We start from the raw sequence: 115,343 nt of genomic DNA, 5'->3' as shown, positions 1-115,343 counted from the left end.
TATATTCTTCACGGCGGTATCGGTGGATATGATTCAGATAATCTTTGGGTAGATCACTTCTGCATTGCGGAGCCTATTCTAGTTTCAGTTGAGGAAGAAACACCTCTGCCAAGAGAATTTGCGCTCGAGCAGAACTATCCTAACCCATTTAACCCAAGTACTAAGATCAGTTGGCAGTCGCCAATAGGCAGTTGGCAAACTTTGAAAGTTTATGATGTTTTAGGAAATGAAGTTGCTACACTTGTTGATGAAGAAAAACCGGCAGGCACTTACAATGTAGAATTTACAATTGACAATTTACAATTAAGCTCAGGAGTTTATTTCTATCAACTTAAAGCGGGTTCGTTTGTGGAGACGAAGAAGATGATATTAATCAAGTAAAAAGATAAAAGTATAAAGTAAAAAGTAGGGGCGAGTCTCTGACTCGCCCGAATATAAATGTTTTTAAAAAAAAGAACTCATCCCCCAACTCCTTCTCCCCGCAAGCGGGGTCTTCGAAGAGAGAAGGGGAGTTGAAGTCCCTCTCTTATTAAGAGATGGATTTAGAGCTTGTCCCGAACTTGTTTCGGGAGTGAGTTCGAATTGATATTAGATTAATTAATTATTTAATCATCCATAAAAAGGAGTATTGAGATGAAACGATTTCTACAAACTTTGTTTTTCTTTTTGCTGGTAACACAAATTTGTTTTGCGCAGTTGATTCAAACAAATGAACAAAGCAGCACTGACAAAAGATTCCTTACTCGTTTCCCAAATTCAACCGGAGATAATAATCCGTACACTTGTGATGTAAACAAAACAGAGTTTTACACTAAGAAAAGTCAACAGGATAATTCTCAGAAATTAAGTGAATTATCTGTAATAAATATTGATTCCTTGTTTCAAACTTTCATGAATACCTACCATATTCCTGGGCTTGCAGCCTGTATTATTAAAGATGACAAGATTACATGGGAAGGTTATTATGGATATGCTAATATAGCACTACAAGACTCAGTTAAAGCGAGCACAATATTTATGCTAGCTTCGATTTCGAAAACTGTCACTGCGTCTGCTCTAATGCAACTCTGGGAACAAGGGCGATTTCAGCTTGATGACAGCATAAATGCATATCTTCCATTTCCAATCCGCAATCCCCATTTTGCGTGGGCTCCCATCACATTTCGGCATCTTTTAACTCACTCATCCTCAATAAGGGATGGTTACTACCCTTACTATTGGGGAAGCGACCCTCAAATTACCCTTGAGGATTACATAATAGGAAATCTTACTCCAGGAGGGTCCCACTATTCGCCTGAAAATTTTAGTGACAACTATCCACCGGGCGCTTTTGTGTCATACTGCAATATTGGTGTGTCACTTTGCGGGTATCTGGTTGAAGTGATATCAGGAATCCCATTTGATCAATACTGCCGGGACAGTATTTTTATTCCTTTGGGAATGACAAATACTGCGTGGTTCCTTAGGGACCTTGATGTATCGCTTATAGCGCACCCCTATACATGGAACGGAAGTTCTTACCATGACTACGGTCACTACGGATATGCGAGTTATCCAGACGGCGAGTTAAGAACTACGGTACGTTCATTGGCAAAGTGGCTAATAGCGAACATCAATTTTGGCAAGTTAGGTGATATTAGAGTTCTGGATAGCACCACTGTGAGATTGATGCGGACAGTTGAATTCTGGCCTCCGGATTGGAGTGGAGCGGGTCTTGGTCTGATTTGGCAGACCTGGGCCTTTCCAGATGGAAGGTGGGTTTGGTATCACGATGGTCGCGACTATGGTGTATCAACTACAATGAACCTTGACGAGTTACATAAAACCGGAGTAATAATCCTGACCAATGTAAACCCGATAAATGAAATTGCTTTCACATCGCTTCAGAATACTCTTTTTTCAATCGCCGATACAATTGCAGTAAGTGTAGGCATCGAGGGGGAGGTCAATGGATTACCGGTCAATTGGACTCTTGGTCAAAATTACCCAAATCCATTTAATCCAAGTACTAAGATCAGTTGGCAGTCGCCAGTTAGCAGTTGGCAAACTCTGAAGGTTTATGATGTTTTAGGGAATGATGTTGCTACGCTTGTGGATGAATACAAGCCGACGGGAATGTACAATGTACAATTTACAATGAACAATTTACAATTAAGCTCAGGAGTGTACTTCTATCAACTTAAAGCGGGAGATTATATTGAAACAAGAAAAATGGTTTTAATCAAATAATTTGTATTTAAAAATAAATACCCGGAAGGATATAACAATGAAGACTTTTACAACTTTTTTATTACTTCTTCTTTTCTCTCTCTCAGCATACCCGCAGGACATTACAAATACTCTTGGTTCAAATGGGGTGTTCTCTATTAAGGATAACACTACTACATTTTTTTCATTATATCAAGATGATGGACGAATTTCACTTGCAGATTTGCAAGGGTCTACACTTGGATTCATTTACAAAAATTCAAGTCTTTTTTTACATAATTATTCCCCAATTGGTACAGATGGTCGTAACACTTTTCTTGGGATTAATGCTGGAAATACAAATATGAATGGAACAGGAGGAGAATCCAGCAGCAACACCGCAGTGGGATATTTTTCTATGCATTCACTAACCACAGGATTGACCAATACCGCTGTTGGAGACAACACTTTGCTCCTAAATACAGCTGGAACCGGAAATACAGCAATAGGTTCAAGTGCATTATCAAGTTGTACAGAATGTTACAGTAATACTGCGGTTGGCTATCGTTCACTAAATAGTAATCTCGGTGGTGGAAATAATACATCCGTAGGGTTTCATTCAATGTACTCTAATTTGAATGGTACTGAAAATACAGCAATGGGTTTGGGGGCTTTATTTGCAAACACAGATGGAAGCAGTAATGTAGCAATAGGCATCATGACTATGGAGAATGGTTCAAGTGTTGGTTATGGCAATACTGCTGTGGGACCTTATTCAATGCGAAACCATAATAAGGGAAACAATAATTCTGCATTTGGTTTAAATTCTTTGAGTATAAACAATACTGGTAGTCAAAACACAGCAATAGGAAGTGACGCATTAACTAATAATACTTCCGGTAATGAAAATGTTGCAGTTGGTAGTAGTGCGGGAACTACGATAGAAACCGGAAATAATAATATTTGTATTGGATCGGGTGCTGATGCAACAAGTAATTCTGTTTCAAATGAAATAACATTAGGTAATGGATTTATATCTGCACTGAGATGTAATATCACAACAATTACAAGTCTATCAGATGCAAGGGACAAAAAAAATATTAACGATCTATCTCTCGGTTTAGATTTCATTTCAAGACTTAAACCACGTCAGTTCAATTGGGACAAACGTGAATGGTATAAACAAAATGAGTCAGACGGAAGTAAGATGGGAAATAAATTAACAGCCGGATTTATTGCACAAGAACTTGATGAAGTTCAACAATATTATAACGCTGAGTGGTTGAACCTTGTTTATAAATCCAATCCAGACAAATTAGAAGCCACGCCAGGCAATTTACTACCTATCATGGTTAAAGCTATTCAGGAACTTAAACAAGAAAACGAGAAGCTTAAAGAAGAATTACAATCATTAAAAGATTTGAAAGAACAAATGAATGGTTTAAGTGAACTTATTTCCGAATTAAACATTAAAAGTACAGCCAATTCAGAAATTGTAAATACTGATACAAAGTAATAATTGGAACATCGATTATGAAAATTATATTTTTAATTATTTTGATTTTAATCATCACATCTCAGGCTATTGGTCAAAGTTCAATGGTCTACGATGTCGGAACAGAAATATATGTCGGATCATTTGCAGATATCTGTGCAGATGAGGTGATCATCTATGGTATTTATAGTGGAGGTGGGACACTTTGTGATGGACCGCTGCCTGTAGAACTATCCTCTTTTAATGCTTCGATTATTAATAATACGATTAAATTAATATGGAGAACCGAAACTGAAGTAAATAACTTTGGATTCGAGGTAGAGAGAAAAATATCAGATGATTGGCAGAAGTTAGGATTTGTACACGGACACGGAAACAGCAACTCCCCAAGCGAATATTCTTATGTAGATAAAAACCCAATCGGTGGGAGTAAATTTCAGTATAGATTAAAGCAAATTGATAATGATGGTCAATTTGAATATTCAGATGTAGTTGAAGTTAATTTAATACCGACTAAGTTCGCACTTTATCAGAATTACCCAAATCCATTTAACCCAGACACTAAAATCAGTTGGCAGTCGCCAGTAGGCAGTTGGCAAACTTTGAAAGTTTATGATGTTCTTGGAAATGAAGTCGCAACACTAGTTAATGAATACAAACCGGCAGGCATTTACAATGTAGAATTTACAATTGACAATTTACAATTAAGCTCAGGAGTTTATTTCTATCAATTAAAGGCGGGGGGATTTGTTTCAGTTAAGAAGATGATAATGATCAAGTGATCCATTTACTTGATCTGAAACCCTAAATGGGATTATTGCTTGAATAATGAAATATCAAATGAGACTTACTGGGGGGTGAGTCTCATTTCTTCAATTAGCGATATAATATTAAAAATAGAATGTAACAATTAATATATGTGAGTCAATCCTGTAAATGCCGGTTGGGTAGTACACAATATCTTAGATAATTAAGTAACCATTAATTTCCTTCTAATTATTGCACGCATTATATTTCATCGCCATTTTTAATATAGGATGTTGTTTAAGTGATAAAACATATTTTTAATAAAAAGGGCTAACAGCTAAAGCACGATGTTTCGGTTTATTGAATATGTTTTATCATCATTTGATAGATAATTAATTCTTTCTAAAAATTTTAGATTTGAATAATAAGGAGAAATCGTATGTACGTTGCAGATGAAATCACTTCCCACTTTGATACCCCAACCCGTTCAACTTTTTCTGAGATAGAGAAAGAAAAAATATTTGTTAATAAATTTACGATCGTAAAGAACCTGCTGGAAGCACTTCCTAATGCTGCAGTTTTACTTGATAGCAACAGGCAGATAGTCGCTTACAACCAGGCAGCTAAAAACATTTTGAGTCCTGATGAAAATGACAGGATTGAAGGGAGGAGAGTCGGTGAGGCTGTAAATTGTATACATGCAGTCGAGATGCCTGCCGGATGCGGTACATCTAAATTTTGTGAGGAGTGCGGCGCCGGTAAATGTAATAAATCCACACGCGAAACTTTGCAGAGCTGTTCCGACGAATGCCGGATAACCACTAAAAAAAATAACATTGAAAGTCCACTTGATCTACGGGTTCATACTTCGATAATTGAATTAGATGAAAAGCGATTTACTTTTTTTACAATTGAAGATATTCAGGATGAGAAAAGAAGGAAGGTACTTGAAAGAATATTTTTTCACGATGTTTTAAATACCGCAACCGCAGTAATGGGAATTTCAGAAATAATAAATGCCTCAGAATCTCTGGATGAGGTTAAAGAATTTAAAACGATGATGTATAATTCTTCCGAACAGCTTGTAAAAGAAATTCTGACGCAGCGTGATCTTGTAAATGCTGAACAAGGCACCCTCCCTGTAAATAAAGAATTAAAAAGCACTAATGAATTACTCAGCCTGGCATTTAATATTTATAAAGACCATAAACTGAGTGCGGGCAAACATTACGTCTGTAATTTTGCAAAAGATGATTTTCTTATAAATACAGATACTGTTCTCTTAACACGCTGCATCGGCAACCTGATTAAAAATGCTCTCGAAGCAACGGGTGCAAACGGAAATGTGGTTGTATATTCAACCAGGGAAAATGACAAAGTTCAATTCAATGTTAAGAATGACAGTGTGATTCCTGATAATTATCAACTGCAGATATTCCAGCGATCATTCAGTACAAAAGCCGCTGCCGGTCGTGGAATCGGAACCTACAGTGTAAAACTTTTAGCAGAGCAGTACTTAAAGGGCAGGGTATCATTTATATCAAATGATAAAACAGGAACGATATTTACTATTGAGCTGCCGCTTGATTGAAATGACTATGCGATAGTAATTCGTAGAATTAAAAATTACCATTTACTGGATAGGGAAGTCGCAGCTCTCATAAATGAAATAAAACCTGCAGGCACTTATGAAGTTGAATTTCAGTCAACAGTAGGCAGTTGGCAAGCGGAGTTTATTTTTATCAATTACGAGCTGGTGATTTTGTTCAGTCGCGGTAAATGTTATTATAAAAATAAATTGTGATAAATATTTTTATTATTGTTGCTGATATAATTTTTGGGTGACAATATTATTTCTTTTGAAAGTTCGATTTAATCAAATATATTTTTTAGTCATCTACGGTAAAAACCAAATTACATAATAAATAAGTAAGGATGAGCTATGAAAATTTTTAGTCTGGTATTATTTTCAATTTTGTTCACGTATTCAAGCTTCTCTCAAGAAATTTGGGATACAGTGGATACCGGTATCAACCAAGATTTAAATGATCTATATTTTATTAACGACAGCACTGGTTTTGCAGTCGGAGATTCAGGAATAATTATAGCAACCGAAAATTACGGCGTTGAATGGAATTTGGTTGAAGGAAATACGCAATCCAATCTAAACTCAATTTATTTTATTAATGAAAATTTAGGATGGATTGCAGGTGACCATCGAACTGTTCTGAAAACAACTGATTCTGGTACGAGTTGGAGTCCACTAGATTTTTCAAACAGGTTCGACGCGGAGGAAATAATTGATGGATTTATTGATGATACTTATTCAATTAGACTTTATGATTTTGATTCTGATGGAGATGATGACTTGCTGTCTTTTTCAAAATATGGAAATAGGATTACTTGGTATAATAACCTTGGCAATGGTATTTTCTCTGATCAAATAATTATTACTGAATCAATTCAAATTCCTAATACTGCTGCTGCAAATGATGTTGATGGGGACGGTGATTTAGACATATATGTAGCTTCTTTCAGTCCGGCTAAAATATATTTAATCGAAAACCTCGGGGATATGAATTTTGCTGAACCCGTATTGATTCCTTCCTTTCTTAGTGGTATTGAACCAATTTTTCCTGCCGACGTTGATGGTGATGGGTTGTCTGATATTATTGTTGGTTCTGATTACCCAAGCAGGTTATCCTGGTTTAAATATCTTGGTAACTCCCAGTTTAGTGATGAAATTCTAATCTCAAATTCTATTAATACTCCTAGAACAATTTTTGCCACTGATTTTGATTTAGACGGTGATGAAGATCTAATATGCGGAGCCTACTTCAGCAATAAAATTTTTTATTATGAAAATATTGGTAGTGGTGTGTTTAGCCCTGCTACCATCATCACTTCAGGTTCCGTTGGCGTTTGGCATGTGTTTGTCACCGATTTTAATAATGACGGACTACCTGACATAACTTCTGCTGCACAGGGGGATAATGATATTTCGTGGTATAAAAATCTTGGGGATGGTGTGTTTACCGATGAAATAATAATAGATGGTTACTTTGTTGGTCCGCGATACATAACAGCGGCAGATATGGATAATGATAACGATAACGATATCATATCCACTTCTTACTCTTTGGATTACATTGTTTGGTATGAAAACCTGGGCTCTGATTTGTTTAGCACTAAAAAAATGATCTCAACTACTACTGAACTTCCATTAGTTATCCAAGTCTCTGACCGGGAAGAAGATGGAGACCTTGATTTGATTACGAAATCTTCCGATCCACTAAAAATTGCTTGGTTCAATAATAATAATGAGAGTACTGATTACTCATTTAAATCTATTTTTTTTATTGATGAGCAAACTGGATGATGGGGTCTGATCTTGGTGTTATATTTAAAACAACAAATGGGGGAATTGAATGGATCCCTCAAGTAACCGGGTCAAAAAGTATAATAAACGATATTTATATGTTAGACGTTTATAAAGGATGGGCAATAACAAAAGATGGGATTTTATTAGTTACTGAGAATGCTGGGGATACATGGGTGCAGAAAACCATTGATGCAGGTAATTCACTAAATGATTTATTTTTTTATGATCAATTTACAGGGTGGATAAGCTGTGATGATGGAAAAGTATTTTATACAACTGATAGAGGTCGTCATTGGAGCCTGCAACAATCTTCTTCAATAAATAATCTGTATTCAATTAGTTTTGTCAATAAGGCATCAGGCTGGGCTGTCGGAGATAGCGGAATAATATTACATACAACAGACAGCGGGAATTTTGGAGCGTTACACAAAGCACAATATATCAATCGTTAAATTCTATATTTTCATTGTCGAATAACTTAGTATGGATTTGCGGCGACAACGGTAAAATTCTTAGACTAATTCCGCCTATAAAAATATTAGCTCCAAATGGAGGGGAACAGTGGCAGTCGAATACTTCCAAATCTATTGAATGGAGCAGTTATGAAATTTCAGATGTGAAAATTGAATTTACATCTAATGGAGGTACAAGTTGGAATACAATAATTTCTTCGACACCAAGTACTGGTAATTATTTATGGAATGTGCCGTCACTTAATTCCACAGTTTGTAAGATTCGAATAAGCAACGTAACTGATTCAAGTGCTTTTGATGAAAGCGATAATTACTTCACGATCCAATCTGATGGATTGTTTATCGTTTGGGCAAAAACGTTCGGGAATATCTGGGATGATGAGGGACTTTCTATTACAGAGACAGGAGATCATGGATTTGCTATTACCGGATACATAAGATTTTATGAAATTGATCATTTTCAGAAAGATATACTATTGTTAAGGCTTGATGAAAATGGTGATTCATTATGGATGAAATCATTCGATTTTGATAACCATGATGATATCGGGCGTTCCATAATTGAGACTTCTGATGATGCGTTTGTGGTTGCGGGTTCAGCTTGGGATATACCCAGGCATGAAGCTTGCTATATACTTAAAACTGATGGCGATGGAAATTTTCTATGGGACAACAAAACTGGCTTAGATGGAGATAATGAATCTTTTTACTCCGTAATGGAGAACGAACTTTTAACTTATGTCGCCGTAGGTGATATCTCACTTGGAACCCCACCGATATTTTTAATAAAGTCATATAGTAGTTCGGGAACCGACGGTATTGGCTGGTCAAGTACAGATTATGACTACGGATATTCCATTATAAGAAGACACGGACTTGATGGCTATGCTGTTGCAGGAGTAAAAGACGCAGGCTGGGTTTTACTCTTAACAAAAAACAGCCTGCGGCCGGAGATGTATAACCGCTACTCAATGGGTGCCGCTGCTTATTCGATTGATGCGACTTATGATTCTTCTTATATAGTTACTGGTTATTCGACTTCTCAACCAAGCGATATCCTCTTAATAAAATATGATAAAAATGGTACAATGAAATGGCTAAAATCATTCGGTGGCGATTCTGCAGATATCGGTTACTCTGTTTTAGAAACTAATGATCGCGGATTTATAATTGCCGGCTCTACGGAATCTTTTGGTTCGGGTGGAAAAGATGTTTACATTGTTCGTACTGATTCTTTAGGTGAAGAAATCTGGACTATGACTATTGGCGGGACTGATGATGATGAAGCCAGGTCGATAAAAAAAACGTTTGATGGCGGGTATATTATTTCCGGGTCAACATCATCTTTTGGGAATGGGGCAAAAGACGTATGGGTGATTAAACTTTCTCAGGACGTTGTTATTCCCGTTAGCCTGATGTCTTTGTCAGCATTTGTTGAAAGTAACTTTTATTTCTCTTAACTGGCAAACTGCAACAGAGACAAATAACAGCGGGTTTGAAATGCAGAGGATTGAATTGTCAAACGTTAAAAGTCAAAAGGATTGGCAGGTTATCGGTTTTGTTCCCGGGTTTGGTACAACCACCGAACCAAAGAGTTATTCTTTTACTGATGAAAATCTTTCTGCAGGAAAATATCAGTACAGATTAAAACAAATTGACTTTGATGGAACTTTTGAATACTCAAACACGGTTGAAATTGAAATAACATCACCATTAGAATTTACACTTGAACAGAACTACCCCAATCCATTTAATCCAAGCACTAAAATCAGTTGGCAGTCGCCAGTTAGCAGTTGGCAAACTCTTAAAGTGTTTGATGTTTTAGGGAACGAAGTTGCTACGCTTGTGAATGAATACAAACCAGCAGGCACTTATGAAGCAAAGTTCGATGGATCTGCTTTTGGCAAGCGGAGTTTATTATTACCAATTACGTGCTGGTGATTTTGTTCAGACCAAAAAGATGATATTAATAAAGTAAAAAATATAAATTACAGCACTGAATTTATATTAATCTAAAAATTGAGAAATAATATGAAACGTTTAATTGTTTTTTCCATAATCGTTTTGTCTGCTGCAATCAGCTTTTATCTGAATTCAGATCTAACTTCCGAAAAAGCAAAACTGCCTTCTTTTGTTCCTGCGGATGATTGGTTCGAACGACAGCGTGCTTATCCTTTTGATGAAATCCCGAATGAAGAAAGATTAAAGGCAATTGAATATGTTAAGTTGAATATGCATAATACATCTGCTGTTAAATTTGGACAGACTTTGGTTTGGGAGTCAGCAGGTCCCACAAACATAGAAGGTAGAATTACTACAGTCGCTATCCACCCGACTAATCCGCAGATAGTTTATGTGGGAACAGCAAACGGAGGGGTATGGAAATCTGAAAACTTCTGTCAATCTTATACGCCTGTTTTTGATAACACAAATACAACTTCGATAGGCGATGTTGCAATTGATCCGGTTAATCCAAATATAATTTACTGCGGAACAGGGGAGGCTAACTCATTAAGAAGTTATTATCCCGGAACAGGTATTTATAAATCTACTGATGCGGGAGAGACGTGGAATTATACCGGACTTGGAGAAACAAACAGCATCGGAAGAATTGCAATCAATCCTTTCAACACAAATGAAATTTATGTCGCCGCACTTGGTGCCTTACGAAAAAAGAATGATCAGCGAGGGTTATTTAAATCTACAGACGGCGGAATTACATGGGATAATGTTATCTATCTCGGAGATTCAGTAGGTGTCGTTGATGTAGTGATTGATCCTAATAATCCTTCTAAAGTTTTTGCGGCAAGCTGGGAAAGAATGAGAAGAGAAGATTTTATAAAATATGGCGGACCAAAAACTGCATTGTATGTATCGACCGACTCCGGTATCAACTGGACAGTCGTTAATGGTGGTTTTCCTTCCAACAGCTCAGACCTTGGCAGAATATCAATGGATATTTCCAAATCCAATCCCGATATAATTTATGCGCTTACTGCTTACGCAAACGGTAACAGCAGAGGATTATACAAATCAACTGACGGCGGGGTATCATGGACATTAAAAAATTCTTCTGTTGCAAACTCAAGTAATTATGCCTGGTTTAATAGGATTTGCAGAGTGCATCCTACAAATCAGGAAATTGTTTATTGCGGAGGATTAGACATGATGCAATCAACTAATGGAGGAACCTCATTTAATTTTGTTAATGATTCCTATGTAGATCATCATGCAATGGCTTTTAGTTTGTCAAATCCAAATTACGCTGTGATTGGAAATGATGGAGGAATAGATTATTCGACTAACGGCGGGGCAATATGGAATTCAAGTGAAACGCTTCCGATAAGTCAATTCTACGCCGGGGAAATAAATCCGGGTAACCCCGAAGATATTTTAGGAGGCACTCAGGATAACAGCACGATTAGAACTATCAGCGGAAGCCTAAACAACTGGCAGGTTATTTATGGCGGAGATGGTTTTTACTGTTTAGTTGATTATCAAAATCAAAATAAAATTTATGCATCTTCACAGTATGGCGGCTTAGGGCGATCAACTGATGGGGGGAATACTTTCTTAAGTGCTACCTCGGGGTTAGACCTTTCATATACTAACTGGATGACTCCTTTTGTAATGGACAAAAATAATCCGGCTACACTTTACTGCGGAACTTATAAAATTCATAGATCTACTAATGGAATGCAATCCTGGACACCGATAAGTCCTGACTTAGCAAATGGTCATATCGTAAATCTCGGTACAATTACCACTGTTGATGTTTCTAAATCAAATCCGAATGTAATTTACTGCGGGACTGATGACGCCAATGTTTGGGTTACTACTAATGGCGGAACTGACTGGACAAAAATTAATAATGGGTTACCAGAGCGCTGGGTAACACGTGTTACAATTCACCTTGATTCTGCTAATGTATGTTATGTTACTTTATCCGGTTACAAAATTGATGAAGCCGGAGCGCACATTTTTAGAACAAGTGATTTTGGAAACACGTGGATCCCGATTAATGGAAATCTTCCTGATGCACCTATTAATGATGTTATCATTGACCCTCTTGATTATAACTCACTTTACATCGCTACTGATGATGGAGTTTTCTTTACAACAAATCTTGGTGCATCATGGGGTATCCTAGCAGATGGAATTCCCGCAACAGTTCCATGTCATGATCTTACACTTGATACTGCCACACGAAAGCTTGTAGTTTGGACACACGGACGCAGTGCATACAAATTAATTTTGCCGGACCCTCCGGTTCCAGTTGAACTTTCTTCGTTTACGGCAGAAGTAATTAGTAACGGTGTAAAACTTGATTGGATTACTTCCTCTGAAATCAATAATAATGGTTTTATAATTGAAAGAAGATTATTTGGATACGAGTTTGTTGAAATTGGTTTTGTGAAAGGCAGTGGTACATCCACCGAAATAATTGAATATTCTTTTACAGATAAAAATATTTTACCGGGCAAATATTCTTATAGGTTGAGGCAAATAGATTATAACGGCAGCTATGAATATTCACAAATTGTAGATGTTGAACTAAAAGATGAAATAGAATTTACCTTATCACAGAACTATCCCAATCCATTTAATCCTACTACAATAATTTATCAGTTCCCTGTCGCTGCCTGTCGAAGGGTGATCATCAAACATTAAAGTTTATGATATTCTTGGAAAGGAAGTTGCAACATTAGTAAACGAAGAAAAACCTGCAGGAAAATACGAGGTTGAATTTTCATCAGATGGATTATCAAGCGGAATTTATTTTTACAAACTGCAAGCCGGTTCTTTTGTTAAGACTAAAAAAATGATTTTGATCAAGTAGAAGACTTTCTATTAATTCGATAGAAATTTAATATGGAGTAAGATCATATTCTATGGATAATCAGAATATGAAATAAGCAACGGCGTAATAGTTATTGTGGAACTTGTAAAATACTTTTTTTTTTTATAAAATAAAAGAGATTTAAAATGAAAACAGACTTACTTTCTATTTGTTTGGCTTTACCAATTGTATTTTGTTTTTTATCTGCTGACTATGCTCAGAGTAATTCCATTAGTACAGGAAAAGCACAAGGTTTGAAGCAAGTCTCAAATGTTTCTCATTTAAAATTTAAGAATGAATCAATTACTCAATGTCGTTATGCATACTATTATAATGCAACCACTTCCATGTTAGGGAGATTTTCACTCGGTGGAGGTTGTTCTGGTGGAGATCTTGCTTTCTGGGCACCACCAACTTTTGCTTCAGCTGGTGTGCAAGGCGGCGACGGAAATTTTTATATTCTTAATTCTGGTTCACCAAGTTCATTAAGTAAGTTGGATACAAGTAATGGTAATGTAACAATACTTGGTACTATTTCAGGTCTTGGTGTTACTTCAGCCAATGGATTAGCCTATAATGTTGTAAACGACTCAAACTACATTTGCAGCTATTTTGGCTCAACGAATTATTTATATAAAATCGATATTAACACACTAACTGCTACACTTGTTTCAAGCATTGTTTCTGGTAGTCCCATGATTGCCATTGCAATTAATTCCAGTGGGATTGGATATGGTTATGACCTCATGCCCAACAACAATGCTTATACATTTAATCCGGTAACTGGTGTATTTTCTATATTGGGTCCAATCGGATTTAACGCTCAATATGGGCAGGATATGGATATAGATATAGAAACAGGCATAATTTATCTGGCTGCTTTTAATAATAATACTAATGGTGGCGAATTTAGAACAATGGACCCGAATACCGGAATGACAACCTTGATATCACCTCTCCAGGGTCAACTCTCAGTATTTGCATTTGACAACGGCTACGAAATAGTTCCTGTTGAATTAACTTCTTTTACAATTAGTGTGAGTAATGAAAATATTACCTTAAACTGGACAACTTCTACGGAAACAAATAATCGTGGATTTGAGGTTGAAAAATTATTTGGTAGTGACTGGACTGTAATTGATTTCGTAGAAGGAAGCGGGACAACAACAGAACCAAAATCTTACTCATTCAGAGATGAAAATCTTGAAGCAGGAATTTATAAATACCGGTTAAAACAAATTGACTTTGATGGAACTTTTGAATATTCAGATATTGTGGAAGCGGAAGTCACAATACCTGTTGAATATTATTTAAGCCAAAACTATCCTAATCCATTTAATCCAAGCACAAGTATAAAGTATGCAATAAGCAGTAGGCAACTTGTTTCGCTTAAAGTTTATGATGTTCTTGGAAAGGAAGTTACAACATTAGTGAACGAAGAAAAACCTGCAGGAAGTTATGAAGTTAAGTTTGATGCTTCAAAGTTATCATCAGGAATTTATTTCTACAAACTACAATCGGGTTCATTTGTTGAAACAAGGAATATGATTCTAATGAAATAAAATCGGGAAGTTAGTTTGTATAATTTTATTAAAAGAATATTTAGTTGGTAAAATTAATTATTGTTGTAAAATTTGGAAGGTATTATGAAAAGAGTATTCATTTTTTTATTTGTCAGCTTAATACTAACATCTGTTGTTAATGCCCAGGATTATGATAAGTTCAAGCTTGGACTTGGATTGGGCTATGCAGGTGCAGTAGGTTCCAACGGTGGAATCTTAGCCACTTTTGAGCCAGCCTATCGCGTAATAGATAACCTGGCTGTTGGCATACGCATTGAAGGTGCAGCATTCATACGGCATGGTGATGAAGGAAACTCGGCTTTATCGTACACGGTCAATGGTCAGTATTATCTGAATACTGAGCAATTCAGAACATTTGTCGGTGCTGGTCTGGGAATCTATAATTTGTCTAAAAGGTATGAGACTATTGATTTAGTAGCATCAGGAAACGTTGCGGGTGGATCAAAATTGGGATTTTATCTACGGATAGGTTTTGATTTCAGTCATTTCACCCTGGCATTGGAATATAATCTCATTCATTCATCAACAATCGAGTTCAGCAACAGCACTGTGAGTAATAACTACATAGGAGTTAGAATTGGTGGGTTCTTCTTTGGTGGAAAGAGATAACCTGGTATGCAGCATACCTCGCAGGCGGACTGCCGAGCGGAGTTTATTTCTATACAATTAATGCAGGAAGTTTTGTTGAAACTAAAAAGATGATTTTATTAAACTAGAAAAATTGAAAATACAGAACCTTAAAAATTTTCTCTTAAACATCGTTAGATAGGAGTTAGTTATGAAAAAGATTTCATTATTAGTCATCATGATATTTGTTGTCTTTAATCTGCTCTCAAATAAAATGGTGGCACAGAGCGGATGGTTCTGGCAAAACCCGCTTCCGCAAGGTCAGACACTGAATGATGTGCAACTGATTGATGAAAACACAGCCATTGCTGTTGGTGAGGCAGGAACTATTATTAAAACAACTGATGGTGGAACAAGCTGGGTTTCGCTGACTGGTGCAGGGAGTGATAGATTGAATTCAGATTATTTCATCGATTCAAATACAGGATGGATAGTTGGCAACAATGGGAAAATTTTCAAAACAACTAATGGAGGAACAAACTGGTCAACACAAATAAGCGGGGTAACCGATCCACTTTATTCAGTTTACTTTATCAATTCCAGTACAGGATGGATTTCAGGTGAAGATAATACAATTTTAAAAACTACAAATGGCGGAACCAACTGGATATTTCTACAAGGAGTTTTTCCTAAAAGTGTTGAATCAATTTATTTTACAGATGAAAATAATGGGTGTGCAGCTGGTATTGATTACAATGGTAGTAATTACTTTGGAGTAATTATTAAGACCACAGATGGAGGAACAAATTGGACAAATCAATGGAACGGGAATTGGTTGTTATCAATTCATTTTACCGATTCAAATAACGGCTGGGCTGCTGGAGCTGGAATAATTCTTAAAACGACTGATGGAGGTGTTAACTGGTCTCCACAAATTACAGGGACAAGCTACCAATTGTACTCGATTCATTTTTCAGATTATAATTTCGGCTGGGCTTCTGGTTATGATGGAAGTACCTCTTCGGGAATAATATTAAATACCTTGGATGGGGGAATAAATTGGAATCCTACTACAGTTGGAGCAGACACCGTTTTATATTCAGTTCAGTTTGCTGATTTAAATAACGGCTGGGCTGTTGGTGATAATGGAGCAATTCTTCACACAACAAATGGAGGTGTTTCATTTGTTGAAGAAGAACGTATTGATGAAGTGCCGACAGAATTTTTACTCTCACAGAACTACCCCAACCCGTTTAATCCAAGCACTAAAATCAGTTGGCAGTCGCCAGTTGGCAGTTGGCAAACTTTGAAAGTATATGATATTCTTGGGAATGAAGTTGTCACATTAGTGAATGAATATAAACAGGCAGGCAAATACAATGTACAATTTACAGTTAACAATGTACAATTAAGCTCGGGAATTTATTTTTATCAATTGAAGGCTGGTAGTTTTAGTCAAACGAGGAAAATGATCTTAATCAAATAATTCTCCAATACTTTTCTATTGGTTTATTTAATAACCCCACTAAATAATTAAGTGGGGTTTTTATTTGGAGTCAAAGACCTGAGTATAATAGGAGTATAATAGGTAAGCAATAGGTGTACAATAGGAGCGCATGTGAAAGTAGAGGCTGTCTCAAAAGTAATTTTTACTGTCACACTGAGCCCGTCGAAGTGTGAATTCACTATGGCATTGCCATAAGTCTTCGACAAGCTCAGACTGACAAAATTAGACTTTTGAGACAGCCGCGTTAAAAAGAATTACGGACCTATATATTAATTACTCTAAACACAAGGATTTTACCGCGCTTGTAAAAAAATAATTTAAAAAAGTTTTAAGAATTATTTGACAAAAACAGTCGCCGGTGATAGCTGAACGATGCTGCAATTGCTACACCAGGCTTAATTTTATTTTCTACCCAATCTCTATTTTTATAAGAAATTTTGATTTTAGAGAAAAAACAAAGATTATTTGCAAGGATGGGGGGAAAAGTTGAAAATAAGCCTAGGAATATTCCCGACTCGCCTAGGCTAGTTCAAGAAAAACCTACAACAACTGACAAAAAGCCTAGGAAGTTTTAGCCCTCGCCTAGGCTTGATGAGAAATAACCTACGCATCTTTATAAATAGCCTAGGAGGATTTAAAAATAGCCTAGGAGACTTGATAAATAACCTAGGAAGAATGTGAAATAGCCTAGGAAGAATGTGAAATAGCCTAGGAGGAATGTGAAATAGCCTAGGGGTTCCAAGGAATACACTATTCCGTACGGGTAGACTATTTTATAAACGGCATAGGCGGGGGAGAGGAAAATCTTACTTCCGCCGGGAAAAATTTACAGGTATTTTTTAACCAACCTGCAACACACGCCGGCAGGAACAGGGCTGAACAAATCAGGAAATAAAATAATCAAAAAACATTTAAGAATTATTTGACATTGGCTAAAGCAGTTAATAAGTTTAACCAAACAAATGAGGATGTTTTTGTGAGTAAGCACTTTATATATTGGTGGACAATAAGCTTCCGGAAAAATTGGAAAAACATTAATGAAATTATTTAAAATATTAGATACTCAACTCAAAAAAGAACCCAACTTCGTGACAGACAATGGAGAACTGAAAAAATGGGTAGTGCTGAACAAAGCTCAGAATTTTGACGAAGAACTTATTGGACTGTTACTAGATAATGCAGAACTGAAAGCCAAGTTTTTTGTAACCGTGAAAGGCACCTTGGTTTTTAACCAAAACTTGTTTGTGCAGTTTTTGGAACAGAAAAACTACCTGAATGATACAGCTACACGCAATACAAAACAAAGTTGATTGACCATTGACGGCAAATACCTGAAACAACGCAACGAAGTTGCCTTAGTGTGGCCATTTAAGGACTGCATTTTGGAAGGCAGGACAAAGCCGTGAAGAAGATAAACGGGAAGAAATTTTCTTTAATGAAATTTTAGCACAAGACGAAATTACCCAACTATTAGAGCCAAAGGTTTTGACCAATGTCCAACGAATTGATAAAAAAGGAGAAAAACCACTTGACAAATTTAACCGAAACAAAACGGAACTATAACCGACAATTTAATTATTAAAGGCAACAATCTTTTAGCCTTGCATACGCTGAAAGAAGATTTTGCAGGATATAAAACTAATTTATATAGACCCACCTTATTATTTTAAAGAAAAACAAGCAATGATGCTTTTGCTTACAATAGTAACTTCAAGCTTTCCCTGGCTTTCGTTTATGAAGAACAGGTTAGAAATCGCTTTTCAACTGTTAACTGTGACGGACTTATATATGTTCAAACCAATGAAGATGGGCAGCTTATTTAAGAAGGCATTAATGGACGATATTTTCACTGAAAAAGAAGTTTGTTGCCCAGATTACTTGGCAAAGAACTTCCGAAGGAAGAAGTGCTTTAGGACAGGGCACGTCATTTATTATTAACTCTACTGAGTATATATTATGCTACTCAAAAACATTAAGCCGTCAAACAACTTTATTAAAAAAAAGGGTTGAGGCTACAGAAAAAGCGTTAAGTCAGTATACATTTCTTCTAAAAAGCGAAGGAACGAGAAAACTTGCAAAAGAAATTAAGGATAGCAGAGGAAATACGATTAAGATTTTTAAGCATACTGCATATGAATATAAAAGAATACCAAGTCAAGTAAGCAATCAAGAAAGGTTAAATGACTTTGAGCATTTAGTTAGGAAGCTGCACAACAAAAAGAAAGCTCCTTACAACAAAAAAATATTATCCGAATTAGAACCTGAAAAATTGTATTCAGTTGAATACACTCCAACATCTGGCAAAAGCAAAGGTGAATCAATCAAATCGTTTTATATTAATGGCGGCATACTTCTGTTCTTAAAAGATTATGCAGAAGTTGAAGACGGTAAGGTATTTCGTCTTGCAACTATGAATGATTTTTGGACACACGATGAGATTCCTGTAACAGGGATTGCAAACGAAGGGAATGTTAACCTTAAACGTGGGAAAAAACCTGAAAAGTTGATTCAAAGAATTATAGAAATGAGCACCAGTCCTGGTGATGTGATTTAGATTATCATTTAGGGAGCGGAACCACAGCGGCAGTTGCTATAAATTGAATCGAAAATTTATTGGAATAGAACAGTTAAACCATGGTGGAGAAGATAGTGTGCAAAGACTTAAAAATGTTATAAACGGTGATTCTAGTGGAATTAGTTCAGAATAATTGGCAAGGTGGTGGCGAACTTGTTTACATCGAACTCAAAAAATACAATCAGTCTTTTATTGAACAGATTGAAGAAGGCAAAGACACCAAAGCAATTTTGAAAGTTTGGGAACAGATGAAAGCTAAAAGGTTCTTGAATTACAGTGTGGACATTAAGAAACAAGACGAGCATTTTGAAGAATTTAAAGCCCTGAGCCTTGCCGAGCAGAAACAGCACCTTTGCGAACTGTTAGACAAAAACCAATTGTATGTCAATCTTTCTTCGCTCAATGATTCCGACTTTGCTTGTACCGAAGCCGAAAAGAAAGTAACCCAAAGATTTTTACCAAATTGAAGTAAGCAAATGGCATTTCTACACGAAATATTTAATAATCCATTTGGTAAAAGAGCTTTTAGCACAATTTGATTTACCAAATGGATTAGCGACAATTTAAAGCCCGGATTTGGTCAGCGTCCTTATCAGATTGAAGCATTTTAAGCGATACATATACTTAGACCAAGAAGATTTGAAGAGAAGCCACAAAACCCTACCACTTGCTCTATAATATGGCAACAGGAAGCGGAAAGACTTTAATAATGGCAGGTTTGATGTTGCACCTTTACCAAAAAGGTTATCGCAACTTTTTGTTTTTTGTCAACAGCAACAATATCATTCAGAAAACCAAAGACAATTTTCTGAATCCGCAGGCTTCAAAATATTTGTTCAACGACAAAATTGTGATTGACGGAAAGAAGCGCTAATCAAAGAGATTGACAACTTTGAAGAATCCGACACCCAGAATATCAATTTGAAGTTTACAACGATTCAACAGCTTCATATCGACCTGAACAACACAAAAGAAAACAGCTTAACTTATGAAGACTTTAAGGACAAGAAATTGGTTTTGATTGCTGATGAAGCTCACCACTTGGTAGCAGGTACAAAATCGGGCAATATGTTTGGAAGTTGGGAAGACACCGTAAAGAAAATTCACGATTCAAATTTTGAAAATATCTTATTGGAGTTTACGGCAACGATTGACACCGATACTGCGGAATTAATAAAACACTACCAAGATAAGGTAATTTTCAAATACGACCTTGCAGAGTTTCGGAAAGATAAATATTCCAAAGAAATCAACCTTATCCGTTCTTTGTATGACGAGCAAGAGAGAATCATTCAGGCTTTGATTTTAAACTTGTATCGGCAGGAATTGGCTACTTCACTCAATATCAATTTGAAGCCTGTAATTCTATTTAAAGCCAAAAAGACAATTAAAGAATCGGAGCAAAACAAAGAGAACTTTCACAAACTGATTGATAATTTTTCTGTGGCGATGGTGGATAAAATTCAAAAGACTTCTACCGTTCCTATTGTTCAAAAGGCTTTCCGATTTTTTGAATCCAAAGGCATTTCAGTCAATGAAATTGTAAAACGCATTCAAGCCAATTTCAGATTTGAAAATTGCCTGAGCGCCAACAATGACGCAGAAGCCGAACAAAACCAAATATTGCTCAATACATTAGAAGATGAAAACAATCCCATTCGTGCTGTTTTTGCCGTTCAGAAACTGAATGAAGGTTGGGACGTTTTAAATTTGTTTGACATCGTTCGACTTTACGAAGGTAGAGACGGAAGAGAAAACAAACCAGGCAAAACAACTCTTTCAGAAGCGCAGCTTATCGGCAGAGGCGCAAGATATTATCCATTTGCTTTAGAGGAAGGACAAGACAAGTTTACTCGAAAATTTGATGATGATATCGCCAACGACTTAAAGACACTAGAAGAATTGTATTACCACACAAAAGAAGATAGTCGCTACATATCAGAATTGAAAAAAGCTCTTGTGGATTCGGGTATTTATGAAGATGACGAAAACCTCGTTACTAAACAACTTACTTTAAAGTTAGAATTTAAAAAAGAAGATTTTTACCGCGAGGGACTCGTTTTCTTCAATAAGAAAATTCCCAAGAGCTATGACAACATAAAAATCATTTGCTGATTTAGTAGTTAAGAAAACCAACTACCTACAAACTTTATCTTCAGGAGTTGGAAGAATGTCAGGTGCTTTTGCCGAAGCTGAAACTACCGAAACAGAAGTAATCAAAAACCAAGGATATAAAGCTGACCGAAATTTCTAAAAATACAATCCGTTTTGCATTAAGCCAAAACCCGTTTTTCTACTTCGACAGTTTATCGCATTACTTCCCAAGTGTAGGTTCGCTTTCAAACTTCATTGATAGTCCAGACTATTTAGCAGGTTTGGAAATTACATTTAGCGGAACTTCAAACCGACTGAAAGAAATCAGCCACTTCGATTCTTTGCAAGCCTTAAATGGCTTATTGCAAAGCATAGAAGCTGACATAAAGAGTAATTCAACAGAATACGAAGGTTCGGAATTTATCAAAAGCTCCAATTCACGAAGTTTTTAAAGATAAACCAATTAGGGTAAATAAATATGATGAACGTGCAAGCGGACAGAAACATTAGTAGCCAACGAGCCTTGGTATGTTTATAATGCCAACTAGGAACAAGTGAAAAGAAAAGAAATTTGTTGAACTGTTTTCAAGACGATTTGAAGGACTGAATCATAAGTTTGAGAACATTTATTTAATCCGTAACGAAAGAGAAATAAAAATCTTCGACAAACTAGGAAGAGCTTTTGAACCTGACTTTATTGTTCTGCAAACAGTGTGACGAAGAACAAATGACTTTTCAGGTTTTCATTGAGCCTAAAGGGAATCAATTAATAGGTCATAAGATAAATGGAAAGAAGACTTATTGAAAGAAATCAGAATTGGAACAAAAGACTATCCAAATTCACACGGACACTTATTTGATAAACAGCCGTTCCATTTTATAACTACGAAAATGAAAACGAATTTAAGACGACATTGGAAAACACATTAAATTATAAATCTTAAATCGCATATAATATGCTGCAATTGACGACCTATAGCTTATGATTTACTAGTAGAAACAGATAGTGGAAGTTTATAAGTTTTGGGAGATAAATGAATATTTTTACAAAAGTAAAAATGAAAAGGAAATCTATCCCCGCTAAATTCGGGATTAATAAAATAATTTATTCGGTGGTGTTGCCATTGTGTTTTAATAACTTGTTCCGATAAGTCGGGATAACACGTCGTTATACGTAAGCAAAATTATCAAATCTAAAAACTAATGAGGTATAAAATGAAAAAGCTCTACATTGGAATTCTTCTATGCTCAATTACTCTTATATCCTGTGCTGTTGGGCCACACTAGTTAGTGAAGGCGAAATATTTTAAAAATTTAACTGCTATAACAGAGGGGGGAAGGAGATAATTATGATCCTGTAAAGTCTTCTGATGGTTTAAAGATTTTATTTGTTTCTGAGAGAGATGGTGATCCCAATATTTATTTAAAAATAGCATTACATCTAAAAGTGATATTAAGAAAAACTGAAACATAAAGCTTCAGAATTATATCCCTGTTTTTCAAGTGATGGTAAAAGTTTTTGTTTTGCTTCGAATTTAAATGGTAATTTTGATATTTACTATATGAGTACCGATGTTGGATATGCAAAAACTCAAGTTACATCTAATCTTGATGATGAAAATATTTCCAAATTGGTCCCTAATGGTGATTTAATCCTATTCTCAATATTCAAATCTTGATGATACTTGGTATTTATGGACAAAAAGTATAATAACGGGTCAGAATACACAAATATGTAAAGGTTTATTATGGTAAGTTTTCAAAATCTGGAAAATCTTTTACTATAAAAGTCTGAAAAAATAATTTCTATCAACTATGGAAGATTGGTATTGACGGATACTATTATGTATATCTCACTTACAATCTTCTGACAGATGGAGGAATTGTAAATGATGGGGATGTTTTTGGGGAGGCAGTTAAGCCGTGTACAAATGGTTTGAACTATCTATACATGATCGAACAGTTCGGTTTATATCCACCTGCGTTATCTGCACCGCGGGACGTATTCGTTACATACGCTGAATTTCTTATCAGTGGATTATCTATTACTGTTTATGACCAATCCGGGGCATCTGAAAAAATAACTCATCCGGATTTCTACGTCAGATTTTCAAATTCGACAGAAGATCAGATTTTACCATAACTATCGCAAAGCTCATTAAAATTTGATTTTAGATGCAATTTATGATTTTAATATACAACATTTCACCATAAAACGGGACAGGCAAGAGGATATAGAAATATTGTTCAATCCGTTGTTACGGATTGCCAAATAAGTTCTTTTCACGTAGTGATGGCTATGCCATAAATAATTTATACGGTGGCATTGCCATTGTGTTTTAATAACTTGTACTGCTTTGCGGGATAACACGGCGTTAGGCAGTTAAACATTTTAAAAAAAATATGACAAAAATAATATTATTGTTTCTTTTGCTTTGTGTTAATATTAATTATTCGCAACAGAAAGAATATTCGCACGATTATATTTTAAAATTTAGCACGCTAGATTTGATAACTGGAATTCAATATGAAAGTTCAACAATTCAATTTGGAATTGAAAAAGGTTTATCAGAAGATTTATCAATAAATTCAGAATTAGGATACTCGTTACATATTGACAGAAAACCAGATATTCTTTCTATTAATCTTGATAATTCAAGTGGATTTGCTTTTGAAACTGAAATAAGAAAATATATTGATAAAGAGGAAGCCAATTACGTTGGGCAATATTTCAGCATAGATTTTCTATATCGTTATTTAGATGCTAAAAATCATCATTGGGCATATTTAGCTGTAGATGAAGAAATATATAGCTTCATTGAAAAATATTCTGTTTATAGAAATGAATGTGCATTACATTTGAAATATGGTTATCAAAATATTTCCGTTTCTGGTTTTGTTTCAGACTTTTCAATTGGAATTGTTTGGCGGTATATTACAAGTAGAACGATAAGTGGTTATCCATTATCTTTTATCGAAGGCGAATTTCCATATAATAAACCTTTTAGTCACGGTAGTCGTAATTTTTTTAGTTTAACAGCAGCGATTAGAATTGGTTGGTCAATAAAATAAAAAACTGCCTAACCTCTTTAATAAGTACAAAGTCCCCGCAAAACGGGACAGGCAAGAGGATATAAAAATATTATTCAATCCGTTGTTACGGATTGCCAAAAAAGTTCTTTTCACGTAGTGATGGCTATGCCAAAATTTTAATAAATAAAAATGTTTTATAAAAATAAACACATCAGAAAATCTTTCACATAGTGATGGCTAAGCCATAAATAAAAATAATTACGGCGTTGTGTTTTAATAACTTGTCCCGATACTATTTGGAGAACACGTCGTTAGGTTTAATAAAATATTTGAAAGTAATAAAATGAGATCCATTCACTTTCTTGTTGTTATCGCATTCCTTTTTACTGGTTGTTCTTCAATTGGAACTAAAACTCTTTATCGTGCTACAAAAAATAATATTGTGATAAAAAATATTGGTGTAATCAATTTAGTCACTGATTCAACAAATATTAAGATTTGCCCAACTATAAAATCTGTTTCTGAATCTGCAATAAAAGAAAGTTTTCTTGAGAATACTGATTTTCAATTTATTGAATTAGAAGATTCAAAAGATTTCCAAAGGTCAAAATTAGACAAGAATAGTCTTTCTGATATTTCAAATAAAAAGCATTTTGATGCAATTCTTATTGTGGATTCAAGATTTATGAATGTTGATTATACAATCGCTTTTATCCCTGTGGCAAGCGAATATCATTCGGAATCACTAATAACATTGTTTAATAACGAAGGTGATAAATTAATTTCTATTTCACACAATACAATGCGTGGTGATAATTACATTGAACGTCCAAGTGCTGAAGTAACAGTTAATGATGCGATACAAATTGCGCTTAAAAAATTGTTGGGAAATACAAGATCATTAAATGAAAAGATATCAAATTAAACCTAACCAACACCTTTTGACGACCAATAGATAGTGAATACGAAGGAAAGAGATAATTAAATATTAAGTATTTTTGGAAAGAGCATAAAAATCCAATGCTCAAAAAGAGTAATCATTCTTTGGAGTTGAAGTTTTAAATAATAAAAGAGTTAATTTTACTTTAGTAAAAGTAAATGGAAATCTTTCCCTGCTATTGGCGGGGTAGATATTCAAAATAATTTATACGGCTGTGTTGCCATTGTGTTTTAACAAATTGTCCCGACAAGTCGGGATAACACGGCGTTAAGCTATATTTTCTAGATATATTTTTTAGCTACAATTGAATGATTTAAAGAAAATAGAAAAAGATTCTAATATTATTGAGAAGAATCGATTAGATAACTTTATTGAATCAAATCAAAAACTTATCAGTGTGCTTGGTATTTTCACAGCTCTCACTGTATTTACAGCAAACCTACAATTCAAAACATTTGGATATGCACTATCTTTTATTTTTATGTCTATTACTCTAATTATTTGGATCGAAGTATTAGAAAAATTTCCAAAAGGAAATGCACATTGGAGATTAAAGATATTTGAAACGCTTCTTAGTTTTTCTTTCTTTGGTCTTATTCTATATTGGTTATTATCTTATCGCGAAATTTGGCATCAAATAATGTTCTTTCCTTTGACTATTATTTTGACAACGCTTTTAATAAGCATATTTACATATCCTATAAAAAAATATGATCTATTCAATCGTTTCTTCAAGACAAAACCTGGTAAACTAAAAATTATAAGACACTTACTTTTTTTAATTATTGTAATCTTCTTTTTCTATGTTTCATTCTGGTTAGCAACTTTAATTTCTCCACCAGTTAATTCTTTGTTGGATCAAATGCGTGAAGAAATAACAAAGTGGATTCCAAAGAGTTAGCCCTAACCTCTTTAATAAGTAAAAAGTTCCCAAAGGGACGGGCATGTGGATAATAAAATTCCGCAACAAAAATGTTTTGGAAAAAAATAGTTCTTTTAATGTGTTAAAATTTTTAAAATAAATAATTTATACGGTGGCATTGCCATTGTGTTTTAATAACTTTTTCCATCCGTTAGCCAACGGGCTATCGGGATAACACCCCTTTAGGTGTTTCATTGAAGATCTTATGGATAAGATAATCGAAATGGCAGAAGAGTATTTAAAAAGAATTCCTTCTTCAGTGGAAATAGAGGGAACTCATTATGTGTTAAATATGATCAATACCACAAATAGTGTTGAACAACAACGTGATTATTTAATGTCCTTTTTACTTGCTTCATTGTATGGAAAGATAGTGAAAAGAATAGTTTTTGAGGAAAGCTGTTCGAAACATCCATCAAAAGGTCCACATGATTTAGTAGTTTATTTAGATCGTGGTACTCGTATTGTTAATGAAATTCGTAGACTCAAACAAACTCGTTGGGATAAATATGAAGAAGAAAATCATGTTTCTGGCTCAATTAAAAAAACTGGACAATTGTATGAGCTTAGAGATGATCCTGATCGTTCTACAACAGGATTTCTTGATACGATTCTAAAAGAAATTGAAGCAAAGGGTACACAACTTGACTCAGAAGAAATAAATATAATATGGATTGCAAGTAAAGGAATGCATTATAAGGCTACAGATATAGAAGATGCTGCATCGTATTATTCAGTAGGTTGTCAAAATATATCAAATATTCATATTATGCCTAAAGATTTAACAGCACTCGGTTGGTTTTGGGATGGTGATCCTTTTGATACTACTGCAGAAGCGGAATGTTTTTTCATTAAACCTACAAAAGTAATAGATAAATTAAAGAATATTTTTTTATTAAAAACATTTAACAATAAGTAGTTTATAACACCTAACATCTTTAATAAGTAAAAAGTTCCCAAAGGGACAGGCAAGCGAATAATCCGCCAAAGGACGGACAGGTATAATTCAAAGACAAAAATGTTTTGCAAAAAAATAGTACTTTTAATGTGTTAAAGTTTTTAAAAATAAATAATTAATACGGTGGCATTGCCATTGTGTTTTTACAATTTTTCCCGATACTATCGGGATAACACTCTGCTATGCGGTTGATGACGAATTAATAAATGAAAATAGAAATAGACAAAAGTGTTTTTGAAAAATTCCCGGAATTAGAAAGTGAACGACTTCTGTTTAGGGAGTTTTTGTTGAGTGATTCAAAAGACTTGTATCTCATTGAGTCGAATGATGCTGTAGTAAGATATATGGATAAACACAAAATGGAATCGATCAACGATTCTGAGAATTATATTCGGTCCTGTAGGGAGTCATATAAAACTGAAAATAGTATAGAGTGGGGAATTATTGAAAAAAGTTCAAATAGTTTCATCGGGTATTTCGGATTTTGGAGAATAGTCAAAGCGCATTGTAGAGCTGAAATAGGGTATTCTCTCAATCCAGGTTATTGGGGGAAGGGGTATATGACAGAGAGTTTAAAGACACTATTATTATATGGGTTCAATAAATTAAAACTTCATAGCATCGAAGCAAATGTAAATCCCAAAAACAAAAATTCTATAAAGCTACTTGAAGGGATTGGGTTTAAAAAAGAAGCCTATTTTAGAGAAAACTTTTTGTTTGATGATAAGTTCCTGGATACTATCACTTATTCATTACTTGAAAAGTATATGAAAGACACTTGAAACACAATCGTAAAACCTGTTTAATAAGTAAAAAGACCCCGCTGTTCGGGGCAGGCAAGGAGATAATCCGTCAAAGGACGGACAGGTATAATTCTAAGACAAAAATGTTTTATAAAAAAATAGTTCTTTTAATGCGTTAAAGTTTTTAAAAATAAATAATTTATACTGTGGCATTGCCATTGTGTTTTAATAACTTGGCCCGATACTATAGAGATAACACGCCGTTAGAACACACGAATCACTTATGGCGTAGTTACAGTAGTTAGCGGTCATTACTACAAACCATACATAACTTAACCGACAAATGAAAAATTTAACAATTATGCAAATGATTAAGAAACATTTGGTTTTGATATGTCTGGTCATATCTATGAATTTAATGGTAATGGCAACCTTAGTTTATCCTGGCGGCTCATTGCTTGACAAAAATTCTACAGGGTTTCAATGGTCAACAAATTTTATTAGCAACTTGTTTGCAGCAAAAGCGATAAATGGTTTAGAGAACACGTCCAGAATTTGGGCACTCATTGGAATGGTATTCCACTCGGTTGGTTATGGAATTTTTTTATCAATATGTCAAAAAAGATTTCTGCAAAACACGCTGCTACTATCTTAAAACTTATAGGTGCTGCCAACATACTATTTACTTTCTTAATTGCAACACCCTTGCACGACCTAATGGTGACAATATCGAGCACTTTGTTCTTGATTGGTTTATTTTATATAACTGTATTTATCCTAAAGACAAAGCTTCATTTATTTAAATTCTCATGTATTATTTGCTTATTGACTTTTTACTTTACCTTATACTTATATGGTTCAGGCAATTGGGGATTATTGGCCATCATGCAGAAGATATCTTTCATCAGTTCAATGTTATTAGTTTTAGGATTGGAGTATTATACCAAGCAGGATGACTTTAAACAAATTAAATCTAATTGATAATAAATACAGACAATGAATCGCTAACATTGGTTCATTAAATATTCTACTGCGTGTGTTCTAACCAGCCAATGCTAATTAACTCACTTTTGAAGTTGAGGAGTAAGTATAAGTCCAAAGTGTTTTGCTTGCTTCCGTCATAATCGGATAGGTGCATAAATATTTTAATTGTAGTTCATTTCACACTGTACTAAGTTTGTAAAACAAATTGAACTGAAACCTTTCCCCGCTTAATGGGGGTGGTTTAAGTAACAGAGATAGTAAAATTTTAGTGGTGTGAAAAATGGTGAGATATTATTTTTTTGTAATAATTATTTTTGGTGGTGTTGTTTTACCTCAGAGCAAAGTTTCTCTTTCAGCTATGGGTGGGTTTAATTATATCCCGTTGAAAAATTTTTCGCATTATTTGAATTCTTTTGAAAACCCCCAGCTTGATAAATATAGTTTTAGCGGTAATGTGAAAATTAATTATTCATTTAATTCACAGCATCATATTTATATAGGTGGCGAGTACATCAGTACAAATGCATCTTTTTCGGGTGGTTTTGGTTCGGTGATCTGGACATTTGAAGCAATCCCGGTTACAGTTGGTTATGAATATTCTATAAAGAGCGATAACCAGGGGTGGGTTCCATACGTGGGGGCGGGCATCTCTTATGTCTTTGGAAATACTGAAGATACCTATTTGGGAGACGACGGTAGCATGATAGAAAATTACGCAGATAATTCTTTTGGGTTTGAAATTAAAATAGGCGTTGACAAAGATATTGTAGAAAATTTATTTCTGAGTAGTGAAATTAAATATAGATATATCGGAGATGGTAATATAGGCAAATACTCTGTTGTTGAAAAAAATTTATCAGGCGTTTCGTTTTTAGCCGGAGTTAAACTGGCTATATTTTAAAACCAGTGAATCTATTTAATTCAGAAGTAACATTCGATTCAGACTCTATCTAAAAGAGAAGTCTGATGGCAGCGTCACAATTTGCTATTGTGAACGTAGAAGTCTTTGAGAATAAATGAATATTTTTACAAAAGTAAAAAAATGGAAATCATTCCCGGCTAAATGGGGGATTAAAAAAATAATTTATACGGTGGCATTGTGTTTTCCTTCTTTAAGGGATAACACACTGTTAGTCAACGGAAAAATAAGGAAAATAGAATATGAAAAAAGAATGGCTAATGCTTGTTTTATTGTTTGTTGTTTCTGGTGCACAAGCACAAATTATTAGGGGATACGGATTAAAGTTTGGAACAACAATTTCAAACCAGGAATGGGAATATTCGCAAGCATCAGGATTTTCAAATTCAAGCTTCGATACTGATAATAGAATTGGTTTTAACATTGGAATATTTTCTGAGTTTTTAGATATACCATTTATTAGCATTGTTACAGAGGTAAATTATATTCAAAAGGGAATGAAAAAAGAGCTTCCTGTGACTACAATAAATCAGCCTTATGGGACTGGTGAATTTGTTACTTGGAATACAAGAATTGACTATTTAAATATTTCAGCTTTTGGAAAGCTTAGATTTAATATTGGACTTTTTGCACCTTATGTCTTGATAGGTCCAAAAATGGATTTTGAATTTAACAAAATAAATTCATTGGGAACAGTTAATGATGTTGAAGAAAATTTTAATAAGAATAGGTTTGGTTTCAAGGTAGGAATTGGAACAGAAATAAATTTGTTATCATTAAATCTGCTAGCAGAAATTTTATACAATAAAGATTTTAATGAATTATTTGAACATGAAAATTTAAAAGTCAATTCAAATTCATTCGATTTAAGAGTTGGAATAATATTATAAAAGTATGTTGCATGACCAGCGCCTATTGACGACCAATAGATAGTGAATACGAAGGAAAGAGATAATTAAATATTAGGTGTTTTTTGTAAGAGCATAAAAATCCAATGCTCAAAAAGAGTTATTAAAATAATGAAAATCATTCCCGGTTAAATGCGGAATTAAAAAAATAATTTATATGGTGGTGTTGTGTTTCCCCAAGACTATCGGGATAACACGCTGTTATACATGCAAGCATTACCAAATTTTTTTAATTGATTGAGGTTAGCTTTTATGCTAACTTTACAAATATGCGAGAAGTAAATTTTTATCAATCGGAAAGCGGAAAATATCCAGCTAAGGAATTCCTTGACTCCCTTAGGGGAAAGAAGGATAATAAAATTACCTGGGTTTTAGAACTTTTTGAAGATACTTCCATTGTTACTAAACAATATTTTAAAAAGTTAAAAAGCACCGATGAAATTTGGGAAATCAGAATAATATTTTCAGGCGATATTTTTAGATTATTAGGTTTTTTCGAGACTGATGGAAATTTTATAATAACAAATGGATTTGTTAAGAAAACAAAAAAAACACCGCTGAATGAAATTAAGATAGCAGAAGGAAGAAAGAGAAACTATTATGAAAGGAAGAAATAAAATGAGCGATTTAAAAAAATATGTTGCACGAAGAAAAAAAGAAGATGCCGAGTTTGCAGAAAATTATGATATTGGTTATCAAAATTTTAAAATAGGCATTTTACTTAAACAACTGAGAGAAAAATCCGGTTTAACTCAAGAAGAATTAGCAGAGAAGTTAAAAACAAGAAAGTCTGTCATATCAAGGATAGAAAATCATTCTGAAGATATTAAGCTCTCAACACTTGGTCGTTATGCCAGAACATTAGGAAGAAAGATAAGAATAGAAGTAGTTTAAAAAAATAAAATGGAAATCTTTCCCCGCTAAATGCGGAATTAAAAAAATAATTTATACGGCATCATTCTGTTTTCCTTCTTTAAGGGATAACACACCGATAGACATACCGATAGACTGTAACTAAATATCTAAAGAGAATAAAATGAAAAAAGGATCAGTAATAGTTCGGATTATTTTTACTATTGGCGTAATAGCACTACTGCTAATTCCATTGACAATGATTCAATCATTGATTACTGAAAGACAAAAATATCGAGATGAAGCTGTTAATGAGATAAATAAAAGCTGGGCAGGTTCACAAGTTGTAACCGGACCAATTCTTACAATTATAAATGAAAGCCTGGTGGAAAACCGAAATGGAGAAAAATATTTAGCTCAAAATAATTACAACTTGCTTCCGGAGAATTTAAAATACGAGACAGAAGTATTCCCGGAGACCCGATATAGAGGTATTTATGAAGTCACATTGTATGAAGCAAATATTAGAATAAGCGGATATTTCGATCTTGACAAAATAAAGACGGTTAACTATGAAGAACTGCTTCTTAACGTTAAAGAAAATTATCTTTCATTTAGTATCTCTGATTTAAAAGGAATACAAGAAGATATAGCAGCAAATTGGGACAAAGAAAAAAAAGAAGTTAATCCCGGATTAAAAACAAAAGATTTATTTCGCAACGGATTTACAACTGACGTAAATATTAACAAGAATGATAAAAAATATTATTTCGATGTTACAATTAAACTAAAAGGAAGTGAAAACCTTGAGTTCATTCCACTTGGAAAAAGTACTGAAGTATCAGTGAAATCAAATTGGAATAATCCAAGTTTCGTTGGGAATTTTCTCCCCTCCTCAAGAAAAATAAACAGCGATGGATTTACAGCTAATTGGAATATAAATCATTTCAATAGAGAATATCCTCAGGAGTGGCAGAACAATAAATATGAATTATATTCAAGTGCATTTGGAGTAAAACTTCTTGTTCCTGTTGATGAGTATCAAAAGACAATGCGAACATCAAAATATGGAATAATGATTATCATTTTAACTTTTGTCAGTTTTTTTATGATAGAAATTTTTAGTAAAAAGGTTTTACATCCAATTCAATATTTATTAATAGGGCTTTCCTTAGTTATCTTTTATTCGATTTTATTATCTCTTTCAGAATATCTCTTATTTCAATACTCGTATTTAATTGCAAGTTTACTCGTAGTATTCCTAATAAGTTTGTACACATCAAATGTCTATGGTAATTATAAGCTTGGATTGTTTATCGGGATATTTTTAATTTTATTCTATGGTTTTATGTATATAATATTGCAATTACAGGATTACTCGTTACTATTAGGAAACATCGCTTTGTTTATCGTATTAGCTGCTATAATGTATCTAACAAGAAAAATAAATTGGTATGATGTTTTGAGTTCTAAAAGGAATTCGGATTAAAAATGAACCTACAGCCTAATCTGAGAATCAAAACGAATATAGAAGTGTGAATAAGATATAAATTATTTTCTTTTGATGGCGTTGTTTTATGGAGACAGCTCGATAATTTTTCAGAAGACTTAACTGAATAACTTAAAGTTTTCTTACAAGTTGTTCGATGCTGATTAATCTCCTTTACATCCCCACCCTCTGACGTTTGAAGTAATGAAAGCTGATCAACTTTTTTTGTTTTTCATCCCACAGTTTTAGAAATATACTTCGCAGACTTGAGCCAAGTGTTAAAGTAACACCTTTCTGAAATACGGGATTTTCTTTATGGCATTTTTCCAGAAGGTAATTTGGTATCTTCGGACTAAGGTGGTGGATATGATGAAACCCAATATTACCCGTAAACCATTGAAGTACTTTCGGCAGCTTGTAGTATGAACTTCCCTGCATAGCGGCAAGTTCATAATCCCACGAATTATCTTTTGTCCAGTAAGCATCCTCAAATTGATGTTGAACATAAAACAACCACGTGCCGGTTGATGAGGCAATAAAAGTAATCGGGAATTGAATGAGTACAAAAGCTTTTATCCCGATCAGCCAGACTAATCCTGCTGTTAATAATAAAAGAACCAGACTTGTAAGGTAAACGCCCGGGTGAAGTTTCTTTAATCCTTTTGCGGGCGGGAGGGGGAAGCGGTAGAGAATCATAAAAAGAATAACCGGAATAACCACGAACAATATTATCGGGTTGCGGTACAGACGGTATTTTATTCTACCCCAGCGCGACTGCTGCAGGAATTCATCAACAGTCATTGTGTAAATATCACCAATGCCTCTTTGTCCAAGTTTACCGGCACTTGCATGATGGATTGCATGTTTCTTCCGCCAATAGTAATAAGGCGTCAGAGTAAAGATACTGCAAATCTTTCCCCATGAATCGTTGGCTTTTCTTGATTCAAAAAACGAACCGTGCCCGCAATCGTGTTGGATGATGAATATGCGAATTACGAATCCTGCAGCGGGAATTGAAAGAAGAAGAGTTAGCCAATAACTGATATCCAATGTGAAATACATCAGATACCAAATGATTATGTATGAAGCAAATGAATTGATTAACTGCCAGATACTTTTCCACTTATTCGAGATTTGATATTTCGCGACAAGAGTATCCCAGTTCGGTTTTATGGATGTAAAGTTTTTTTGAAACATAGAGTGTGGTAAATCGTTTTAAAATCTTTGCGTAAAGATAGTGATAATAATTTGTTAATTGAGTGATATACACTGTTCAGAAACCTCATGAGTTACAACTCAGGGCGGAAATATTTACATCCTACCAGAAAAAATGACATAATTTTAACAATTAATATCCGCTATTTAGCAGAAAAGATGAGAATTTATAACTTAGAGGAAACTTCCATAATGAAGTAGTAGATGGCATAAAGTTAGCTGCAAATAAACCAAAAATTTGAATTGTGCCCGTTTACAGTTACGCGGGAAAGAACTAAAAGTTAAAACAACTTTGTTTGGTTAAATATTATTTAAAAAAGTGGGAATCTTATGAAAAAAACATTTGTACTTTTTAGTCTGGTCGGAATTATTTTCTTTGGCTGCAGTGACAATTCTGATTTCACAAACATATCGGCACCAACCAGCATTAATAATTTAACCAAAGATCAAATTCTCATATCTGATCAAGAAATTGACTCTGCTTCGCATATTCTTTCTGTATCTAAATTAATTGATGGTGAAAGTGGAGGTGAGTTATTAATAGACACAGCATATACTAATTATCAGGGAAGACAAATTGAAGTTTATGGAAAACTTACGATCAAGCAATCTGCCTTCCAGGGTTCAGAATATATCACAATGAAATTAAATCCGGAATCGGCAATTATTAAATTTTTTCCGGAAATGGTCTTCGAAAAAGATGTAAAACTCTCAGTCACTTATACCGGTATTGATTTAGTGGCACTTGGTTATACTACATCGGGACATTATGATTTTGTTTTCTTTGGTAAGGGTGGAATTGAAACAACTCTCAATGATGAGTCTAAAGTTGACATGGATAAGCAGGAGATTAAAGTTAAAAATGCTAAACTTGAACACTTCTCTAGATATGGTTGGCTGAAATAAATAATTAGAATTTTTCTTCGTTTCTCTTTCTATACAAAAGTAGTTTGTTTATCATACCGTTTCGTATAATTTACGAATGCGAACCCCTTCAACTACAAGTTAAGACGCTGACATCATCTTTTAGTCTGCAGATAATATATAATCTACGGAACATAAATTAGGTCGGCATACCCTTCTTGATCAATTATATCTTGTCACTTATTCCATAGGAAAACGCACTTATCATATTAAACCAATAAAAATTGAGTTTAAAAACTCAGAACGTCAGCAAGATATTTATTTCAGGATATCTACTTCATATTTGAGGAAAATTATTTATAAGAATAGTGCGAACATTATAAAAATTTAATTAGAGAATAATAAGTTGTTTTATTTATTTTAACTCATTGAAGTTCGTAACAAAAGGTTTAAACATTCCCTGATCATTGCCGGCTGTTACTTTTCTCTTAATCAACCTAATAAAAAACTTACAATACAGGAGTACAGATGAAATCAATATTTCATAAAGTTCTTTTTGTGCTGTTTACTCTGTTGGTAGTTTCTTCTATTTCTTTTGGTCAGTTTACTGATCCAAGAATGTGGAGCACACAAATACAACCAACGGGCGAGTATTTTCAGATTCCAATTACACATCTGAAATATGTCCATCCAAATAAATCACCGAGAGTGTTTGATACGCCATTCGGTTCAGTTACTGTTGGAATAAGTACAAGGGTACATCCAAGTAATTTCACACAGAGTGAAGTTCCGATTCAAAGATCCCCCCTTGACGAGAATACAATGTTTGCTTCTTCTAATGCAGTTCGCATTAGTCCATTCTTTATTTCAGAAGGTGTTTATGTTACTACCGACGGCGGTGCAACATGGCATGGAAGCGACACCTGCAAAACTACTCCCGTTACCGGTCACGGCGGCGATCCCGCACCGGCAATTGGGCCCGATGGAAGATTTTATATGACTTTTCTCGATGGCGGTTTTAATGGATTAAAAGCTGCTTACTCTACTAATGGTGGTACTTCATGGAGCAGTATAATTAATATTATTACCGGCTCTCAAGATAAAAATCATACTGTAGTTGATAACAGACCCGGCAGTCCATTTAATGGAAGAGTCTATGCTAGCTGGTCGAGGTTTACCGCTTCTGCTCCTCCGATTGCAATTTCATATTCAACGAACGGCGGGGTAAACTGGAGTTCCGCACAAAATATTAATACCCCTCCCGGCGGACATTATTCACAGGGAGTTAATGGCGCCATCGGACCTAACGGAGAGGTTTATATGGTTTGGCAGAATCCAATTACTTCAGGTAACTTCACAGGTGATCAGATGGGATTTGGTAAGTCAACAGATGGCGGAGTTACCTGGTCGGTAAATAATAATATTTACGATTGTAACGGCATCAGAGGATTTCTTTTTAATACGAGCATAAGAGTAAATGATTTTCCATGGATGGGTGTTGATACAACTGCTGGAGTCAGAAGCGGTTGGATTTATGTCGTACATGCTGAAAAAAATCTAGCACCAGCCGGAAGCGATCCCGATGTAATTATGCACAGATCAACTGATGGCGGTACAACCTGGTCAGCAGGTATCCGCGTAAATCAGGATCCGCCAAATAACGGTGCTGAGCAATATATGCCTGCATTAGTTGTAGGTAGAGACGGCAGTGTTAATGTCGTTTACTACGATGCAAGAAATCTTACTAATGATTCTGCTTCAGTTTATGTTGCACGATCAGTAGATGGCGGTGATAGCTGGACTGAATTTGAAGTTTCGGATCATCACTTCAAACCAAAATCTATTCCCGGTCTTGCCGGCGGTTATCAAGGTGATTACATCGGTATCACTGAAACCAACGGAATGCTTTATGCTTACTGGGCAGATGACAAAACAGGTATTTATCAGGCATGGGTTGCTGAAGTTTCATTCGGACCCGGCTGTGAGGTTGATCCCCCCACTAATCCTGTTCCGGCGAATGGTTCTTCAGATGTTTCTATAAATCTTGCTGAGATTAGCTGGACTAACGGAGTTAATGCCTTAAATAACGATTTATATTTTGGAACAAACCCGGGTAGTTTACCGCTTGTTCAAAGTGGTTCCCTTTCAACTAACTGGACTATCCCCGACACATTGGAATATAGTACAACCTATTACTGGCAGGTAGTGGAGAACGGAGCTTCGTGCACTACCACAGGTCCATTCTGGAGTTTCCAAACAGAGAGCGATCCGAACATTAATTTATCTTTCGAAGATAATTTTGATACTTACATCGCTGGACAGCAGGTAGCATGTCAGAATCCTGTTGATTGGACGACTTGGAATTTTACTCCTTGCGATCCAGTTACAGATGCATTTGTTTCTACAACACAAAAATTCAGTGCGCCCAATTCTGCAGTAATCGTTGATGACAACGATTTAGTATATGCAATCCCCGATTACACAACTGGAAAATTCAGTGTAAGTTTTCAGATGTATGTTCAATCAGGGTTTGATGCTTACTGGAATTGCCTCCAGCATTTTGATGGAGCAAATAGTGTATGGGGATTTGAAGCCTACTTTGATGGCGGTGCAGGATACATTTCTGCTGAACAGAATCCACAAGCGGCAACATTCAGTTATCCATTCAATACCTGGTTCTCTAATGAACTAATAGTTGATTTAGATATTGATCAGGCGGAATATAAGGTTAACGGTGTTTCTGTTCATACATGGCAATGGAGTCCGGGCATTCCAAACTCGGGCGGATTAAATCAATTGGGTGGGGTTGATCTTTATGGTTATGGTTTACTTTCATCAGGTCAAAGCAGATATTATGTTGATGATTTCAAATTAACTGATTTACTTGCGATCCCGGTAGAACTCACTTCATTTACAGCCAGCTCAAATTCTGCGGATGATGTAGTTCTTAACTGGACAACTGCAACTGAGACTAACAACAAAGGCTTTGATGTTGAAAAAATGATTGAAAATAAATTCGAAAAGGTTGGATACGTTCCCGGCTTCGGAACAACAACTGAACCGCGTGATTATTCCTATACTGATTCAAAACTAACACAAGGCACGCATACTTACAGATTGAAACAGATTGATTTCAATGGTACATTTGAATACTCAAATCAAGTAGAAGTTGAAGTTTCTGCTCCTGTTAAATTTTCACTCGAACAAAACTACCCCAACCCTTTTAATCCGAGTACAGTAATCTCTTACTCACTGCCGCAAAAGGAATTTGTGTCAATAAAAGTAATTGATATACTCGGAAGGGAAGTGGTAACTCTTGTGAACGAAGTAAAACCTGCCGGCAAGTTTGAAGTAGAATTTGATGCTTCATCATTAGCAAGCGGAGTTTATGTTTACCGGATAAAAGCCGGAAGTTTTACAACTTCAAAGAAGATGCTGTTGACAAAGTAAAGTAATTATTACAATAGTAATCTCATAAAGAGTACTTTTGAAATAATCATCCCTTTATTCTTTATAAAGATGACATCCTATCTATAGAGATGTCATCTTTATAAATACCACATTCGTGTGATTGACTTTCTCCTTTTCTATTTGTAATATGCTTTTGAAAATTTTATCAGGAGAGGTAAATAACTTATTTGATATTGTTTAATTAATATTTCAGGAGGTGCTGATGAAAATCGTTCTTGTTCGGTCGTTTCTGTTCTTTGCAATGATTGCTTTGCTTATTGCTGCAAGTTCAATAAACACAAACTACAATTCTGTAGATGAACCAGGGGCAACATATCAGGAAGATGGACAAACAGCTGGCAGACTGACCGTGAATGAGTGTTATAAAAACACTGCACATCCTAAAAAATCAAGCATAGAAGCCGGCTACAAAGACCCGCAAACTGAAAAGCCATTATTGAGAGCATATAACAGTTATATTGCGGGTGGAAAAGGAATAGGGATAACACAAAGTAATGACCTCTCCAATGGTTAGTTTTATTCTGATGTCCAAAATTGTACGATAGTTAATTTAAAGATTGATCGCTGGCCATTAAGAATAGAAAATTGGGATGCTGGTACACCGGGAAAAATAAAAAATAATATTTTTCTTTGCCCCGTGAATTATCCTTTTGGTCAATGTCCTGTTGGTGAGTGTAATACGCTCCCACTCGCTGTGACATACGAAGGAAACAGATGGAAAAAAGGAAATGACTGGCAGAGCATATTCTGCAGTGAACCTATCCCAGACTGTACGGCAGATTAGGAGGATGAAATGAAAAGAATTAAAATATTTCCTCTCATATTATTGATATTGTTATCATCAAATTCAATTTTATTTGCCCAAGAACCCGATACTTTGTGGACAAAAAGAATAGGTGGGGACAGTATAGATGTAGCTTACGATGTTGAAGAGCTTTGGGATGGTGGATTTGCAGTAGTTGGTTATACCAAATCAATCCCCCTTACGGATTACGACATTTGGCTGCTGCGTACAGACTCAAACGGTGATACTTTATGGACAAAAACTTATGGGGGAGACGGAGATGAATATGCTTACTCAATGAAGAAAACAGAGGATGGTGGTTTTATAATTGCCGGAACAACCAACTCATTCGGTGTTGGTCAGTTTGATTTCTATGTTATAAGAACAGACTCTCTTGGTGATACGCTATGGACAAGAACGTTTGGTGGGGCAAACGATGATATTTGCTGGTCGGTGGATAAGACATTTGACGGAGGTTTTATCTTTGCGGGTGAAAAAGACGCATTCCCAGAAGTCTCTGATGCAATGCTAATCAAAACTGATCCTTTGGGGGAACCTGTTTGGGAGAAGCATTATGGAACATTGCTTGATGACAAGTTATATTCTATCAAAGCAACTGAGTCTGGTGATTTTGTCGCATCGGGAACGGTTTATTTTGGAATTCAGGATGTTGCAGGTTGGTTATTGAAAATAGATGCTGATGGAGATTCTCTCTGGTCTAAATTTTATGGCGATATCAAACAGGATTTGATGTTTGGGATTGCTCTAACCTCTGATGGTGGGTATGTATTGTCAGGTGGATTTAGAGTTCCATCTACATTTGACTATGATTTGTGGCTGATAAAGACCGATTCTTCCGGGAGTGAACAATGGTCACAGACACTTGATTATGAAAACGATACTGATATTGGTTATTCGGTTCAGCAAACATCAGATGGCGGATATATCATTACCGGGCAAGCGGCACCATTTGATGGGGGGTTAGAAGCTTGGCTTGTTCGAACTGATTCAATCGGAAATATCTTATGGGATAAGCTACTTCCTTTCTTCCCTAGAAATTTATTAAACAACTTGGATAACCCAAATGCTGGTAGTAACGGCGCTCACGGAGGTAATTCAATAAAGCAAATTTCTGATGGAGGGTATATAATGGCTGGGTATTCCGATAAAATTCAGGGTAATCATTTAGATGTTTATTTAGTTCGTATTGCCTCTGATATCATCCCTGTAGAACTAACATCCTTTACCGCAACAACACAGCAAAACGCAGTTGCGCTTAACTGGCAAACCGCAACGGAGACAAATAACAGCGGATTTGAGATAGAAAGAAAACAAGTCGGCAGTCCTCAGTCTTCAGTCAGCAATCAGGATTGGAATCAAATTGCTTTCATTCCCGGATTTGGAACTACCACCGAACCAAAGAGTTATTCATTCGTTGATGAAAATCTTTCTTCAGGAAAATATCAGTACAGATTAAAACAAATTGACTTTGATGGAAGTTTTGAATACTCAAACACAGTTGAAGTTGAAATAAATTCACCAACAGAATTTTCTCTTGGACAGAACTACCCCAACCCATTTAACCCAACAACAAAAATAAAATATACAATTCCCACTGTCACCCTGAGCTTGTCGAAGGGTGACATTTATGTAACATTGAAAGTTTACGATATACTTGGCAACGAAGTAGCCACACTCGTAAACGAGCCACAGCAGCCCGGCACGTATGAAGTTGAGTTTAACGTAGGACAGGCTATCAGCCTGTCCAGCGGCGTTTACTACTACCAACTAAGGTCAGGTGGTTTTGTTGAAACTAAGAAGATGATTTTATTCCACTGATTTATTTCTTAAAGATGACATTCCGATAAGCGGGATGTCATCTTTTATTTCACACATTCCTGTGATTGACTTTCTCCAATTCTAATTGTATTATACTTTTGAAAATTTCATCAGGAGAGGTAAATAACTTATTTGGTATTCTTTAATTAGTATTTCAGGAGGTGCTGATGAAAATCGTTCTTGTTCGGTCATTTCTGTTCTTTGTGGCAGTTTATTGTTTTATTGCTGCTAATTATAATAACACTAATTCCAATTTATTGGGAGTTAAAAATAATGTACCCCCCCAATATTGCTAAATATGTTACCCCGCATGGCGCAGGTGACCACTCTGGTGATAGCTGGAGTGATGCGTATTCTTTTCAGGAGATGAAAGGAAGATTAGCATCTAACACAGACTTCTATCTTGCTGATTCTACTTTTTTGGTAGATGTGCTCGAGGTTAATGGCTTTACCAATATTTCTTTTATTGGGCAGGGCACGGACAAAACCATTCTCGAAGAAATTGATGTTTCAGAAGCTGAAAATATTTCTGAATGGAGCCTCTGGTGTTTTGATATTCTTAATTCACCTAATATTACTGTCAAGAATTTGCAGATAAGAAGATTTCGTAGATGGGGAATAAGAGTTGGTTCTACATCAAGTAATTTTTTTGGTTATAACCTTTATATTGATAGCTGTGGCTGGACATCACAGATCGGAGAAGTTATGTTATCCCCGTGCGCAGTAAAACTATTTGGAGACAATGGGCATATAGGACAGACACAAATAATGAACTCAGGCTGGGATGGGATGCAGGTTGGAGGGTATTATGTGTTAGTTGACTCAAGTACTATCTATTGGACAGGGAAAGATGATCCTGGCGCAATACATCAGGGAGACGGGATCCACGTCTTTCACAATCCTGATATTACATTTACTGTTGACAACGTAATATTAAAGAAAGCAGGAAGATTAATTGTTAGGGATTGTGTTATAGATACTGTTGAAGCAAAAAAGTCGGGAATCGAAGCAGGCTATCTTGGAGAAGAAACAGAGAAACCAATGATACAAGTTTATAACAGTAATATAACCGGAGGTAAGGGAATAGGGATTACACAAAATGCAAATCCTGTGGGCGGTGCTTTTTATTCTACAATTGAAAATAGTACGATTCAATCTTTAGATCCTAATAGGTACACTCTAAGGATAGAATCTTGGGACCCTGGAACATCGGGTTGGATAAGAGGGAATCGTTTCATTAGTCCAACAGATTACAACCCTCTCTTGTTATGTCCAGTAGGAGAATATGATACCGACAGTGCAGCAGTGAATTACCCTCCAAACACAAACAGATGGTTTAAAGGATTGGAAGAATTCGACTTTTGTGTCACACATAATCTCATTACTCCATAATAATTTAAAACGTAAAGGTTGAAATGAAAACGATAAAAAAATATAGCCTATTCTTATTTATTATAACTAATTGTATTTATTCTCAATCCCCTGATATAATCTGGAAAAAAAGCTACGGACTAAACACTGCTGATGATTTTGGTCGTTCAGTTATCGAAACAAGTGATGGAGGAATTGCAGTAGCTGGTTACACGGGCTCATTTGGTGCTGGAGGATTTGATGTCTGGTTAATAAAAACGGATTCAAATGGTGATACACTTTGGACTAAAACATATGGGGGAGTTAGCAGTGACTTTGGTTATTCTCTCAAACAAGCAGATGATGGAGGATATATAATTGGAGGCGCTGCACCATCGCTCATTACAGGTGGTCTTGACTTGCTTCTTATAAGAACTGATTCACTTGGTGAGTTACTGTGGCTTAAAACTTATGATGAACTTAATACAGATTATGGTTGGTCAATAAATATCACTAAAGATGGAGGTATTATAATTTGTGGTGAGCAAAATGCTTTTCCACAAACTCCAGATGGGATGGTTATTAAAACAGATTCAATGGGTGAGGTTGAATGGCAAAAAACATTCGGGACTACTAATGTAGATCACTTTTATGGAGTGCAACAAACTACTGATAGTGGTTATATAATTTGTGGAGCTGTAGGCGTGGGAATTTTTAAAGGTTGGTTACTAAAGCTTGATACAAATGGAGATACACTATGGACAAGAATCTATGGAGGAGAATTATCTGGTTGGTTTCAATCGATTTTGGAGACTGAGGATGGAGGTTTTATACTAACTGGTCTGCTTAGTACGGCTGATCCAGAAAACCCTGACCTGTGGTTGTTAAAAACAGATTCTGCGGGGAATGTAGAATGGTCAAAAACTTATGATTACAATAATGAATATGATATCGGTTATTCCGTTCAACAAACAATTGATGGGGGGTATATTGTCTGTGGTTCTGGTGGTTGGGATGTTGATTATGGCTGGATTATTAGAACAGATGAGTTAGGCGATACTTTATGGACAAAATCAATAGAGAGTTACTCGAGCGATAATGTTCTTAGCTCACTGGATACAGACTTTTACTCAATTATCCAATTGTCTAATGGCGATTATATTGCAACGGGAAATCAGCCTTACTTACCCGTTTCAGATCATGCTCAACAATTATTACTAATGAGGATCTCCTCCGACATCGTCCCTGTAGAGCTAACCTCCTTCACAGCCACAGCACAGCAAAACGCCGTTCCGCTAAACTGGCAAACTGCAACGGAGACAAATAACAGCGGGTTTGAGATTGAAAGAAGCCTATCCCCAACCCCTTCCCAAAAGGAAGGGGCTTTTGAGACAATAGCTTTCGTTCCCGGGTTTGGTACTACTACCGAACCAAAGAGTTATTCTTTCACTGATGAAAATCTCTCTTCTGGAAAATATCAATACAGATTAAAACAAATTGACTTTGATGGAACATTCGAATATTCAAACACAGTTGAAGTTGAAATAAATTCACCAACAGAATTTTCACTTGAGCAGAACTTCCCGAATCCATTTAATCCAACAACAAAAATAAAATACACCATCCCTTCTGTCACCCTTCGACAAGCTCAGGGTGACATATTGGTTTCGTTAAAAGTATTTGATGTTTTGGGAAATGAAGTTGCAACACTCGTAAACGAGCAGCAGCAGCCCGGCACGTATGAAGTTGAGTTTAACGTAGGACAGGCTATCAGCCTGTCCAGCGGAGTGTATTACTACCAATTACGGTCAGGCAGTTTTGTTGAGACTAAGAAAATGTTGATATTAAAGTAATAGATACGCTTAGAAATCCATTTTATTATAACTCTATGAATAACTTATTAAATTAATTTATTACAAAGGATTAAGATCAAATGAAGAATTTCATTCTACTTATACTAGTTTCTTATTGTGGCACGAATCAGCTTACGGCTCAGGATGGCTGGTTTCTACAAAGCCCGTTTCCAACGACTTATCATCTTTATGATATTTCTGTAATTGATCCGAATATTGTTGTAATGGTTGGAGAACAGGGTAGTATTTTAAGAACGAATGATGGGGGTTATTCATGGCAAACTCAATATTTTTTCAATGGTATTGATTTGAAATCAGTTCAATTTCTTGATGAGAATATGGGCTGGACTGTAGGAACGGCTGGATTATACATTAGGACTACAAATGCAGGAGTTACCTGGCTGTCTAGTTTTCTTGCTCCGAACGATTTAGAATCCATTTTTTTATTAACCAAGAAACCGGCTGGATTGGGGGTGCTGATGGAATTATTTTGAAATCAACTAATGGTGGTTTGAATTGGGAACCCTTGATTAGTGGAACTAACGATGATATATTGAGTTTGTTTTTTATTGACAGTACAAAGGGCTGGGCTGCGGGAGTCAACCAAGTTTTAAGAACGGTTGATGGCGTAAATTGGGTTAAAGAAACAATTAATGGGATAACTTTTAAGTCTATTTTTTTTACAGACAGCCTCAATGGCTATGCTGTTGGGCAAGATGGACAAATAGCGAATTCAAATGATGGTGGAATTACCTGGATTGTCCAAGTTGTTGGTTCCGCTGATTTTGAATCTATTTATTTTATCGATGATTTGACGGGTATTGTAGTTGGTTCTGAAGGATCCTGTTATAGAACTACCAATGGCGGAATTACCTGGTATCATATTCAAACTGGTTCAGATATGAATCTTTACTCAATAGATTTTGGAGATACTCTAAATGGTTGGATCGTAGGCGATTTTGGAACACTTATTAAATCAGTTGATGCAGGTCTGAGCTGGAATTTACAATCAAATGGAACTCCCCATGCGATGAAGAGTGTATTTTTTATCGATAATGATTTAGGCTGGGCAGTTGGAAATAATGGCACAATTCTAAAAACTACGAATGGAGGCACTAACTGGACAACAAAATCATTTGGGGAATTCACTACTATTTATTCAGTTTTTTGTTAACAAAGATACTGGTTATAGTGTAGGGAGCGGTGGATTCATTCGTAAGACAACTAATGGCGGTGAAAACTGGGGAGTACAAAATAGCGGTACAGGAAATAATCTGTTATCGGTTCATTTTATAAATTCTGATACTGGTTGGGCAGTAGGTCAGTATAATACTATTAGAAAGACTACCGATGGTGGAGCCTCTTGGTTCAGTCAGCAAATTGAGTCAATGTCTTTGTTCGGTCAGCAGATTGAGTCAATCTCCTGGTATTATGCAGTTTATTTTATAGATGGAAATAATGGCTTTATCGGTGAGGGGCCTAATCTTGGTCGATTGTACAGAACTACAGACGGAGGTTCTACATGGAACACTGTTAATGAAAGCATTACCTATTCAATTAGAGATATTTTCTTTGTTAATAATCTCACTGGCTGGGCAGTAGGTTTTGCAGATCTTAATCAAACTATTAGTAAAACAACTGATGGCGGACTATCATGGTTTAATCAGCCTACTGAAATTTCTATTTCACCTATTTCTGTTTATTTTATTGACTCTAATCATGGATGGCTATGTAGTACAGTAGGTAGAATTTTCAGTACAATTGATGGCGGAGTTTCATGGCAATCACAAGATACGCCAACTGACGTAACTTTAAATGAAATCTATTTTACAGATATAAGCACTGGATGGTCAGTTGGTGAACAAGGTATTATACTAAAAACCTTAACTGGTGGAACTATACCGGTCGAACTAACATCCTTTACGGGTACAGCACAGCATAATTATGTTTCCCTAAACTGGCAAACAGCAACGGAGACAAACAACAGCGGGTTTAAGATAGAAAGAAAACAAGTCGGCAGTCCTCAGTCTTCAGTCGGCAATCAGGACTGGAATCAAATTGCATTCGTTCCAGGGTTTGGTACTACTACCGAACCAAAAAGTTATTCTTTCATTGATGAAAATCTTTCTTCGGGTAAATATCAATACAGATTAAAACAAATTGATTTTGATGGATCGTTTGAATATTCAAACACGGTTGAAGTTGAAGTTTCTACTCCTGTTAAGTTTGCACTTGAACAAAACTACCCTAACCCCTTCAACCCAAGCACAGTTATCTCTTACTCACTGCCGCAAAAGGAATTTGTGTCAATAAAAGTAATTGATATACTCGGAAGGGAAGTGGCAACTCTTGTGAACGAAGTAAAACCTGCTGGCAAGTTTGAAGTAGAATTTGATGCTTCATCATTAGCAAGCGGAGTTTATGTTTACCAGATAAAAGCCGGAAGTTTTACAACTTCTAAAAAGATGTTATTGACAAAGTGATGTTGGAATAATACTTACTTAAATTAGAGTTTCAATGTATAAAGTTTAGATATATTAAATTAAGAGGAGAAAGATCATCACAATCTATTTGTCAACTATCAAAATTAATGACATATTTAATTATAGTGTTATCCAAATGGGAAAGATTTTGAGTTGAATGTTTATTTTGCAGATGTTTGCCAATAATCTTGACAGAATATTCGACGAAACAGAAATATTTATAACTAACAGGAGGAATAATATGAGAACTATTACGCAAATATTTTGTACATTTTTAATATGTATGAGTACACAAGTATTTTCGCAGTTACACACATTCAAGACAGAGAACGTATTTATAGTTGCTATTGATGGTCTAAGGAACAATGAAGGTTTTGAATCTGAAAATCTTAACCTTCCTTTGATGTGGGATAGCCTTCGTCCGCAGGGAACTATCTACACAAAGTTTTTTAACACTGGAATAACAATTACAAACGCTGGTCATTCAACCATCGCCACCGGAGTCAGACAGATTTTAGTGAATAATTGCCCCATTGAGACATTAGTAAGGCCCAAGGAGCCGACAATTTTTGAATATTATCGCAAAGCTCTTGATGTACCAAAGGAAAAAACTTACTTTGTAAATGGTAAGTACTGTAAGTTAGCTTATCCGGTCAGCATCTACCCAGGATTTGGAATGGATATCGAACCCACATTAGTAAATTTAGCAAACACAGAGAATGATCTGAATGTTTGGGATTCCACAATATCAGCAATTGATCGTGATCATCCTTCTCTATGTTATATTCTCTTCGGTCAGGTTGATCATCAAGGTCATAGAGGTGATACTACAAAATACTTAGGTGCAATACGTCAGGCTGATTCATTGGTCTTTGAACTATGGAATAAAATACAAAGTGATCCGGTTTATGCAAATAAAACTACAATGATTGTTACCTCCGATCATGGCCGACATGATGAACAACATGGGGGTTGGTATTCTCACGGAGACTATTGTCACGGATGCAGGCACATTATTTTCTTAGCTATCGGCCCGGATATTAAAACAAATACAATCATTGATGTACCTAGGGACCAAATAGATATTGCTCCAACTGTAGGAAAACTTCTGGGCTTTTCAACACCATTAGCACAAGGAACTGTTTTGACAGAAATGTTAACCGACACCCCCCAGCAGCCTATCGCCACAGTGAATTCACCAAATAATTATTTTCAAGAGTTAGATATCAGCAATAGCTCGGGATTCACTATGTCAAATTCGATTGCTGTTCAGAATGAAATCATTAATGTAGTCTTTTCAGATAATACTGGCGGCGAGAATAATATCTACAATACAAGAAGTGAAAATGACGGTGAATCTTGGTCAACTCCGCAACTCATTTTTACAGGTTCAGAGGAATTTTATTCTGAGCCTGTTATTATTAGTATCAGTGACACTAGTCTATTCACAGTTACATCAGGATATGAGTATAATAATATTGATAACACATACACTTGGTTTTTAAGTGGGATTCGAAGCATGGATTTTGGGAGGAGTTGGCAAACTAATACGGTTCTGGATTCCGGAACAACAGTCAGTGTCAGACCTTCATTAAGTTCTGATTATAAGCAGCTTGTAAATGCAGTTTGGTTAGATTATCACGGATTGAAAAGTTTCCTCAGTACTGATGGAGGAACAACATTTGCACTTAGTGGGCAAATCACCGTTTCTGACGGATACGCAGTTTCTCCATCAAGTATATACATTGGTAAGTCTTTTTATACTACCTGGCAGTCTCTTGATGAATCCAACCAGTTCAGGGATATTTGGTTTGACCGCAAACCTTGGTCAACAGATATTAAAATCACAGAAAATAATTTCAACAGTTATTCCTATGAGCCTTCACTTTGCTCGGATAAAGATAGTTCACTTAATCTCGTATATGCTCACATGATTGATGCAGCTTCATCAAATCACTGGGCGATTTATTACACACGTAGCACGGATTTAGGTTCCACTTGGGAGGATGCAAAAAATATCTCTGGCAATCTAGTATCATTTTCCCCTATCATCAAGTCATCCGATAATGGAAATCTTGTTTCAGTATGGGCATCATATTCAGATAATCTATGGAGTATCTGGGGTTCTTTTTCTGTAGATGGCGGATCGAATTGGGTCTCGCCTTTTCCGATTACAACATCTCAAAACTTTTCTCTTGACCCAGATTTTTCAGTAAGAGGTGATACATTATATTTGACTTGGCAGGATATGCGAGGCGGTAATATGGATATATTTTTTAAAAAATTTGTTATTGATTCGGTTACCGACATTGAATTTGAAAATTTAACAAATGTTGATCAAAAAGAGTTTTCACTGAAACAGAACTACCCCAACCCTTTTAATCCGAGTACAGTAATCTCTTACTCGCTGCCGCAAAAAGAGTTTGTGACAATAAAAGTAATTGATATACTCGGAAGGGAAGTGGCAACTCTTGTGAACGAAGTAAAACCTGCTGGCAAGTTTGAAGTAGAATTTGATGCTTCATCATTAGCAAGCGGAGTTTATGTTTACCGGATAAAAGCCGGAAGTTTTACAACTTCAAAGAAGATGCTGTTGACAAAGTGATGTTGGAATAATACTCACATAATTTATTTATTAACCCCGCTCAGCAATGACGGGGTTTTTATACTCTTACTCGGTATTCAATTCAATTGAATTCAATCTCTAATTTTTATCTTTCAAAATCTATTTTCAATGATTATAATAACAATAAAAAAATAAAAAGATATATGAAGCATAAAATTTTACTGATTTTTGTTTTACTTACTTTTACTTCAATACTTTTGGCACAGGAAGAGCGAAAAGTATTAGTTGAAGTCTTTACTAACTCACATTGTCCAAGCTGTCCTAACGCCCATAATGTTCTGGAAGCTTATTTGGCTGACAGTAACGGTGCTAAAATAAGTTTTATTTATTATCACATGATTTACCCGTATTCAGATGATCCTCTTTATGAACAAAGTATGGAAGATTCGGACGCTCGCAATGAATATTACTCACCCGTACCTTTCACCCCTCAAGGTTGGTTTGATAGTTTTCATCAGGGAAGCACCACTACCTGGAAATCAAGTCTTGACACTTTCGTTACAAAAGATAGCCCATTAAGAATTCAATTGAATGGGACGAAGAGTAGCACACAGTTCAATATCAACGCCAAACTAACTCGTACCGGAAATATTTCTGAACCCGATCTTGTAATACATTTTGTGGTTGCAGAAGATATTTATTTCGATGGAAGAAATTCTATCTCATATCATAAACAAGTAATGAGAAAAATGCTGCCAACTTCAGATGGCGAATCATTTACGATAGATCTGAATGAAGAGAAAGATTTTACACAGACAATTGATTTAGATGAATTGTGGGATGTGGATAGTTTAAGTGTTATTGTCTTTGTACAAAGTAATGCATCAAAGAGAGTCTATCAATCGGAAACAATAAATTATTCTTCACTGACAATTACAAGTATTGATGAAGAGGGAGAGACTCCAACTGAGTTTACACTTGAGCAAAACTACCCTAATCCATTTAATCCTACAACAAAAATAAAATTTACAATTCCCACTTCCTCTGAATTTCTTTCTGAGGGGGAAGGGAAGGAAGGCAGGGGTGGTTTACTGTGCTTAAAGTTTTTGATGTCTTAGGCAATGAAGTATCAACGCTCGTAAACGAAATAAAATCCTCAGGAATATATGAAGTGGAGTTTGATGCATCTTATTTTCCAAGCGGCATATATTTTTACCAACTGCGAGCCGGAGATTTTGTCGTATCGAAAAAAATGACGTTAATCAAATGAAATGTATAGTAATCAAGATACCTTCAGATATCATTTTTAAGAACGATTTTCAACTGCCGTGATAGATATCCATATTTGATATGTCAATGAAAAATTCATTAGATATTATAAGTATTTTTAATTTAATTTATGTCTGTAAATAATAATTTAGATCAGTTACATTATAAAAAGCGTTGTGTTTTTTTCTAAAGATCACAAAGTCAAGTATCCACTTAATTAGACTTAACGTAAAAGGCGTATAAATGAAAACTAAAAAATTAATTAAAATCTTTTTAATGGCTTTATCCGGCTCCATTGGCAGCATATTAATGGGAATCATCTTTTTGGGTTTTGTAATCTTTACGCCCTCAACTCCCTCCTTTCAATTTGTAACCTTTGGTTTTTTCGGTGCATTATTCTTCAGCCTATTTGAATACAATTTTTTAAAAGAACAGATATTGGTATTTATTGTTATCCTTGTTTTACAATTAGTAATCTTCTCCGGCAGGTATATTAATCTCGATTTAGTTATCAGGGATTTATTCTTTTTAGGAAGTCTATTTATATCAATATTATTATATCAAAAATTCATTAAGCGTTATACCCGGTTAAAGCTTTACATAAGAAGTTTAGCACTGGTAGTGATTTATGCTTTATTAAATATTTTATTTGGTCTGCTTGTCTTTATAATAAACACAAACAACATCTCCCTTGAACCTCGGTTGATTTACTTGTTTGCACGAAACGCTATATTGATTGGACTTGGTATTGGATTAGGGGTTGATTTTTATATTCAGAATAAAGCATTTTTATTTAATCTTTTAAGAATAAACTCATTAAAATCAATATAGCAGTAGATCGAGAATAAATATTTGCAACAGCGATGCAAATTGAAAGAGTAAAATTATGGGAACAGTAGTATTTATAATCTTTGCCCTCTTAATCATCTCAGTTACAATATATTTTACACTAAAGAATAAAAATCATTGCCCAAATTGTAATAGCACTGACATTGTGTGCACCGGGAAAAAGATTTACGAAGAAGACCCACAAATAGCTGTTTACGGTTCTCCAAGCTCCTATCATAGACTGGAATATAAATGTAAAAATTGTGATCATCTGTTCTGGGAAAAACAAAGGGCAGTAATCTTTAACTGAGTATAATTTTACTCAATGGTGAAGCCTTTAAAAAATCTGAAGACTATGAAAAAATATTTTATCCCATTTTTAGCTGTGGCATTATTAAACCTTTCCTGTTATTCGTATTATGAAGTGTCCAAAGATGATTTAATTAAATCGGGGGAGTATGACATTTCAAAGATTGATTTAAAAAATAAAAATATAATACATTTGGACGATTTTGAATACTCCCGCCTTATAGTTCAGGACAGTATTGTTGTGGTTAAATTGGATCGTTTAGATCAACAATTTAATATTGCTGAAGTTGAGAAGTTTTATGAAAGTAAATTTAATTTTGTGAAAACATTATTTCTAAGTGCGGGTGGACTTTATCTAACATTATTTTTATTAGGGTTAATGTTTGCTTCACGTTTTAAAACTTAGATATGTTAAATTTAAAAAATTGTTAAAATAAAAGTCCTTCGCCCTTTGAATTGTGCATTAATTTCAAGAATACGAAATAGCAAAGTATTGCATTATGGGATTGTCGTGTATAATGTATTAGAGATAACATTATTTTAAATGATGTCATTTAAGCTGCCATTATTTAAGATTTTAATATTTTTCTTTGCATTAAATAATAATTCTTGCAAGGGCGAGTATATAAAAGCTTACCAACCAAAATAGGTAAGGTTTTCATACTTTCTGCTTAGCATCAGTCCGTGAACTAACTTATGCCTAATTTTTCATTGATGATCAAAAAATGAATTGGGCGGAACGAGTATTATAGGAAGGAGATTTTTTATGGCAACAAAAATAAAAATCGTCACCACAGGGGATTTTCTTGAAGTAACTCCTGATGGAATAATTAACTTGAAAACAAGCAGGCAGCTACTTGTTGATATTGCAAAGTCTGAGCATGAACCTGTAGATTACGATCTGCTTATTGATTTCAGGGATACAAAATGGCAGATGTCAACGTTTGATTTGTATCAGCTTGCACAGGAACTTGTTTTGCATGGTAACACATTTCGTAATAAAGTCGCTCTTCTCGTGAATCCGGGAGTTAATTTTGACTCCGCAGAGTTCCTCGAAACATGCTCTCATAACCGTGGATTCTTCGTAGATGCTTTTATAGACTTCGAAAATGCAATGCGCTGGATTCTTGCTTCTGAAGATGCGCCAAAAAATAATGTCATTCCCGATAAGGGGAGGGCAAATGAAGTTAAATAGTGGAAATTTATAAGATATCTTTCTGAAAATGATAGTACGTTGAAGCAAATTTAGATTTGAATTGTTAAATATTAATGTTATCATCACGTTGTAGTTTTAAGAATAGTCTTTAATCTTATTCTAAATGCGTTTATCCTCATTTTGTCGGCTACCTGTCACTTTTAGATATCTATAATTACTTATTATTATAATGTAATAATTCGTTCAAATGATCTGACCTTTAATCATTCACTTATTCCAAGAGGCTTTTATGTTATTGAACAGTACTAAAGTCAGAGAAGCACTTTTTAACTCATTAATAATGTTTTTTTGTCTGATAACATTCTCATTTGAGGGGCAGAGTATTTTCCCTGATTTCGCACTCCCAACTAAATTTCAGGACTCATATTTAGGACATTTTAAACGTGGTCGAGCTAATATTGCTGCTGATTTTAATCTTGATGGAAAAATTGATTATTATATCGGCAACCCCAGTGATGAATCATATGTTTTGATAAATAACTCTACACCGGATCGTATTCAATTTCGACCGGGACCAGTTTTGCTATCCGGTGATCTTGCATGGGGTGGTGTAGCCTTTGATTATGACAATGATGGAGATTATGATCTCTTTATTTCTTGTGGTGCTAATGAAGGAATCGGATTTGATTATTTATTTAGAAATGACTGGATACTTAACGGAGTGGTGACAGGTAGATTAAGTTTCAAAGATGTAACTTCTACTGCCGGAGTTGCGGGTCCGATCCCTGGCAGCAGCCCAAGGTTTAATCCTACTTTTAATTCAAAACAATTTCTGCCGGATAATATTGACTTATCAGGTGATTGTGGAGGAAATGTTTCTTTTGTTTTTGATACAGTTTACCACAAAGGAAATTATGATGGTCCGGGTAGTCCAATAATGACTGCAAGCGCAAACGCTGTTGTTGCTGACTACGATCAGGATGGTGATGATGATTTATTTGTAAACGGTAATATAGTATCGAATTCCAATCCTGACTATCCTGAATTAATCGGCAGAAATACTCTTTACCGAAACAACAGTGATGGAACATTTACCGATGTAACTTTTGAGGCCGGACTAGCAGGTAGTCTTTTACCAACAAGAAATTCCACATTTTTAGATTATGATAATGATGGTGATGCCGATCTTTATGAAAATAATTTAAACTATCAGAATATTTTATGGCGCAATAACGGTGATGGCACTTTTACCGATGTAACGGTAGCGGTTTCAACAAATAATGATATCAGTTATCCTCATTCTTCTTTTGGAAGCGGCGCTTCTGATATTAACAATGATGGCTGGGAAGATATTATTGCATTTATGCGAACCAATACGGATGAGGGAAGCCCTTATGCGCCCGGTCATGCAGTGTTCCTAAATAGATTTGGCAATCAATTTTTTAATGCAGCAGCAGAAATGGGAATAAACTTAGGTTATGAGTCGATTGGTGCGAATGGAGTTATGGGTTGCATGGTGGGTGATCTAAATGGCGATGGAGTTCCTGATTTTTATATCGGCAACGGAGGTCCTGGCTCTGGCACCGCCGATAAATTATTTATGAGCTCTGCGGGTTCATTTGAATTGTCAGTTCCGACTTACGATGATTATACTTCATACATTGATTACCCGTCAAATATCCCGGCAGGATTACCTGTGCCTCCGTATCCTTATAGAACTCACGGAGTTAATTTTACAGATGTCAATGATGACGGAATTCTTGAGATAACAGTTGTTAATGGGGGAACTGCCTCTGCAGGTGATTCTGTTCAGGAGCCAAACAGGTTATTTATGTTGAATTCGTTAATCACGTATAATTATTTTATGGTTCAGCCTGTTGGTGATGGAGTCTCAGTTAGTAAAGACGCGATCGGTACCAGATTTGCCCTTACTATTAGTGATAGGGAGAGGAATGTGAGAACAATTTATAGAACTCTTTTTGGCGGCAGTTGCTTCTCAGCACAAAATGGTTTCTATGTGCACTTTGGAATTGGTTCTGCGGATACTATTGAGGAATTAAAAATCACATGGCCAGACGGAACGGTAACAGTTATTACTTCCGGATTGGCAATTAATACAAAAAATGTAGTTAATTATTTAACGGGAAGTAATATCGTATTGAATAAAGACACTAACCCAAATATTGAAATTGGTGATTTATCATATGAATTAAATCAAAATTATCCGAACCCTTTTAATCCGAGTACAATCATTAAATATCAAGTTCCGGCAGAAGGTGAAGTACAATTAATTATTTACGATGGACTCGGTAAACAAGTCGCATCTTTAGTAAATCAAGTTCAATCTCCTGGATCGTATGAAATAAATTTTGATGCAAAAGATTTATCCAGCGGAATTTATTTTTATCAGCTTCGAGCTGGTTCGTTTAATCAAATAAAAAAAATGATCTTGCTCAAATAATTTTAAACATTACTTCTATTAATACTAAACGCACGCTATGAATTTTATAAATAGCGTGCGTTTTTATTTTGAACCTTCCATTCAGTTATTCTTTCCATCCATCAAAATATATCAGTAGAAAATTGGGATAAAAACGGTTTGTCCATTATTTTATTCCATTATTTCTAATGAATTATTAAATGATAATTAAACTGACATCTAATTAATTTTTTACCAAACAAATCCGGGTTGCAATCATGTCAAAAACTATTACTGTAATTTTATTTTGCCTCTCTTTGATTTTTTCTTCGATAGATTTTGCACAAGAAAAATCAGAAACCGATTCACTTAAAAATATTTCATTATCAGGTTTGTCATTCCGCAGTATTGGTCCTGCTGTAACCGGCGGGCGGGTGATTGACATTGCCGTCAATCCATTTAATCACAGTGAATATTATGTTGCCTCCGGTCACGGTTCATTATGGAAAACTACAAACAACGGTATAACATTCGCTCCGGTCTTCGATGGAAATAAATCTTATGCAATCGGTGCGGTTAAAATTGATCCGACGAATCCTAATATAGTTTGGGTTGGAACAGGCGAAAATAATAATCAATATAATGTAATTTATGGCGATGGAATTTATAAAAGTGAGGATGGGGGAAAAACCTGGAAAAATATGGGACTTACCAGTTCTGAACATATCGGCGGAATCGCAATTGATCCTACAAACTCTAATATTGTTTATGTAGCAGCTATGGGCTCATTAAGAAATTCCGGCGGAGACAGAGGAATCTACAGAACAACAGACGGAGGAAAAAATTGGGAAAAATCTTTAAGCATTAGTGAATTTACAGGTTGTAATAAAGTTTTTATTGATCCGCGTTATTCTAATATCATTTATGCAGTAGCTCATCAGCGAATGAGAAATCTTTACACCGGCGTTTACGGCGGACCGGAAAGCGGAATTTATCGAAGTACAGACAGCGGTGCTACATGGGATAAATTAAAAGGAGGCTTACCTTCAGAGGATGTGGGAAGAATCGGTATTGCTATTTCGCCTGTTAATCCCGATTATGTTTATGCAATAGTTGAAGCAACTGAAAAAGATAAAGGATTTTACAAAAGCACAGACCGCGGCGCAAGCTGGACTAAACAGAGCAGTTACATTTCTTCTTATGCTTTTTATTTCCAAAATTTATATTGTGATGTAAGTGATGTTGACAGAGTTTATAGTGATGATGTTCTCATTCAGGTTACTGAGGATGGTGGAAAAACATGGAGAAATTTAGGTGATAAAAACAAACACGTAGATAATCATGCAATCTGGATAGATCCTGATAATAATTTGCATTTACTTGCCGGCTGTGATGGCGGAGTTTACGAAACTTTCGATCAAGGTAAAGAGTGGGATTTCAAATCAAATATTCCTATTGCAGAAATTTATAAAGTTACTACGGATAACGATGATCCATTTTATAATGTTTATATCGGGACTCAAGATAACAATAGTCTCGGCGGACCTTCGCGCACAATTAATTCGAGTGGAATCACTAACTCCGACTGGCTTTTCACAAATGCCGGCGATGGGTTTGAGTCTCAAGTTGATTGGAAAAACCCAAATATAATTTATGCTCAATCACAAAATGGTGGACTGGTACGCTTCGATAAAAAAAGCGGTGAAAATCTTTTCATCAAACCACAGGATTTTGCTGACACGGCTTACCGTTTTGATTGGGATGCTGCACTTTTAATTTCAAAACATGACAATAAACGTCTGTACTTTGGAGGCAATAAGCTGCTTCGCTCAGATGACATGGGAAGCACGTGGAGAGAAATCAGTCCTGATCTTACACGCGGTGTTCCGAAAGAAATGCAGAAACTCATGGGACAAAGTTGGAGTATTGATCAACTTGCACGTAAAAGTGCAAATGCTAATATCGTTACAATTGCCGAATCACCACTTGACGAAAATATTTTGTTTGTCGGCTCTGCTGATGGATTGATTCACTACACAACGGATGGCGGAATAAATTGGAATCGTTCAACAATCAGTGGTTTACCTGATTATGCAAGGGTTCATCAAATAATCGCATCTAATCATGATAAGCTTGTGGCGTATGCATCTTGCCATAACATGGTTGGGGGAGATTATCACCCTTATTTATACAAAACAATTGACGGCGGAAAGACATGGTTCCCAATCAATACTAATCTTCCTGAAAAGGGAAGTACATACACTATTGCAGAAGATCACGTTGAAAAGAATTTACTCTTCGTGGGAACTCAGTTTGGGATATATTTCTCAAACGATGGGGGAAGCGAATGGTTAGCATTGAATACCGGAATTCCACCGGCAAGTATTATGGATATGGAAATCCAAAAAAAGGAAAATGATCTTGTCGTTTCTACATTTGGACGTGGTGTTTATATTTTGGATGATTACTCACCGCTTCGATACTTATCTCAAGAAACTTTAAATAAAGATGCAGAGATATTCCCGGTAAAAGATGCTTTAATGTTTGTGGAAGCAAATCCTTTGGGTTTTAAGGGAGTAGCATTTCAAGGATCGGGATTTTATTCCGCACAAAATCCTGAGGTAGGTGCAGTATTCACTTACTATATTAAAGATGAGTACAAATCCTTAAAAGAAAAAAGAAGAGAAAATGAGAAAGAAATTCAAAAGAATGGAGGAGATATAAAATATCCTGATTATAACACCTTAAAAGCTGAGTCGGAAGAATCTGAGGCTTACATGTTATTTACAATTACAGATGAGAATAAAAATATTGTGCGCAAAATAAAATCTGACATTAAAAAAGGAGTGAATAGAATCGTTTGGGATTTTAGATATGCGCCATTCACTCCTTTATCGCTGACTCCGTTTGATTCCTCGATTCCATGGAATGAACCTGATAAAGGTTTTATGGTAGTCCCGGGCAAATATTATGTATCACTTTCAAAATATGAAAACCAAAAATTTACTGAGCTCGTGCCTCCAAAGGAATTTATTTGTAAGCCGCTTAATGTCGTTTCAATTCCTGCAGAAGATAAAATTGTACTTGATTCTTTCAACAAAAAAGTTGCTGAGTTAACAAGAGCCATTACAGGTGCTGATGCATTTCGTAAAGAGTTAGTTGATAAACTTACTTATTTAAAGAAGGCTGCTATCGAATCTGCGGAAATTCCAACTGATACTTATGAAAACATTCTAAAAATTGGATCAGATTTAACTGAATTAAATAAAAAACTGAATGGCGATCAGCTCAGAGCACGTTACGAAGGGGCTGCACCTACCTCAGTAAAAGAACGAGTGGAAACAATTACTTATGCTTTATGGAGTACAACAGCTTCTCCGACAAATACATTTATAAAATCTTATGATGCAGCAGCAAGTAAGTTTGGTGAAATACTTCATTCACTAAAATTAATTGAAGAGAAGGTAAAACAGATCGAATTAATTCTTGAAACCCACGGTGCTCCATACACACCGGGCAGATTTCCGGAGTGGAGGAGAGATTAATCTTTAATTTCTTTAATATTATGAAAAGCCTTTATTTAACTCTTTCAGCTTGCCTGATTATTATGGTTAACCAAGGTTATGCTCAGAATACAACAAATAGTTATTCTGTTGACAAGCAGTTGCTTGCTGATTCAGTGCGGAACGAATTTCTTCACACATGGAATTCGTACAAGCAATTTGCCTGGGGTCATGATGAATTGAAACCATTGTCAAAGTCATTTCGAGACTGGCATTCGGCTTCTTTATTGATGACTCCTATTGATGCCCTTGATGTTATGTACTTGATGGAACTGGATGAGGAAGCCGAATCAACTAAAAATTTTATTATAGAAAATTTATCTTTTGATAAGGATATTTTTGTTAAGAATTTCGAAATAACAATTCGATTGCTCGGTGGGCTGCTTAGTAATTTCCAACTTTCCGGTGATAGTCGTCTCCTCACTCTTGCAGAAGATCTTGGAAAGAGACTTTTGCCTGCTTTCAATTCTCCGACGGGAATGCCTTATATGTTTGTCAATCTTAAAACCGGCGAAGTAAAAGGTGATGTAAGCAATCCCGCAGAAATTGGAACATTGTTAATAGAGTTTGGAACACTAAGTAAATTAACCGGTAATCCGATTTATTTTGATAAAGCTAAACGGGCGTTGGTAGAATTATATAATCGCCGATCACCAATCGGACTTGTTGGTTCAAGCATTTCAGTTACCTCTGGAATTTGGGTGGATGGAACAAGTCACATAAGCGGGGGGATAGATTCTTACTATGAGTACTTGTTAAAGTGTGCGATCCTTTTTGATGATGAAGATTGCTTAAAAATGTGGCAAACCAGTATTGAAGCAATAGACAAATATCTTTCTCATGAAACTCAAACCGGTTTATGGTACGGGCAGGTTAATATGTTCAGAGGAGAAATTACCTCAACACGTTACGGTTCATTGGATGCTTTTTTTCCAGCTGTACTTGCTTTAAGCGGCGATGTTGAGAAAGCTGCCCGGCTGCAAAAATCATCAGATCTGATGTGGAGGACTTTTGGAATTGAACCAGAGGAGATTGATTACTATCAAATGAAAGTAACTTTTCCAAGTTATCACCTTCGACCGGAGATAATCGAATCAGCTTATTATCTTTATCATTTCACCGGCGATTCTATCTATTTAAATATGGGTAAGCATTATTTTGAAAGCTTGATTAAATACTGCCGTACTGAAAATGGTTATTCAGCGTTGAAAAATGTAGAGACAAAAGAAAAGACTGATGAAATGGAAAGTTTCTTCCTCGCAGAGACATTAAAATATCTCTATTTACTTTTTGCGGATCAGGAAGTAACAGATTTTTCAAAAGTAATCTTTAATACCGAAGCTCATCCCATCTGGAAAACCTGGGAGTAAAAATATTGAGGTTAATACATAAAAAAAAACGCGGGCTATTAACCCGCGTCCACTAACTGAAAGGAGGAAGGACAAAATTATAGGGAGGTTCCAAGTTTAATTCTAAAGTTCACAAAAATTGATGTGATACCAAAACTTCCATCTTTTACGTGCGACAGAATTACTCCGGGACCTATTGCAACTGAACTGAAACTCCAATAATCAAAAATCTTTTGTACAAGTACGTCTGCTACAAATTGATTTTGTCGAACTGGCGAATTGAACATTGCGTCAAATCTAAAATCAAAAGTGCTGCCTGCCAGTGATAGTTCTCGACCAGTATAACCGATGTGCCATTCTTGAAGAAATTGTCCGAAATATACTTTACCTCTTGTTGAACCTAAGACAGAAATTGGATACCTAAATTCCCAGTTGAAAAATTCACCATCCACAAGATACGGTTGATATTTGATTGATCCATCGAGATTTAATACGATTGCATCTTTATTCACTGAGTCATGTGTGTAATCTAGTATCTGACTCGGGCTAAATTTTTTAGTTGTTTTGAAAAAACCAACTTCGAAAAAATTACCGATAGGAATTACGTATCCAAAATGGTATGCTTCCGTAACAAATAAATTGTTATGATTATTAACATCTTTTTGCTGGGTCATTGCATCAACGCCGGTGATAAAACCGCCGTAAAAGCCAAGTATGTGGAAATTAAATTCCGCAAAATTGGACTCAAGAACACCTGAATAAGGGGTTCCAAAACCAAAAGATAGTCCAACATCTTTCTTCAAAGAGAAACCAAATCGTTCACCGCCTTGAAACTGCACAAATGGATTAATGTATCCAAGAGTAGGAGAAATCTGGAAAGGGAAGGGGGTCAAGAATTTTACTGACTCTCAATCTTTCCAATACTCTTGTAAACACAGAGCCGTAGTGGATGCTTTCTTCGAGATTAATTTTAAAAGGATAAGTAATAATTCTTGCTCTTATTCCCGGAGATAATGCAAGGAATGGGTAAAGAGCACCTTTTATAGAAACGGTTTGATTATTAGCATCTCTAAGATCGGCTATAATTTCTGCTTTTGGGTCAGGGGGATCTATAAATAATTCAGTTTGAATTTGAATAAACAAACTATCATCCAAAGGTTCCATTTGGAAATAGTTAATTATTTCTTCCTCATCCTGCGCATAAAGATACCCGGATCCAGGAAGAATAAATAATGCAATTAATATAAATGTGATTAAGATGTATCTCATTTTTAGTCCTACAATTAGTTTCAATCAAAAGTAATTTCTACACTAATTAGTAATTTATAAATTAGCTAAGTGTAAATCTTACAAGTATATTTTAACAAGGCTTTAATATCATAAAAAATACTTCCATTTTGCACTCTTTTTTATGATCAACACTTCCAAATATCGAAAATCATACCAAAGAATTTAGTAAAGAAGGGATTCCATAACTTGAAGCCGGGTTAATCTTCAAGAGATAGATTAATGGCATAAAATCGAATGACTTCACTACGATCTGACGGACTGAAGTTATGGAACAAGTAATTTCTGAACGAATAACAAGTAAAATGAAAATAATTAAATTTCAATTACCCGTGAATTTTCCAATTGATATTTTTTCTTCGACTTTTCACAGATAGCAACACCGTCTTTATCAAATTTTAATCGCTTGCCGGCTTCACTAACCCAGCCAATAATTTTAGCAGGATTGCCAACAACCAGTGCAAAATCAGGGACATCTTTTGTGACAACAGAACCGGCTCCAATAAATGCAGATTTGCCGATAGTATTTCCGCAAACTATAGTGGCATCTGCTCCAATTGAAGCACCTTCTTTTACTAAAGTTTTTAGATAATATTTAGCCCCAACCTGCGGATATTTACATCGTGGATCAAGTACATTTGTGAACACCATTGATGGTCCGCAAAAAACATAGTCTTCAAGCGTAACACCTTCATAAACAGAAACGTTGTTTTGAATCTTGCAGTAATTTCCAATTTGAACATTGTTTCCAACATTTACATTTTGACCAATTACGCAGTGGCTGCCTATTTTTGCGCCACTTTGTATGTGACTGAAATGCCAGATTTTTGTTGCATCACCAATCTCAACATTGTCATCCACAACCGCATATTTATTAATATAAAATTTCGATTCACTCATTTTAGATTCTGTCCCAGATGATTAAAATTTATTTATAATTTCTCTGATATTGTAAACGGCTTCTATTGATGGACGTGCATCATCAATTCCAAATCCATTTCCAGAAAGAATTGCTTGATAAACTTTAGTATGTAAATCAGTGAAGCCATCGCTAAAATGAACTTCTACATTATCCACTTTAATTGAGCGAAAGGTAGTTTTACCAGCGTGCTTAATTTCTTCGGGAAGATCACTGTAATCAATCGAAAGGTTCCACTTTACATCTGCATTTTTTAATTCCAGAGTTCCACTGATTTTATGCAATTCAGAATTGAGTACTTCCATACGATTTACCCCCCCAAATATCCAAATCAACATGTCGAAAAAATGAATACCAATATTTGTAACAACACCGCCGGATTTATTCGAGTCGCCTTTCCAGGAATAGTCATACCAGGTTCCCCGCGAAGTGATGTAATTTAATTCAACGTCGAATCGCTTGTTCTTTTGTTTAGAGATTTGTTCTTTCAGTTCAATAATTGAAGGATGAACCCTCAACTGAAGTATGTTATAAATTTTATGATCGTACTCCTGCTCCAATTCCTGCAGAGCATCAAGATTCCATGGGTTTAGCACAAGAGGCTTTTCACAAATTGCATCTGCACCGATTCGGAGAGCAAGTCGTATATGTGCATCATGTAAATGATTCGGAGAGCATACTGTAAGATAGTCAATATTTGATTCTTTTGGTCCACGCCGCAGCATTTCTAAATATCGGTCGAAGCGTTCAAACTCGGTGAAGAAGCCGGCATTTGGAAAATACTTATCCATAATACCAACAGAATCATGAGGATCAACTGCAGCAACGAGAACATTACCTGTATCTTTTATTGCTTGGAGATGTCTTTGTGCTATATAGCCGGCTACACCGGTTAGAGCGAAGTTTTTCATAAGTACATCTCCCTCAATTTAAATTAAAATCAATTTTGAAATAGTAAAGCATTTATTTTGAAATGAATAGTTCGAGATTATTATTAAAAAATAAAATCATGCCTTGTAAATTTTATTTGATTTAACCCCATGGTTTTCAAATGCATTTCTAGTATCAACAATTATTTTTGCGTTCTGTTCAATAAATTTATAATCGTAACCGCTATGATCGGTGCTTAAAAGGACCCAATCATATACAGCTAAATTTTCTTTTGTTAATTCTACCGAATCCATATCGTACTGATATTTACGGGTACGAGGGAGTTTCGGTACAAACGGGTCATTATATTCGACAATAGCACCACGCTCGTGCAGTATTTCAATCAGTTTTAAGGTTGGGGATTCGCGCATGTCATCAATATCTTTCTTATAAGCTGCCCCGAGTATTAAGACTTTCGAACCATTCAATGCTTTTTTGTGTTTATTTAAAACTTCCATAGATCGTTCGATGACATAATATGGTTGAAATGTATTTATCTCACCAGCGAGTTCGATGAACTTTGTACTGATATCGTATTCGTGGGCTTTCCAGGTTAAATAAAATGGATCAATAGGAATACAATGCCCGCCTAAACCCGGACCAGGATAGAACGCCTGATATCCAAATGGTTTTGTACTGGCTGCCTTAATTACTTCCCACACATCCAAATCCATTCTGTCAAATACCATTTTGAGTTCATTAACTAATGCAATATTGACAGAGCGGTAAATATTTTCGAGGAGCTTTGTTGCTTCGGCTGCTCTTGTCGAGGATACGGGAACTGTATTAACAATAACTTTATTGTAAAGCGCTTGTGAAACTATTAAACATTCTTTCGTTACACCACCGATGACTTTCGGTATTGTTGCTGTGGAATAATGTGGGTTGTTTGGGTCTTCTCTTTCGGGAGAAAAAGCAAGATAGAAGTCCTTTCCTACAGCGAATTTTTTATCACCTGATTTTTGAGTTAATGGTGCAGATTCAAACATTGGAAGTAGAATTTCATCAGTTGTTCCAGGGTAAGTAGATGATTCCAGCACAACCAATTGTCCTGCACGAAGATGTTTCGCTACTATCTTGCCGGAGTTTTCAATGAATGAAAGATCAGGGTCTCGATGTTCATTTAAGGGTGTGGGTACACAAACAATTATCGCATCTGCTTCAGGCAATTTGGAAAAGTCAGATGTCGCACTAAACTTACCTGAATCTACAGCCTTTTTAATTCTATCTGTCTTAATGTGTTTTATGTAGCTTTCGCCTGAATTAAGAATTGGAATTTTTCTTTCGTCAATATCAAATCCAATTACTTTATAACCTTTAGCTGCAAATTCCAATCCAAGTGGAAGTCCAACATAACCAAGTCCAATGATTCCAACAGTTGCCGACTTATTTTCAATTTTCTCTAAAAGCTCCATGTAGTTCCTTTATTTTTTTGTTAAACTTAATGTGGAAGTAATGCTTTCCGAATCTGATCTTTTTATTCAGATAAGTTGGAAAAACCCTTTTTAAATTTCTAATTTAGTGCCAAAAAAAATCATCTCGAATACTTAAAATTTCAATAATTTTTTATACAAAGATAAGTATGCATGTAATTATTTCCCCAAAGCCTGAATGTCTTGTTAAATTTTATCATACATTATTAGTAAACCGTACTTAAAAATTAGTACCAATAGCTTACTATTGAACGTTGCCTGGATGGTGAATTTTTGTTTACTAAATTTGTATTTTTTCCTGATCAAAGATAAAAGAAGTATGTGACCTTATCAAATTTGATATTGGATAATTGTTAGAAAATGATTCATCCCATAAAGAAACTTAATAAAATACCCGCAGCAACAGCACTGCCAATAACTCCTGCAACATTTGGTGCCATTGCATGCATTAGCAAGTGATTTGTTTTATCATACTGCAATCCAATTATTTGAGAAACTCTTGCGCTATCGGGTACAGCGGACACACCAGCATTACCAATTAATGGATTTATTTTATTCCCTTCTTTTAGAAATAAATTCATAAATTTAGTAAAAAATATTCCTCCCGCAGTTGCGATAACAAAAGATAATGCGCCTAGTGCAAATATCCCCACAGATCGGGATGTCAGAAATGTAGTTGCCTGTGTTGATGCCCCCACCGTTAATCCAATTAGGATAGTTACTATATCTATCAAGGAACCTTTCGCCGTATCAGCTAATCGTTTAGTGACTCCACTTTCCTTTAGAATATTTCCAAAGAACAACATTCCCAGCAGAGGCATTGCACTTGGGACAATCAGTGTAGTTAAGATTAATCCAACGATTGGGAAGAGTACCTTTTCAGTCTTTGAAACTGCACGAGGAGGCTTCATTCTGATCAATCGTTCCTTATCAGTAGTAAGAAGTTTCATAATTGGCGGCTGAATTACTGGTACAAGCGCCATATAAGAATATGCGGATATTGCGATTGCTCCAACAAGTTCGGGAGCTAATTTTGATGACAGGAATATTGCAGTTGGTCCGTCTGCTCCGCCAATTATACCAATTGCTGCTGCTTGCGCTGGAAGAAAATCTAAGAATAATGCAATCATATAAGCGCCAAATATTCCAAGTTGTGCTGCCGCACCAAGTAACATTAATTTGGGATTTGATAATAGTGCTGAAAAATCAGTCATCGCACCGATACCTAAAAATATCAGAGGAGGATAAATTCCTTTTATTACACCAAAGTATAGATATCCCATCACACTTCCTGGTTCATAAATGCCGATCTGTAAATTTGCACCTTGAAGAAAAGGAATGTTGCCAATTAGAATACCAAAACCGATTGGTACTAAAAGTAATGGTTCATATTCTTTTGCAATCGCTAAATATATGAATACAAGTCCAACAGCTAACATTACAACGTGTCCAACAGTAAAGTTTGGAAAAGCAGTGTACCTGAAAAACTGATCGAAACCGTGAGACATAAATTGAAAAAACTGATCCATAGTTATGCTCCAATTTCGATAAGAATATCACCTTCAAGGACAGAATCGCCTGTCTTAATTTTGATTGATTTTACTACACCATCCTTGTCTGCATTTATATTATTTTCCATCTTCATTGCCTCAAGCATAAGTAGTTTTGTTCCAACTTTAACAGTATCACCTTCTTTTACATACACGTCAAGAATAACACCCGGTAAAGGTGATTTAATAAAACCGGTTCCTTTTGGTGCTGAAGGTGCACTTGTTCTTTGTTCAGTTTTTCTGGATTCAGTTGTTGGCACTGCAACAGATCTTACAAGTTTCGGTGTTTTACTTTGGGAAATAACTTTATCAACCTCTACCTGATACACTGCTCCGTTAACTTCTATTTCTGCAATGTTATCTTCGACATTAAGAATATTAACATCGTACTTGTTGCCTTGAATTGTAAATTTAAATTTTTTCATTATGGTTCTCGTTTATCTTGGGTTTTGTCTTAAGCCGTAAATTTTTGAACTCCATGGTGAATAAGCTCTTGAAATTTTATTTATAGTTAATACCGTATCTTCGTGGTCGTGGATTTCAGAATAATAAAGATGTAACGCCATGCTAATTGCTGCATTTAGTTCTCCGGAAATAGATAATTCTTCAGTAACTGAATCGGTCTTTCCTTCTCTTCGGAGTATTCGTCTAACATTAATATTTAATACTTTAGTAAGATTCGAAAATGTGATGTATAGGAAAAGCAGGGCTAAAAAAACGACAACATATCCAATTACGGTCATTCCAATACCCCATGGATCAATCTTTAAAAACAAATCCGAATTTTTATGAATGGTAACTGTTGAAGTATCTTTAATTATTTGTTGTAATAAACCTAAAAACATTTTTATTTTCCTTTGATTATAATGGTAGGTTAGAATGTTTTTTGGGTGGATTTACATCCTTTTTTGTTGCGAGTGACTGCAACGCACGTATTACTCTAAACCTTGTATTTCTTGGTTCGATAACATCATCAATATATCCATACTTTGCTGCAACATAGGGGGTTGCAAATTTCATTCTATAATCTTCTTCACGTTCTTTAACGAATTTAATCCTTTCTTCGGGATCGGTAATCAATTGCAATTCTTTTTGATGAAGAACTTCAATTGCACCTTTGGGACCCATCACTGCAATTTCGGCACCTGGCCATGCGTAGTTAATATCTCCGCGTAAATGTTTTGAACTCATAACATCATAAGCACCACCGTAAGCTTTACGAAGAATAACCGTTACTTTGGGAACTGTGGCTTCGCCATAAGCAAATAAAAGTTTTGCACCATGAATAATAATTCCACCGTACTCTTGAGTCGTTCCAGGTAAAAATCCCGGCACATCAACAAATGTTACTATTGGAATATTGAATGCGTCACAAAATCTAACAAAGCGTGCAGCTTTACGCGATGAGTTAATATCAAGAACCCCGGCAAGATAGTTAGGCTGATTAGCAACAATACCAACAGGCATTCCATTAAATCTTGCAAAACCTGTTACGATGTTAGGAGCAAAGTGTCTCTGTATTTCCAAGAACTCATGTGTATCAACAACCGCATAAATAACATCTTTAACATCGTAAGGTTTGTTTGTGGCTTCAGGGATGATTGAGTTAAGAATATCTTCTAATCGATCTATTGGATCATCGCAGGGAAGAATTGGTGGATCTTCTAAATTATTTTGCGGAAGATAACTTAGTAATTTCCTGATTAAAGAGATTCCTTCTTCTTCATCATCAGCAACGAAATGCGCAACTCCTGATTTTGAACCGTGAATCATCGCACCACCGAGTTCATCTTCAGTTACAGATTCGCCGGTTACAGTTTTTACAACTTTTGGTCCTGTAACAAACATGTAGCTTGCTGTTTTATTCATAACTATAAAGTCAGTTAGAGCGGGGAGTAAACTGCACCGCCTGCGCACGGTCCAAAAACCGCAGAGATTTGAGGGATAACGCCGGATGCTAAAATATTTCTCTGAAAGATATCAGCATATCCGCCCAGACTTTTCACACCCTCCTGTATTCGAGCTCCGCCGCTGTCATTTATTCCGATAATAGGCGCACCGACTTTAAGTGCTTTATCCATAACCTTGCAAATTTTTTCCGCATACATTTCAGAAAGTGAGCCGCCAAAAACTGTAAAGTCCTGTGAAAAAACATACACCAATCTGCCATCAATGGTTCCATAACCGGTAACAACTCCATCTGATAAATAAGATTCTTTATCTAACCCAAAATCAATACTGCGATGACAAACAAACATATCAAATTCTTCAAAGCTGCCTTCATCAAGTAAAAGTTCTAATCTTTCTCTTGCAGTTAGTTTGCCTTTTTTATGTTGAGATGCGATGCGCTTTTCTCCGCCGCCGAGTTTAGCCTGCTGGCGAAGTGCCATCAACTCTTTTATTTTATCCTGCATTGCCATTTTGTTTACCTGTAAAATATATTTTATATAGTATAGAGCTTATTAATTTCTATTCCGGTTTGTCACAGAGTTCTGTTAAAACTCCAAACGTAGATTTTGGATGAAGGAATGCGATGTTCAATCCTTCAGCACCTTTTCTGGGTTTTTCATCAATCAGAATTACATTTTTGGATTTTACTTCATCGAGTGAATTTTGTAATCCATTAACTGCAAATGCAAGGTGATGAATACCCTCACCCTTCTTTTCAATAAATTTACCTATTGGTCCGTCAGGCGAAGTAGATTCTAACAATTCAATTTTTGTTTGTCCAACCATAAAAAAAGCAGTCTTAACTTTTTGATCTCTCACTTCTTCAACAGCGTAACATTTTAACCCGAGTATGTTTTCGTAATAATTAATTGCTTCATCGATGTTTTTAACTGCAATGCCTATATGTTCTATGTGTGAAATGTTCATTTTTTTTTCGGGTATTTTTTTTTGATTGTTAATTTCTTATTACTCATCATTGATTAAATAATAACGTGCTCTTTGTATTCACCAAATACCTCTCTCATTGTATTGCAAATCTCACCGATGCTTGCATAATTTTTTACTGCATCAACTATAAACGGCATTAGGTTATCGTTTCCTTCTGCTGCCGTTTTTAATTTATTAAGTGCAAGGTTTACGGAGTCATTATTTCTTTCAGTCTTTATTTTCGAAAGGAATTTAATTTGTTCCTGTTGAACACGGGGATTAATTTTTAATAATCCTTTTGGTTCTCCTTCCTTCATCTGAAATTTATTTACTCCTACAATTACTCGCTCTCCTGATTCAATTTCCATTTCATATTTATAGGCAGCTTTTTGAATTTCCATTTGAATAAAACCGGATTCAATTGCATTGATAACCCCACCCAATGAATCAATTTTATTAATATATTCAACGGCGTCTTTTTCAATTTGATCGGTGAGATTTTCAATGTAATAAGAGCCGGCAAGGGGATCAATTGTATTTGCAACTCCACTTTCGTTTGCAACTATCTGTTGAGTTCTAAGAGCAATTCGCACAGAATCTTCATTCGGAAGGGCAAGAGCTTCATCACGGGAATTTGTGTGTAAACTTTGTGTCCCGCCAAGAACAGCCGCAAGAGTTTGAATCGTAACTCTGACTATATTGTTATCAACCTGTTGGGCTGTTAATGTCGAGCCTGCAGTTTGAGTATGAAACCTGAGCATCCAGCTTCTTGGATCTTTTGCCTTGAATCTCTCGCGCATAATTTTTGCCCACATTCTTCTCGCTGCCCGAAATTTAGCAACTTCCTCCAATAAATCATTATGTGAATTAAAGAAAAATGACAAACGTTTTGCGAATTCATCAACATTTAATCCTGCTTTGATTGCGGCTTCTACATAAGCAATTCCATTTGCCAAAGTAAATCCCACCTCCTGCGCTGCAGTTGAACCAGCTTCCCTAATATGGTACCCCGAGATTGAAATAGTGTTAAACCTGGGTACTTCATTAGCGCAGTATTCAAATATATTTGTAATTAATCTCATTGAGGCTTTTGGAGGGTAAATATATGTACCGCGTGCGATGTATTCTTTTAAAATATCGTTTTGAATTGGGCCGCTGATTTTATCTTTTCCTACTCCACACTTTTCTGCCACCGCGATGTACATTGCGAGTAGGACAGAGGCAGGTGCATTAATCGTCATTGAGGTTGAAACTTTATCCAGTGGAATCTTCTCAAAAAGAATTTCCATATCAGCAAGGGTATCTATTGCAACACCAACCTTACCAACTTCCCCTGAAGCGATTGGGTCATCGCTGTCATAACCAATTTGAGTCGGTAGATCAAATGCGACTGATAAACCAGACTGCCCTTGATCCAATAAATAACGATAACGCTGATTAGATTCTTTTGCTGTTCCAAATCCTGCATATTGTCTCATCGTCCAGAATCGTCCGCGATACATGGTGGGTTGAATCCCTCGTGTGAAAGGATATTCGCCGGGAAATCCTATCTCACTTTCATATTTGGAATCGGTTTTATCGGGAACATAAAGTGACTCGATGGGAGTAAATGAACCTGTGGTAAATTCTTTTTTTTGCTCAGGATTTATTTGAATTGATTTCTTGTAAGTATTAGTTATCCAACTATAAAACTTTTCCGAAGAAGAGTTTTTGATTATTCCCAATTTGTCATCCTTTCAATTATTATTTCTCTATGCATTTAATTTTGCACAGATAGCTGAAAACCGAAAATGCTAAAATTATTTCAGCAACTGTTTAGAACAAACATAATGCCATTAGAAAGTAGAAAAAAAGTTATGTTTGTTAAACTTAGATTAAGAAAAATTAATTGCCAAATAACATGAAAACTTCATAAAAGGGAAATTCAGAGTTCTAATTTTCTTGAAAATGAGAAATTTCAGTTGTCAAGTGTTAAATGAAATTTTTCAAGTCATTTTTTTTAGATATATAATTACTTATCAGTATCAAAATTTTGATGTAACTGAACGGGTTTCGTCTTTGTTTTTCTCATTTTCATATTTAACATTTCGACAAAAACGGAGAAAGCCATTGCGAAATAAATGTAGCCCTTAGGAATATGCTGATCTAATCCTTCTGCGATAAGTGAAACGCCTATTAAAATCAGAAAACTTAATGCAAGCATTTTAATCGTTGGGTGATCATTTACAAAATCACTTATCATTTTAGAAAAGAACATCATAAAAATTACTGCTACTATGACCGCAATAATCATGATCAGCACTTCATTTGCCATCCCAATAGCAGTGATGACTGAGTCAAGCGAGAAAACAATATCGAGAAGTAAAATCTGAACGATGACTGAAACAAATGATACTTTTTTTATAGCTCGCGTATGTTCCACCTCACCTTCAAGCTTATCGTGAATTTCGAATGTTGATTTAGCAAGTAAGAATAATCCTCCAATTATTAGAATTAAATCTTTCCCTGAAATTTCATAATTCGATACGGCGAATAATGGTGCTGTTAGTTTCATAAGCCAGGTTAGTGAAAGAAGCAGCAAAATTCTTGTGATCATTGCAAGGGATAAACCGGTCAGTCTTGCTTTATTTTGTTTCTCTTTTGGTAATTTTCCGGAAAGTATCGAAATGAAAATAATATTGTCCACGCCGAGAACAATTTCCAGAACTGTCAATGTTAACAACGCTATTAACGAATCAGGACTTGTTAACCACTCCATTTACGCTCCATTATAATAATTATGTATTTGTAGTTAGTTGAGATAAAATCACAGCAGCAGCAGAAGCGACATTAAGGGATTCAGCTTCCCCGAGTTTTGGTACAGTAATAACTTCATCACTTAATTTTAGCAGTTCTTGCGATGGACCGCAAGATTCATTTGCCATTGATAGAATACATCTTCCGGATTTATGGTAATTAAAAATATTTTTTCCTTCTAAGTCAGCACATAAAAATGAATACTGATTTGACTTCAAATAAATGAATTGCGTTAGTTCAACTTCAGTAAATATTTTCAAATGAAATATTGAACCCATACTTGCCCGTATTACTTTTGGATTAAAAAGTTCGACAGAATTTTTACTAATCAAAACTGATTTTACTCCAAACCAATCTGCAGTTCGAAGTAATGTTCCAAGATTCCCTGGTTCAGAAATATTTTCTAAATAAAGCAGAATGTTCTCATTATTAAATTTTTCGTTTAAAATACTCCAATGCTTCGTTTAAAATACACCAATAATTCCTTGAGTAGTTTCGGTATCTGAAATTCTTTTGAAATCCAGGGCGCTGGCTATTTCAATTCTAATTTTATTGCTTACTAAGCTGCTAATTAGCTGCTCGTTCTGATCTGCAAAGGATGGTGTGGTTACTATTACATCACAACCAAAATTACTTTTCAATCCCTCTAAAACAATTTTTTCACCTTCTACTAAAAATTTATTTTCTTTAAGACGATATTTTTTGTGGAGCAGCGAGGAGAAGAATTTTAATTCATTTTTAGAGATCATAAATTACAATAAAGGCTGATAGTTTTGTTTTTCATTACTCTGTTGAGAAGTTTCGATTAATTTTAAATAATCCCAACTATAAATACCTGTATTGTGTCCGTCTTTCCATGTTATCTGAACGGCATAATCACCAACCATTTGTATTGAAGATATTAAATACATTTCCGGCGATAGGATAGCAGGTCGGGGAGGACGATAACTTCGCAGCAGGATTGTCTCGCCTTTGCAAGAGGCGCATGGGCATTCGTCGCGAAGATATTTCAACTCAATTTTACTCATGGAATCATTATTCCATCTTATTTGCAAATATTTTTTTTCAGTAACTTTAATTTGAATCGGTTTCATAAACGATATCATCAGTTGATTCTCATATTTAACATACTTTCTATTAATCTTTTTTCAAATATAAATTATAAAAATTCTTAGTTATAATTATTCTTGAGTATTTTGAGAGAGGAATCGTGTAAAATCTCATTCAAATAGATTTTGAATTTAATTAAATTTGTAATGATTCAAATAGAAATTATAAAACTGTTTTTCTATTAAGGAAAATAAATATTAACCATATGGATATTCAAATTATAGAGCTTATCATTTTCATTTTTCTAATATTTCTAACGGGATTTCTTGCTGCTGCTGAGATTGCTATCTCTTCATTCGGCGAAAATAAAATTGAAGAAATGAAAGAAAGAAAAGAAACAATTGCTCTCAGTTTTGAAAAGATTCAAAAGGATCCCGAAATATTTTTTGGGACAATTCAAACTTTAACTACAATATGTTTGATAGCTTCAGCGATGCTAGTATTTCATTTCGCTTCAACATTGCTTAAACCGCTATTTGAAAATTCCGTAGTTGGAAATCTGAATCAGTATTCAAATTTACTTGCTCTATTCTCTGCACTAATGATTGATTCATTTCTGATTTTAATTTTCGGTTTATTAATTCCGAAAGCTCTTGGCTTTAAGTACTCGGAATCCATCGGAAAAATTACAGTTAAACCATTGTTACTGCTTACAATTTTATTCAAATATCCTGTGAGAATTGTTAGTTCCCTCAGCAACATTTTCCTAATTCCATTTAAGGAAAAAACAAATTTTTCTCAGACAAGATTGTCCGAGGATGAACTTCGAATTATTATTTCAGAAAGTGTCAAGTCCGGTGCTATAAATGAAACCGAGCACGAAATTATAGAAAATATTTTTGAGTTTAACGAGTTAAGAGCAAATGAGGTAATGATTCCAAGAACCGAAATGACAGGAATTGATATTAATGATCAGCGAGATTTAATCATTGATAAAATTATTAGAAGCGGTCACACTCTTTTTCCGGTTTACGAAGACTCCGCGGATAATATTATTGGCGTATTGCACATCAAAGATTTAATGAAATCAATTATAGAAAATCAAAAACCAGATTTGAAAAGTTTGGTGAGACCCGCATATTTTATTCCTGATTCAAAGATTATTTCTGATGTGTTAAAAGATATGCAGAAACAAGGTGAGAGGCTTGCAATTGTTACAGATGAATATGGTGGGACAGAAGGTGTGATAACAATTGAAGACATTCTTGAAGAATTGGTGGGAGAGTTAAAAGATAAAACAAAAGTTGAATTGAAGGAGTACACTAAACTTCCTGATGGAAAGTTTATTGTTCTTGGCTCAATGTTTATTGATGAATTCAATAAGATATTTAATCATGATCTTCCAGAGTCTGAAGAATACAATACTGTTGCCGGCTTTATAGCAGATCGCACGGGTAAAATTTTGAATGCGGGGGAGACTTTTATTTATAACGACATTACTTTTGAATTAATTAAAAAAATAAGACAAAAGATGGTCCAATTTAAAGTGTATTCAAAAGTTGATGAGTTCAGTCTATCAAATTCACAAAAAAAACTCCAAAGCCCTTGAGATTTCTTGTATAGTTTAACAAAAAATATTAGTTTTGTGCGCTCTTATTCAAAAATAAAGTTCATGATACTTTTGCCTGTTCAACTCAATTGGCAGAGCATCCCGATAAATCGAGAAGATTGCGGAATAAGAGTGAAAGAAAATTGACAAGCTGGTGTAGCTCAATTGGTAGAGCAGCTGATTTGTAATCAGCAGGTTGCGGGTTCGAGTCCCATCACCAGCTCAAAGAAAGGATGTAATGAAAGTTCATCCTTTTTCTATAATTGGTAGAGCAGTTGATTTGTAATCAGTCCCGCTCAGACCCCGGCCAGCTCAAAGAAAGGATGTAACGAAAGTTCATTCTTTTTTTATAATTGGTAGAGCAGTTGATTTGTAATCAGTCCCGCAAGGCGGGACGGATTCGAGTCCCATGACCAGCTCAAAGAAAGGATGAAATGAAAGTTCATCCTTTTTCTATAATTGGTAGAGCAGTTGATTTGTAATCAGTCCCGCAAGGCGGAACGGATTCGAGTCCCATCGCGAGCTCAAAGAAAGGATGTAACGAAAGTTCATCCTTTTTCTATAATTGGTAGAGCAGTTGATTTGTAATCAGTCCCGCAAGGCGGGACGGATTCGAGTCCCATCACCAGCTCAAGGAAAGGATGTAACGAAAGTTCATCCTTTTTCTATAATTGGTAGAGCAGTTGATTTGTAATCAGTCCCGCGAAGCGGGACGGGTTCGAGTCCCATCACCAACTCTGAGTAAGCCTGATTATAATTTGTAGTCAGGCTTTTTTTTTGATTAGCATTATTTTTATTTTTTGCGGGCGATTGTTAAATCAAACGCCAAAATATTCACTAAATATTTAACCGAAGGAATTCATGATGGAATTGAGCTTACCGGATATTTTAATTTTTATTTCTTTCTTTTTTATTGTTATCGGAACAAGTATGTACAAAAGCAGGAAAGAGGAAACCGGGGAGGATTACTTTCTTGCAAGTCGCGGATTAGTATGGCAAATAATAGGCATCTCACTTATCGCTGCAAATATTTCATCCGAACAATTTGTTGGAATGTCCGGACAAAGTGCTGGCAATGTCGGACTCGCAATTGCAAGCTATGAATGGATGGCAGCTATCACACTTGTATTCGTAGCATTCTTTTTCCTGCCAAGATTTTTAAGCAGCGGAATTTACACCATCCCTGAATTTCTTCAATACAGATATAATTCGACTGCACGCTCGCTTATGGCATTTTATACAATGGTAATTTATGTCGGTGTAACAATTTCAGCGATTATTTATTCCGGCGGTTTAACTATCTATACAATTTTTAATGTCGATATGAATACAGCAATTTGGGCAATTGGTATAATTGCTGCTGTTTACACAACCTGGGGAGGGTTAAAAGCTGTTGCCTGGGCAGATGTTTTCCAGGGTACTGCACTGATAATTGGCGGTGCTGTAGTTTTATTCTTTGGATTGCATGCAGTCGGCGGAGTGGATAATTTTTTAGTGTTAACTCTAACAAGCTTCACATGATTTTGCCTGCTGATCATCCAGTACTTCCGTGGACAGCATTAGTGATCGGGCTGTGGATACCAAATATTTATTACTGGGGATTGAATCAATACATTACTCAGAGAACACTTGCTGCAAAAAGTTTAAGGGAAGGGCAAAAGGGGATTATCTTTGCAGCCGCAATAAAAATTATTATTCCATTTGTAATTGTTTTCCCTGGAATTATAGCAGCTCAGCTTTACGGTGATAGCATGAGTAACACTGATGCAGCATATCCATTATTAATAAAGAATTTAATTCCAAATGGTTTAAGAGGTTTTATGCTTGCAGCAATTGCAGGTGCTGTTATTAGTTCCTTAGCTTCAATGTTAAATTCTGCTTCTACAATATTCACGCTTGATCTTTACAAAGTTTATGTAAATAAAAATGCATCACAAAAAAAATTAGTATCCATCGGAAGGATCATGACAGTCCTCTTCGTTTTTCTTGGCTGTTTGATTGCTCCGTTTTTAGGAGACCCAAATTTTTTAGGGATATTCACTTACATTCAGGAATTTCAAGGATATATTTCTCCCGGAATTCTTGCAGCTTTTGTTTTTGGGATAATTGTGAAAAAAGCTCCACCTGCAGCAGGAGTCGTTGCTCTTATTGCATGCGTCCCTGTTTATGGATTTCTTCAATGGCAATTTGGTGAAATTGCTTTTCTTAATAGAATGGCAATAACATTCGGAATTATACTTTTGTTAATGACAGCCATCACGCTGATAATTCCATTAAAAACACCTGTTCAACTCCCAAAACGAAATGATATTGATCTAACACCAGCACCACAATTGATTTGGCTTGGTGCATCTGTAATTGTAGTGACACTAATTTTATACGGAATATTTTGGTGAAATGAACTTAACAATAATTATCAGAGACTTCTGAAAAATAGATTTCGAACCGTCTGACATTCTTGTCCCGAAGCAATCGGGCTGCAATCTGACTAATAATCAATAGAATCCTGCTTGTAGAGGAATGATGACACTGCCATCAGAAGTTACAATAATAATTTCTCTGAACTCTCAAACAATTTTTTCAAGAGGCACAAGAAACATTCTGATCTTATCGTCATCCCTCTCGATAACTTCGTTCAATTCTTTGATTTTGGAAGTTAATGACTCGATTAGATCATCGGCGGCAAATGCGATCATACGCACAATATTATAACCAGGATAGGGACGATTGCCGAGATGAGCATCCGTATTGTGCCCCTTGCCTTTTACGTTTTCCCACTCCGTAAAATAGTCAATGCTCAATTCGCTGAGAGCATTTGAAACTCGGTCTTCAAGTATGTCGTGATAAATTACAAATGCAAGTTTCATGTTTCACCCTGAATTTTAGAAAAAGGTTATTTAATATTCTTATTTTTTTTATAAAACAATTTCTTAATAAAGCCGAAAAATCTTTTTTTACCGAGATCATCAAGAATGGAATATACAACCGGAACAATAAACAGAGTAAGTAATGTTGAAGTTACCAATCCGCCAATTACTGCTTGTCCCATTGGCGCACGGAACTCAGCGCCTTCACCAAGACCTAATGCAACAGGTATCATTCCAAATATCATTGCGAAAGTTGTCATTAATATCGGTCGCAATCTTGTTGGACCGGCTTTAACTAAAGCATCAAATCTTGATAAGCCTCTGTCACGTAACACATTGGTAAAATCAACAAGCAGTATTCCGTTTTTAGTAACTAATCCCATTAGCATAATTATTCCTATCATTGACATTACAGAGAGTGAACTGCCGAAAATCAACAGCATAATTACTGCGCCTATGATAGACATGGGGAGGGCAAGCATAATTGAAAATGGATGTATGAAACTGTCAAACTGTGCAGCAAGCACAATGTAAACAAATACTATTGCAAGAAGTAGTGAAATTAAAATATTCAGAAAAGCATCAGACTGCATCTTACCCTGTCCAATTACTTCAATAGTATAACCTGGCTTAAGTTCCAATTTGTCTGTTTCTTTTTTAATATCTGCCAACACATTACCAAGCAATCGTCCCTCAAGATTAGCATCAACACGTATCTCTTTTTGCCTGGCATATCTGTTTATTTTAGAAGGTCCAAAATCCTGAGTAATAGAAGCAACGTCACTGATTGGAAGCACCCAATCTTTTAATCCAATTTTTTTATTACTTTTAATTGTGAGCATGGCAAGATCGTTTAAATTACTCCTATCTGATTTTTTTAATCTCACCCGAACATCAATTTGTTCGTCACCCTCCTGGTATTGTGTTGCCACATAACCATCAACCATTGATCGAATTGAAGAAGCAATAACTAAAGGACTAACAGCAAGATCGGATGCTTTTTCTCTATCAATATTAATCCTTAGTTCCGGCTTTGAAAGTTCCAAACTATTTTCGACATCCACTGCCCCGACTGTTGATTTGACAATGTTTTCAACTTTACGGGAAATCAACTGTAATTTTTTTATGTCTTCACCACGCACACTCATTGTTACAGCCTTTTCGTTTCCACCCGGACCCCCCGGAACACGGATTCCAATTTTAGCCCCGGCAATATTTTTAACTTCTCTTCGAATTTCTGACATCAAATCTTTATCAGATTTTGTTCTATCATGGGTAGGGATAAGTTTAACTAAAATATTAGCTTTTGTTACAGGGTCATTACCAGATCCGATAGTTGTTAATATAGTTTTGACTTCTCTCTTATTTTTCAATTTAGTCTCCACCTTTTCGCAGATTGAACTTGTTTGATCAAGAGAACTTCCTGGCGAAGAGTTAATAACAATACTAAAAGAACTTTGATCGCTTTCCGGGAAAAATTGACTGCCGAGTAATCCCATTAACATGAAACTACCAATAAAAATTAATATCGCACTAAAAACAATAGTCTTTCTATGGGTTAGCGACCAGCGTAAAGCTTTTTCATATTTAACATTTAATAATTCAAAAGAGTGATTAAAGTAATAGAGAATCTTTTTAAAAATATTCCCATCTTTTGTTAATGCCTCATCTTCTCTATGAAGCCACTTTGATGCTAACATTGGAGTGAGAGTGAAGGCAACAAATAGCGAAACTAACACTGCCGCCGAAATTGTTATTCCAAATTCGTAGAAAAATCTTCCAACAATACCCGGCATAAAAGCAACTGGAACAAACACAGCAACAATTGTAAATGTGGTTGCCATAACTGCAAGTCCAATTTCTTCAGAAGCTGATTTCGCTGCCTCGAGAGGAGTTTCACCTTGCGACATGTGTCTGTATATATTTTCTATCACTACGATAGCATCATCAATTAGCAGCCCAACTGCAAGGGAGAGGGCGAGTAAGCTCATCATATTCAGAGTAAAATTTAATGCATACATCAAAATAAAGCTGGCAATAATTGAAGCAGGTAGTGCTAAGCCGCTGATAACAGTTGCCCTGAAGTTCGCAAGGAATAAGAAAATGACAATTACGGCAAGCAAACCGCCGTAAAGAATATCAAACAAAACATCGTTTATCGAATCTTTTATGAATATGCTGTTATCCTGTGCAACGTTAATTGCCACACCGGATGGTATTTCACTTTTTAGTAATTCAATCTGTTTGTTTACTTCCTTTGCAACCTGAACTGTATTGCTTCCGGATTGTTTTATGATATTTAATCCAACTGCGATTTTGCCATTAACTCGTGTTAAACTCTTTTTCTCTTTTGTGCCATCCACTACATTTGCAACATCGGAAAGATAAACAGGTCTTCCCATTGGAGTAGCGACAATTATTTTATTAAAGTCATCAACCGATTTGTACTTGCCCATAGTTCGTACAAGAAGTTGAGAGTTACCTTCGGTAACATTGCCTCCGGGAATTTCAACGTTTTGTGCACCAACATTCATTATCACGTCTTGAATAGAAATATTATACGCACGAAGTTTAGCAGCATCAACTTCAATTTGAATTTCACGTTCGGCACCGCCTACCAGATCTACCGAGCCGACACCGGGAATATTTTCTAATCTTTTCTTTACCACATCCTTTGTAAAGGTGGTAATGTCTTTTTCAGACATATCACCGGCAACTGAGAGCGACATGATCGGAAAACTTGCAGGGTCGTATCTTTGAATTACCGGGTCTTCAATATCAGATGGGAGTTTTGCACGTATGGCAGAAATTTTTTCGCGAACATTTTGAGCAGCGTCTTTGCCGTCAATTTCAAGTTTAAAAGTGATTACAACAAGTGAAACATTTTCCTGCGAAGTAGATTGGATGAAGTCAACGCCTTCAACCGGGTTTACTGCATCCTCAATAATTTTTGTAACATCAGTTTCAATTTGCTCGGGACCGGCACCGGGCAGTATAGTTGTTATTACTACTACAGGAATATCTACATCGGGATAAAGATCAACATTTAATTTTATGAAAGAGAACAAACCCAGCACAACCAATGACATAATCATCATCGTTGCAAAAACAGGGCGTCTTATTGAAACATCAGCTAATTTCATTTTTAGTCCGAATTACTTTTATATTTTACCAACTAATTATTTGATTCTATAACAACAGTTCCGTTTTTCAGATTGTTCATACCAAGACTTACAATCTTATCACCAGCATTTATACCTGTAAGCACTTCAACATATTTGCCCTCGGTCAGTCCAGTTGTAATAGATTTAAAATTAACTTTGCCATCATTAACAATAAAAACTCCGGAAACATTTTCGTATTTAGTAATAGATGTTAACGGAATAGACAAAGCATCTTTTTGGGTCTTTAAATTCACTTGCACACGGCAGAACATTCCCGGTTTGAACCATTTGTCGCTTGTATTTGAAAACAAAGCTTGAACTTCAAAGGTGCGTGATTGAATATCGGCGGATTTTGAAATCTGAATGATTTTTCCCGGTTGAATTAAATCCGGTTTTAACTCAGAATAAACATTTGTGCTTTGACCTATTTGAAAATCTGCAAGATCGTTTTCACCGGCATTGAATTTTGCTTTAAGTTTATTAATGTTAGCCACAGTTGCCATAACAATTTGCGGATTTGCAATATCACCGATGTTTACGTTTAGAGATGTTATCACACCAGAGATTGGAGCAGTGATTTCTACTGTACTTTTTGCGGCTTCAAAATTTGCTTTTGCTACATCATAAGCTGTTTGGGTTGCATCGAGTGATTGATGGGAAACCGCACCTTCGTTAAAAAGATTTTTCATTCTTTCAAGATTCTTCTCTGCGTTAAGATATACCGCCTGCGATTGAAAGTACTGAGAAGATGCACCACCCTTATCAAGCATGAAAAGCACTTTGCCCTGAGAAACGAAATCTCCGACTTTTATTTTCACTTCGGTTATGCGCTCTGGAATTTTTGAAACGATATTTGCTTGTTCTTCTCCTTCCAGAGTGCCGGAAAACGTTTTAGTAATATTTAATTCCCTTAACTTCGCAATTTCCGTTTCTACATAAACAGTATCTGTATATTTAGTTTTATCAATGGTATCTGATTCTTGTTTTTTTTCACTGCATGCTTGTAATGTTATTAATCCTATAACGATCAGCAGTGTAATAATGGATGAAAAGAATTGTGTTAAAAGTTTCATAAAAAATAATTCTCCTGTTAAAAATCTTAATCGTTGAGTTCGCTGAAATAAGAAAAATACTCGGGGTTAGTTCTACCAAGTAATTGTTCAAGTTCAAATTTTGTAATTAAGTATGAATATTTAGATTGAACCTGATTCAATCTTGCCTGTTTCAATTCCTGATCAGCATTTTGTAATTCTAATTGACTGCCTGCCCCTTCCTTGTACCTGACTTTTGCAATATTATAAGCACGTTCTGCAACTTCAACAGTTTTGCCCTGCACAGTTACTAATTCCCATACTCGTTTAAGTTCAAGTAATTTTGAATTGACATTAAGAATTGTGTACTCTTTAGCTTGCTGCAATTGTTCTTCCGTCTGTCGGAAAGTTATAGTTGATTGTTCAACTGCATTTTTAGTTCTGTTTCCCTGCCATAAATTTATAGCAAAATTTAATCCAACAGTCATCGAAGAATAATTCTGAAAATCCCACGTTTCAGATGAGCCGGAATAAGAATAATTTCCGAAGGCGGCAATTGTAGGCCAGTATTCAGATACATCAAGCTCGATGAAAGCTTCGTCAACTTGTTTTTTCAAGTCAAGACTTTTTAAATCAAAGTTTGATTGCAGAGCTTCATTTATCAATGCCTCTTCATCATTAATAACAATGGGGGAGTAATCAAAATTTCCCTGAAGCTCAATCTCTTTTTGTTGATCAAATCCAATCACGATTTTAAGTGCATCTTTAGATGACTTAAGCATGTTTTCCATTTGAAGTAATACCGGTCGAATATTTTCCACTCGTACTTCTGCTTGAAGATAATCAAATTCCGAAACCATTCCTTGGTCAAATAGTGCTTTCACGTTTGCAAGATTTTCCTGTGCATTTTGAAAACTTGATTTAGTGATTTCAGAAATTTCTCTGGCTATTAAAACATTATAAAAAGATTTCTGAACAGATAAAACAGTTTTAGATACCTGATTATTCAATTCAGCCCTTGCAAGGTTGTAATAAGTTCCTGACGCACCTATTCCTTTAAAGACAGCAGAACTAAACAGAGTTTGAGTTAAAGTCAATTCGGTCTGATAATTATTTGAACGCGAGAAAGATTGAAGTACAGAATTAACCGGTACAAATTTATCCTCATTACGAGGGAGAACATTTTCATCAAATAAGATTCCATAGGTAGCATTTTTTAATAGAGCGCCAAAATCGGGAAATGGTACTAATGGTTTTTTTATAAAATGAGAAAATCCTGCCGACAAATCAAGGCGGGGGAGTGCATAACCATAAGCTTCATCAACTGCTGCTTCAGATTTAGCAACGTTTAGTCGAGCAATTGAAATATCTTTATTATTCTTGAGTGCATAATTGATTGCATCATCAATAGAAATCACTTCCGTTTGAGCGATAGTATTATTTGTGAAGCATAGTGATAGTAATAAAATAACTGAGGAAAGAATTGAAATTTGTTTTTTTGCCTAATCATTTTAAAGCTCATACTTTTTCAAAAAAGAAAACTAAAAAATTAAATTGATCGGAGATTGTGGAGGAAAGTATATTTCTAAAATCCATACTCCTCTGTATCAACTCCAGAATATAAGAACCAGAATTTTTGCTAATCAAATCTAAGCAACAAAGAGTAAATAATATATTTTAGCTAAACTAAAAAGATTGAAGTTGTGATAAAAATCAATCAATGATGATTTGATAATTCCGACTCTATAACAGATTAATATACTCTATTATAAAATATTGCCATCAGTTTACTTTCAAACGTAAGAAAAAATGTGCTCGCTTTATGGCAGCCTAAATTTCACTTTAATTTTATTATTAATTAAGTTTTGATTGTTCTTGATAAAAGTTTCGTAATAACTAGCTATTCATTAATCAAAAAGGGAGAAACAAAATGAGTAAGTTTTTACTTGTTCTGATGTTAGTATTCACATCATTGATTTATTTTTCTTGCGATACTGCCGAAACACCTGAAGACCAGAATACCGATATTCCTGCAGATCCATCCGGTGTAACAGTTCCAACACCTGTCCATAACAACGTTTTACCTTCTGCTTCTTTTACTTCTGATGCCAATAGAGTAAAATTAAATCTAACTGGATTAATTGACCCTACTTCAAATCAACCTATAACATTATTTTACGATGCAAGCAATCCATCTGCTTCAAACATATTTGTTGAAGAGGATGGTGTTGTTCAAGGGTTAAAAGTTTCTAAGGTAAGCACTGGAAACGTATTAACCGCTGATATTGTTTTTTGCGTTGATAATTCAGGCAGCATGGGTGAAGAAGCTGATTCAGTTGCTGCAAGTATAATCGAGTTTGCCACTTTCTTACAATCCAGCGGACTTGATGTTAAATTCGGAGTTGTTGGTTTTGGCTATGGTGATGTTGACGGCGGTATAAATTTTACTGATGCTGCATCTATTAGTAATTATTTAAATAGATATACCGGCACGGACAGGACAATTGGATTTTCGGGACCTGACAGTGCTACGATTGAAAACCGTGCGTATAGTTTTGGTTACGCTACTGATGAAAATGATGTTATCGCTTCAATATTTGCTGACTCTGTCTATAGTTGGAGAGCTGGAGCTCAAAGAGTTTTCATCAACTTTACAGACGAACCTACACAATCAGATGCTGTAACATGGAATAATGCAATGGGGTGCAGCTTACTTAGTGGTAAGGCAACTGTTCACACAGTTTTTAGCGGCGATACGACTTATTATAATAATTCATATTGGGATGAATATGATGAAGAACCGGCAGCGCTTTCCAGATGTACTGGTGGAACAATCAAATATATTCCTGAAGATGCTTTAGGATTAAATTTATCAGATTTACCCGTTGCCGGTGCACTTGCAAATAGTTATTTAGTTGAATTTGTAACTGCAAACACAGGAGTTTCTCACACTGTTAAAATTACTATTTTCACTTCAACAGCAGATGGATCACAAACATTTACTATAACGTATTAGATTTCTACACACCTTTGATAAGCCAGTCACTGAGAGGTGATTGGCTTTTTTTATTTTTAATTTATTAACCTAGCATTTCTTAAACATATCCAACTCAAAAAAGTTTTCCAGAAATAAAAAAAGCTTCCCTATTATGAAGCTTAGTTGCGGAGAGGGAGGGATTCTGGCAATGCCATCGGTACCGGTTTACCCAGTATTAAAAATTCATTCCAATAATTATATTAAATAATTTTATTTTCCTTCAACCAATGGTATCCAGTTAAGCTTTTGAAAAAGTTTTCTCTTTTGATTGCTTCGGTTCTGGATGAAAACTCTTCAAAATAAATTATATCCCAGGGCAGAAATTTTTTTGTGTAAGAAGACAAGCCTGAATTATGTTCAATAAGTCTCTTTTCTAAATCAGACGTATAACCGTAATAATGCTTGTTATGATTTTTACTTCTAAGAATATAAGTAAAATATTTTTCCATAATAAAAAAATGCTTCCCTATTAGGAAGCTTAGTTGCGGAGAGGGAGGGATTCGAACCCTCGGTACCGGTTTACCCAGTACGGCGGTTTAGCAAACCGCTACCTTAAGCCACTCGGCCACCTCTCCAATAGATAGAAAATTAGTATTTCAAAATTAAGCTAATCGGTTTAGTCCCAATGGTAAACCACTCGGCCACTCTCCATAAAAAGTAAATTTTATTTTAACTTGAATTACCTGTCGTTTTTGGTTAAACATTCAGGCTGAAAAATTTTGTGTGCAAAGATAATATTTCTGTTTGAATATTAAAAACTTTGTCAATTCTCTTTTACTTTTTTATAGATTAATACAATAAGAAATGCTGCAAAAGCAAGTGTCACTGCCATTGGTCCACTGGAAAAATCATATTTAAAAGCTAAGAATAATGCAATCGGTGGAAGCGAGGCTCCAATTATTACAGCTATCAGAAAAACTTTTAACACACTTTTACCGATCATTATTCCCATAGCTGAGGGAATAATTAAATAAGCAAAAGTAAATACATCACCAACATATCTTGTTGTAAGGGAAATTCCTGTTCCAACTACAATGTAAAATAGCAGCAGCCATAGTTTTGAATTTATTCCATAAGCTGAAGATGACTCAGCATCAAACACTACAAACTTGAGCTGCTTTTGAAATAATGTGAAAAATGTTACTATAAAAAATGTAATGACAAGCAGTGAATAAAACTCACGCGAACCAATAAATAAAATATCACCCTTCATTATTGATTCTATCTCGGAAAGTTCCGCTACAGGACTTTTTTGTATGATCATTATTCGCGCTGCGATTGCTACCACGAAAATAATTCCCAGCAGTCCGTCTTGAGTTAAATATTTTTGTCTGTGTGTCTGTGAAAATATTATAACTACTAAGAGTGAAAATAGAAGTGAAAAGAACGCCGGCTCAAAATGATGTAGATATGAATCTTCGGTGATTACAATATTGAATATAGATGAAATCAGAGCTTCAATATTTATTAAATGAAGAAATGAAAATGCTACTCCTGCGATTGCAACTTGAGTTAATGATGCACCGAGAAAAACTACTCTTTGCGAAACAACAAACACTCCGAGAAACCCGCATATAATTCCTGCAAGAATGCTTCCGAGAATTGCATAGGGAAAAATTTCTATTAGCTGTTGAATTATTTCCAATTTAATTCCTGTGCTTTAATGTGATTATAAATTCGTCATTCAATTTTGTTACCGAAAATGAAGAAGAATAAGCTTTCATTAAATTTTCTTCCGAAAGAATTTCTTCTATTCTCCCAAACTGAAAAAAGTTTTTTTCAATCAGGATTATTTTTTTAACATAATTTGCTACATCCGTAAGCAAATGACTTACAAGCAGAATAGTCAAGTTTTGTTTTTCATGAAGCTCGGAAATTAATTCGAGTAAGCCGTAATGGGAGGGTGTATCCATTCCATTTGTCGGTTCATCAAGAATTAAAATATCCGGCTCGACAGCCAAAGCCCTTGCGATCAAAGTTCGCTGTCTTTGTCCACCTGACAAACTGTTATAAAGTAAATTTTTTAAATCGGCTATTCCAACTTTTTCTAAACTTGATAAAACGTTTTCAATGTCAACTTTCTTTGGAGAAGAAAAAGTCGGCAGCAAAGAATATCTTCCCATCATCACCACATCAAATACAGTATAGGGAAGAAGCGGCTGCACCACATCTCTCTGCGGAACATAACCGAATCGTAGATCGTCCTTTATTATTGATCCCGAAAGCGATCTAATGCTTCCTAAAAGAGTTTTTAGAAAAGTCGTTTTACCGGCACCATTTGGTCCTACCAATCCAATGAAATCATTTTGATAGATTGATAAGGAAATACTTTTTGCGATGGTCTTTTTGTTATAACCGATTGCGACTTCAGTAAACTTTATTATTTCTTTTTCCATCTGTATTTATTCCTTTGTGAAACTTTGTGCCTTCGCGACTTGATTACTTGTTTTGCCACCAAGGCACGAAGACACAAAGAGATCACAAGGTGATTATTATTATTTAGTGATTTGATTAATTATGTAATCCATCATTTTTATGTATGTATCAACCCCTTCCATTCCATAAACATTAACCGGGACTTTGATTACTTTCGCACCGGTTTTTTCAGCTATTTGATTCGGGGCATTATCGCTGTAAAAATTTTCCATTACGATTTTTGTTATTTTATTTTTCTTTACAAGATTGATAACATCAGCATTGTGCGATGGTGTTGGAGTTATACCCGGCTTTGGTTCAACATAACCGGCAATCTTAATTCCAAATCTTTCGGCAAAGTAAATCCAGCTTGCATGAAAAAATACAATCGGCTTATCTTTTAAAGCAGACAGTTTATTTTTCCACTCTGAGATTTTAGCATCTAACTTTTTTGAATAGGCTTCATAATTCTTTTTATAGAAAGCAGAGTTTTCGGAGTCTTTATCTGAAAGCGCTTCATAAATTTCTTTAGCCATTACTTTTACATTTTCAGGATCAAGCCAGTAATGCGGATTGCCGTAAGGATGAATATCACCTTGACTTGCATCCACCTTTCCTGTTGGAACTTCTTTTTTTGAAATGTCAATTGATAAATCAACTACTTCCAATTTTGAATTGCGCGAACCATCAATTAATTGCTGTGCCCACATTTCCAATCCCAAGCCTATCTTCATCAGCATATCTGCTTTGCGAAGTTTCATCATGTAACTTGGTTTTACTTCGAGGAAGTGCGGATCCTGATCACCGCGGCAAAGGTAATCAACTTCTACTTTATCTTTGCCGATCTCTTTTACAAGATCATAAATTGTTGAAGTTGTAGTTACTACATTCACCTGTGCAAATGTAAGGTTGAATATGAAGAACAATGCTAATAATATTATTTTTTTCATTTTAATTTCCTTTTCAATATTTAGAATGGATGAGCTTTATGTGGTCCGAGTGAAAATATCATCTGAAGTTTTATCGTTGTTTCAGAATCTCTCGGAGTTCCGTAGGCATAATTGAAGAATAAATTTTCTGCCCCCAGCCTGAAGGCAAGAGTTTCCTCAACAGGATAGAACCCAAGCCAACCGGAAATACCCTGAGTTTTATTTTTATCATCATTACTTAAAGTTGCATAGCCAGGCTCATCGCCGATTATCCCATAAGTGAAATCATACTTTGCCCCGACGCTAAATTGTTTCGCAAATTGATAATCGAAATAGATGAAAGCACCAAATGTTTTGATGTTTTCATTCGGCAATGAAGCATCTTCAGTCGTTCTATTAACTTCTCTGCTGTTTAACATTCCTTCGCCTTGAATTACTAACGATGTGTAAGCATCAGCGCGATATTTATATTTGAAATCCAAACCTGTGTAAGTGTAATAAAGTGCTTTGCGTGAATCAGAAGTTAGGTAATCATACGAGTGCACGCCATACGAGCCGTTTAAACCAAGTTCAAGATCGCTGTAATCATCTAACTGAAAAAAATTACCCCATCTTCCAACAAAGACCGGATTATTACCCCGCAAGTCGTAAAAGGTTGAAGCATCTTCAGGATCGGAAGCAACGGTTTTTGCAATTGCATCACCTTTAAATATTCCAATATCTAAAGAAGAATAAAAATTCTCGAAGGGGAGGGCATAACTTACATCGAACCCAATGTCGTTAAATCCTTCTGCTCCAAAATAAATTTGATGAAACAAAGGACGCTCTAAGAATGGCCAGGCGTGCGGATGGATTGTATTTATCTTACCAAAGCCAACTAAATATTTTCCTGCTTTAATTTGAAGATCAAGAGGCAAACCTCGAAGCACTTGTGCATACAATTCTTCTACAGCAAATTCACCATCTTCATAAGCAATATTGGCTGTTGCCCTTGAGTAAGGATTGAGATATCCATCAATGAACAGCTCCATTGAAGGAGTTTCAAAATTTAATTTGCCATATTCCGGTGTATCTCTTATAAAATTTGAATATGTATTAAACGTTCCGATTAAACTTATATCGGGATTTGTGTTCGATTGCGCTTTCAATACTATAAAACATGAAAGCCAAAAAAAGAAAAAAAATATTTTTCTCATAAAGAGTCTCCAATAAATTTATTTTAAAACTAATTAATTATTGTGGAGCTAATTCCACATCAATAAAGCTTTGAATATATTTAGGAGAAGGAGGGAGGACCGCGAAGAGGATTTACGAGATTATAAAAATTAGAAACTAAAACTTCATTTGTCGTTAGTAAAGCAGGAACTGAGAAATATTTAATGCTAAGCTGTTTATCTGCCGAGTAATCTAAATTAAAAATACTGGTGCTGAATTGCGCAAGCTGACAAAAGGTTACGCCGCTTAAAATGATGTCAGAATTGTTTCTTTGCGGTAATTCGGTCTTGATAGAATTTTCATTTAACAAACTGATATGGTGAAAATGAAAAACACTGACCGCTAAAAACAAAAAGTAAATGAACAAAAATGTTTTGCTTAAGCCGTGACGGTATTTAGATAAATGAATCATTACTGAAACAAACATAAAATATTTTAAGCAAGCAGGCAAGGTGAAAATGTACCGCAAGTAGAATTGCCAAATGTGGTTTACCAATTGTGCAGCAAATTTGATTTGAGTTGATATCTTATCTCGGCTAATTCAATTCAATGCGTTTGAAATAAATATTAAAAATAGTTCCATTTGGTTTATTATCAATCACTTCGATTGAACCGGATGCTTCCTCTACTATTGATTTTACGAGACTTAAGCCCAAGCCAAAACCCTTTATACCTAATTTTTCAGCCTGCGGCGTACGATAAAATTTTTGGAAGATGTTAGCTTTCTCAAAATCATTAATCCCAATCCCATTATCCTGTACCGAGACAACTATTTTATCATTTAAAGATTTTGCTATTACGAGTACTTCCTCCGATTCGGGTGAATATTTAAGTGCGTTATGAATCAGGTTTTGCAAAACCATATATACTTTTTCTGATTCACCTCGCAAATAAAGATTGTCTTCTATTTCATATTTTATTTTGTAATTCTTAAAATAATTAAGGACATCACCTCTGATTAACTTACTCAAACTAAAAACCTTTTTGCATTCTGATTTTATTTTTCCGCTCTTAGCAATCATCAATAACGTTTTAATGATATTGATAAGGTTATCTACCTGTCCCTCAAACCCTACCAAAGCTTCCTTGTACTGATCAGCAGTTCTTTCTTTTTTTAACTGATATTCGATCTCGGTCCGAATTGCAGTTAATGGGTTCATTAACTGATGCGATACATGATCGGAGAAATGTGTTATCTCATTTACGTGGTCTTCAATTCTTTGAAACAGGCCGTTTAATGTATCTCTTAGTCGTCCTATCTCATCCAGCGGGTCAGCCTTAACACTGATTCTTTTACTCAGGTTTTCAGCATTAAATCTGTTTGCGTTATCAATTATATTATTTATCGGTTTGAAAGTTTTTTTAGCGGCTAAAACACTGGCTGCAATAATAATCAAAGCTATAATGAAAAAACCTATAAGGTTGAACATAATTAATTGATTAACTATAATTTCAAAGTCTCTTTCAAATATACTTAGCCGCAATGTAGCTTCATGATTTCCATCGGTATTCATTAATTTTAGATAACCTGCTCTGAAGTTTTTTCCCTCGAAACTGTAACTGTTCGTGGATTGAATTTTAGTTGTATCAAATTCAGTATAAGGAATATATTTATAAAGATTAATATTTCTGCTGTTTATTATTTGTTTTTTTTGAAGATTGAATATCTGAAGGAAGTAGGATGTTGACTTGTATTCATATAGATCGGATTCATAAAACTCACTCGAATCAATTACAGTTATGGAATTTTTATTTACGGATAATCCTTTGCTGATATTTTCGATTTCATGAGCAATTCTATTATCAAGATTATTATGAAGAATAAAATAAATTAAAAACATGAGCAGGATATTAAAGAGCAATAGTACTAAGAAAAAAATAACAATATTTATTGCTGTCAATCTTTTAACAGACCGTGTTAAAAAGGGAAGCTTAATATTATTCTCCAATTAAAATATATCCTTCGCCGTAAATATTTTTTATATAATTCTTCCCGGTAATATCTTCGATTTTTTTCCTTAGGTTTTTGATAGTTGCTTCACAGATATTTGTTTGCGGGGTAAAATTCAAATCCCAAATTTCTTTGCAGAGTAATTCCTTATTGATAATAACGCCCTTATTCCTGATCATAAACTTTAGTAGGTCAAATTCTTTATCAGTTAAATGAATGTCTCCTCCGGCAGAAGTAAATACTTTTCTTTTGTTTAAGTCAAGTTTCAGTTCTTCGAACTCCAAAATATCATTAGAATTAACTGATCTTCGAATTATTGCATTTATTCTTGCAAGCACTTCATCGAATGAAAAAGGTTTGGTAATATAATCATCAGCGCCTGCATTTAGAGCCTCCACTTTGTTCGAGATATCAACAAGTGCAGTAATTAAAAGGATAGGGATTTTTTCATTCTGAAGTCGGATATTTTTGCAGACTTCCAATCCGGTAAACTTTGGCATCTTCCAATCAAGTAATACCAGGTCAAAATTTATTGAATTAAATAATTTAATTGCCTGCTCACCATCAGAAGCTATTATTGAGTGAATTCCTTCATCTAGAAAATGCTTTTTTAAAGTTGCAGCAATCTGGTAATCATCTTCAGCTATAAGAATTTCCATATTAAAATTGAATTAAAGTCCTGTTGCGCAAAAATATTCTTTTATTTTCTATATGCAACCTTAGAAAATGAAAATCTTTTCATTATTGTTTTCTTGAATCAGGATTGCCCAAACTATAATTTAGTGATGAACTAAATTATTATTTTTATTAACTAATAATAGCAACAAGGGAGATATTATGAATAAAATTTACTTTTTTATTCTGTTTTTTATTCTGCCAATTTCTATAATTGCACAAATATCTAACAGTGAATGTTTTAACTGTCACTCAAATCAATCACTTCAAATGATAATAACAATAGAAGGAGGCACGGAAATTATTCCATTATATGTAAACGAAACAGCTTACAATGGAACTTTACATGGTCAACTTCAATGTGTTCAATGTCATACAGATATTACCGCTTCTAATTTATTCACTCACTCTACAGGTGGTGCAAATGCACTGATAAAATATTATGGATCGTGGGCAAGGTTTTCTAAGAGCGATACCACGACTAATGCAGATGGCTCGCCGAGAACAAGAAATTATTATACAACCGCTTCTCTATCTTGCACAAATTCAGGTTGTCACGCTTCTAAAAATAATTTCACTTCTACAAGGCACCATACCATCTCAAGGTTGAAAGGCTCACACACAAAAGATGTTAATGGCGACATTGTTGGTGAGAATTACGATAAATCTTGCAGTCGTTGTCATACAACCTGCGGCACCTGTCATTTCGAAACTTCCAAGTATCAGAAAGTTGCCGGAGATGTTTTAGCAATATGGGATAGCTTGCAGACTCTTGGTGAAACTCCATTCCCAAATGCTGCGGCTATGACTGAATGGTCAATGGATTGGACTACAAATGTTGAATCTCACAATTTCGTAACACCTCAGCAGCTAACGGCTGATAATGATGTATGCAGATCCTGTCATGTTGGTTATTATCGTCCTGCTACTTACGGCTACTTAAGTGAAGATCCTCCTTACCCGACTGCAAACGGTACAAGTATAAAAAGGCATCCGCAGTATTATGAATTATTACAAAGCGATGCTCATAGTGCTTTGACATGTGCAAATTGCCATAGTGATGTTCACTCCTATCCAGATGGAGATTTTGATTGGCAGCTTGAGGGAGATGTTATTTGTCAAGATTGTCACAGTCCGGTTGACCATTATACTCAACACACTTCAGTTGACTGTATTTCCTGTCATGCTACAGGTTTTGCCCGTTCTGTTGGACAGGATGGACATGATGTTTGGCGCTGGCCTGTTAACGATCGCGTTAGACCATATGCAGTAAAATACAAAGAAGGACTAAACTGGTATCCGCATAATATTGAAAAACCAGATCCTGTTACTTCTTGCGCTGCTAAATGTCATGACAATGGGAATCTAATTGGGGCTACCGTAACTGGTTTAATGGTTGATAATGAAATTCCAACAAAATATTTGCTGGCTCAGAATTATCCTAATCCATTCAACCCGGCAACTCAAATTACTTACTCAATTCCGAAAACTTCAATGGTTTCTATAACAGTCTATAATGGTGTTGGCGAAACGGTGGATGTTCTCATAAACACTGAACAACAACCCGGTAATTATCTTATAACCTTTAATGGGGAAGGGCTTGCCACAGGTATGTACTTTGCAACTATCAAGGCTGAGGGATTTGTACAAACAATCAAAATGATGCTGCTCAAATAGTTACTCGTTTAATGTTACATTCAAAACCGCTCTATATTCAGGGCGGTTTTATTTTAGTAGCACGGACAATTCTGTCTGTGCCTTCAATAGATGAATATTAATGACTGATTATTTCTACTTTCTATTAGAGGCAGCAGGATATTTTTTAATCCAGTCAACTAATTGTTAAATTATTAATTTCTCAACGGGAATAATCCCGTTGAGAATATTCAAAAGTATAACGTGCTCACCAATTAAACGTTTTCTATTAATACGTGATTAATGGGATAAAATAATCTATTTGATCTTATTGTCATTTCGATTTGTAATACAAATCAGGTCTCATCATCCCGCTGTGGTGTTCAAACTTCATTGTTATCGCCATAGCTCTCCTCCATAGATTTCCCCCTTCCTCACCTAATAATTTATCCTGTTCTTCGCTGAATGTTGCCCAATCTATCTGACTTTTAGCAGGCTGAACAAACAATACCATCGGCATATCAGTTCCAATTCCACCAATATAAACCCGGTAGCCTTGTTCTATATTCTTCGAGGAATAAAGAGCCTGGTATTCTTTTAATATCTGAATCATTTCATTTTCTTTACCCGGTATTGGATATACATAATCTAAATGCCTGAAGTTAGCTCCTTCGTCCGGGTTTAATCCGTATTTTGCTTTATAAGATAAATCATTCCTTAAAGTCAGCAGGAAGTTTTTATGTGAAGCATAACATCCATCAAAACCGCTCATAACTTTAGTGAATTTATCCTTCCCGACTTTCTCCATCATATTACTTCTCATATCAAAATATTTTGCCAATCCTTCGTAATCTTTAACGGGGGTGACATAACTGTATGTGAATATATCGGTCTGCAGTGCAGTGTATGAGCCTTCCACATTTGATTCCTTCATCATACCGGCAAAATCTGATGCAGCTTTTTCATACTTATCTGTCATATATGGATAAATGACATCTTCGTGGATAAGATAGAGTTCCGAGTCAGGCAATCTCTCTTGCGCATTTATTGTGTAACTATTAGCTGCCAAAAGAAATAGGAATACTAAAAGAACAGTGAATCTTGAAAACATAGAGCCTCCTTGAAATTGAATTAAATGAAAGTAATTATTTATTTGAACAGGACACAAACTTTAATGATTATTTATTGTCAATATTTTTGCAGAACTAATTTTTATCAAACTATTCTGTGACTATACGTTTTAAGTCCAATATTCCTGTAAGTTGATAAACTCGTTTAACATAAAAACTTTAATATTGAACTAACACACATAATGAAGCCGATAATATTTTAAAGTATTATTTGCCGACATTTATTTTAATTGGAAGGAACCTTGTAAATCACTCAATGTCTGAGTTCAACATAGTGAGTAATTAGCTGATTGTCAATAGTGAAGATTGACTTATTTAAATTGTAAGTCTAACTTTCAGTCGAATTCATTAATAATTCTTTAATAATTGAAAGCGGGTATAAAATGAAATCAACTACTTTATGAAACAGAAGTTAATTCAAAAAGCCATGCCTTTCGCAAAATGGAAATTCGACTATATTAAAATGGATGGGATTTAGGATGGCTTTATTTCGCTTCTAACTATTTAACACTAAAATAATATTTAAGAATAATTTTCCCTTTAACTTTAATCTGAAAAAATAAATATGAAAGGATTACTATGGAATGTAAATCAATCGCATTAGTTGCACACGATAACCGTAAGAAAGACCTTGTAGAATGGGTCGAATGGAACTATAAAGACCTGATCGAACATAAACTGATATGTACGGGTACTACTGGCTCGATGGTAGAAAATGCTCTTAAGAATAAAATCGGAAAAGAAGCTAAGCTTAAGTTTGAAATAAGAAAATTAAAATCAGGTCCTTTAGGTGGTGACCAGCAATTGGGCGCTTTAATAGCAGAAGGGAAAATTGACATAATTATTTTCTTCTGGGATCCTATGGAGCCGCACCCTCACGACGTAGATGTAAAAGCCTTGCTCAGAATTGCGGTGCTTTACAATTGTCCCACAGCCTGCAATAGGGCAACAGCAGATTTTATGGTATCATCAAAATTTTTCAACGAAAAATATGCACCGATAATTAAAGACTACTCGGGCTACATAAAAAGAAATATTAATATTGAGGAGTGATTGTACTATTCACTGATTTGTTCAACCGAGCAGCGCTTAAATCATTTTAATACTGAAGCTATTTTTTATTTGATTAATATTTCCATTTGGGTCTGAATAGGGAATAAAAATTTTATCTGAAATTTCTGCAGCACTTCGAACGCATTCCTCGCCCTTCCTTTTGCGAAAGGGAAGGTAATACTCCTTATTAAAATTATGCAATTGTTTATACTACACTTCGACCCTGTTAGAAGTGTTGTTCTTCCTTTAAATGTGTTTTTTACTTTCCTACTTACCTATAGACCTAGAAAAGATTAAGTCTTATGTTTATTCCGTAGCTGTTGCGATTCTATTTCGTTAATCTTACGCTATTCTTACGCTAAACATACGCTTTAATTATAGCTCTATTTAGCTTCTAATTAGGTAGTAATTCTGTCTATAGAACACTGCTTACCTAAATAATTTTAATATCAATAAAATAAATTGAAATTGAATTGTAATGAGAAGGATTTTTATATAACTAAAGACAATCCCTATCACCTATTAGGCAAGTTGATCCTACAGAAAAGCAAACCGTTAAAACGGTTGGCAGTTAAATATTTTTTAAGTTCTCAACGGGATTTGGCTTGCCATCCCCTTGAGAAATCCCGTTGAGATGTAAATCAAATGATGGTCAACCGTTTCAACGGTTTCATAGTTCAATTAGTAAACCAGAGTATTCAGAATTATGCAAAAACATCCAATATTTTTACAAAAAAATTATTATAGACAGATGTGCTATGGAAGGGGAATGGCTACCATAAATTGGAAGTTAGATATTGAATTCTTAATTTTATAAATTAAAAAGGATATTGAATGGATAGTTTTGTTGGAGTAGATTATTTTAATATTGAATCACTCCTGAGTGAGGAAGAAATCTTAGTGCGCAATACTGTGAGGGATTTCGTTTCACAAGAAATAATTCCTATAATTGAAAAATGTAATCGTGAGTCAAGGTTTCCGCTGGAATTATTACCCAGGATGGCAAGTCTTGGCATTTTTGGTCCAACCCTGCCTCAAAAGTACGGCGGAGCAGAAATGAACAATGTAGCTTATGGTTTGGTTATGCAGGAATTGGAAAGAGGGGATAGTGGAATACGAAGTTTTGCTTCCGTACAAAGTGCTCTTGTTATGTACCCAATATTCACATTTGGAAGTGAGGAACAGAAAGAAAAATGGCTACCTTTATTAGCTAAAGGAGAAAAGATAGGCTGTTTTGGATTAACCGAACCTGATCATGGCTCAAATCCAGGCGGAATGGTAACGAAGGCAGTTAAAGTGGATGGCGGTTACATTCTGAATGGAGCAAAGATGTGGATTACTAATGGTACAATTGCTGATATAGCAGTTGTTTGGGCAAAGCTGGATGGACTTGTAAAAGGTTTCTTATTGGAAAAAGGTATGCAGGGATTCACTGCTCCCGAAATGAAAGGCAAACACTCGCTGCGTGCATCAGTTACTTCAGAATTAGTCTTTGATAATGTTTTTATCCCTGATAGCAATTTATTACCTAAGACATCAGGTTTGAAGAATCCTTTAATGTGTCTGAATCAAGCAAGATATGGAATTGCTTGGGGAGTTGTTGGAGCTATGATGGCTTGTTATGATTCTGCTTTAAACTATTCAAAAACAAGGATTCAATTCGGTAAACCTATAGCTTTTTTTCAACTAACTCAGGGTAAACTTGTTTATATATTAACTGAAATTACAAAAGCTCAACTATTAAATATGCAATTGGGAAGATTAAAAGATAAGGGAAAGTTGAAACATACACAGGTTTCAATGGCTAAACGAAACAACTGTGAAAAGGCTCTTGAAGCTGCAAGGATTTCAAGAGAAATATTGGGAGCAAATGGGATATTAGACGAATACCCTATAATGAGGCATTCTGCAAATCTTGAAAGCGTTAAAACTTATGAAGGTACTCACGAAATGCATACTCTTATTATTGGTGAAGACATAACCGGCTTTAGTGCTTTTGAATAAACAATTAATTGTGTATAAATAATATTTAAGAGAATTTATTATGCTGAATAAAAAATTAATTCAAGAAGGATTGACTTTCGACGATGTGCTTCTTGTCCCGGCAAGATCTAATGTTTTACCAAGAGAAGTTAATTTAGAAACTAAGCTAACCGCTGATATTAAGTTAAATATACCGATTATATCTGCTGCGATGGATACCGTCACGGAATCCAAGCTTGCAGTAGCTATAGCCAGGGAAGGGGGAATTGGGATTCTTCATAAAAATATGTCTATTGCTGAGCAATGTGAGGAAGTTGATAAAGTTAAGCGATCTGAAAGCGGGATGATTAGAGACCCGGTTACTCTTACTCCGGACAGAACAATTGGTGAAGCACTTGAGAGCATGAAAAAATACAGGATATCCGGCATTCCTATTGTTGACGGACAGTTTAAGTTAGTTGGTATTCTTACTAATCGTGATCTGCGTTTTAATCCTAATAAAAAATTATTAGTCAGCGATTTGATGACCAAGGAAAACCTGATCACTACTTCAGTCGGAACTGATTTAAGTAAGGCAGAAAGAATTTTAGAAAAGTATAAGATAGAGAAACTTCCAGTTGTGGATAACAAAGGTGTTCTAAAAGGTCTCATCACATTTAAAGATATATTAAAGAAAAAAATGCATCCTTCAGCGTGCAAAGATGAACATGGCAGGTTAAGAGTTGGAGCAGCAGTCGGGGTGACTTTTGATTCTATTGATCGTGTGACAGAATTAACCAAAGTTGGTACGGATGTTATAATTATTGACACTGCACATGGTCATTCTGAAGGTGTATTAAAGACATTAAAATCTATTCGTAAAAAATTTAAGTATATTCAACTAATCGCTGGTAATATAGCCACTTATGATGCGGCAATTGATTTATTAGATTGTGGAGTTGACGGTGTTAAAGTCGGGATTGGTCCTGGTTCAATTTGTACTACAAGAGTAATAGCAGGTGTTGGAGTTCCTCAGATTTCGGCTATTGCAGATGTTTTTAGGGCAGTAAAGTCAAAAGGATTACCAATAATCGCAGATGGTGGTATACGACACACGGGCGATATACCAAAAGCAATTGCGGCAGGAGCAGATTCGGTTATGATTGGAGGACTTTTAGCCGGTGTTGAAGAAAGCCCCGGTGAGACAATTCTTTATGAAGGACGAACGTTTAAGTTATATCGCGGCATGGGTTCTCTTTCTGCAATGAAAAAAGGCAGCAAAGACAGGTATTTCCAGGATGCTGAAGAAGACCTTGCCAAGCTTGTGCCTGAAGGTGTTGAAGGCAGAGTTCCTTTTAAAGGTCCTTTATCTGAAACGGTTTATCAATTTGTCGGAGGCTTGAGAGCAGCGATGGGTTATTGCGGGACGCAGGATATAAATTCGTTAAAATTAAAATCTAAATTTATTAAAATTACATTAGCCGGACTAAAAGAAAGCCACCCCCATGATGTTGTCATAACTAAGGAGGCTCCTAATTATCATGTGTGATTCATCATTTGACATTTTCTTCAGAATCGTTAGCTCTAAAAATGTTTAAAGTTTTAGTTATCGCATACTATTTCCCTCCGCTCGGCTTAAGCGGCGTGCAGAGAACAGTTAAATTTGTGAAGTATTTACCTTCGAATAATTGGTCGCCAACAGTTCTGACTTGCGGCGATATTGCTTATTACTCCTATGATAATGACCTGTTGGATGAAGTAACTAATAACGATATTAAGATCGTTAGAGTGAGCGGAAAAGAAATAAATTCAAGACTTCGAAAAAAAGGTACTACTAAAATGCCTTCCGAATTTATGCGCAAATTATTGAATCGGCTTAGCCAGACATTTTTTATCCCGGATAATAAAATTGGATGGTCAAAGAAAGCCATTATTACAGCAAGACAGTTACTTAAAAGTGAAAAGTTTGATGGAATCTTTGTCACCGCACCTCCGTTTTCAAGCTTCCAAATGGCTTGTAAACTTAAAAAGGAATTTAACCTTCCTTTAATCGTTGATTACCGCGATCTCTGGTTTGGGAATCATTTTAGTTTTTATCCAACTCCATTTCATTCCTTACTTCACAAGCGAATGGAGTACAAATCTCTTAGGACAGCCGATAAAGTCATAACTATTAACCGAAGAATGAAAGAGAAGCTCATCGAGACTTATAAATTCCTTACGTTTAAAGATGTTTATATAATTCCGCAAGGCTTCGATCCAGCGGATTTTGATGGCATAGTTTCAGAGAAGAAACTTAAATCTAAGATGATCATAATGTATTCTGGTATTTTTTATGAATTCATCACTCCAAAATTTTTTCTGAAAGCATTTAAATTATTAACGATCGAACGACCCGAGATTGCTGCCAATATTGAGCTTCATTTTACAGGTTTTTTACGTAAAGAAAACCGGAGACTAATTAAAAAATTATCGCTGCAGGAATATGTTAAGGAGAATGGTTACCTTTCTCACCGCACTTCATTAATAAAGACTATGAGCAGCGATATTTTATGGTTAATGGTCGGCAATGGCAAAAATGCTGATACTGTTTCCACTGGAAAAGCTTTTGAATATTTTGGCACTCGCAAACCTGTCATTGCTTGTGTTCCGGATGGTCCGCTTAAAAACTCTTTGGAAGAATACGGTGCTGCATTCATTACCGATCCTGACAACATCGAACAAATCAAAAACACCATTGTGAAAGTTTATGAATTATACATCAAGAATAATTTACCCGTTCCTAATGAAGAATTTATATTGACACTTCGAAGAGATTATTTGACAGAACTATTAACAAAGCAAATGCAGTTTTTATTAAGATCATGAAAAAGAAAAATGTTTTGCTCATAGGTTCCGGCGGCAGGGAACACGCTCTCGCTTATAAAATTTCTCTTAGCAATTCTCTTAATAAATTATTTATTTCACCCGGTAATCCGGGAACAATTCCTGTCGGTAAAAATATTTCTATTGATATTAACGATCCAACCGCACTCATTAATTTCTGCAATAAAAATGAAATTGACCTTGTTGTAGTTGGTCCCGAGCAGCCTTTGGTTGACGGCTTAGCAGATGCTCTTAGAGCAAATGGATTTCTGGTTTTCGGTCCTTCAGCAAAAGCGGCTGAGATTGAATCACATAAATCTTTTGCAAAAGGATTAATGAAAAAATATTCTATTCCAACTGCCGAATATGAAAAATTTAGTTCCTCCGAAATTTTCGAGGCAAAACAGTATATTAAAAAATCTGCCTACCCCTTAGTGATTAAAGCTGACGGCTTAGCTGCAGGGAAAGGAGTTATCATTTGTTCAAATCAGGATGAAGCTGATAAAGCAGTTGATGAAATATTTGTTAATAATATTTTTGGTGTCTCCGGTTCAAAAATAATCATTGAAGAATTTATGCAAGGCGAAGAAGCCTCCATCTTCGCCGTTACAGATGGTGAAAAATTTCTCTGCCTGCCTTCTGCTCAGGATCACAAAAAGATAGGGGATAACGATACAGGTAAAAATACAGGCGGCATGGGTGCCTATTCTCCTGCTCCAATTATTACGAATGAATTATTGGAAGATATCAAGCGAACAATAATTTCACCTGTACTCAATGCACTTAATCTTGAAGGTAGAAAATTTATTGGGTGTCTTTACGCAGGTTTGATGATTACTGAATCAGGTGCCAAAGTAGTTGAGTTCAATTGCCGTTTTGGCGATCCGGAGACACAAGCAGTTGTGTTAACACTGAATGGTGATTTCTTGCAGCTTTTGTACAGCGCTGCCAGCGGCTGCTTAGATACGGAGTGTTGTCGTTACAATGGAGGGTCTGCGGTTTGTGTTGTGGCAGCTTCCAGCGGATATCCCGATAAATATCAAAAGGGCTTTGAAATAACAGGACTTGATTATAAAGAGGATGGGGTGATAATATTTCAATCTGGGACAAGAGAACTTGATGGTAAAATCCTCACCAATGGTGGAAGAGTTCTCGGAGTTACTGCTTTTTCAGAATCCCTAAATATTCGTTCTGCTAAAATAAAGGCTTATAAAGCACTAAACCATATCCACTTTAAGGACATCTATTTCAGAAAAGATATTGCTGATAAAGCACTGAACAAAATCTGACTTTCCTTCCTATTTTTAATTATATATTCATATAATTTTTTCAACAATTTTAATTTTTAGCATGATTCCTTTACACGTTCATTCGTGTTACTCACTGCTGCAAGCCCCTGTTCGCTTAGATGAACTACTCAATAAAGCTGTTCAGTTTAGTCTCAGTTCTATCGCTTTAACTGATATTGATGCTATGTATGGACTTATTCAATTTGCTAAGAAAGCAATTGAAAGGAATATTAAACCCATCCTTGGTGCTCAAATTACACAGCCGAATTCTCAGGATATCTACGCATTGCTGCTGGCAAAATCTAATGAAGGCTATAAAGAATTATGCAGAATGATCACAGCAAGGCAATTGAATGAAAGCTTTAATTTAGTTGAAGCATTGAATCAACGAAGTGAAAATCTGTTTGTAATCTCTAACTCAATTTCTTTATTAAAACAGGTTGAAGACTTTGAAAGTGTTTATTGTGAATTAATAGATTCCAAAAATTATAAAAGAAGAAACCGTGAGCTATTTGACGTTTCTACTAAACTTCATATTCCCGTTGTCGTGACCAATCCGGTGTATTTTCTTAATGAGGATGAATACTATCTACACAAAACATTATGTGCGATTCGTTTAAATAATAATGTTGATGATCTTTTAGTTACAGATTACATGGATAGTGAATTTTACTTTAAATCTCCAGCAGAGATTGATTCACAGTGGAAAAACTTATCAGAGGCTGTTTCAAATACATTTAAGATAGCCGCTCAATGTAATGTTGACTTAAAATTTAATCAGTACAAATTTCCCAAGTTCAAAACTCCAGCTAATCACACGTCGCATTCTATGTTGAGAGAAATATCATATTCGGGATTAAAGCAAAGATACCCCGCCTTGTCAAAACCTGCTGTAGATAGATTCGAATTAGAACTTTCAGTGATCGAAGAACTTAATTTTTCAGATTACTTCTTAATTGTTTGGGATATAGTACTCGAAGCAAAGAAGCGCGGAATGATGACCATTGGCAGAGGCTCCGCCGCTAACAGCATCATTTCATATTGTCTTCATCTTACCGAAGTTGATCCAATAAAATATAACCTTTACTTTGAAAGATTTTTAAACAAGGGTAGAAGTTCCCCTCCAGATATTGATATTGATTTCTCGTGGAAGGAGAGGGATGAAATTATTAAATATGTTTTTGAAAAATATGATTATCAAAATGTTGCAATGATTTCTACTCACATTACTTTTAAAGCACGCTCAGCCTTTAGAGAAGTAGCAAAGACTTTTGGATTAAGTGATAGGGAAATATCTGAGTACAGTAAAAAAATTCCTTGGACAAATGCAAATAATCTTCCAAATGTCGCCGGTTTATTTCCTGAGTCGCGGGGATTAAATTTTAATATCGAGCCCTGGAAAACAATTGTCAATATTGCTTCAAAGCTTTCAGATCTACCGCGTCATTTAAGTATTCACCCCGGCGGAATTGTAATAACCCCTTCGCCTATTACCGATTATACAGCCGTTCAATATGCAGCTAATAAGGGAGTGGGATTAATAATTACTCAGCCGGATATGTATTCTATCGAAGATCTTGGTTTGATAAAGATTGATTTGTTAAGTCAAAGATCTTTAGGAGTTCTTAGAGATACAATGAGTATGATTGAAAAGAATCTTAATAATATTAATCCCGAATCAATTTGATCGCACTGGTTTTACCAATCATTAAAAGAATGGACATAAGAAGTAAAACAATATTTTCTACTAATTTCTTAAAACCGATTGGATTTACGGTTGAATCTCCAAAGCATCCGCAATCTATTTCAAGACCGCGAAACATTGAAATTACAATCAGTAGAATGAATAATGTAAGTAAGCTCGAAATGATGAATGAATTTTCTCTCACTGCAATTCCGAATATCAACATCAGCCCGCTGACCACCTCTAACCATGGAATAAATACAGCGAAGAAATTAATCAGTATTTCCGGGAAAAGTTTGTATGCATTTATTGATTCTGCAAATGCTGAAGGTGAATTAATCTTTTGGGCACCGGCATATAAAAAAACAAATCCAACGATTACTCTAAGAATTAATAACAAGTATTTATTTGATAAAAAATTATTCATACAATGTACTATCTAACCGGCTCTGAAGGATAATTAGCTTTTTCCCATTCTTCCCAACCGCCTGTAAAAACAAATATTTTTCGGTAACCAGAATCAACAAGTATTTTAGCGAGCATATCACTCATATCACAATCAGGACCGTTACAATAGACAACTATTGGTTGATTGACATCTATTGTTTCTAAAATCCTTTTGTAATCTTCAAATTGAAAAACGGGAAGACTTACTGAGTTCTTTATGTGGGAATAATCATAGTCACTTTTATTTCTTGCATCAACGAATAAAATGTTTTGTAAGTATAACTTGTAGGCTTGGTCAAGACTTATCGAATGCGGCTCAGAAAATTCGGATTGTTGATTTGATTCATCTATTATATTTTTTTTCTTTTCGATTGGGTTATTTAATTCTTTTTTAGTCGAATCAAGTTGTATGATGTTCTTCTGCTGCTTACTTGAATTATTTTTAGGTGATAGGTCAACCGAATCAATTTTAATACTTGATGAAACTGAATCAGCAGTCAAAGTATTTATCAACGAATCATTTGCAGCAACATATTCTATTTTACGTTGCAGAAGATTTATCCCATCAACATTAATATAATTATACGAGAACGCTATCAATAGTGAAAATGCAAATATCCTAATAATGTTTGCGTAGTTTAATTTCATTGGGAGAATTTGAATTAGTTTTTTATACTAAATCTTATTTAATGAACAAGAATGAATTTTATTATTGATTTAAGATAAGAAGATTTTTTCTACTTCTACAAATTTCACTTTGTTAAACTTCATTTCAAACTTACACCAAATTGTTCTAAAGAATTTTTACAAACGCATAAAATCCTATTGATTCAAAAAGGCTTAATATTTTTTATAGATTCTCGATAATTATTCGGGGAGAAAGAATTGAAATTATGATGAGTATTAAACTTGGTAAGAATAAAAACCAGTTTAACTCTAAACTTACTTGAAAAAAGATTGTACCGAAGGCCGGACTCGAACCGGCACCTGGTGTAAGCCAGACTGGATTTTGAGTCCAGCGCGTCTACCAATTCCGCCACTTCGGCAATCATTATTTTTGTGTCCAAATTTAAGGAAGTATTTCCCTTTAAACAACGTTCTTTGGGATTTTTAGTAGAAAACTCAATAAAAAAATTGATCATGCTAATTTATCTTTTTAATCGAACATTATGGCATGGTAATTGTTATACTTAATTAAAAAAAGGAGCTCAATATGAAACGTGATAAAACTAAAAGGGCAAGAACGAAGAATCACAAAAAAGAAATGATTCTTTCAATTCCTGAATGGGAAACCGTTGATATTTATTCTCTTGAGGAGATTGAGGATTTGATTGATGAATATCATATCCCCGAATTATCAATGATCGAACAAATCGAAAAGCCTAAAGAACTCATATTTGATTAATCTTATAGGAACACAAATGAGTAAAATCTACATAGGTGTAGACGGTAATTATGAAATACAGGATGATGGTACTATTATTCAGCGGGTTGTTAAAAGGATCGGCGAAAATGATACCGTAAAGAAAATTTACACTGATGTGAAAAAAATACCTAATCCTATGGATCGGGTAAGTGTTGAATATCTTGTTCAGGTTACCAACATTTACAAATTCGCCGGCAGCAATTGATTGAACGGTTTTTTGGCTCAAATATCTATACTTGGATTTACAACTACAATGTGTAATCCTCCATATTAAAATATAGTATTAAAGCCAAAGTGAAAATATGTCTATCCAAAAACAAAATAAAAAATCGTTCAGTTCTACCACCTCACTGGAGGAATTGAAAAAGCAACTTGTTTACTATAAAAACCTCGCTGAAATTTTCCGCCTCGTTGCAGATAATTGCCCTGATATGCTATGGGCAAAAGACCTAAACGATAGATACATTTTTGCCAATAGAGCGATTTGTAATAATCTACTAAACGCTGCCGATACTACTGAACCGTTAAATAAAACCGATCTCTTTTTTGCTAAAAGAGAAAGAGAGCGCCATCCCAAAGAACAACTGTGGCATACGTTCGGAGAGATTTGTCAGGACACTGATCAAGTAGTCAAAAAAAATCTAACGCCTACAAAGTTTGACGAATCGGGAAATGTTAAAGGAAAATTTCTTTTTCTTGATGTTCACAAAGCACCGTTATTCGATGATAGTGGAAAGCTTATCGGCACAGTTGGCAGCGCAAGGGAGGTGACAAAAGAAAAAGAATCCGAAAAAGTTCTTAAAGATGCATTAGAAAAATTTCAACTCATATCTGAAAACTCACAAGATATGATATGGATACGTGACCTCCAGCTAAATTTCAAATTTGTAAGCCCCGCGTGTCTGAAAGTGAAAGGATTTACAGTTGAAGAAACGATGAATCAAAAATTGGAAGAGACTCTTACTCCTGATTCATTGGAAATACTCTCTCGTATTCTTACTGAAGAATTACAAAATGAGAACTTGCCTGGAATAGATAAAAACAGAACCCGTACGGTTGTGCTTCGAGAAAAATGCAAGGATGGAAGATTAATCTGGACGGAAACTGCTTTAAGTTTTATTCGTGACGAAAATAAAAACGCCAACGCAATTTTAGGAATTACCAGAGACATAACTAAACGTAAACAAACTGAAGACGCATTGCTGAATAGTGAAGCAAGATACGTCGCATTGATGAGTGCTTTCCCTGATCTAGTATTCGTTACTGATAGAAATGGTTTCTGTCTGGAATATTATGCGCCTGATTTCATTCCACTGCCTTTTCCCCGATCTGAAATTATTGGTAAAAATCTAAAGAGTATTTTTACCCAGATCAATTTTCCGGATCTTCAAAAAATGTTTGATGATTATTCAGTAACAGGGAAGGTTCAGATTAAGGAATATGAGGCTCAACTGAATGGGGAAAGGAATTTTTATGAAATAAGATTCGTTCCTTTTCAAAAAAATAAGGTTCTAAATATTATTCGAAATATTACAGATCTTAAAAAGGCGGAAAGTTTAAAAGAGGTCTCATACAAAATTGCTGAAGCGGTAAATTCGGTAAATAATCTGAAAGAACTTTTTAGCTTCATTCATCAATCAACTCAAAAAGTTATGCGGGCAAAAAATTTCTATATTGCTCTGTACAATCCGGAGAAACAAGTAATAGATTTCCCTTACTTTGTTGATGAAATTGATGAACCAGTTGCAACAAAACCTATTGAAAAAGGTCTAACAGAATATGTTCTTCGAACCGGAAAAGCATTACTTGCAACACCGGATATTTTTAATCAATTAAGAATAAATGGCGAGGTTGACTTAATCGGTGAAGACTCGGTTGATTGGCTTGGAGTACCGTTAAAATCAGATAATAAAATTTTTGGGGTAATTGTTGTCCAATCTTACGAACAGAATCTTCGTTATACTGAAGCTGATCAAAGGCATCTTGAATTCATAGCCAATCAGGCAGCGCTTGCAATAATTCGTAAGAAAGCTCAGGATGAACAGAACAAACTGATAAGAATTCTATCTGCTTTGTCAAAAGCCGAAGAAATTCTTCTAACCAAAAATGATTATAATAACAATTTAAATACTGCATTAAAACTTATCGGCGAGGCTGTACAGGTTGATAGAGTTTATATCTTTGAAAATCATTACGATAAAAAAAATAATGAGAATTTAATGAGTCAGAGATTTGAGTGGTGTTCGGATAAAGCAGTTCCCCAAATTCAGAATCTTGATCTTCAAAATCTGTCTTATGAAAAAAATTTTCCAAGCTGGTATCAACATCTTTCACAGAACAGATATATCACAGGATTAGTTCGTGATTTCCCCGAAGCAGAAAGAAAATTGTTCGAGGATGAAAACATACAATCAATAATAATTTTTCCTATATTTCATGAAAATTATTTTTGGGGATTTATCGGTATGGATGATTGCGGGAGCGAACGACAGTGGTCTGAAACTGAAATTGCAGTACTATCAGCGATGGCGAATAATATCAGCAGTCTTATTAGAAAACAAAATTTCGAATTGGAATTAAGCGAAAGCGAAAAAAATATAGACTGCTCGCAGAAAATATTGCCGATGTTGTTTTTACTTTTGATTTGAATCTGAATTTCAAGTACGTTAGCCCTTCCTGTAAATCACTTACCGGATATACCCCCGAAGAAATTTATCAATCCAACATCGAAAAAGTTCTGACGAAAAAATCGTTTGATAATGCACTAAATGTGTTAAAAGAAGAAATTCAAAAAGATCAAATGAACGGCAATGGAGTAGATTATCCGAATCGAATGTTAGAGGTGGAGTTTATTCGCAAAGACAATAGCACTGTATGGTGTGAGGTCAAAACTTCTTTCATCCGGAATGAAGCTGGTCATGCCAGTCAGATTTTAGGAATTGCGCGTAATATCACAATTCGACGTCAGGCGGAACTGGAAATGCTAAGATCGAAGGAGAAAGCTGAGGAAATGAATAAATTAAAATCTAATTTCCTCGCAAACATGAGCCATGAACTTCGTACTCCATTAACCGGCATACTTGGTATTTCTGAATATTTAACTGAAGAACTTCAAGGTACTGAATATCAGGAAATGGTGGAGAGTATTCATGGAAGCGGAAAACGACTTCTGCAAACTCTTAACTTAATCTTGAATCTCTCTAAAATTGAATCTGAAAAATATGAAATCAGAAAGCAAACCATCTCTATATCAAAAGTCATTAAAGAAATTCGTTCACTCTTTCTAAAGACTGCTGAAAAACGGGGATTAAAATTAATTATAGATTTAAAAATAAATGGACAGCTATTCGTAACTGATGAAAAACTATTTCGTGATATTCTTATCAACCTTGTTGAGAATGCAATTAAATATACTCTTTCCGGCAGTGTAATTATTGAAGCTAAAAAAATAAACGGCGTATTAATAATCAGCGTGAAAGACACAGGCATTGGTATATCAAAAGAAAAAATTGATCTGATATTCGAACCATTCAGACAAGTGAGCGAGGGAATTGGAAGATCGTTTGAGGGCACCGGCTTAGGACTAACAATAACAAAAAAATACGTAGAAACACTTAATGGAAATATTTCAGTGCAAAGCAAATTAGGCGAAGGCACATGCTTTACTATTGAATTTCCACTGCTGGAAGATTTTAGTGAAGTGGAGTTACCAGATGAATTATTTATAAAAGATATCCCTACTATTAATAAACCTCGGGAGCCATTAAGTAGTAATATAAAAAATATTTTAGTGGTTGACGACGATAGTACAAACCTAATGCTGGTTAAAATGTTTTTAAATAAAACTCATGATGTTCATACTACTACTAATAGTCAGGATGCTTTGGAACTTTTAACCAAATATAAGTTTGACATAATATTAATGGATATAAATCTTGGTAATGGGATTAGCGGTTTAGAAGTTATTCAAAAAATTAAATCGAACGCTAACTTTACTAACATCCCGATAGTTGCCGTAACTGCTTTTGCTATGTCCGGTGATAAAGAAGAATTCCTGTCTAAAGGCTGTTCACATTACATCTCTAAACCATTTAATCGTAACGATCTTCTCAATCTAATCGAATCAATCTGAAGTAGCCCATCCTGCTGTCCTCGTTTTATCAATTATACTCTGTAGTTCCAAACTCATTATCAATAGTTTGCTTATATTTCTAATAAAAATAATTTTAAAAAATTAAATTGAAAAAATGGAAGCAATCATAAATGAATGATAATCTTAATCCCGCTAAATCCAAAAACTTTATCTACGAAATCATAGATGAAGATTTAAAAACGAATAAATGGAACGGAAATGTTCATACAAGATTCCCACCTGAACCTAATGGCTATCTTCATATCGGGCATGCAAAATCTATTTGTTTGAATTATGGAATAGCTCGTGATTACAATGGTAAATTCAATCTTCGATTCGATGATACTAACCCTACCAAAGAAGAACAGGAATATGTTGATTCAATAATAGAAGATGTTAAATGGCTCGGCGGCGATTTTGAAGATAGAATATTTTTCGCTTCAGATTATTTTGATCAAATGTATAAATTGGCGGTTAAACTTATTAAAAAAGGTAAAGCCTACGTTGATGATTCTGATCCTGAAACAATGCGCGGTTTACGCGGAACTATCACTGAAGCAGGAAAAGAAAGTCCTAATCGCAATCGCTCAATCGTAGAAAATCTTGATTTGTTCGAGCGGATGAGAAAGGGTGAATTCAAGAATGGCGAAAAAGTTCTTCGTGCAAAAATAGACATGACTTCACCAAATATGCTTCTTCGCGATCCGGTTATGTACCGAATCATTCATTCAGAACATCATCGTGCAGGAAATAAATGGTGCATCTATCCAACTTATGATTGGGCTCATGGACTTGAAGATTCTATCGAAGGAATTACTCATTCTATTTGTACCCTCGAGTTTGAAGTACACCGTCCTTTGTATGATTGGTTTTTAAATGAATTAGAAATTTATCATCCGCAGCAGATTGAATTCGCAAGGTTGAATTTGAACTACACTGTAATGAGTAAACGCAAGCTTCTTGAATTAGTCGAGCAAAAATTTGTTGATGGTTGGGACGATCCCCGTATGCCGACTATTTCTGCATATCGCAGGAAAGGATATACACCTGAAGCAATTCAGAATTTTGCAGAGATGATCGGAGTAGCTAAAAGAGATGCTATGACAGATGTTGCTTTACTTGAGTTTGCAATTCGTGAGTATTTGAACAAGCGTGCTCAGCGGGTAATGGCAGTTCTCGATCCACTAAAAGTTGTGATAACGAATTATGATGGGGAGGAAGAACTTGAAGCGGTAAACAATCCTGAGGATGCTGAAATGGGTCATCGTAAAGTTCCTTTCTCAAAAGAGATTTACATTGAGAAAAGCGATTTTATGGAAACTCCACCTAAGGGGTTCCATCGCTTGGTTCCAAATGGGGAGGTTAGATTGCGCTATGCGTATATTATTAAATGCGATGAAGTAATTAAAAATGAAAGCGGGGAGGTAATTCAACTCAACTGCAGCTACGATCCCGATACAAAAAGCGGAACAGGGACAAGTTCAAAAAAAGTAAAAGGAACAATTCACTGGGTTTCAGTTCATACCGCAATTGATTGTGAGGTTCGGTTATATGATAGACTTTTTACTATTGAAGACCCGGCAGGAGAGAAAGAAAAAGATTTTAAAGAACTCATCAATCCAAATTCACTTGAGATAATTCCAAATGCCAAACTTGAGCCATCTGTAAAATTTGCAAAGATCGGAGATCGTTTTCAGTTTGAAAGACAGGGATATTTTTGTGTTGATACAAAATATACAACAGAAGAAAAACTTGTTTTCAATCGCACGGTAACTTTAAAAGACACTTGGTCAAAAACCGGTGGTAAGAAATAAAAACGTTATTCGAAAAAAATAATATGGCAAAAGAAAAAACCAAAAAATTGTACTCAGTCATTACTGGCGATATTGTTAAATCATCTAAATTATCTTTAGATAAACATAAGCTTTTAATAAAAGTTATGAAAAGCTGTTCCAAAGAGATTTCTAAAGTCTTTCCTGACGCTTTAAGATATGAACCTGAATTATTCCGCGGTGATAGCTGGCAACTGCTTATAAAAAATCCCGAGTTAGCCCTTAACATTGCATTATTTTACCGGGCTTATCTAAAAGCAAAAATGCAGCTTGATTCAATTGATGCAAGGATGGCAATTTCAATTGGTACTGTTGATTTTATTGAGTCATCTTTTGGTATTGGAGATGCTTATAAAATTTCCGGGAAAGCGCTGGATAAAAAAGGTAAACGAAAAATGAAATTTGTTTCAGATGTCCTTCCAAATTCCAATGTTCTTGATTTGATTATCCAAAACACAGATTTCATTTCTGCAAGATGGACAAGTAAGCAAAGTAAAATTGCGTTGTTGGCTTTGCAAAATTATAGCCAGAAAACAATTGCAGCTAAACTTCGTATAACTCAATCCGCTGTATCGCAGCAGATGGATGCTTCAGGATGGACGATTGTTGCTGATAATGTTGCTTACTTTAGAAATATTGTGCTTGCTGCTTCAATACCTGTTAAAAATAAGAAATGATGATACAGGCTTAAAAGCTTGTTTTTTCATAATACAACCTTAAAAGGTTGTATTTACTAATTACAACCTTTTAAGGTTGTAGCATTTGTTAGTTATAGTATGAGACTTAAAAATAATGATATAAGCTTTTAAGCTTATAACTATACTATATTAGCTTTTAAGCTTATATCACTTTATTACAAAATTGATGATTAATATTTGATGAACAATATGTTAGTTCAATTTTTAATTCCATTACTAATGGCGCATTTTATTCTTCAAACGGATGAAGATGTAAAACGCAAGCAAAGCATTTTAGTGTTTAGTAAACACATTGTACTTGTTACGATACTGAGCTATTTATTACCACTAAAGTGCTATTAAATCTAAACTGCAAATATTAAACAGATATCTTTTGAATTGCTGTGTCAATTCTTTTCAAAACTTCATCCTTACCAAGAATAAAAAGTAAATCAAACATTCCCGGTCCGGTGCTTTGACCCGAAACAGCTAACCTTAGCGGGTGAATCAGTTTTGCTTTTCCGATTTTTAATTCTTCGGCTGCTTTCGTAATAATGTGTTCAAAATCTTCTATAGTTGGATTATCATATTCAGCTAATTCATTTTTGAATTTATGCAATTGTGCAGGAGTTTCGGGTTTCCAGTTTTTCTCCACAGCTTTTTGTTCGTATTGTGAGGGAGCTTCATAAAAGTAAATACAGTTATCAATGAACTCTTTTACAAATGATACTCTTTCCTTCATTGCTTTGATAATCATCAGCAAGTAGATGTCAGAATAAAACTGATCTTTGTATTTTGATTTCTGTAATTCTTCATTCAGCAAATTAAGTAATTCACCTTCCGACTTTTTTCTAAGATGCTCGGCATTTAACCAATGCAGCTTTTGCAGATCAAACACCGCTCCTGATTTATTGACTCGTTCAAGGGAGAAATTATTAATCAAACCATCAATGTTATAAAATTCTCTATCATCCCCTGCATTCCATCCCAGGAGAGCTACAAAGTTGATAAGAGCATCCTTAAGAAAACCTTTTTCGCGATAATCCTCAACTGCAACATCGCCCTGTCGCTTACTTAATTTTGAGCGATCAGGATTCAATAGAAGAGGGAGGTGCGCAAACTTTGGACGATCCCACCCAAATGAATCATATAATAAAACGTGTTTTGGAGTTGAGGAAAGCCACTCTTCACCGCGAATTACGTGAGTGATTTTCATTAAATGATCATCAACTACATTTGCAAGATGATAAGTCGGATAGCCATCGCCTTTAATTAATATTTGGTCATCAACATTATTACTTTCAAACTCAACATGCCCGCGAATTAAATCATCGAACTTAATCGATTGATTCTGCTCAATATTTAATCTTACAACATTGGGAATTGAGGCGCTTAAGTTTTTTTCAACTTCTAGTTTAGATAAATGAAGGCAATGTTTGTCATATTTTGCTTGCGGCAGTTTTTGTTTCTCTTGCTCTTCGCGTAAAGATTTTAATCTTTCCGGAGAACAAAAGCAATAGTATGCTTTCCCTTTAGCGATTAATTCATCAGCGTATTTTTTATAGATATCTAATCTTTGTGACTGAAAGTAGGGTCCAAACTCTCCGCCAACTTCGGGTCCCTCGTCATAGTGTAATCCAGCCCACTTAAGTGCCTTAATTAACTTTTCGACAGCACCTTCGACATAACGGTTTCGATCTGTATCTTCGATTCGCAAAATAAAAGTGCCGTTATTCTTTTTTGCAAATAAATAATTGTATAGTGCGGTTCGCAGTCCGCCAACATGCAGATAACCTGTTGGGCTTGGCGCAAACCTCACGCGAATTTTTTCGGAGTTCATAATTTATTCTTGAATGATTAGGGAATCAATGATATAAAAATGAAATCAATGCTTCATTTTTACATCAGTGTAGTGTTTAACTTTTTCGATAAATTCCTGACTGTCGATTGGCTTAGGAATATAGTCAGTTGCACCTGCATCCAAACATTTTTCGCGGTCACCTTTCATCGCGAAAGCAGTGAGGGCGATAATCGGAGTGTTTTTATATTCTTCCATTTCTCTTATTCTTTGAGTTGCTTCGAATCCATTCATAACCGGCATTTGCATATCCATTAATATAAGATCGTATTTATTATTTTTAACTTCATCAACTGCTTCCTGTCCATTTTCAACTACAACGATAGATTCAAAATTATTTTTTTTCAAAAGTCTTGTTACAATGATTTGAGAATGTTTATAATCCTCGACGAGTAAAATCTTTACCGAATCCTTTGATTCTTTTAATTCTAAAGAAGTTGGAGGTTCATCAAACTTATTGATCATCGCATTAACTGTTTCAGCGAGATCTTCAATGTTCGTGCTTTTTTTGTTTAGCAGTTCCTGAAATAAACCGTCAATTTTTTTAAGATCTTCCTGATAATTTTCTTTACCGGTATAAATTATAACAGGTAATTTTCCAAAATGCGGATTAAGCTTGATCATTTTAATAAGTTCAAATCCATTGACTTCCGGCATGTCTAAATCAATGATTGCCAGGTCGAGAGATTTATTCTCAATTAAATCCATAACCTTGGATGAATGATTTTCTGCAAGAGCATTCACACCCACCTGTTCAACAGCTTGTTTAATTAAGTTGAGAGTAGGAACATCATCATCGACAATCAGCACCGTTGAATCTTTTTTAAGTTTATAACTCATCAAAACTTCAACAAGGTATTTATACTGAATCGGTTTTACAAAATATTCTACCGCCCCCATTAAAAATGCTTTTTGTTGTTCAGTTTCAACCGAGCAAACTATAACAGGAGTATATTTAGTGGCTTTATTCTCCCGCAGTTCTTTTAACAATTCAAAGCCGCTTGAATCAGGAAGGACTATATCCATTAGTATTGCAAGGAAAGATTCTTTTTCAATAATCTGTTTTGTCTGATGTGCAGAGTTTACAATTGTTGGCTCATAT

93 protein-coding genes, 3 tRNA genes and 6 pseudogenes (2 of these 102 cut by a window edge) are annotated in these 115,343 nt (G+C 35.2%); 68 read left to right on the top strand and 34 right to left on the bottom strand.

Annotation, left to right across the window (positions count from 1 at the left end; translation table 11 throughout):
• The 33 genes and pseudogenes from IPH11_11305 to creD form a co-directional block, all read left to right on the top strand.
• Positions 1-381: the 3' portion of a T9SS type A sorting domain-containing protein gene (locus IPH11_11305; protein MBK6914193.1), read on the top strand. Its footprint begins 105 nt before the window's first position; the window shows 381 of its 486 coding nt (coding positions 106-486); its start codon lies off the left edge, out of view; it ends in the stop codon at positions 379-381.
• Between the two features lie 252 nt (positions 382-633).
• Positions 634-2,229 (top strand): serine hydrolase, encoded by a 1,596-nt coding sequence (locus tag IPH11_11300; GenBank protein MBK6914192.1) that lies wholly within the window; start codon positions 634-636, stop codon positions 2,227-2,229.
• 37 nt (positions 2,230-2,266) lie between these two features.
• Entirely contained in the window at positions 2,267-3,703 is a 1,437-nt protein-coding gene (locus IPH11_11295) for a tail fiber domain-containing protein (GenBank protein MBK6914191.1), read from the top strand.
• An 83-nt stretch (positions 3,704-3,786) separates the two neighbouring features.
• On the top strand, positions 3,787-4,464 hold the full coding sequence (locus IPH11_11290) for a T9SS type A sorting domain-containing protein (protein MBK6914190.1): 678 nt from the start codon (positions 3,787-3,789) through the stop codon (positions 4,462-4,464).
• A 404-nt stretch (positions 4,465-4,868) separates the two neighbouring features.
• Positions 4,869-6,020 (top strand): HAMP domain-containing histidine kinase, encoded by a 1,152-nt coding sequence (locus tag IPH11_11285; GenBank protein ID MBK6914189.1) that lies wholly within the window; start codon positions 4,869-4,871, stop codon positions 6,018-6,020.
• Positions 6,021-6,371: 351 nt separating this feature from the next.
• Entirely contained in the window at positions 6,372-7,808 is a 1,437-nt protein-coding gene (locus tag IPH11_11280; protein MBK6914188.1) for a VCBS repeat-containing protein, read from the top strand.
• Positions 7,805-8,263: a hypothetical protein gene (locus IPH11_11275; GenBank protein MBK6914187.1), complete on the top strand. Its 459-nt coding sequence runs from the start codon at positions 7,805-7,807 to the stop codon at positions 8,261-8,263. The genes IPH11_11280 and IPH11_11275 overlap by 4 nt, the downstream gene beginning before the upstream one ends.
• Positions 8,264-8,277: 14 nt before the next feature.
• Positions 8,278-9,744, top strand: coding sequence for a hypothetical protein (locus IPH11_11270; protein MBK6914186.1), 1,467 nt, complete (start codon positions 8,278-8,280; stop codon positions 9,742-9,744).
• Positions 9,719-10,225, top strand: coding sequence for a hypothetical protein (locus tag IPH11_11265; protein ID MBK6914185.1), 507 nt, complete (start codon positions 9,719-9,721; stop codon positions 10,223-10,225). The genes IPH11_11270 and IPH11_11265 overlap by 26 nt, the downstream gene beginning before the upstream one ends.
• 1,755 nt (positions 10,226-11,980) lie before the next feature.
• Positions 11,981-13,124: pseudogene (locus tag IPH11_11260) on the top strand (T9SS type A sorting domain-containing protein).
• A 935-nt stretch (positions 13,125-14,059) separates the two neighbouring features.
• Positions 14,060-14,686 carry a T9SS type A sorting domain-containing protein gene (locus IPH11_11255; GenBank protein MBK6914184.1) on the top strand — a complete coding sequence of 209 codons (627 nt, stop codon included), beginning with the start codon at positions 14,060-14,062 and terminating at the stop codon, positions 14,684-14,686.
• Between the two features lie 84 nt (positions 14,687-14,770).
• Complete coding sequence (locus IPH11_11250; GenBank protein MBK6914183.1) at positions 14,771-15,316, top strand: hypothetical protein; 546 nt, start codon at positions 14,771-14,773, stop codon at positions 15,314-15,316.
• A gap of 169 nt (positions 15,317-15,485) precedes the next feature.
• A complete protein-coding gene (locus tag IPH11_11245) occupies positions 15,486-16,760 on the top strand; it encodes a T9SS type A sorting domain-containing protein (protein ID MBK6914182.1) in 1,275 nt (424 codons plus the stop codon).
• 1,058 nt (positions 16,761-17,818) lie between these two features.
• Entirely contained in the window at positions 17,819-18,091 is a 273-nt protein-coding gene (locus IPH11_11240; protein MBK6914181.1) for a hypothetical protein, read from the top strand.
• A 530-nt stretch (positions 18,092-18,621) separates the two neighbouring features.
• Positions 18,622-19,335, top strand: a complete 714-nt coding sequence (locus IPH11_11235) for a hypothetical protein (protein ID MBK6914180.1) — start codon at positions 18,622-18,624, stop codon at positions 19,333-19,335.
• A gap of 134 nt (positions 19,336-19,469) precedes the next feature.
• Positions 19,470-19,823, top strand: coding sequence for a hypothetical protein (locus IPH11_11230; GenBank protein MBK6914179.1), 354 nt, complete (start codon positions 19,470-19,472; stop codon positions 19,821-19,823).
• Between the two features lie 212 nt (positions 19,824-20,035).
• Positions 20,036-20,230, top strand: a complete 195-nt coding sequence (locus tag IPH11_11225) for a DEAD/DEAH box helicase family protein (GenBank protein MBK6914178.1) — start codon at positions 20,036-20,038, stop codon at positions 20,228-20,230.
• A gap of 47 nt (positions 20,231-20,277) precedes the next feature.
• Positions 20,278-21,471 (top strand): DEAD/DEAH box helicase family protein, encoded by a 1,194-nt coding sequence (locus IPH11_11220; GenBank protein MBK6914177.1) that lies wholly within the window; start codon positions 20,278-20,280, stop codon positions 21,469-21,471.
• Positions 21,472-21,731: 260 nt separating this feature from the next.
• Entirely contained in the window at positions 21,732-21,902 is a 171-nt protein-coding gene (locus IPH11_11215) for a hypothetical protein (protein ID MBK6914176.1), read from the top strand.
• 881 nt (positions 21,903-22,783) lie between these two features.
• A pseudogene (locus IPH11_11210) lies at positions 22,784-22,924 on the top strand (PD40 domain-containing protein).
• Positions 22,914-23,129 carry a PD40 domain-containing protein gene (locus IPH11_11205; GenBank protein ID MBK6914175.1) on the top strand — a complete coding sequence of 72 codons (216 nt, stop codon included), beginning with the start codon at positions 22,914-22,916 and terminating at the stop codon, positions 23,127-23,129. The pseudogene IPH11_11210 and the gene IPH11_11205 overlap by 11 nt, the downstream one beginning before the upstream one ends.
• 272 nt (positions 23,130-23,401) lie before the next feature.
• A complete protein-coding gene (locus IPH11_11200) occupies positions 23,402-23,593 on the top strand; it encodes a hypothetical protein (GenBank protein ID MBK6914174.1) in 192 nt (63 codons plus the stop codon).
• 260 nt (positions 23,594-23,853) lie between these two features.
• On the top strand, positions 23,854-24,522 hold the full coding sequence (locus IPH11_11195) for a hypothetical protein (protein MBK6914173.1): 669 nt from the start codon (positions 23,854-23,856) through the stop codon (positions 24,520-24,522).
• 304 nt (positions 24,523-24,826) lie between these two features.
• Entirely contained in the window at positions 24,827-25,408 is a 582-nt protein-coding gene (locus IPH11_11190; protein MBK6914172.1) for a hypothetical protein, read from the top strand.
• 319 nt (positions 25,409-25,727) lie between these two features.
• Positions 25,728-26,324 carry a hypothetical protein gene (locus IPH11_11185; GenBank protein MBK6914171.1) on the top strand — a complete coding sequence of 199 codons (597 nt, stop codon included), beginning with the start codon at positions 25,728-25,730 and terminating at the stop codon, positions 26,322-26,324.
• Between the two features lie 226 nt (positions 26,325-26,550).
• Positions 26,551-27,264, top strand: coding sequence for a hypothetical protein (locus IPH11_11180; protein ID MBK6914170.1), 714 nt, complete (start codon positions 26,551-26,553; stop codon positions 27,262-27,264).
• Positions 27,265-27,509: 245 nt separating this feature from the next.
• Entirely contained in the window at positions 27,510-28,085 is a 576-nt protein-coding gene (locus IPH11_11175) for a GNAT family N-acetyltransferase (GenBank protein ID MBK6914169.1), read from the top strand.
• A 331-nt stretch (positions 28,086-28,416) separates the two neighbouring features.
• Positions 28,417-29,027, top strand: a pseudogene (locus IPH11_11170) (hypothetical protein).
• A gap of 283 nt (positions 29,028-29,310) precedes the next feature.
• On the top strand, positions 29,311-29,931 hold the full coding sequence (locus IPH11_11165; protein MBK6914168.1) for an outer membrane beta-barrel protein: 621 nt from the start codon (positions 29,311-29,313) through the stop codon (positions 29,929-29,931).
• Between the two features lie 260 nt (positions 29,932-30,191).
• Positions 30,192-30,839 (top strand): outer membrane beta-barrel protein, encoded by a 648-nt coding sequence (locus tag IPH11_11160; protein ID MBK6914167.1) that lies wholly within the window; start codon positions 30,192-30,194, stop codon positions 30,837-30,839.
• 287 nt (positions 30,840-31,126) lie between these two features.
• On the top strand, positions 31,127-31,474 hold the full coding sequence (locus IPH11_11155; GenBank protein MBK6914166.1) for a type II toxin-antitoxin system RelE/ParE family toxin: 348 nt from the start codon (positions 31,127-31,129) through the stop codon (positions 31,472-31,474).
• A 1-nt stretch (position 31,475) separates the two neighbouring features.
• Positions 31,476-31,751: a helix-turn-helix transcriptional regulator gene (locus IPH11_11150; GenBank protein ID MBK6914165.1), complete on the top strand. Its 276-nt coding sequence runs from the start codon at positions 31,476-31,478 to the stop codon at positions 31,749-31,751.
• A 142-nt stretch (positions 31,752-31,893) separates the two neighbouring features.
• A complete protein-coding gene (gene creD / locus IPH11_11145; protein ID MBK6914164.1) occupies positions 31,894-33,198 on the top strand; it encodes a cell envelope integrity protein CreD in 1,305 nt (434 codons plus the stop codon).
• 174 nt (positions 33,199-33,372) lie between these two features.
• Here the strand turns inward: creD and IPH11_11140 are convergent, their stop codons facing one another.
• Positions 33,373-34,395, bottom strand: coding sequence for a fatty acid desaturase (locus tag IPH11_11140; GenBank protein ID MBK6914163.1), 1,023 nt, complete (start codon positions 34,393-34,395; stop codon positions 33,373-33,375).
• Positions 34,396-34,743: 348 nt separating this feature from the next.
• Between IPH11_11140 and IPH11_11135 the strand changes: the two genes are divergently transcribed.
• The 18 genes from IPH11_11135 (at position 34,744) to IPH11_11050 (ending at position 60,537) form a co-directional block, all read left to right on the top strand.
• Positions 34,744-35,319 (top strand): hypothetical protein, encoded by a 576-nt coding sequence (locus IPH11_11135; protein MBK6914162.1) that lies wholly within the window; start codon positions 34,744-34,746, stop codon positions 35,317-35,319.
• Between the two features lie 486 nt (positions 35,320-35,805).
• The gene (locus tag IPH11_11130; protein MBK6914161.1) at positions 35,806-38,727 is read left to right on the top strand and encodes an exo-alpha-sialidase; all 2,922 of its coding nucleotides are present in this window, start codon (positions 35,806-35,808) and stop codon (positions 38,725-38,727) included.
• 223 nt (positions 38,728-38,950) lie between these two features.
• Positions 38,951-39,262, top strand: coding sequence for a hypothetical protein (locus tag IPH11_11125; protein MBK6914160.1), 312 nt, complete (start codon positions 38,951-38,953; stop codon positions 39,260-39,262).
• Between the two features lie 279 nt (positions 39,263-39,541).
• Positions 39,542-41,371, top strand: a complete 1,830-nt coding sequence (locus IPH11_11120) for a T9SS type A sorting domain-containing protein (GenBank protein ID MBK6914159.1) — start codon at positions 39,542-39,544, stop codon at positions 41,369-41,371.
• Positions 41,372-41,644: 273 nt separating this feature from the next.
• A complete protein-coding gene (locus IPH11_11115) occupies positions 41,645-42,763 on the top strand; it encodes a hypothetical protein (GenBank protein MBK6914158.1) in 1,119 nt (372 codons plus the stop codon).
• A 23-nt stretch (positions 42,764-42,786) separates the two neighbouring features.
• Entirely contained in the window at positions 42,787-44,574 is a 1,788-nt protein-coding gene (locus IPH11_11110) for a T9SS type A sorting domain-containing protein (GenBank protein MBK6914157.1), read from the top strand.
• Between the two features lie 80 nt (positions 44,575-44,654).
• Positions 44,655-45,068, top strand: a complete 414-nt coding sequence (locus IPH11_11105) for a hypothetical protein (protein MBK6914156.1) — start codon at positions 44,655-44,657, stop codon at positions 45,066-45,068.
• Positions 45,065-45,748 carry a hypothetical protein gene (locus IPH11_11100; GenBank protein MBK6914155.1) on the top strand — a complete coding sequence of 228 codons (684 nt, stop codon included), beginning with the start codon at positions 45,065-45,067 and terminating at the stop codon, positions 45,746-45,748. The genes IPH11_11105 and IPH11_11100 overlap by 4 nt, the downstream gene beginning before the upstream one ends.
• Complete coding sequence (locus IPH11_11095) at positions 45,681-47,057, top strand: T9SS type A sorting domain-containing protein (GenBank protein ID MBK6914154.1); 1,377 nt, start codon at positions 45,681-45,683, stop codon at positions 47,055-47,057. Before IPH11_11100 ends, IPH11_11095 begins: the two co-directional genes overlap by 68 nt.
• A 241-nt stretch (positions 47,058-47,298) precedes the next feature.
• Positions 47,299-49,662 carry a T9SS type A sorting domain-containing protein gene (locus IPH11_11090; GenBank protein MBK6914153.1) on the top strand — a complete coding sequence of 788 codons (2,364 nt, stop codon included), beginning with the start codon at positions 47,299-47,301 and terminating at the stop codon, positions 49,660-49,662.
• A 164-nt stretch (positions 49,663-49,826) separates the two neighbouring features.
• A complete protein-coding gene (locus tag IPH11_11085) occupies positions 49,827-50,741 on the top strand; it encodes an Omp28-related outer membrane protein (protein MBK6914152.1) in 915 nt (304 codons plus the stop codon).
• Complete coding sequence (locus IPH11_11080; GenBank protein ID MBK6914151.1) at positions 50,717-50,893, top strand: T9SS type A sorting domain-containing protein; 177 nt, start codon at positions 50,717-50,719, stop codon at positions 50,891-50,893. The genes IPH11_11085 and IPH11_11080 overlap by 25 nt, the downstream gene beginning before the upstream one ends.
• Positions 50,894-51,135: 242 nt before the next feature.
• On the top strand, positions 51,136-51,723 hold the full coding sequence (locus tag IPH11_11075) for a hypothetical protein (GenBank protein MBK6914150.1): 588 nt from the start codon (positions 51,136-51,138) through the stop codon (positions 51,721-51,723).
• A gap of 352 nt (positions 51,724-52,075) precedes the next feature.
• Complete coding sequence (locus IPH11_11070) at positions 52,076-52,435, top strand: hypothetical protein (GenBank protein MBK6914149.1); 360 nt, start codon at positions 52,076-52,078, stop codon at positions 52,433-52,435.
• Positions 52,436-52,795: 360 nt separating this feature from the next.
• The gene (locus tag IPH11_11065) at positions 52,796-53,224 is read left to right on the top strand and encodes a hypothetical protein (protein ID MBK6914148.1); all 429 of its coding nucleotides are present in this window, start codon (positions 52,796-52,798) and stop codon (positions 53,222-53,224) included.
• Positions 53,225-53,474: 250 nt separating this feature from the next.
• A complete protein-coding gene (locus tag IPH11_11060; protein ID MBK6914147.1) occupies positions 53,475-55,646 on the top strand; it encodes a VCBS repeat-containing protein in 2,172 nt (723 codons plus the stop codon).
• Between the two features lie 236 nt (positions 55,647-55,882).
• Positions 55,883-59,149 carry a glycosyl hydrolase gene (locus IPH11_11055; protein ID MBK6914146.1) on the top strand — a complete coding sequence of 1,089 codons (3,267 nt, stop codon included), beginning with the start codon at positions 55,883-55,885 and terminating at the stop codon, positions 59,147-59,149.
• A 20-nt stretch (positions 59,150-59,169) separates the two neighbouring features.
• On the top strand, positions 59,170-60,537 hold the full coding sequence (locus tag IPH11_11050) for a glycoside hydrolase family 47 protein (protein ID MBK6914145.1): 1,368 nt from the start codon (positions 59,170-59,172) through the stop codon (positions 60,535-60,537).
• A 77-nt stretch (positions 60,538-60,614) separates the two neighbouring features.
• On the opposite strand, the pseudogene IPH11_11045 reads toward IPH11_11050, so the two are convergent.
• From IPH11_11045 to IPH11_10980, 14 genes and pseudogenes are all read right to left on the bottom strand, one after another.
• Positions 60,615-61,785: pseudogene (locus IPH11_11045) on the bottom strand (hypothetical protein).
• A gap of 333 nt (positions 61,786-62,118) precedes the next feature.
• Positions 62,119-62,703 (bottom strand): N-acetyltransferase, encoded by a 585-nt coding sequence (locus tag IPH11_11040; protein MBK6914144.1) that lies wholly within the window; start codon positions 62,701-62,703, stop codon positions 62,119-62,121.
• Between the two features lie 21 nt (positions 62,704-62,724).
• Positions 62,725-63,633 (bottom strand): Gfo/Idh/MocA family oxidoreductase, encoded by a 909-nt coding sequence (locus tag IPH11_11035; GenBank protein MBK6914143.1) that lies wholly within the window; start codon positions 63,631-63,633, stop codon positions 62,725-62,727.
• Between the two features lie 96 nt (positions 63,634-63,729).
• On the bottom strand, positions 63,730-65,067 hold the full coding sequence (locus IPH11_11030; protein MBK6914142.1) for a nucleotide sugar dehydrogenase: 1,338 nt from the start codon (positions 65,065-65,067) through the stop codon (positions 63,730-63,732).
• A 383-nt stretch (positions 65,068-65,450) separates the two neighbouring features.
• Positions 65,451-66,614, bottom strand: coding sequence for a sodium ion-translocating decarboxylase subunit beta (locus IPH11_11025; protein MBK6914141.1), 1,164 nt, complete (start codon positions 66,612-66,614; stop codon positions 65,451-65,453).
• Between the two features lie 2 nt (positions 66,615-66,616).
• Positions 66,617-67,060, bottom strand: a complete 444-nt coding sequence (locus IPH11_11020) for a biotin/lipoyl-binding protein (protein MBK6914140.1) — start codon at positions 67,058-67,060, stop codon at positions 66,617-66,619.
• A gap of 12 nt (positions 67,061-67,072) precedes the next feature.
• Positions 67,073-67,480, bottom strand: a complete 408-nt coding sequence (locus tag IPH11_11015; protein MBK6914139.1) for an OadG family protein — start codon at positions 67,478-67,480, stop codon at positions 67,073-67,075.
• 16 nt (positions 67,481-67,496) lie between these two features.
• Positions 67,497-69,055 (bottom strand): annotated as a pseudogene (locus IPH11_11010) (acyl-CoA carboxylase subunit beta).
• 49 nt (positions 69,056-69,104) lie between these two features.
• Complete coding sequence (gene mce, locus IPH11_11005; protein ID MBK6914138.1) at positions 69,105-69,512, bottom strand: methylmalonyl-CoA epimerase; 408 nt, start codon at positions 69,510-69,512, stop codon at positions 69,105-69,107.
• Between the two features lie 53 nt (positions 69,513-69,565).
• Positions 69,566-71,236: a methylmalonyl-CoA mutase family protein gene (locus tag IPH11_11000; GenBank protein ID MBK6914137.1), complete on the bottom strand. Its 1,671-nt coding sequence runs from the start codon at positions 71,234-71,236 to the stop codon at positions 69,566-69,568.
• A 287-nt stretch (positions 71,237-71,523) separates the two neighbouring features.
• Positions 71,524-72,270 (bottom strand): TerC family protein, encoded by a 747-nt coding sequence (locus IPH11_10995; protein ID MBK6914136.1) that lies wholly within the window; start codon positions 72,268-72,270, stop codon positions 71,524-71,526.
• Between the two features lie 19 nt (positions 72,271-72,289).
• Complete coding sequence (locus IPH11_10990; GenBank protein ID MBK6914135.1) at positions 72,290-72,757, bottom strand: RNA methyltransferase; 468 nt, start codon at positions 72,755-72,757, stop codon at positions 72,290-72,292.
• A 15-nt stretch (positions 72,758-72,772) separates the two neighbouring features.
• Positions 72,773-73,057, bottom strand: coding sequence for a hypothetical protein (locus IPH11_10985; protein ID MBK6914134.1), 285 nt, complete (start codon positions 73,055-73,057; stop codon positions 72,773-72,775).
• Between the two features lie 3 nt (positions 73,058-73,060).
• A complete protein-coding gene (locus tag IPH11_10980) occupies positions 73,061-73,402 on the bottom strand; it encodes a DUF971 domain-containing protein (protein MBK6914133.1) in 342 nt (113 codons plus the stop codon).
• A 221-nt stretch (positions 73,403-73,623) separates the two neighbouring features.
• Between IPH11_10980 and IPH11_10975 the strand changes: the two genes are divergently transcribed.
• The 3 genes and pseudogenes from IPH11_10975 (at position 73,624) to IPH11_10965 (ending at position 77,363) form a co-directional block, all read left to right on the top strand.
• Positions 73,624-74,967, top strand: a complete 1,344-nt coding sequence (locus IPH11_10975; GenBank protein ID MBK6914132.1) for an HlyC/CorC family transporter — start codon at positions 73,624-73,626, stop codon at positions 74,965-74,967.
• 150 nt (positions 74,968-75,117) lie between these two features.
• A tRNA-Thr gene (locus IPH11_10970) sits at positions 75,118-75,190 on the top strand.
• Positions 75,191-75,831: 641 nt separating this feature from the next.
• A pseudogene (locus IPH11_10965) lies at positions 75,832-77,363 on the top strand (solute:sodium symporter family transporter).
• A 171-nt stretch (positions 77,364-77,534) separates the two neighbouring features.
• Here the strand turns inward: IPH11_10965 and IPH11_10960 are convergent.
• Genes IPH11_10960 through IPH11_10945 form a run of 4 tightly spaced genes read right to left on the bottom strand, consistent with a single transcriptional unit; the run spans position 77,535 to position 83,447 of the window.
• Positions 77,535-77,834: a hypothetical protein gene (locus IPH11_10960; GenBank protein MBK6914131.1), complete on the bottom strand. Its 300-nt coding sequence runs from the start codon at positions 77,832-77,834 to the stop codon at positions 77,535-77,537.
• 26 nt (positions 77,835-77,860) lie between these two features.
• On the bottom strand, positions 77,861-80,977 hold the full coding sequence (locus tag IPH11_10955) for an efflux RND transporter permease subunit (protein ID MBK6914130.1): 3,117 nt from the start codon (positions 80,975-80,977) through the stop codon (positions 77,861-77,863).
• Positions 80,978-81,009: 32 nt separating this feature from the next.
• Positions 81,010-82,071 (bottom strand): efflux RND transporter periplasmic adaptor subunit, encoded by a 1,062-nt coding sequence (locus IPH11_10950; protein MBK6914129.1) that lies wholly within the window; start codon positions 82,069-82,071, stop codon positions 81,010-81,012.
• Between the two features lie 26 nt (positions 82,072-82,097).
• Positions 82,098-83,447: a TolC family protein gene (locus IPH11_10945; GenBank protein MBK6914128.1), complete on the bottom strand. Its 1,350-nt coding sequence runs from the start codon at positions 83,445-83,447 to the stop codon at positions 82,098-82,100.
• 512 nt (positions 83,448-83,959) lie between these two features.
• Between IPH11_10945 and IPH11_10940 the strand changes: the two genes are divergently transcribed.
• On the top strand, positions 83,960-85,045 hold the full coding sequence (locus IPH11_10940) for a hypothetical protein (GenBank protein ID MBK6914127.1): 1,086 nt from the start codon (positions 83,960-83,962) through the stop codon (positions 85,043-85,045).
• Positions 85,046-85,266: 221 nt separating this feature from the next.
• On the opposite strand, the gene IPH11_10935 is transcribed toward IPH11_10940, so the two are convergent.
• The 9 genes from IPH11_10935 to IPH11_10895 all read right to left on the bottom strand — a co-directional run bounded on the left by IPH11_10935 (position 85,267) and on the right by IPH11_10895 (position 92,235).
• On the bottom strand, positions 85,267-85,515 hold the full coding sequence (locus IPH11_10935) for a GIY-YIG nuclease family protein (GenBank protein MBK6914126.1): 249 nt from the start codon (positions 85,513-85,515) through the stop codon (positions 85,267-85,269).
• A 36-nt stretch (positions 85,516-85,551) separates the two neighbouring features.
• Positions 85,552-85,641, bottom strand: a tRNA-Ser gene (locus IPH11_10930).
• Positions 85,642-85,829: 188 nt separating this feature from the next.
• Entirely contained in the window at positions 85,830-86,711 is an 882-nt protein-coding gene (locus tag IPH11_10925) for a metal ABC transporter permease (protein MBK6914125.1), read from the bottom strand.
• Position 86,712: 1 nt separating this feature from the next.
• A complete protein-coding gene (locus tag IPH11_10920) occupies positions 86,713-87,462 on the bottom strand; it encodes a metal ABC transporter ATP-binding protein (protein MBK6914124.1) in 750 nt (249 codons plus the stop codon).
• 99 nt (positions 87,463-87,561) lie between these two features.
• Positions 87,562-88,431: a zinc ABC transporter substrate-binding protein gene (locus tag IPH11_10915; GenBank protein ID MBK6914123.1), complete on the bottom strand. Its 870-nt coding sequence runs from the start codon at positions 88,429-88,431 to the stop codon at positions 87,562-87,564.
• Between the two features lie 20 nt (positions 88,432-88,451).
• Positions 88,452-89,606 carry a hypothetical protein gene (locus IPH11_10910; protein MBK6914122.1) on the bottom strand — a complete coding sequence of 385 codons (1,155 nt, stop codon included), beginning with the start codon at positions 89,604-89,606 and terminating at the stop codon, positions 88,452-88,454.
• Positions 89,607-89,686: 80 nt separating this feature from the next.
• Entirely contained in the window at positions 89,687-90,052 is a 366-nt protein-coding gene (locus IPH11_10905; GenBank protein ID MBK6914121.1) for a hypothetical protein, read from the bottom strand.
• A gap of 109 nt (positions 90,053-90,161) precedes the next feature.
• Positions 90,162-91,526 carry a HAMP domain-containing histidine kinase gene (locus IPH11_10900; GenBank protein ID MBK6914120.1) on the bottom strand — a complete coding sequence of 455 codons (1,365 nt, stop codon included), beginning with the start codon at positions 91,524-91,526 and terminating at the stop codon, positions 90,162-90,164.
• 37 nt (positions 91,527-91,563) lie between these two features.
• Positions 91,564-92,235: a response regulator transcription factor gene (locus IPH11_10895; protein MBK6914119.1), complete on the bottom strand. Its 672-nt coding sequence runs from the start codon at positions 92,233-92,235 to the stop codon at positions 91,564-91,566.
• A gap of 178 nt (positions 92,236-92,413) precedes the next feature.
• Between IPH11_10895 and IPH11_10890 the strand changes: the two genes are divergently transcribed.
• A complete protein-coding gene (locus IPH11_10890) occupies positions 92,414-93,928 on the top strand; it encodes a T9SS type A sorting domain-containing protein (protein MBK6914118.1) in 1,515 nt (504 codons plus the stop codon).
• A gap of 292 nt (positions 93,929-94,220) precedes the next feature.
• On the opposite strand, the gene IPH11_10885 is transcribed toward IPH11_10890, so the two are convergent.
• Positions 94,221-94,997 carry a hypothetical protein gene (locus tag IPH11_10885; protein ID MBK6914117.1) on the bottom strand — a complete coding sequence of 259 codons (777 nt, stop codon included), beginning with the start codon at positions 94,995-94,997 and terminating at the stop codon, positions 94,221-94,223.
• 598 nt (positions 94,998-95,595) lie between these two features.
• Between IPH11_10885 and IPH11_10880 the strand changes: the two genes are divergently transcribed.
• The 6 genes from IPH11_10880 (at position 95,596) to IPH11_10855 (ending at position 103,872) form a co-directional block, all read left to right on the top strand.
• Positions 95,596-96,069, top strand: a complete 474-nt coding sequence (locus IPH11_10880; protein MBK6914116.1) for a methylglyoxal synthase — start codon at positions 95,596-95,598, stop codon at positions 96,067-96,069.
• Between the two features lie 834 nt (positions 96,070-96,903).
• Positions 96,904-98,073, top strand: coding sequence for an acyl-CoA dehydrogenase family protein (locus tag IPH11_10875; protein MBK6914115.1), 1,170 nt, complete (start codon positions 96,904-96,906; stop codon positions 98,071-98,073).
• A 43-nt stretch (positions 98,074-98,116) separates the two neighbouring features.
• A complete protein-coding gene (gene guaB, locus IPH11_10870; GenBank protein MBK6914114.1) occupies positions 98,117-99,580 on the top strand; it encodes an IMP dehydrogenase in 1,464 nt (487 codons plus the stop codon).
• Between the two features lie 41 nt (positions 99,581-99,621).
• On the top strand, positions 99,622-100,899 hold the full coding sequence (locus IPH11_10865; protein MBK6914113.1) for a glycosyltransferase: 1,278 nt from the start codon (positions 99,622-99,624) through the stop codon (positions 100,897-100,899).
• Positions 100,896-102,185: a phosphoribosylamine--glycine ligase gene (gene purD / locus IPH11_10860; GenBank protein ID MBK6914112.1), complete on the top strand. Its 1,290-nt coding sequence runs from the start codon at positions 100,896-100,898 to the stop codon at positions 102,183-102,185. Before IPH11_10865 ends, purD begins: the two co-directional genes overlap by 4 nt.
• Positions 102,186-102,246: 61 nt before the next feature.
• Positions 102,247-103,872 (top strand): DNA polymerase III subunit alpha, encoded by a 1,626-nt coding sequence (locus IPH11_10855; protein MBK6914111.1) that lies wholly within the window; start codon positions 102,247-102,249, stop codon positions 103,870-103,872.
• Here the strand turns inward: IPH11_10855 and IPH11_10850 are convergent.
• The 3 genes from IPH11_10850 to IPH11_10840 form a co-directional block, all read right to left on the bottom strand.
• Positions 103,853-104,296 carry a DoxX family membrane protein gene (locus IPH11_10850; protein ID MBK6914110.1) on the bottom strand — a complete coding sequence of 148 codons (444 nt, stop codon included), beginning with the start codon at positions 104,294-104,296 and terminating at the stop codon, positions 103,853-103,855. The genes IPH11_10855 and IPH11_10850 overlap by 20 nt on opposite strands.
• A gap of 8 nt (positions 104,297-104,304) precedes the next feature.
• Entirely contained in the window at positions 104,305-104,964 is a 660-nt protein-coding gene (locus IPH11_10845; GenBank protein MBK6914109.1) for a hypothetical protein, read from the bottom strand.
• 312 nt (positions 104,965-105,276) lie between these two features.
• A tRNA-Leu gene (locus IPH11_10840) sits at positions 105,277-105,362 on the bottom strand.
• Between the two features lie 167 nt (positions 105,363-105,529).
• Here IPH11_10840 and IPH11_10835 point away from each other — a divergent pair.
• The 6 genes from IPH11_10835 (at position 105,530) to IPH11_10810 (ending at position 112,383) form a co-directional block, all read left to right on the top strand.
• Positions 105,530-105,721: a hypothetical protein gene (locus tag IPH11_10835; GenBank protein ID MBK6914108.1), complete on the top strand. Its 192-nt coding sequence runs from the start codon at positions 105,530-105,532 to the stop codon at positions 105,719-105,721.
• A gap of 16 nt (positions 105,722-105,737) precedes the next feature.
• Complete coding sequence (locus IPH11_10830; GenBank protein MBK6914107.1) at positions 105,738-105,947, top strand: hypothetical protein; 210 nt, start codon at positions 105,738-105,740, stop codon at positions 105,945-105,947.
• 97 nt (positions 105,948-106,044) lie between these two features.
• The gene (locus IPH11_10825; protein MBK6914106.1) at positions 106,045-108,390 is read left to right on the top strand and encodes a PAS domain S-box protein; all 2,346 of its coding nucleotides are present in this window, start codon (positions 106,045-106,047) and stop codon (positions 108,388-108,390) included.
• Positions 108,387-109,874: a response regulator gene (locus IPH11_10820; GenBank protein MBK6914105.1), complete on the top strand. Its 1,488-nt coding sequence runs from the start codon at positions 108,387-108,389 to the stop codon at positions 109,872-109,874. The genes IPH11_10825 and IPH11_10820 overlap by 4 nt, the downstream gene beginning before the upstream one ends.
• Positions 109,875-110,005: 131 nt before the next feature.
• Complete coding sequence (locus tag IPH11_10815; protein ID MBK6914104.1) at positions 110,006-111,688, top strand: glutamine--tRNA ligase/YqeY domain fusion protein; 1,683 nt, start codon at positions 110,006-110,008, stop codon at positions 111,686-111,688.
• A 23-nt stretch (positions 111,689-111,711) separates the two neighbouring features.
• Entirely contained in the window at positions 111,712-112,383 is a 672-nt protein-coding gene (locus IPH11_10810) for a hypothetical protein (GenBank protein ID MBK6914103.1), read from the top strand.
• A gap of 379 nt (positions 112,384-112,762) precedes the next feature.
• On the opposite strand, the gene IPH11_10805 is transcribed toward IPH11_10810, so the two are convergent.
• Positions 112,763-114,223: a glutamate--tRNA ligase gene (locus IPH11_10805; GenBank protein ID MBK6914102.1), complete on the bottom strand. Its 1,461-nt coding sequence runs from the start codon at positions 114,221-114,223 to the stop codon at positions 112,763-112,765.
• Positions 114,224-114,268: 45 nt separating this feature from the next.
• A protein-coding gene (locus IPH11_10800) for a response regulator (GenBank protein ID MBK6914101.1) crosses the window boundary here: on the bottom strand, positions 114,269-115,343 show its final stretch. Its footprint extends 1,283 nt past the window's final position; the window shows 1,075 of its 2,358 coding nt (coding positions 1,284-2,358); the start codon falls outside the window, past its right edge; it ends in the stop codon at positions 114,269-114,271.

The sequence above is a fragment of the Ignavibacteriales bacterium genome, from assembly GCA_016709155.1.
Taxonomy (GTDB): Bacteria; Bacteroidota; Ignavibacteria; order Ignavibacteriales; family Ignavibacteriaceae; genus JADJEI01.
Note: the sequence above shows the minus strand (reverse complement) of the source record. Positions and strands in the feature narration are given on the sequence as shown.

Bases quoted from the DNA above. Each gene is read 5' to 3' on its own strand.
- IPH11_10975 (MBK6914132.1), top strand. From the start codon at position 73,624: ATGGATATTCAAATTATAGAGCTTATCATTTTCATTTTTCTAATATTT.
- IPH11_11190 (MBK6914172.1), top strand. From the start codon at position 24,827: ATGAGATCCATTCACTTTCTTGTTGTTATCGCATTCCTTTTTACTGGT.
- IPH11_10885 (MBK6914117.1), bottom strand. From the start codon at position 94,997: ATGTTTTCAAGATTCACTGTTCTTTTAGTATTCCTATTTCTTTTGGCA.
- IPH11_11255 (MBK6914184.1), top strand. From the start codon at position 14,060: ATGACAACCTTGATATCACCTCTCCAGGGTCAACTCTCAGTATTTGCA.
- IPH11_11095 (MBK6914154.1), top strand. From the start codon at position 45,681: ATGGAGGCACTAACTGGACAACAAAATCATTTGGGGAATTCACTACTA.
- IPH11_10960 (MBK6914131.1), bottom strand. From the start codon at position 77,834: ATGAAACTTGCATTTGTAATTTATCACGACATACTTGAAGACCGAGTT.
- IPH11_11040 (MBK6914144.1), bottom strand. From the start codon at position 62,703: ATGAGTGAATCGAAATTTTATATTAATAAATATGCGGTTGTGGATGAC.
- IPH11_11140 (MBK6914163.1), bottom strand. From the start codon at position 34,395: ATGTTTCAAAAAAACTTTACATCCATAAAACCGAACTGGGATACTCTT.
- IPH11_11035 (MBK6914143.1), bottom strand. From the start codon at position 63,633: ATGAAAAACTTCGCTCTAACCGGTGTAGCCGGCTATATAGCACAAAGA.
- IPH11_10805 (MBK6914102.1), bottom strand. From the start codon at position 114,223: ATGAACTCCGAAAAAATTCGCGTGAGGTTTGCGCCAAGCCCAACAGGT.
- IPH11_11135 (MBK6914162.1), top strand. From the start codon at position 34,744: ATGAAAAAAACATTTGTACTTTTTAGTCTGGTCGGAATTATTTTCTTT.
- IPH11_11245 (MBK6914182.1), top strand. From the start codon at position 15,486: ATGAAAAAGATTTCATTATTAGTCATCATGATATTTGTTGTCTTTAAT.
- IPH11_10890 (MBK6914118.1), top strand. From the start codon at position 92,414: ATGAATAAAATTTACTTTTTTATTCTGTTTTTTATTCTGCCAATTTCT.
- IPH11_11240 (MBK6914181.1), top strand. From the start codon at position 17,819: ATGAAATTATTTAAAATATTAGATACTCAACTCAAAAAAGAACCCAAC.
- IPH11_11060 (MBK6914147.1), top strand. From the start codon at position 53,475: ATGTTATTGAACAGTACTAAAGTCAGAGAAGCACTTTTTAACTCATTA.
- IPH11_10815 (MBK6914104.1), top strand. From the start codon at position 110,006: ATGAATGATAATCTTAATCCCGCTAAATCCAAAAACTTTATCTACGAA.
- IPH11_11250 (MBK6914183.1), top strand. From the start codon at position 14,771: ATGAAAAGAGTATTCATTTTTTTATTTGTCAGCTTAATACTAACATCT.
- IPH11_10850 (MBK6914110.1), bottom strand. From the start codon at position 104,296: ATGAATAATTTTTTATCAAATAAATACTTGTTATTAATTCTTAGAGTA.
- IPH11_10865 (MBK6914113.1), top strand. From the start codon at position 99,622: ATGTTTAAAGTTTTAGTTATCGCATACTATTTCCCTCCGCTCGGCTTA.
- IPH11_11070 (MBK6914149.1), top strand. From the start codon at position 52,076: ATGAAAAAATATTTTATCCCATTTTTAGCTGTGGCATTATTAAACCTT.
- IPH11_10955 (MBK6914130.1), bottom strand. From the start codon at position 80,977: ATGAAATTAGCTGATGTTTCAATAAGACGCCCTGTTTTTGCAACGATG.
- IPH11_10845 (MBK6914109.1), bottom strand. From the start codon at position 104,964: ATGAAATTAAACTACGCAAACATTATTAGGATATTTGCATTTTCACTA.
- IPH11_11105 (MBK6914156.1), top strand. From the start codon at position 44,655: ATGAAGAATTTCATTCTACTTATACTAGTTTCTTATTGTGGCACGAAT.
- IPH11_11300 (MBK6914192.1), top strand. From the start codon at position 634: ATGAAACGATTTCTACAAACTTTGTTTTTCTTTTTGCTGGTAACACAA.
- IPH11_10825 (MBK6914106.1), top strand. From the start codon at position 106,045: ATGTCTATCCAAAAACAAAATAAAAAATCGTTCAGTTCTACCACCTCA.
- IPH11_11155 (MBK6914166.1), top strand. From the start codon at position 31,127: ATGCGAGAAGTAAATTTTTATCAATCGGAAAGCGGAAAATATCCAGCT.
- IPH11_11025 (MBK6914141.1), bottom strand. From the start codon at position 66,614: ATGGATCAGTTTTTTCAATTTATGTCTCACGGTTTCGATCAGTTTTTC.
- purD (MBK6914112.1), top strand. From the start codon at position 100,896: ATGAAAAAGAAAAATGTTTTGCTCATAGGTTCCGGCGGCAGGGAACAC.
- IPH11_10950 (MBK6914129.1), bottom strand. From the start codon at position 82,071: ATGAAACTTTTAACACAATTCTTTTCATCCATTATTACACTGCTGATC.
- IPH11_10940 (MBK6914127.1), top strand. From the start codon at position 83,960: ATGAGTAAGTTTTTACTTGTTCTGATGTTAGTATTCACATCATTGATT.
- IPH11_11275 (MBK6914187.1), top strand. From the start codon at position 7,805: ATGATGGGGTCTGATCTTGGTGTTATATTTAAAACAACAAATGGGGGA.
- IPH11_11090 (MBK6914153.1), top strand. From the start codon at position 47,299: ATGAGAACTATTACGCAAATATTTTGTACATTTTTAATATGTATGAGT.
- IPH11_10895 (MBK6914119.1), bottom strand. From the start codon at position 92,235: ATGGAAATTCTTATAGCTGAAGATGATTACCAGATTGCTGCAACTTTA.
- IPH11_11110 (MBK6914157.1), top strand. From the start codon at position 42,787: ATGAAAACGATAAAAAAATATAGCCTATTCTTATTTATTATAACTAAT.
- IPH11_10835 (MBK6914108.1), top strand. From the start codon at position 105,530: ATGAAACGTGATAAAACTAAAAGGGCAAGAACGAAGAATCACAAAAAA.
- mce (MBK6914138.1), bottom strand. From the start codon at position 69,512: ATGAACATTTCACACATAGAACATATAGGCATTGCAGTTAAAAACATC.
- IPH11_11225 (MBK6914178.1), top strand. From the start codon at position 20,036: ATGGCAACAGGAAGCGGAAAGACTTTAATAATGGCAGGTTTGATGTTG.
- IPH11_10905 (MBK6914121.1), bottom strand. From the start codon at position 90,052: ATGTTTGTTTCAGTAATGATTCATTTATCTAAATACCGTCACGGCTTA.
- IPH11_11290 (MBK6914190.1), top strand. From the start codon at position 3,787: ATGGTCTACGATGTCGGAACAGAAATATATGTCGGATCATTTGCAGAT.
- IPH11_11015 (MBK6914139.1), bottom strand. From the start codon at position 67,480: ATGTTTTTAGGTTTATTACAACAAATAATTAAAGATACTTCAACAGTT.
- IPH11_11130 (MBK6914161.1), top strand. From the start codon at position 35,806: ATGAAATCAATATTTCATAAAGTTCTTTTTGTGCTGTTTACTCTGTTG.
- IPH11_10830 (MBK6914107.1), top strand. From the start codon at position 105,738: ATGAGTAAAATCTACATAGGTGTAGACGGTAATTATGAAATACAGGAT.
- IPH11_11285 (MBK6914189.1), top strand. From the start codon at position 4,869: ATGTACGTTGCAGATGAAATCACTTCCCACTTTGATACCCCAACCCGT.
- IPH11_11150 (MBK6914165.1), top strand. From the start codon at position 31,476: ATGAGCGATTTAAAAAAATATGTTGCACGAAGAAAAAAAGAAGATGCC.
- IPH11_10875 (MBK6914115.1), top strand. From the start codon at position 96,904: ATGGATAGTTTTGTTGGAGTAGATTATTTTAATATTGAATCACTCCTG.
- IPH11_10995 (MBK6914136.1), bottom strand. From the start codon at position 72,270: ATGGAGTGGTTAACAAGTCCTGATTCGTTAATAGCGTTGTTAACATTG.
- IPH11_11065 (MBK6914148.1), top strand. From the start codon at position 52,796: ATGGCAACAAAAATAAAAATCGTCACCACAGGGGATTTTCTTGAAGTA.
- IPH11_11295 (MBK6914191.1), top strand. From the start codon at position 2,267: ATGAAGACTTTTACAACTTTTTTATTACTTCTTCTTTTCTCTCTCTCA.
- IPH11_11125 (MBK6914160.1), top strand. From the start codon at position 38,951: ATGAAAATCGTTCTTGTTCGGTCGTTTCTGTTCTTTGCAATGATTGCT.
- IPH11_11085 (MBK6914152.1), top strand. From the start codon at position 49,827: ATGAAGCATAAAATTTTACTGATTTTTGTTTTACTTACTTTTACTTCA.
- IPH11_11280 (MBK6914188.1), top strand. From the start codon at position 6,372: ATGAAAATTTTTAGTCTGGTATTATTTTCAATTTTGTTCACGTATTCA.
- IPH11_10810 (MBK6914103.1), top strand. From the start codon at position 111,712: ATGGCAAAAGAAAAAACCAAAAAATTGTACTCAGTCATTACTGGCGAT.
- IPH11_11075 (MBK6914150.1), top strand. From the start codon at position 51,136: ATGAAAACTAAAAAATTAATTAAAATCTTTTTAATGGCTTTATCCGGC.
- IPH11_10985 (MBK6914134.1), bottom strand. From the start codon at position 73,057: ATGATCTCTAAAAATGAATTAAAATTCTTCTCCTCGCTGCTCCACAAA.
- IPH11_11020 (MBK6914140.1), bottom strand. From the start codon at position 67,060: ATGAAAAAATTTAAATTTACAATTCAAGGCAACAAGTACGATGTTAAT.
- IPH11_10880 (MBK6914116.1), top strand. From the start codon at position 95,596: ATGGAATGTAAATCAATCGCATTAGTTGCACACGATAACCGTAAGAAA.
- IPH11_10910 (MBK6914122.1), bottom strand. From the start codon at position 89,606: ATGAGAAAAATATTTTTTTTCTTTTTTTGGCTTTCATGTTTTATAGTA.
- IPH11_11055 (MBK6914146.1), top strand. From the start codon at position 55,883: ATGTCAAAAACTATTACTGTAATTTTATTTTGCCTCTCTTTGATTTTT.
- IPH11_11195 (MBK6914173.1), top strand. From the start codon at position 23,854: ATGACAAAAATAATATTATTGTTTCTTTTGCTTTGTGTTAATATTAAT.
- IPH11_11200 (MBK6914174.1), top strand. From the start codon at position 23,402: ATGATCGAACAGTTCGGTTTATATCCACCTGCGTTATCTGCACCGCGG.
- IPH11_11120 (MBK6914159.1), top strand. From the start codon at position 39,542: ATGAAAAGAATTAAAATATTTCCTCTCATATTATTGATATTGTTATCA.
- IPH11_11160 (MBK6914167.1), top strand. From the start codon at position 30,192: ATGAAAAAAGAATGGCTAATGCTTGTTTTATTGTTTGTTGTTTCTGGT.
- IPH11_11050 (MBK6914145.1), top strand. From the start codon at position 59,170: ATGAAAAGCCTTTATTTAACTCTTTCAGCTTGCCTGATTATTATGGTT.
- IPH11_11180 (MBK6914170.1), top strand. From the start codon at position 26,551: ATGGATAAGATAATCGAAATGGCAGAAGAGTATTTAAAAAGAATTCCT.
- IPH11_11030 (MBK6914142.1), bottom strand. From the start codon at position 65,067: ATGGAGCTTTTAGAGAAAATTGAAAATAAGTCGGCAACTGTTGGAATC.
- IPH11_11165 (MBK6914168.1), top strand. From the start codon at position 29,311: ATGGTGAGATATTATTTTTTTGTAATAATTATTTTTGGTGGTGTTGTT.
- IPH11_10935 (MBK6914126.1), bottom strand. From the start codon at position 85,515: ATGGAAAAATATTTTACTTATATTCTTAGAAGTAAAAATCATAACAAG.
- IPH11_11175 (MBK6914169.1), top strand. From the start codon at position 27,510: ATGAAAATAGAAATAGACAAAAGTGTTTTTGAAAAATTCCCGGAATTA.
- creD (MBK6914164.1), top strand. From the start codon at position 31,894: ATGAAAAAAGGATCAGTAATAGTTCGGATTATTTTTACTATTGGCGTA.
- IPH11_10855 (MBK6914111.1), top strand. From the start codon at position 102,247: ATGATTCCTTTACACGTTCATTCGTGTTACTCACTGCTGCAAGCCCCT.
- IPH11_10920 (MBK6914124.1), bottom strand. From the start codon at position 87,462: ATGGAAAAAGAAATAATAAAGTTTACTGAAGTCGCAATCGGTTATAAC.
- IPH11_11115 (MBK6914158.1), top strand. From the start codon at position 41,645: ATGTACCCCCCCAATATTGCTAAATATGTTACCCCGCATGGCGCAGGT.
- IPH11_10915 (MBK6914123.1), bottom strand. From the start codon at position 88,431: ATGAAAAAAATAATATTATTAGCATTGTTCTTCATATTCAACCTTACA.
- IPH11_10980 (MBK6914133.1), bottom strand. From the start codon at position 73,402: ATGAAACCGATTCAAATTAAAGTTACTGAAAAAAAATATTTGCAAATA.